At 71.5% G+C, this 90,843-nt stretch carries 71 protein-coding genes and 2 pseudogenes; 38 read left to right on the top strand and 35 right to left on the bottom strand.

Translation table 11 applies throughout. The features are described from left to right. Nucleotides 1-599: condensation domain-containing protein (locus E1264_RS00350; protein ID WP_243710665.1), on the bottom strand; the 599-nt coding region annotated here is incomplete at its 3' end. A 281-nt stretch (nt 600-880) separates the two neighbouring features. On the opposite strand from E1264_RS00350, the gene E1264_RS00345 reads away from it, so the two are divergent. Together E1264_RS00345 and E1264_RS00340 are read left to right on the top strand one after the other, a co-directional pair. Then, on the top strand, nt 881-1,471 hold the full coding sequence (locus tag E1264_RS00345) for a flavoprotein (protein WP_243710664.1): 591 nt from the start codon (nt 881-883) through the stop codon (nt 1,469-1,471). Continuing rightward, nucleotides 1,468-1,935 (top strand): group II truncated hemoglobin, encoded by a 468-nt coding sequence (locus tag E1264_RS00340; protein WP_132168305.1) that lies wholly within the window; start codon nt 1,468-1,470, stop codon nt 1,933-1,935. The genes E1264_RS00345 and E1264_RS00340 overlap by 4 nt, the downstream gene beginning before the upstream one ends. A 117-nt stretch (nt 1,936-2,052) precedes the next feature. Here E1264_RS00340 and E1264_RS00335 read toward each other — a convergent pair whose 3' ends face one another. From E1264_RS00335 to E1264_RS00310, 6 genes are all read right to left on the bottom strand, one after another. Continuing rightward, nucleotides 2,053-2,928, bottom strand: coding sequence for an alpha/beta hydrolase (locus tag E1264_RS00335; protein ID WP_165963894.1), 876 nt, complete (start codon nt 2,926-2,928; stop codon nt 2,053-2,055). A gap of 115 nt (nt 2,929-3,043) precedes the next feature. Beyond that, nucleotides 3,044-4,609 (bottom strand): MFS transporter, encoded by a 1,566-nt coding sequence (locus E1264_RS00330; RefSeq protein WP_132168301.1) that lies wholly within the window; start codon nt 4,607-4,609, stop codon nt 3,044-3,046. A gap of 41 nt (nt 4,610-4,650) precedes the next feature. Further along, nucleotides 4,651-6,105: an FAD-dependent oxidoreductase gene (locus tag E1264_RS00325; RefSeq protein WP_132168299.1), complete on the bottom strand. Its 1,455-nt coding sequence runs from the start codon at nt 6,103-6,105 to the stop codon at nt 4,651-4,653. Nucleotides 6,106-6,381: 276 nt separating this feature from the next. Next, on the bottom strand, nt 6,382-7,374 hold the full coding sequence (locus tag E1264_RS00320; RefSeq protein WP_243710663.1) for an NAD(P)/FAD-dependent oxidoreductase: 993 nt from the start codon (nt 7,372-7,374) through the stop codon (nt 6,382-6,384). An 85-nt stretch (nt 7,375-7,459) separates the two neighbouring features. Beyond that, on the bottom strand, nt 7,460-10,345 hold the full coding sequence (locus E1264_RS00315; protein WP_132168295.1) for a LuxR family transcriptional regulator: 2,886 nt from the start codon (nt 10,343-10,345) through the stop codon (nt 7,460-7,462). A 432-nt stretch (nt 10,346-10,777) separates the two neighbouring features. Next, entirely contained in the window at nt 10,778-11,731 is a 954-nt protein-coding gene (locus E1264_RS00310) for an NAD(P)/FAD-dependent oxidoreductase (protein ID WP_132168293.1), read from the bottom strand. A 108-nt stretch (nt 11,732-11,839) separates the two neighbouring features. On the opposite strand from E1264_RS00310, the gene E1264_RS00305 reads away from it, so the two are divergent. The 3 genes and pseudogenes from E1264_RS00305 (at nt 11,840) to E1264_RS00300 (ending at nt 13,692) form a co-directional block, all read left to right on the top strand. Further along, nucleotides 11,840-12,439 (top strand): XRE family transcriptional regulator, encoded by a 600-nt coding sequence (locus E1264_RS00305; protein ID WP_132168291.1) that lies wholly within the window; start codon nt 11,840-11,842, stop codon nt 12,437-12,439. Nucleotides 12,440-12,666: 227 nt separating this feature from the next. Continuing rightward, nucleotides 12,667-12,775: pseudogene (locus tag E1264_RS45005) on the top strand (IS5/IS1182 family transposase); the annotation flags it as partial. A gap of 317 nt (nt 12,776-13,092) precedes the next feature. Then, nucleotides 13,093-13,692, top strand: a complete 600-nt coding sequence (locus tag E1264_RS00300) for a helix-turn-helix transcriptional regulator (protein ID WP_132168289.1) — start codon at nt 13,093-13,095, stop codon at nt 13,690-13,692. A gap of 535 nt (nt 13,693-14,227) precedes the next feature. Here the strand turns inward: E1264_RS00300 and E1264_RS00295 are convergent. Next, on the bottom strand, nt 14,228-14,827 hold the full coding sequence (locus E1264_RS00295; RefSeq protein ID WP_132168287.1) for a hypothetical protein: 600 nt from the start codon (nt 14,825-14,827) through the stop codon (nt 14,228-14,230). Nucleotides 14,828-16,021: 1,194 nt separating this feature from the next. Between E1264_RS00295 and E1264_RS00290 the strand changes: the two genes are divergently transcribed. The 3 genes from E1264_RS00290 to E1264_RS00285 are packed head-to-tail and all read left to right on the top strand — an operon-like array spanning nt 16,022 to nt 20,989. Continuing rightward, complete coding sequence (locus E1264_RS00290) at nt 16,022-16,432, top strand: hypothetical protein (RefSeq protein ID WP_132168285.1); 411 nt, start codon at nt 16,022-16,024, stop codon at nt 16,430-16,432. Continuing rightward, nucleotides 16,429-17,409: a hypothetical protein gene (locus E1264_RS42895; protein WP_165963892.1), complete on the top strand. Its 981-nt coding sequence runs from the start codon at nt 16,429-16,431 to the stop codon at nt 17,407-17,409. Before E1264_RS00290 ends, E1264_RS42895 begins: the two co-directional genes overlap by 4 nt. 28 nt (nt 17,410-17,437) lie before the next feature. Beyond that, entirely contained in the window at nt 17,438-20,989 is a 3,552-nt protein-coding gene (locus E1264_RS00285; RefSeq protein ID WP_165963891.1) for a CHAT domain-containing protein, read from the top strand. A gap of 899 nt (nt 20,990-21,888) precedes the next feature. Here E1264_RS00285 and E1264_RS00280 read toward each other — a convergent pair. From E1264_RS00280 to E1264_RS00230, 10 genes are all read right to left on the bottom strand, one after another. Then, a complete protein-coding gene (locus tag E1264_RS00280) occupies nt 21,889-22,536 on the bottom strand; it encodes an amidohydrolase family protein (protein ID WP_243710667.1) in 648 nt (215 codons plus the stop codon). A gap of 805 nt (nt 22,537-23,341) precedes the next feature. Beyond that, nucleotides 23,342-24,433: an FAD-dependent oxidoreductase gene (locus tag E1264_RS00270; RefSeq protein ID WP_132168277.1), complete on the bottom strand. Its 1,092-nt coding sequence runs from the start codon at nt 24,431-24,433 to the stop codon at nt 23,342-23,344. After that, nucleotides 24,430-24,627: a ferredoxin gene (locus E1264_RS00265; protein ID WP_132168275.1), complete on the bottom strand. Its 198-nt coding sequence runs from the start codon at nt 24,625-24,627 to the stop codon at nt 24,430-24,432. Before E1264_RS00265 ends, E1264_RS00270 begins: the two co-directional genes overlap by 4 nt. 24 nt (nt 24,628-24,651) lie before the next feature. Beyond that, nucleotides 24,652-25,821 (bottom strand): cytochrome P450, encoded by a 1,170-nt coding sequence (locus E1264_RS00260; protein ID WP_132168273.1) that lies wholly within the window; start codon nt 25,819-25,821, stop codon nt 24,652-24,654. A gap of 262 nt (nt 25,822-26,083) precedes the next feature. After that, nucleotides 26,084-26,653: a sigma-70 family RNA polymerase sigma factor gene (locus E1264_RS00255; protein WP_132168271.1), complete on the bottom strand. Its 570-nt coding sequence runs from the start codon at nt 26,651-26,653 to the stop codon at nt 26,084-26,086. A gap of 393 nt (nt 26,654-27,046) precedes the next feature. Further along, nucleotides 27,047-27,715 (bottom strand): hypothetical protein, encoded by a 669-nt coding sequence (locus E1264_RS00250; RefSeq protein ID WP_132168269.1) that lies wholly within the window; start codon nt 27,713-27,715, stop codon nt 27,047-27,049. A gap of 109 nt (nt 27,716-27,824) precedes the next feature. Then, entirely contained in the window at nt 27,825-28,841 is a 1,017-nt protein-coding gene (locus E1264_RS00245) for a sugar ABC transporter permease (RefSeq protein WP_132168267.1), read from the bottom strand. Beyond that, nucleotides 28,838-30,010 carry an MFS transporter gene (locus E1264_RS00240; protein ID WP_207935629.1) on the bottom strand — a complete coding sequence of 391 codons (1,173 nt, stop codon included), beginning with the start codon at nt 30,008-30,010 and terminating at the stop codon, nt 28,838-28,840. The genes E1264_RS00245 and E1264_RS00240 overlap by 4 nt, the downstream gene beginning before the upstream one ends. A gap of 61 nt (nt 30,011-30,071) precedes the next feature. Further along, on the bottom strand, nt 30,072-31,700 hold the full coding sequence (locus tag E1264_RS00235; RefSeq protein ID WP_132168265.1) for a class I adenylate-forming enzyme family protein: 1,629 nt from the start codon (nt 31,698-31,700) through the stop codon (nt 30,072-30,074). After that, nucleotides 31,697-33,538, bottom strand: a complete 1,842-nt coding sequence (locus tag E1264_RS00230; protein WP_132168263.1) for a CoA transferase — start codon at nt 33,536-33,538, stop codon at nt 31,697-31,699. The genes E1264_RS00235 and E1264_RS00230 overlap by 4 nt, the downstream gene beginning before the upstream one ends. Nucleotides 33,539-33,642: 104 nt before the next feature. Here E1264_RS00230 and E1264_RS00225 point away from each other — a divergent pair, with 104 nt between their 5' ends. The 5 genes from E1264_RS00225 to E1264_RS00205 all read left to right on the top strand — a co-directional run bounded on the left by E1264_RS00225 (nt 33,643) and on the right by E1264_RS00205 (nt 37,989). Then, on the top strand, nt 33,643-34,818 hold the full coding sequence (locus E1264_RS00225; protein ID WP_243710661.1) for an acyl-CoA dehydrogenase family protein: 1,176 nt from the start codon (nt 33,643-33,645) through the stop codon (nt 34,816-34,818). Nucleotides 34,819-34,898: 80 nt separating this feature from the next. Continuing rightward, nucleotides 34,899-35,501 carry a hypothetical protein gene (locus E1264_RS00220; protein WP_132168259.1) on the top strand — a complete coding sequence of 201 codons (603 nt, stop codon included), beginning with the start codon at nt 34,899-34,901 and terminating at the stop codon, nt 35,499-35,501. A gap of 102 nt (nt 35,502-35,603) precedes the next feature. Then, complete coding sequence (locus E1264_RS00215) at nt 35,604-36,359, top strand: ATP-binding cassette domain-containing protein (RefSeq protein ID WP_243710660.1); 756 nt, start codon at nt 35,604-35,606, stop codon at nt 36,357-36,359. Then, nucleotides 36,356-37,198, top strand: a complete 843-nt coding sequence (locus tag E1264_RS00210; RefSeq protein ID WP_132168257.1) for a metal ABC transporter permease — start codon at nt 36,356-36,358, stop codon at nt 37,196-37,198. Before E1264_RS00215 ends, E1264_RS00210 begins: the two co-directional genes overlap by 4 nt. After that, nucleotides 37,195-37,989 (top strand): zinc ABC transporter substrate-binding protein, encoded by a 795-nt coding sequence (locus E1264_RS00205; RefSeq protein WP_165963890.1) that lies wholly within the window; start codon nt 37,195-37,197, stop codon nt 37,987-37,989. The genes E1264_RS00210 and E1264_RS00205 overlap by 4 nt, the downstream gene beginning before the upstream one ends. Before the next feature lie 32 nt (nt 37,990-38,021). Here the strand turns inward: E1264_RS00205 and E1264_RS42890 are convergent, their stop codons facing one another. The 3 genes from E1264_RS42890 to E1264_RS00195 are packed head-to-tail and all read right to left on the bottom strand — an operon-like array spanning nt 38,022 to nt 39,357. Further along, nucleotides 38,022-38,198 carry a hypothetical protein gene (locus tag E1264_RS42890; protein ID WP_165963889.1) on the bottom strand — a complete coding sequence of 59 codons (177 nt, stop codon included), beginning with the start codon at nt 38,196-38,198 and terminating at the stop codon, nt 38,022-38,024. Between the two features lie 53 nt (nt 38,199-38,251). Continuing rightward, nucleotides 38,252-38,815 (bottom strand): hypothetical protein, encoded by a 564-nt coding sequence (locus E1264_RS00200; RefSeq protein WP_132168255.1) that lies wholly within the window; start codon nt 38,813-38,815, stop codon nt 38,252-38,254. 8 nt (nt 38,816-38,823) lie between these two features. Then, the gene (locus tag E1264_RS00195) at nt 38,824-39,357 is read right to left on the bottom strand and encodes a hypothetical protein (protein WP_132168252.1); all 534 of its coding nucleotides are present in this window, start codon (nt 39,355-39,357) and stop codon (nt 38,824-38,826) included. A gap of 807 nt (nt 39,358-40,164) precedes the next feature. Here E1264_RS00195 and E1264_RS00190 point away from each other — a divergent pair. Further along, a complete protein-coding gene (locus E1264_RS00190; protein WP_132168250.1) occupies nt 40,165-40,497 on the top strand; it encodes a hypothetical protein in 333 nt (110 codons plus the stop codon). A 23-nt stretch (nt 40,498-40,520) separates the two neighbouring features. Then, nucleotides 40,521-41,036, top strand: a complete 516-nt coding sequence (locus tag E1264_RS00185; RefSeq protein ID WP_132168248.1) for a hypothetical protein — start codon at nt 40,521-40,523, stop codon at nt 41,034-41,036. A gap of 77 nt (nt 41,037-41,113) precedes the next feature. Here the strand turns inward: E1264_RS00185 and E1264_RS00180 are convergent, their stop codons facing one another. After that, complete coding sequence (locus tag E1264_RS00180) at nt 41,114-41,893, bottom strand: glucose 1-dehydrogenase (RefSeq protein ID WP_132168246.1); 780 nt, start codon at nt 41,891-41,893, stop codon at nt 41,114-41,116. Nucleotides 41,894-42,496: 603 nt separating this feature from the next. Between E1264_RS00180 and E1264_RS00175 the strand changes: the two genes are divergently transcribed. From E1264_RS00175 to E1264_RS00150, 6 genes are all read left to right on the top strand, one after another. Further along, complete coding sequence (locus tag E1264_RS00175) at nt 42,497-43,351, top strand: YbaB/EbfC family nucleoid-associated protein (protein WP_132168244.1); 855 nt, start codon at nt 42,497-42,499, stop codon at nt 43,349-43,351. 26 nt (nt 43,352-43,377) lie between these two features. Continuing rightward, nucleotides 43,378-43,704: a hypothetical protein gene (locus tag E1264_RS00170; protein WP_132168242.1), complete on the top strand. Its 327-nt coding sequence runs from the start codon at nt 43,378-43,380 to the stop codon at nt 43,702-43,704. A 3-nt stretch (nt 43,705-43,707) separates the two neighbouring features. Continuing rightward, nucleotides 43,708-44,202, top strand: a complete 495-nt coding sequence (locus tag E1264_RS00165) for a hypothetical protein (RefSeq protein ID WP_132168240.1) — start codon at nt 43,708-43,710, stop codon at nt 44,200-44,202. After that, entirely contained in the window at nt 44,195-44,701 is a 507-nt protein-coding gene (locus E1264_RS00160; protein ID WP_165963888.1) for an EndoU domain-containing protein, read from the top strand. Before E1264_RS00165 ends, E1264_RS00160 begins: the two co-directional genes overlap by 8 nt. A 10-nt stretch (nt 44,702-44,711) precedes the next feature. Further along, the gene (locus tag E1264_RS00155; RefSeq protein WP_132168236.1) at nt 44,712-45,155 is read left to right on the top strand and encodes a hypothetical protein; all 444 of its coding nucleotides are present in this window, start codon (nt 44,712-44,714) and stop codon (nt 45,153-45,155) included. 673 nt (nt 45,156-45,828) lie between these two features. After that, nucleotides 45,829-46,656: a DUF4394 domain-containing protein gene (locus E1264_RS00150; protein WP_132168234.1), complete on the top strand. Its 828-nt coding sequence runs from the start codon at nt 45,829-45,831 to the stop codon at nt 46,654-46,656. A gap of 115 nt (nt 46,657-46,771) precedes the next feature. On the opposite strand, the gene E1264_RS00145 is transcribed toward E1264_RS00150, so the two are convergent. Further along, on the bottom strand, nt 46,772-48,070 hold the full coding sequence (locus E1264_RS00145; protein WP_207935628.1) for an amidohydrolase family protein: 1,299 nt from the start codon (nt 48,068-48,070) through the stop codon (nt 46,772-46,774). Between the two features lie 307 nt (nt 48,071-48,377). Between E1264_RS00145 and E1264_RS00140 the strand changes: the two genes are divergently transcribed. From E1264_RS00140 to E1264_RS00120, 6 genes are all read left to right on the top strand, one after another. Beyond that, a complete protein-coding gene (locus E1264_RS00140; protein WP_207935627.1) occupies nt 48,378-49,001 on the top strand; it encodes a hypothetical protein in 624 nt (207 codons plus the stop codon). A gap of 550 nt (nt 49,002-49,551) precedes the next feature. Further along, on the top strand, nt 49,552-50,460 hold the full coding sequence (locus E1264_RS00135) for a hypothetical protein (protein WP_132168232.1): 909 nt from the start codon (nt 49,552-49,554) through the stop codon (nt 50,458-50,460). Between the two features lie 55 nt (nt 50,461-50,515). Next, entirely contained in the window at nt 50,516-50,653 is a 138-nt protein-coding gene (locus tag E1264_RS42885; protein ID WP_165963887.1) for a hypothetical protein, read from the top strand. Between the two features lie 98 nt (nt 50,654-50,751). Then, nucleotides 50,752-52,017, top strand: a complete 1,266-nt coding sequence (locus tag E1264_RS00130) for an amidohydrolase family protein (protein ID WP_207935626.1) — start codon at nt 50,752-50,754, stop codon at nt 52,015-52,017. An 8-nt stretch (nt 52,018-52,025) separates the two neighbouring features. After that, complete coding sequence (locus E1264_RS00125; protein WP_132168313.1) at nt 52,026-53,090, top strand: ATP-binding cassette domain-containing protein; 1,065 nt, start codon at nt 52,026-52,028, stop codon at nt 53,088-53,090. After that, nucleotides 53,087-53,905 carry an ABC transporter permease gene (locus E1264_RS00120; RefSeq protein ID WP_132168228.1) on the top strand — a complete coding sequence of 273 codons (819 nt, stop codon included), beginning with the start codon at nt 53,087-53,089 and terminating at the stop codon, nt 53,903-53,905. Before E1264_RS00125 ends, E1264_RS00120 begins: the two co-directional genes overlap by 4 nt. Before the next feature lie 20 nt (nt 53,906-53,925). On the opposite strand, the gene E1264_RS00115 is transcribed toward E1264_RS00120, so the two are convergent. Further along, nucleotides 53,926-54,579 (bottom strand): response regulator transcription factor, encoded by a 654-nt coding sequence (locus E1264_RS00115; protein WP_132168226.1) that lies wholly within the window; start codon nt 54,577-54,579, stop codon nt 53,926-53,928. Next, nucleotides 54,576-55,502 carry a histidine kinase gene (locus E1264_RS00110; RefSeq protein ID WP_165963886.1) on the bottom strand — a complete coding sequence of 309 codons (927 nt, stop codon included), beginning with the start codon at nt 55,500-55,502 and terminating at the stop codon, nt 54,576-54,578. Before E1264_RS00110 ends, E1264_RS00115 begins: the two co-directional genes overlap by 4 nt. Before the next feature lie 690 nt (nt 55,503-56,192). On the opposite strand from E1264_RS00110, the pseudogene E1264_RS00105 reads away from it, so the two are divergent. Next, nucleotides 56,193-57,632, top strand: a pseudogene (locus E1264_RS00105) (BTAD domain-containing putative transcriptional regulator); the annotation flags it as partial. 291 nt (nt 57,633-57,923) lie between these two features. Here E1264_RS00105 and E1264_RS45000 read toward each other — a convergent pair. The 3 genes from E1264_RS45000 to ccrA all read right to left on the bottom strand — a co-directional run bounded on the left by E1264_RS45000 (nt 57,924) and on the right by ccrA (nt 62,655). Then, nucleotides 57,924-59,906, bottom strand: a complete 1,983-nt coding sequence (locus E1264_RS45000) for an AMP-binding protein (RefSeq protein ID WP_279489315.1) — start codon at nt 59,904-59,906, stop codon at nt 57,924-57,926. A gap of 475 nt (nt 59,907-60,381) precedes the next feature. Further along, entirely contained in the window at nt 60,382-61,155 is a 774-nt protein-coding gene (locus tag E1264_RS00095; protein WP_132168218.1) for a response regulator transcription factor, read from the bottom strand. Between the two features lie 153 nt (nt 61,156-61,308). Beyond that, entirely contained in the window at nt 61,309-62,655 is a 1,347-nt protein-coding gene (ccrA, locus tag E1264_RS00090; RefSeq protein WP_132168216.1) for a crotonyl-CoA carboxylase/reductase, read from the bottom strand. A 337-nt stretch (nt 62,656-62,992) separates the two neighbouring features. Between ccrA and E1264_RS00085 the strand changes: the two genes are divergently transcribed. The 3 genes from E1264_RS00085 to E1264_RS00075 are packed head-to-tail and all read left to right on the top strand — an operon-like array spanning nt 62,993 to nt 66,449. Continuing rightward, complete coding sequence (locus tag E1264_RS00085; RefSeq protein WP_132168214.1) at nt 62,993-64,744, top strand: fatty acyl-AMP ligase; 1,752 nt, start codon at nt 62,993-62,995, stop codon at nt 64,742-64,744. Continuing rightward, on the top strand, nt 64,741-65,466 hold the full coding sequence (gene fabG / locus E1264_RS00080) for a 3-oxoacyl-ACP reductase FabG (RefSeq protein ID WP_132168212.1): 726 nt from the start codon (nt 64,741-64,743) through the stop codon (nt 65,464-65,466). Before E1264_RS00085 ends, fabG begins: the two co-directional genes overlap by 4 nt. 23 nt (nt 65,467-65,489) lie before the next feature. Further along, nucleotides 65,490-66,449: a phytanoyl-CoA dioxygenase family protein gene (locus E1264_RS00075; RefSeq protein WP_132168210.1), complete on the top strand. Its 960-nt coding sequence runs from the start codon at nt 65,490-65,492 to the stop codon at nt 66,447-66,449. Between the two features lie 68 nt (nt 66,450-66,517). Here the strand turns inward: E1264_RS00075 and fabI are convergent, their stop codons facing one another. Then, a complete protein-coding gene (fabI, locus tag E1264_RS00070; RefSeq protein WP_132168208.1) occupies nt 66,518-67,282 on the bottom strand; it encodes an enoyl-ACP reductase FabI in 765 nt (254 codons plus the stop codon). 154 nt (nt 67,283-67,436) lie between these two features. Between fabI and E1264_RS00065 the strand changes: the two genes are divergently transcribed. From E1264_RS00065 to E1264_RS00050, 4 genes are read left to right on the top strand one after another with little or no spacing between them, the layout of a single operon-like run. Continuing rightward, entirely contained in the window at nt 67,437-73,019 is a 5,583-nt protein-coding gene (locus tag E1264_RS00065; protein WP_132168206.1) for a type I polyketide synthase, read from the top strand. 3 nt (nt 73,020-73,022) lie between these two features. After that, complete coding sequence (locus tag E1264_RS00060; protein ID WP_132168204.1) at nt 73,023-78,200, top strand: type I polyketide synthase; 5,178 nt, start codon at nt 73,023-73,025, stop codon at nt 78,198-78,200. Next, nucleotides 78,200-79,462: an aldehyde dehydrogenase family protein gene (locus tag E1264_RS00055; RefSeq protein ID WP_132168202.1), complete on the top strand. Its 1,263-nt coding sequence runs from the start codon at nt 78,200-78,202 to the stop codon at nt 79,460-79,462. The genes E1264_RS00060 and E1264_RS00055 overlap by 1 nt, the downstream gene beginning before the upstream one ends. Beyond that, nucleotides 79,459-81,138, top strand: coding sequence for a thiamine pyrophosphate-binding protein (locus E1264_RS00050; protein ID WP_132168200.1), 1,680 nt, complete (start codon nt 79,459-79,461; stop codon nt 81,136-81,138). Before E1264_RS00055 ends, E1264_RS00050 begins: the two co-directional genes overlap by 4 nt. 97 nt (nt 81,139-81,235) lie before the next feature. On the opposite strand, the gene E1264_RS00045 is transcribed toward E1264_RS00050, so the two are convergent. The 3 genes from E1264_RS00045 to E1264_RS00035 are packed head-to-tail and all read right to left on the bottom strand — an operon-like array spanning nt 81,236 to nt 84,620. Next, nucleotides 81,236-81,871 carry a GNAT family protein gene (locus E1264_RS00045; RefSeq protein ID WP_165963885.1) on the bottom strand — a complete coding sequence of 212 codons (636 nt, stop codon included), beginning with the start codon at nt 81,869-81,871 and terminating at the stop codon, nt 81,236-81,238. Between the two features lie 4 nt (nt 81,872-81,875). Continuing rightward, nucleotides 81,876-83,189 carry a beta-ketoacyl-ACP synthase II gene (gene fabF, locus E1264_RS00040; protein WP_207935625.1) on the bottom strand — a complete coding sequence of 438 codons (1,314 nt, stop codon included), beginning with the start codon at nt 83,187-83,189 and terminating at the stop codon, nt 81,876-81,878. 54 nt (nt 83,190-83,243) lie between these two features. Continuing rightward, the gene (locus E1264_RS00035; protein ID WP_132168309.1) at nt 83,244-84,620 is read right to left on the bottom strand and encodes a class I adenylate-forming enzyme family protein; all 1,377 of its coding nucleotides are present in this window, start codon (nt 84,618-84,620) and stop codon (nt 83,244-83,246) included. Nucleotides 84,621-84,975: 355 nt separating this feature from the next. Here E1264_RS00035 and E1264_RS00030 point away from each other — a divergent pair, with 355 nt between their 5' ends. Next, on the top strand, nt 84,976-85,230 hold the full coding sequence (locus tag E1264_RS00030; RefSeq protein ID WP_165963884.1) for an acyl carrier protein: 255 nt from the start codon (nt 84,976-84,978) through the stop codon (nt 85,228-85,230). A 10-nt stretch (nt 85,231-85,240) separates the two neighbouring features. On the opposite strand, the gene E1264_RS00025 is transcribed toward E1264_RS00030, so the two are convergent. The 3 genes from E1264_RS00025 to E1264_RS00015 all read right to left on the bottom strand — a co-directional run bounded on the left by E1264_RS00025 (nt 85,241) and on the right by E1264_RS00015 (nt 87,612). Next, entirely contained in the window at nt 85,241-86,212 is a 972-nt protein-coding gene (locus tag E1264_RS00025) for a sigma-70 family RNA polymerase sigma factor (protein WP_132168194.1), read from the bottom strand. A 27-nt stretch (nt 86,213-86,239) separates the two neighbouring features. Next, the gene (locus tag E1264_RS00020) at nt 86,240-87,133 is read right to left on the bottom strand and encodes an alpha/beta hydrolase (RefSeq protein WP_132168192.1); all 894 of its coding nucleotides are present in this window, start codon (nt 87,131-87,133) and stop codon (nt 86,240-86,242) included. A gap of 113 nt (nt 87,134-87,246) precedes the next feature. Then, entirely contained in the window at nt 87,247-87,612 is a 366-nt protein-coding gene (locus E1264_RS00015; RefSeq protein ID WP_132168190.1) for a metalloregulator ArsR/SmtB family transcription factor, read from the bottom strand. 108 nt (nt 87,613-87,720) lie between these two features. Here E1264_RS00015 and E1264_RS00010 point away from each other — a divergent pair, with 108 nt between their 5' ends. After that, nucleotides 87,721-88,794: an ArsO family NAD(P)H-dependent flavin-containing monooxygenase gene (locus tag E1264_RS00010; protein ID WP_132168188.1), complete on the top strand. Its 1,074-nt coding sequence runs from the start codon at nt 87,721-87,723 to the stop codon at nt 88,792-88,794. 426 nt (nt 88,795-89,220) lie between these two features. Beyond that, entirely contained in the window at nt 89,221-90,660 is a 1,440-nt protein-coding gene (locus E1264_RS00005) for a serine/threonine-protein kinase (RefSeq protein ID WP_132168186.1), read from the top strand. Nucleotides 90,661-90,843: the final 183 nt, after the last annotated feature.

Here is a 90,843-nt window from a genome sequence, read left to right as displayed (position 1 = left end):
TTCCAGTACTCGGCGGCCTGGGCCTCGGCGCGCTGGTCCTTTTCCTCGAGGACCAGGTAGTCGCCGAACGACAGCTCCAGTGGCTCGGGCGACCAGTCCGGGGTGTCGTAGAAGCGTCGCCATTCCGCCAGCACGATCAGCAGGCTGCGGATGTCGACCAGCAGGAGGTCCATGCTCACGTGCAGCCGGACCCGCCCGCCGTCGACCAGGGCCGCGCGGATGTCGAACGGTGGCCACCGGTCCGGCGGCAGCATCTGCTCGCACAGTTCGTCACGGATCCGCTGGATTCCGGCGTCCCGGTCCGCGGTGGGCAGGCCGCTCAGGTCGACGGTGGCGATCCGGTACGGCGGGACCGCCGCGCTGACCCGATGGGAACCCTCGGAGGTGACGCACGCCCGCAGCATGTCGTGGCGGGCGATCACCTTGTTCAGGGCCGTCTCCAGCCTGGGCACGTCCAGCCCGGCCTGCTCGAACTCGAGGTAGTGATGGCTGGAGACCCCGCCCAGGGCTAATCCTTTGCTGCGCCCGATCAGGTAGACGCGCTGGAGGTCGGTCAGCCGGAACGTCCGCTCCTGTGGTTCGACGGCAAGGTTGTCCATAACGCCCCCGTCTTCCTTTCACGCAGTGGCCGGCGGAATAATTGTGTCGTTTCTGCGGGCGAAGATAGGACGGGACGCGGGGCATTCTCAAGGCGGTTGGACCGAAGTATTGACCGAAGACTTGACTGCACGGGACCGAAGAGTTGAGCGTCCGGCCGGCTTTGGCATGGACACTCCGTGATCAACTATTTATGCTGGCGTGCGAAAACAAGGCCCCTCTCTAGGAGTTTTGTCTTATGAGCCGAGAGCGTGTACCACGGCCAGGGGAAAAGCGCATACTCGTGGCCGCCACCGGGTCGATCGCCACGCCCGGGCTGCCGGCCTACCTGTCCGCGATGCGGGAGCGGATCGGTGGCACCTACACCGTCCTGATGACCCACAGTGCGACCGCGTTCCTGCCGCCCGAGACCGTCGCGCTCTTCGCCGACCGCGTCGTCAGCGGAGAGTCACCGGCGGACTGGCCGACCGACAAGCCGTCCCGCCTGGTCGCCGACCACGACATCCTGGCCGTGCTGCCCGCCACCGCGAACACGCTGGCCATCGCCGCCACCGGTGCGGCACCCTCCAGGCTGGGGACGGTGATCCTCGCGGCGGACTTCCCCGTGGTCCTGTTCCCGGTGATGGGGGCGAGCATGTGGCGCAAGCCCGCCGTCCAGCGGAACGTCGCCCAGATCAGAGAGGACGGCCACCTTGTCCCGGAACCGGTCTGGCACGCCGGTTTCGACCCCGTGATGGGGCGCGGCGCCCCCCATCCGGCGCTGCCCGAACCGGAGCGGGTGGCCGAGATCGTGGAGGGAGCGCTGGCCTCTCCCAACGGTGTACCGACCGGCGCCCCGGCACGTGCCGGGGCCGACCACGAGGGGATGGCATGACGACCGACGGGACCCCGACTCTCTATGATTGGGCGGGCGGCATCGAGGCGCTGGACCGGCTCACCGAGGAGTTCTACCGGCACGTGCGCAAGGACGAGCTTCTCGCGCCGCTGTTCCAGTACATGTCCGACGACCATCCGCACCATGTCGCGATGTGGCTGGCCGAGGTCTTCGGCGGGCCCACCGACTACACCGACGAGCTCGGCGGGTTCAAGCGGATGATCGGCAGCCACAAGGGCAAGAAAATCCAGCCGGAACAGCGCAAACGCTGGGTGAAACTGATGCTGGAGGCGGCCGACACCGTCGGGCTGCCGGCCGACCCGGAGTTCCGGTCGGCGTTCGTGGCGTACATCGAGTGGGGTTCGCGGCGGGCGATGGCCAACTCGCAGCCGGACGCCCCGCCGTCCAAGCGGGAGACCGTCCCGATCTGGGGGTGGGGTGAAGCCAAGCCCGGCAAGCCGTGAGCGCTGTGCGGCGGGGTATTTCTGAACCGGCACAGAGCGTCCCTTCATCCTCGCCGAGCTCGGGCTGCATGCTTTGAGATCCTGCTTCGGGAGATTGTTGGTGAAGGGAACCCGAGGTCAGGGGGACCCCGGGTCACGTTTCATCTGCTCGAGGAGGGCATGGGTGAGGTCGCCGTCGGCGGTGTTGAAGCCGAGGATGGCCTGGAAGTGGTCGACGCCCGGCTGGGGAAGGGCGTGCACGTCGCAGCCTGCGGCACGGCAGGCGGCGATGTAGTCCTCGGATTGGCGGCGGAACTCCGCGGTCTCGGCCTCGCCCCATGTGACCACGAGCGGTGCGCCCAACCGTGGTTCGCGGAGGAGGGGGCTCTGTCGTTCGATCGTGCCGCGGCTGAGCTGCAACGCCGGCGCCAGTGCCGTGTAGGGGAGCGGGCGCAGGTCGAACACCCCGCTGACGGCGATGCCGCCCTTGATGACGTCGGCGGGCAGGTCGTACTCCCCGACCCAGTCGGTCTCCAGCAGCATGGCCACCTGCTGGCCTCCGGCGGAGTGGCCCGAGACGTAGATGCGGTTCGGGTCGCCGCCCCATGAGGCCGCGTGCTCGTAGACCCATCTGACGGTCGCCCTGCTCTGCCTGGTGATCTCGTCGATGGCCACCTTGGGCGCCAACGAGTAGTTCGTTACCACCACATCGATGCCGTGGGCGGCCGGCCCGGGTGCCACCAGCCCGAACTCCTTGCTGGACAGTGTGCGCCAGTACCCGCCGTGCACGAACACGAGCACCGGTCGTGGAACGGACCCGCCGCCTGCCAGGTAAAGGTCGAGATGCTCGTCGCGGGTCGGTCCGAACCGGAGGTCCAGGCGCGTGTCGAGCGTCGAGCGCGCTGCCTTGCTCAGCGCCACGTACTGTGCGAGGACGGCGTCTATGTCCACCTTCTCCTCAACCACGTACTCGGCATCCAGCGCTTCCTGACTGTCGAAGTCCCGGTACAGCACGAACGATCCCTCCAGGCATACTCCCGCTGGAATTCATGCATGGTGAATTCCAGGATCACTATTGTTCATACTGCTGCGGCCATCTGATAAGGAACGCGGCGATATCGCAATTCCGTTAGGAACGGACCGTATCCTCGGCGGGCGGGCCATCCGCGGGTACGGCATCGCCATCGGCGGATCGGCCGCGCAGCAGCAAACCGACGGTGACCGCCATTCCGGCCAACAGCAGCGCGAGCAGACCGGAGGCGAGCTGCATGCCGGAGGTGAAGGCGTCACGGGTGACCTCCAGCACCTGGGCGGCCACCTCCGGGGGCTGCCGCTCGGCCACCGAGACGGCTCCGGCGAGCGTGTCCGTGGCGGCGTCGGCGTCCCGCGGTGGCAGCCCGGCCGGCAGCGAGTCGGTGACCCTGGCCTGGTAGACGGCGGTGCCGAGGCTGCCGGCCAGCGCCACCGCCAGCGCGGCGCCCAGCTCGTTGCCGGTCTCGGCTGCTCCGGAGGCGGTGCCGGCCCGTTCCGGCGGCGCGACGGTCAGGACCTGGTCGTAGCTGAGCGCCCAGACGGTGTTGATCGCCAGGTTCATCGCGATGAAGGCGATGACGGTGGGGACGAGTGCCGGCACCGTCCAGATGGTGAAGGCGAGGGCGACCGCCATCACGGCGAGACCGCCGCTGATGACCTGGGGCGGGGTGAGAACACGGGTGAACGCGGGGCCCAGCAGCGCTCCGGCCACCCCGGCGACCATGCCCGGTACCGTCCACAGCCCGGCCGCCAGCGGGGACAGGCCCAGCACCAACTGCAGGTACTGCATCAGGAAGAACTGGAAGGCCGCCAGAGTGAACAGCGAGATCACCAGCGAGCCGATGGAGGCGTTGAACCGGCGGTCGGCGAACAACGCCAGATCCAGCAGCGGGTCCACGAGCCTGCGCTGGCGGCGCAGGAAGAGGACGCCGACGGCGGCGCCTACCGCGATCACGACCAACGGCGGCAGACCCGGGCCGTCCTTGGCGATCTCCTTGATGCCGTACACGATGGAGAGCAGCGAAGCCATGAGCAGCCCGACACTGGTCGCGTCGATCCGGCCGCTGGCCTCGGGATCGCGATACTCGGGCACCACGAACGGGCTCAGCACCAACAGCGCCACCATGACCGGAAGCGCCAGCAGGAAGGCCGAGCCCCACCAGAACGCCTCCAGCATCGCCCCACCGATCGCCGGGCCGGCCGCGTTGCCGATGCTGAAGGCGCTGCTCCACACCGCGATCGCCAGGCGGCGCTGGTTGTCGTCGCGGAACATGTTCGTGATGAGGGAGAGGGTGGAGGGCAGGAGGGTGGCGCCGGTCAGTCCCAGCAACGCCCGCGCCGCGATCGCCATCGCCGGGTCGGTGGCGAAGGCCATCAGCAGGGAGGCCAGGGCGAACAGGAAGCTGCCCACCAACAACAGTTTCCGCCGGCCGATCCGGTCACCGAGTGCGCCCATCGGCACCAGCAACCCGGCGATGACGAAACCGTAGATGTCCACGATCCACAACATCTCGACGCTGCTGGGCTTCAGCGCCGTGGCCAGATGCGGTAGGACCAGGTGGAGCACCGTGAAGTCCACGCCGATCAGCAGGGCCGGGCAGGTGAGCACGGCGAGCCCGATCCACTCGCGCAGGTGTGCTCGGGGGACGGTATCGCTCGACACCAAAAGCTCCTTGTATCAGTAGGTGACCGGGTAACCGGAGTTCAGCCGTCTTCGCGGCTCACCGCGTAGTACTCGCGAAGGATCTTGACCAGGTCCGGGACGAACCGGGAGGTGAACAGCAGTTCCGGCGGCGGCGTGATCTCCGGGTCGATCTCCTCCGCCCAGGCGGCCGTGGCCGGACGCAGGTCCATCTTGATCCACTCATCCCACTCCACCGGGAGCTTCCAGTCCTGCTCGTACCCGATCCCGATCTGGTGCTCCACCACGTCGTCGATGATGCGCTCGCGGCTCCACGCCTGCACGGGCGGCCGCACCGGGCGGAACAGGCTCAGGTCGGCCTCCCCCTCCTCACCCAGCATCCGGGCCGCGATCTCCTGGGACAGCAACGGCGACAGGTGCAGGCCGTCCCGGTAGGTCCCGGTCATGATCCACAGGCCGTCCATCCCGCCCTCGCCGATGATCGGGAAGGCGTCCAGGGAGACCGGGCGGTTCCCGACCTGGATCTTGGTCACGCCGCCGACCGAGAGGCTGCGGCGGACCTGGCGCTGGGCGCACTGCAGCAGGAAGATCAGGTCCCGCATCTCGGGGATTTCGCGCGGCTCGACGGAGATGATGTTGGTGGCGCCGATGTAGACCTCCCCCTCACCGCGGGGTACCAGGTGCAGACCGCAGGCGAAGGAGCGGTTGGGGGTCCGGATGACGCTCCGCGGCAAGGTTCCGTCCACCGTCTTGACCAGGGCGGAGACGCCGTAGCCACTGACCAGCCGTGGGATCCGGGGCCCGACGGGAAGAGTGTCCAGTAGCGGCTGGGTGCGCGCGCCGGCGGCCAGCACCACTTGGCCGGCGCCGAGCCTCTCCCCGTTCGCGAACACTCCGGTGACCCGGTCGCCCTGATACTCCACCCCGGTCGCCATGTCGGTGACGAGAGTGCCCCCCGCCTGCACGAACGCCGACTCCAACCGTGCCAGGAGCGCGGCGGCGTTCACCGCGTGTTCGCCGGGAACGTGGAACGCCCGCAGCGGGCGGGAGATCGGCTCGCCGTCCACCCAGTCGAGGTCGAGCGGATCAACGTCCTCGAACGGTTCGCCGTAGCGGATGAGTTCGGCGCGGATGGCGTTGAAGTTGGCATCGTCGATCTCGGCGGTTCCGATCGAGTTGAGGATGACGGTGGTTCCGTCGGCGGTCCTGATGCCATTCCCGTCGGCCTCGTCCTCCAGCTCCGCGAGCCAACTGGGCCACATCCGGCCGGCCCGGATCCCGAGCTCCAGTTTGGTCCTCCCGTACTCGCTGCTGACCAGTGACGTGGTGACCTCACCGAAACAGCCGAGCATGGCGCCCGCCGCGGCGGTTCCCGCCCACGGCCGGTGCGGCTCCCCCAGCACCGCGACCCGCTGTCCACGCCGCGCGAGAACCAGCCCGAGCGACATTCCCAGGACGCCATTTCCGGCTATGACGACATCGAAGTTTCGGCTCTCTAGACCTTTTTGCGCATTCATCTTTACCCCGGTTCTCCGGTGCTCCCGATTGGGCAATACGATCGGCAGACTATGCGGCCTCGCGTTCGTCGGCCAGGGATGGTCCCGGAAACAGCAACAAACTCGTTCGAGTCCCTGCGCGGTTCCGCTTCTCTGCCCAGACGATGCGCCCGGGCCCCTCTCAATTCCGGGTGCCCGGACGGCTTTTCTTTCTACGGGTGCCTGGACCGATCCCTGCCGGAGTCGTCGGGGCACGCCGGGTGTCGGCGGTCCCCCACCGTGCTCCGGCGGAACGTCTCAGCGGTCCGCGTTCGCGGACGTGTGGGTCGCGTGGCGGTGCAGGTCGATGGCGGTGTCCTCGTCGACGAGCTCGTGATTGAGGTGGAACGCGGCGGTGGCGCCGTGCCCCGCGGCGACGATGGCCTGGGCCCGGGGGTCGACCAGATTGCCGACCGCGTAGACGCCGTCCCGGGTGGTCTTCTGGCTGGGCTCGGTCACGACCCAGCCCTGGGCGTTGCGCTCGCAGCCCAGCCGCTCAGGCAGCCCGTCGTTGGGGACCATGTGGGGGAACACGAAGACGGCGTCGCACGGCACCGAGGTGCCGTCGTCCAGTTCGATGCCCTGGACGCGATCGCCCTCGGCGACCAGGCGCTTGACGAGCCCGTCGGCGACGTGGATTCCGCGCGCCCGGAGCGTGCGGTGTTGCTCGTCGGTGATCGGATCGGCGTGCGGGAGGTAGATGATGTCCTTGCTCCATTGGCGCACCAGGAGGGCTTGGTCGACGGAGCTGGTGTGCGTGCCGAGTACGGCGAGTTGCCGGTCGCGGACCTCGTAGCCATGGCAGTAGGGGCAGAACAGCACGTCCTTGCCCCACCGCTGCCGGAGGCCGGGGATGTCGGGGAGTTCGTCGCGCAGCCCGGTCGCGAGGATGACGCGGCGGGTGGTGACCGTGACGCCACCGTCCAGGTGGAGGGCGAAGCCGGGGTGGACGCCGGGGACGTCGTCGGACCGCGCCGTCAGGGGTTCGATGTCCTGGACGTGCGCGTCGAGGAACCTGGCGCCGTGCTGGGCGGCCTCGGCGCGTCCGGTTTCGATCAGCGCGTCCGGGGTCATTCCGTCCCGGGTGAGGTAGGCGTGCATGTGAGGGGACGGGCTGTTGCGCGGGACGCCGCTGTTGATGACGGTGACCGCGCGACAGGACCGGGCTAGGACGAGGGCGGCGCTGAGGCCGCCGGGACCGCCGCCGATGACGGTGACGTCATACTCGTGGCGGGTACGGGACTCGATCACGGGGACCACCTCCGGTCGTCAGCATGGGCCCGGGGGTCCGGAACCCGCAAAATTCGTTGCCGAAATCGAAACGCGCGCGGGATGTTCAGCTCGCCCATACCTGCCCGGCCATGGGCCGGCCGGGGCCGTCGGTGGAAGCGGGGTCGGGAGGGAAGAACCTGGCCAGGTCGCTGCGGCCGTCGATGCGCAGCTTGCGGTAGACGTTGGTCAGGTGGGACTCGACGTTGCGCCGGGTCACGAACAGCACCTCGGCGATGCGCTGGTTGCTCAGGCCCCGGCCCGCGAGCTCGGCCACCTGGCGTTCCCGGGTCGTCAGCAGTGACGTGACCGAGCTCTGGTTGGTGTCGGGGCGCCCGCCGGCCGCACGCAACGCGCTCCGCGTCAGGCGCACCAGCCCGACGGCCCCGAGGGAGACCCCCACCTCGTTGGCGCGGCGCAGCAGCTCGCGCGCCCGGGGCAGGTCGCCGGTCTCTTGCCGGGCACGACCGGCCTTGTGGAGCGCGTACGCGAGCAACAGGGAGGTGTTGTCCTCCTGGAGGACGTGCGCCGCCCGGCAGGCGAACCGCAGGGCCTCCTCCCCGGAACTGACCTCCGCCATGGTCAGTAGCGCTCGCCCCAGCGCGAACGGCGCGGCCCAGCGTTCCGCGTGCTCCACCTCATCCCGCGCCAGCCGCCACGCCTGGCAGTCCTCGCCCAACCCGACGTGCAGCAGCGCCTTGGTGGACCGCCAGGGGATGATTGCTGGATTACGGATGTTCCGGGCGCCCAGGTCGGCGATGCAATGGGCGAGCACGTGCAGCGCCTGCCGGGGCCTACCCAGCTTCCCCAGCGCCCGCGCGGCGCTGTGCAGCAGGTGCAGCTGCCAGAAGGTCAGCCGGGGCCCCCCCAGCGGCAGGTCGGACTCGAGTAACTGGCTGAGCTGGCTGAGCTGGTCGTGCTCTAGCATCACCTCGATGCGCACGCTCCGGGCGAGCGCGCCCGCGTGGTAGCGGTCCGCGCCGATCCCCGCCAGGATCTTCGACGCCCGGGTGGCGTCGTTCCAGGCGCTGTCCAAACGACCGCGCTGCAACTGCAGCAGGCTCCGCACGGACAGTGCCTCCGCCAGCCGGGGCAGCGGACCCTCCGTCCGCGAGAGCTGGACCTCCGCGTCGAGGTGCTGGCGCGCCAGGTCGAAGCCGCCGGCCCACAGGCACGCGAGCACGATCCGGTACCAGGCGGGGGAACCGTACGGAGCGCGCGGCGGGGCCAGGAAGTTGCGCGCGATCCGCTGCACGGCGGGTGCGTCCTCACCACGTGCGGTGCGCAGCAGGGCCACCCCCTCGAGCCGGCCGACCTCCAATGGTTCCTCGTCGAGAGGGGAGTCGTGCAGCCGGGCGTGCGCGAGCAGGCTCCGCACCCGTCCCAAGGGCCATTGGTCGCCGGGGTGGAGGTCGGCTGCGGTCCGTTCCAGAATGTCCCTCGCCTGTCGTGGACGGTCCAACCGCAACAGCGTGTCGGCGAATCGAAGCATGTCGTCCAGGCCAGGCTCTCGCCCGTCGGTGACGGCCGTGAGCTCCGCCTGCACCTGCGCGGACTTCGGCAGGTCCAGCTCCAGCAACGCCCGTGCCCGCAGCCGTTCGGTGCGGAAGCACACCTGCTCGGAAACGTCGCCGGAGGATGCCTTGTCGATGAGCTCGAGCGCTTTTCTGGGAGATCGGGGGATCAGGCTCGCCGCCGAGTCGATCAGATGCGTCGACATCCAGGGCTCATCCACCCGCCCTATCTCCCGCAGGTGCGCCGAGACGCTCTCGGAGGCGCGGCCCCGCCGGTGCAGCCAGCCGGCCGCCGTCCGGTGGTAACGGACACGGTCGACGTAGGGGAGGCTCCGGTAGAACAGGTGGGACAGCAGCGGGTGCCGCAGGGACAGGCCGTCCCTGTTCAGCAGCCCGGCCCCGCCAAGCTGGTCGTACGCCTCGTACGTCTCCTCCACCGGCAGCGCGCTCAGCTCGGCGATGAGCTCGGTGTCGGCGCAGGACCCGCCCATTGCGCTGGCCGCGTACGCGACGCGCAGCGCGGGCTCGCCCATCCGCCTGATGAGGCAGAGCGCCCGCTCTCGGACGTTGATCATCCGGGCCGAGTCGAGCGCGTGTTCGTAGACGGTCGACAGGTACCCGTCCTCGCACGGTACGGCCCGGTTGACCAAGGCCATCCCCTGCTCGGTGAGCAGGTAGGGGTTCCCGCCGCTGTCGGCGACGAGCCGCGTGCGGAGCTCGGGTTCCAGGATGCCGAGCGAGTCGGTCAGCGCCAGCGCCGTCGCGGGTTTGAGGTCGTTGAGTTGCAGCAGCCGGTCGGGACGGACGTTCTCCACGAACTCCTCCCAGGTGTGCGGGCAGCCCGGCTCGCCGTTGCGCCGACTGACCAGGAGCACCGCGGCCATGTCGTCGATGCGGCGGCCCAGGAAGCCCAGCCACAGCAGCGTCTCGGGGTCGGTGCAGTGCAGGTGGTCGACGGTCAGGAGCAGCGCGTTGCGGCGGCTCGCCCGCCGCAGTGAGGCGACCGAGTCGGCGAGTTCGCGGTAGTCGCTGAGCGAGAGCCGATCGCCGGGCGACTGCCGGATCACCGGCGGTCGCAGCGACAGTTCCGTGGAGCCCATGCCGGCCATCAGCTGGTGCGCGACGCCCATCGGGAAACGCTGCTCGGTGCGCGCCGCGGTGGCCGACAGCACGAGAATGCCGCGCTGCCGAGCCAGTTGGTGAGCGCGGCAGAGGAGCGCCGTCTTTCCCACTCCCATGAAACCCTCGACCAGTGCGACCGCCCCCTGTCCGGAGAGGGCCGCATCCAACATGCCGGTTATCGTCCGTAACTCTTGGTCAAGACCGACCAATTGCTTGCCAAATGGAGTGGAGGAGTGATTATGCGGCTGTGATCCGCGCGCCGGAGGAGACGGAACCGAGAACGGTGGGCGAGGCGGTTCGTTGACGGTGCGGTCCATGGTGGGCTTCGCTCCTGGAGTATCGCTCTGATTCGGAGGGGCGCATCGTCCACCGATGTCAGGGCCCAGAATAGGGTCCTGGCACACTCTCGTCCTGGCGCGTCAGGTCGTCCAGAACGCCGGTGAACTCCTGTCGAATCTGTTTCGGTCATCGCGCGATGCTGCTCCGGCGGGGGTGGAGTCCAGCCGTTTCGAGGCCCCTTCCGTCAAGTCGGCCCGACTGGGCGCGGAACGGTGCGTCGCGGTAAGGGTGGTGCGACGGGAAAGATTGCGGGCGACCGAATTATGGGCCTTACTTCCTTGCGTGCCATATCTTCGGGACAGGATTGCACATGCCGATCCTCGTCACCAGTGATCGTCCCGGAAACGGCAACAGGCATCGGCGTTCAGAAATCGCGTGGGCAGTCGGAATGTGTGTTCCGCACGGGTGCGTCACAGGCTGAACGGCGAGGAAGCGATGCGGTGCGACACCAGCGCGCGGACGACGTCCTCCTGTACCAGGTCCAAGTTGATCGCGGTGGCCGTAGCGGCGCCCTGCCCGGCAGCCGTCACCATCAGGGCCAGCGGGTCCACCACGCTGCCCGCCGCCCACACGCCGGGCACGCTGGTCTGTCCGGTGCCGTCGGTCACCACCCGGCCGTTGTCGCCGGTCAGGCAGCCCAGCTGGACCAGCAGCTCGTCGCGCGGCACCGGCCAGGGGCAGACGAACAGGGTCGCGCGCCGGAACACCGCGCCGGCGGCCAGCTCGACGCCCTGCAGCCGGCCCCGCTCGACCACCAGTCGGCGGACCTCGCCGTCCAGTACCCGGATCCCGCGCGCGGTCAGGCTCTCCAGCTCGTACTCGCTCAGCGTGCCGGTGTGCCGGAAAAAGGTCACGTCGGCCGACCACTGGCGGACCAGCTGGGCCAGCTCCACCGCGTCCGGGTGCCCGCCCAGCACCCCGACCGGCCGGTCGGCGACCTCCCAGCCGTGGCTGTAAGGGCAGTGCACCAGATCCTTGCCCCAGCACTCGCGCACGCCGGGAATGTCGGGCAGCATGTCGCGCAGCCCGGCGGCCACCAGCACCCGGCGGGCGGTGAGCACCGGCCCGCCCGTCAGATGCACCAGGAACTCAGGCTCGACGCGTTCCACCGCGGCCTCGATCAGCTTGACCCCGTACCCGGCCACCTCGGTGCTGCCGAGCCGGCGCAGCGCGTCAGGGCAGATCCCGTCGCGGGACAGGTACCCGTAGGTGTGCTCTACCGGCGCGTGGCGCGACATCCCGGCGTCGATGACCGCCACCCGGCGGCGAGCCCGGCCGAGTACCAGAGCCGCGTTGAGCCCGGCCGCACCGGCACCGATGATGATCACGTCGTGGTCGAACTCGTGACTGCTCGTGTCGGTCATGGGGATCACCTCGGGCGCGGGATACGACTTGCTGGGAAGGGTGGCGGAGAAGTAGGCCCAAGACAACGTTTGTTGCCGGTTCGGCGACAGCGGAGCAGAATGTGGGCCATGGAGGGGTCGACGCCGATCACCGAGACGCTGGACGGGGTCGGACCGCGGCTCAAGCGGCTGCGCGCGGAGCGGAACGTGACGCTGGCAACGCTGTCCGCGGTCACCGGAATCTCCAAGAGCGCGCTGTCCCGGCTGGAGACCGGGCAGCGTCGGCCCAGCCTGGAGCTGCTGCTGCCGATCGCGCAGGCGTACCAGGTGCCGCTGGACGAGTTGATCGGGTCGACCGAGGTCGGCGCCCCGCGGGTGCGGGCCCGGCCGCTGCGGGTGCACGACAAGATCGTGCTGCCGCTGACCCGGCAGGCCGGGCCGCTGCAGGCGTTCAAAATCGTCGTACCGGCGGTACGGGCGAAGCCCGAGCTGTGCACGCACGAGGGCTACGAGTGGATGTACGTGCTGTCCGGGCGGCTGCGGCTGGTGCTGGGCGAGCAGGACATGATGCTGGGGCCGGGGGAGGTCGCCGAGTTCGACACCCTGGTGCCGCACTGGTTCGGCACCCTCGGCGAGGGTGCCGCTGAGATTCTCAGCCTTTTCGGTCGGCAGGGAGAACGCGTCCACGTTCGGGTCAAACCCCGGCGCCGGGCCGCGAACGCCCGCTGACTTTCTGTTCTGTTCGGGACAACGGTGGTGAGGACCGAGACCCGCGGATGGCTCAGGAACGCGGCCGAGGCCGCGGCGTACAGCACGAAGGCTCCCCCGGTCCACGGCTTCAGCAGGCCGCCTGCGCAAGGGCGAGACGTTCGCCGGGCTCGGGGGCGAACTGCTGGCGACCCCGCTTCCCGAAACCGCACATCGTCCGCGCGAGGCCGCCTGGGACGGGCTGGGGGTTCCTGGTGCTGGACGGCACCCTGATCGCGCTCGACCGCTTGGCCGCCGACCGGCCTTTCGCTTCCGGAGAGCATCGGCACCACGAGGATGAATCCGCAGGTCATCGCTACCCCAGGCGCCGACATCGGACGGGTCTCGGGCGCGTTTCCCGGCCCGCATCCGGGGTCTACGGCGCGCCGCCGGCCCGCCAGTGCCGGCTGGCCGACAAGGGGTATCACGCGCGGGCGAACCGCTGATCACCCCGTACAGGGCAAGACAGGACGCCGACCAGCACGCTCACCTGCGCCGCCGGGCGAACGCGCCAGCACTCTGGCGGATCCTCCGCGAGCTCCGCTGCCCTCCCTGCCGCTTCGCCGTTTACAGACCCGGGAAACTTTCGCACGCTGTCGTTGTCAAAGCCCAAGAAGAGTGGATGTAATGAGCCAGTGGACCAGATACCCGCGATCAATCGGGCCCTGTCGGAGGTCGGCCCCCGGCTGCGCCGGTTGCGGCTGCAGCACGGCCTGACGCTGTCGGCGCTGTCTGAGGCCACCGGCATCTCCAAGAGCACGCTGTCCCGGCTGGAGTCGGGCGGGCGCCGTCCCAAGCTGGAGCTGCTGCTGCCGATCGCGCAGGCGTACCAGGTGCCACTGGACAAGCTGGTCGGCGTCCCCGAGATGGGCGACCCGCGCATCCATCTGCGCCCCCGGTCGGTGGACGGCAACGTCGTGCTGCCGCTGACCCGGCAGCCCGGCCCGCTGCAGACGTACAAGATGGTGGTCCCGGCCCACCGCGACACCCCCGAGCTGTGCACGCACGAGGGCTACGAGTGGATGTGCGTGCTGTCCGGGCGGCTGCGGCTGGTGCTGTCCACCCATGACCTGGTGCTGGACCCCGGCGAGGCGGCCGAGTTCAACACCCGGCTGCCGCACTGGTTCGGTAGCACCGGCGAGGCGCCGGTGGAGCTCCTCAGCCTGTTCGGCCGCCGGGGCGAGCGCATGCACCACCGCGCCCGCGATGCAGGACGGCGGCAACCGTCCGAATAGCCGCGCGGCTCGGTCCACCGACCCGACGGCACCCCGCGCTGCCTCGGCGAACGCGGATTCGCCCCGCTCCAAGGCCGCCGGCACATCACCTCCGGCCGGCCCGGCGGGGCCGTGGGGACCGAAACATTTCGAGCAGGCCAACCTTCGGTCAGTGCATACCTACTTACATTCAGCCCGGTTGTGGTGAATTGACGGAAGGTGGTCAGGGCATGGTGGACCCCACTTCTTGGCGCGCTCCAACTGCTGCGGGGTGGTGAACTCACTGTCGTCCGCGTGGTGGCCGCCGTAGACGCACCACAACTGCAGACCGCAACTCGGGCCCGGCCGAGGACGCGTTGCAGACCCGCCTACGGTGGAGGAATTCTCATCGAGGTGACCATCAGCGCCCCGGGCCCCGCAACGAGTCGACGACGATCTCAACGCCAAGTACTGGGCGGAACCCGACGGCTGATCATCCGTCCGCCCGGTGCCCCTCGGACGCTTGGGGGCCCTCCGATGCACTGGAACCGGCCCCTCCGCCCTTAACTGTCGGCGGTTACTTATGGCTAGTTTCCACCTCGGGAGGTGATTTGGCTGTGTATAGGCTCGCGCCTGAACCTGGGCCACTGACGAACCCGTTGGTCACCTCGGGGTCGATGAGGCGCAGGACCCCGGTACAAGGGCCGAGAGCGTCGAGCCGCGCGGTCAAGGTGATCGTGTCGGCGGGCACGTTGAGTTTGTAGAAGCCGACCTCGTGGGTGAGGGGGAATCGCCCGCTTTTGTCGTGCAGTCGCCAGGTGAGACGGGCCTCGGAGGCGCAGGTCCTGTCGGGCTGGAAGTCAATGCCGCCGTCGAAAACGTACTTGGGACCGGTGTGAAAGAAGCGTTCGGCCCAGGTCTTTTTCAGATGAGGCAAGGTAAAGATGGAAACCACGGACTTTCCTGCGGACAGCCGGTAGGCGAGCGCCTTGCTGGTGTAGGCACGGTGGGCCGACTCGGGCGCCGAGACCTGCGAGGGCATGGCTCCGGCGGAGAGCCAGGCCGAGGTGATCGTCTTCGTGTCGGAGTTGACTAGCGGATCGACCATGCCGAAGGTGATGACTCCTCCGACCGCCACCACGACGACAGACACGGGAAGTGCCACCGCCGTGCCCACGAAGATCCGCCTGGTGTGAGACGGAGCGGTGGGGGGCTGCCCGGCGACGCTCCCCCGCTCCAGCGGCCGTGGTGCTGATGCCGCGCTCAACGCCGCGGTGACACGGTTATGGCGACTCCTCTCGGACACGACCCGGCCCTCCGAACAATGCAGCTAGCTACGACACAGCTATCAACCACGATATGACGCCCGGCCAGCCGCCCGAGATTTCCGCAACGCGAGGTTCCCGCTACCTGCCGAGCAGCCAGCGCCTGCCCAGATTCGGGGTTCTCAGTGCGTGTTTGAGAAGTTGATTCCGGTCGGCTTGTCTCCGTGATGCCGTGTGCCAGTTCGTGCAGGGTGGCGCGATGGCTCGGACGTCGTGTTACCCCTCGGACCTGGCCGACGATGAATGGGCGCTGGTCGAGCCGCGGCTGCCACCGGCTGGCGATGGCGGCCGGCTGGAGAAGCATCCGCGGCTGTGAGGGTTGCCGCCTGGGGAGCGTCCCCGATTGACCATCCTCCGCTCGGGGATGGCGGGTTGCAGTTGAGGAGAAGGAGCCGTGGTCGAGGGCCGCCTTCTGGGCGCCGGCGCGGCACGCGGAAACGAGTCGACCGTCCAGCCGCCCGCGTTGATAATGAATCATGGTCGAAGACCGGGAGACCGGCGATGGCCGGGACCGCATCGATACATTCGTCGCGCGGGTGCTCGAAGAACGCGGCGGAGTGGTCGCGTTGGAGTTGCCTGGCTATGAGGTAGGGGAGTTCGTCCAGCGTCTCGATATCGCCTTGGAAGACGCGTTCGGGAGCCTTGACTTCGACGTCGGAGTGCGGATGGTGCTGGGTTCGGGTCGGGCTGGTGCGCAGGGTGGTCGAGGAGGAGTTGGCCCTGATGCGGGCACCCGGTCACGCTTCTGCCCATTGGGAGCGGCCCGCTGGGGCGGCGACGCGACTCATGCGTCGTCAACGGTGCGTGGGTACGCCAGCCTGTCCGGCTCTATCTGGCCCCCACTCGGGCACGATTCTGCTGGCCCGGTTCCCCGCCGTCCCCGATTTCTGGGCCGCCCATATTCATGCTGAGGCTTGACCCGAGCAGACCTTGATGTCTATTTCACCATCGGGTTGGTGTTTACGACGATATGGTTACTTATGGTCCCACCCGCTCGTCGGGAGCGGGTTTGTATTTACGTGGTTTGACCTCGGCCGGGGGTTTGGATGGAGTCATCACAGGTCGAAGCCGGGCTGGCGTATGTCTGCGCGAATTTTGGGGAGATCCGGGCCCTCCTCGAGGATGAAGGGGCCGGCGAGACGATGCCGTTGTCACAGTTGAAGGCAGCGCTCCAAGATCGGCAGAAACCCGATCGACAGGGGCCTTCGAGGGAGCACGTGCCCGAGTTGCTGAATGCGGTGCACCTCGCGGTCCAGGCCCGAGGAGACGTGCTGGGCGTATTCGGATATGGCGGTTTCAGGAGCGTCATGGGTGCGGACGGAGTGGAGAGCCTGGAGATTGTGTATCGGTGTCCGCTGAAGGCCTGCGCGGGGCGGGATGAGGCCGAGGTGTCGGAGTTCCCGCCGCGCTGTTCGATCAGTGGAGTGGCGCTAGTGCGCGAACCACTCGACCCATGAGCGGGCTGCTGGGCGAGCTCGGCAAGAAGCTCGCCGAGCGCTGGCTGTCGCTGCTGGTGCTTCCCGGGGCGCTGTACCTGGCGGTCGCCGCGGCGGCCGTCACTCTCGGGCACGGCCACGCGTTGGACGTGGGACGGCTCGCCCATGAGGTCACCCGCCACGCCAAGTCGCCCTCCGTGACGAATGCTGGCGGGCAAGTGATACTGCTGGCCGCGGTGCTGGCCGGGGCCGCCGGGGTGGGCGTGGTCGTCCAAGCTCTCGGTGTGCTGGTCGAGCGGTTGTCCCTCGCCGCCGGGTGGCGCCGATGGCCGCGTCCCGTGGAGGCCCTTGTCCGGCGATGGGTCGATGCCCGGCAGCGGCGCTGGGACGCCGCGCACGCCGCTTGGCATGCCGAGTACCAAGGGGCGAGGGCTCCGAATCCGGCCGATCGGCCGGATTCGGCCGCACGGCACAGGGCCGCTCGTGATCGGGATCGGATCGCGGTGGAACGCCCCGCCCGGCCCACCTGGAGCGGTGACCGCGTGCATGCCGTCGCCGTCCGCCTGGACCGGCACCATCATCTGGACCTGGCCACGGTGTGGCCACAGCTGTGGTTGATCCTGCCGGACGCGGTGCGCCGCGAGCTGAACGTTGCCCGCGCGGATGTCTCACGTGCCGCGACGCTGGGGGCATGGGCCGTGCTCTATGTGCCGCTGGCAGTCTGGTGGTGGCCTGCGGCGCCCATCGCCATCGTGATCGCGGTCACCGCCCGCCACCGTATCCGCAGCTCAACGGATGCCTATGCCCGGTTCCTGGAGGCTGCCACCCGCCTGCACGCCACGACTCTGGCAGTCCGGTTGGGCATCATTCCCGCAGTGCCCGCGGACCAGTCCCTCGAAGCGCCGCCAGTCCAGCCCCTCGACCGCGATCTTGGCCGCGCCCTCACCCGTCATCTGTGGACCCACCTGCCGCCTCCCAGGCCGCCAGCGAGCCGTTAAACGGCGCAAACATAATATTTCTGTAGCGATGGCGAAGGCGGGTTCGATGCGAGAGCGTGATCTTGCCGCGGTCGAGGCGCGGATCGAGCGGATTAGGACCACCGGAAAGGCGTCGCTGGCGCTGAAGCGGGGCGCTGTGAAAGACATGCGCCGACTTCTGCGGATTATTCAGGACGATCACGCCGACCTTCAAGCGTGCTACCTGCTCGGCTGGATGTTCTGGTATCGGCATAGGGCCATGCCCTACATCGACGACGAGCTTGACGCGGCCGTGGAGATGTTCACGCCATGCTTCGTCGAGGGCGTCGAACCGCTGCCCGAGGCCGTTCTTCCTGTGCTCGCCGAGTCGGTGGTGCCGATTGCCGAAGCACGGCTGGATGACCCTGTGAGGTTGGGTCAGCTGCATCGGTTGTCGGACGACATCGCGCTCTGGCGACGCATCGCCGGCGCGACGACTGCAGATGACCCGTTTCGAGCCGCCCGGCTGACACGACTCAGTTTCCTTCTGTGGTTCCGGTTTCTGCGCAACGGTAAGGCGACGGACGTTGAGGAATCGGTGGCCATTGCCCGCAAGGCGGCCGCGCAAGACGAGGTAGGCGACACCGACACGGCGTTTCGGCTGAGTGTTCTCTGCCTCGCGCTGACCGCGAGGTTCAGCATGAACGGAATGGTGACGGACCTCGATGAGGCGATCGAGACCGGGCGTGAAGCGATCACGCTGAACGCCGTGGACACAACCACGGTCATGGTTCGGATGGCCCTTGGCACAGCTCTGCTGACACGAGCCCGCATGACCGGGGACGACGAGGACCTGGAGGAGGCGATCGTCGTCGCCCGCGAAGCAGTACAGAGGGGCGAGGCCGGCGACCCCGATGACGCCTCCGCGCTTTCACTCCTCGGTGGCGCTTTGCTGACGCGCTTCGAACGAAGGGGGGATCTGGCCGATGTGAACGAGGCCATCACGGCGTGCCGCGCTGCCGCCCGAGTCCTCCCCGCCGATCACGCCGACCGCACAGATGCGGTCTTGATCCTCGGCGAAGCCTTGAAGAGGCGGGCTTTCCGCACACACAGCGAGGCGGACCTGAACGATGCGATCGCCAACCTTCGTGAGACGCTGAAGATCAGCGGACCAGACAATTCCCGTCGGCACGGCATGCTTTCGTCCTTGGCCGGCGCCCTCCACATGCGCAGTGAGCACACCGGGGACCTGGCCGACTTGGACGAGGCCATCACGCTCGGACGACAAGCCGTCACGCTCACCCACGATGACCACCCTGATCGGCCTCTCATGTTGGCGAACCTCGCCCGGGCCCTGCAAAGCCGGTTCGGGGCGACCGGAGGCACAGCGGATCTCGACCAGGCGATCGTAGTCGCGCGTGAGGCGGCCAACGTTGTTTCGCCTGACTCCTCCGCGCGCGCCAACGTCCTCCTCAACCTCGGCTCGGCTCTGCAACAGCGCTTTGTCCGCACCGAGTCGCGCGAGGACATCGACGAGGCCGTCACCGCTTGTCGCCTGGCGGTCCAGACTGCGCTCGGCGAGCGAGCCGCCGCTCTTCTGCACCTCAGTCGGGCTCTGGGACCTCGGTTCGTGGCTTTCGAGGAGTCCGCAGATGGTGAGGAGGCCGTTGCCGCTGCGCGTGAGGCGGTCGCGATCATTCCGGCCGACCACAGCCGCCGACCGATCGTGCTGTTCGAACTGAGTCGTGCACTGGACGCCCGTTTCAGGCTGACGGGTGACGAGACGGACCTTGAGGAGTCCGCCGCGCTCCTCCGTGAGGCGATCGAGAGCACCGCCGACGACGCGGATCGCGCGCTCTATCTGAGTCGACTGGGTGATCGCCTTCGTTCACGGTTTGGGCGTACCGGCGTCCCAGCGGAACGGGATGAGGCAGTGGCCGCCTGGTCAGAGGCGGCGAGCATCGTCACAGCACCGGCCTCATGGCGGATCGATGCCGGCTGGGCGGCGGCCAGATTGATCGCTGATTCCGACCCCGGCCGCGCCGCCAAGTTGCTCGATGCCGCGGTGCAACTGCTGCCCGAGACGGCTGCCCGGCACCTCCACCGCAGCGATCGGCAACGCGCGCTTGGGGAGTACGCCAGTTTGGCTGCCGATGCCGCGGCGCTCACGCTTACCGACACAAGCGTGCGCCGTACGGATGAAGAACGCGCGACCCGCGCTTTGCGGCAGCTTGAGCTGGGCCGCGGCGTGCTGCTCAGTCAAGCGCTCGACACCCGTAGTGACTTCACCGACCTCCAGGCACGCCATCCAACTCTGGCCGCGCGCTTCACCGAGCTGCGCGACCGGCTCGACGCGGATGACACCATGGCGGTCCCGCTGATGACGGGCGACGCCGGTTCGCCACAGGATTGGGGTGTCGACCGGAGGCGACGGATCGCGGCCGCCTTCACGGCCACCGTCACCGAGATCCGCGCGCTTGAGGGATTTGAGAGCTTCTTGCGTCCACCCGAGCCGTCTGAGCTCGTCCGGCACGCCGCACATGGGCCGATCGTTGTCATCAACGTCAGCCGGTACCGCAGCGACGCGCTCCTTTTGACGGTGGACGGCATCAGGTCGCTCAAGCTTCCTGGCATCGACGCGGCGGCCCTTGCCAATACCTGGCTACAAGCTCTCGACGCCGTGCGCGATCCCGAGCAGCCTGCTCGACGTAGGACCGCCCAGACCACCATCGTCGAGATCCTCGAGTGGCTGTGGGACCGCATCACCGGCCCAGTTCTCGACGAGCTCGGCTATCGGACCACTCCAGCGGACGGCACCGAGTGGCCACGGGTTTGGTGGGTGCCATGTGGTCCGCTCAGTCTGCTGCCGATCCATGCTGCCGGATATCACCGTGAACGCCCTGGAGCCTCCGGCCGACGCGCTGTCATGGATCGTGTGATCTCCTCCTACACCCCGACCGTACGAACGCTCGGCTACGCCAGAGACAAGGACAGCACTTCGGCTGTGGTCGACCGGGCATTGGTCGTGGCCATGCCCACCACACCTGGAGCCAAGCCGCTTCACCATGCGGCGCGGGAGGCGTCGCTGGTCCAATCTCGGTTCAGCCGGCCCACGGCGCTTATCGGTGGCGACCAAGACAGCCTCACAACACAGCGAGTCTTGGACCAGCTGTCCCGCTGTCCTGTTGCCCACTTCGCTTGCCACGGCACCATCGACGAGACCGACCCTGCGCAGAGCAAACTCCTCCTGCATGATCACGGGGTGGCCCCGTTCACGGTCGCCAGGCTCGCATCGATTCAGCTCGATCAAGTTCGCCTGGCATACCTGTCAGCCTGCACGACGGCGCTCAATCCCGCTGCAAGCCTGGTCGATGAGGCCGTTCATCTGGCGACCGCGTTCCAACTCGTCGGCTACCCACACGTGATCGGCACCCTTTGGGAGGTCGACGACAGACTCTCCGCGGACGTCGCCGGCGCCTTCTACGAAGGCGTGAGCATCGACGATGGACAGATCGATCCAACACATGCGGCACGGTCTCTCCACCAGGCGGTGCGCACCGTGCGCGATTGCTTTCCCGCCGCCCCGTCACTGTGGGGCGGCTACCTGCATGTCGGGGCTTGAGAAACACGAGCGACGGACAAAGCCTCGCCGGGTGTGAGCCACTAGAGGAAGGGGCGCGGTACGGGCACTGCGATTGCTGGAGGCGGGCCGTGGGGTGCTGCTCGGCCAGGCGCTGGACATCCGGAATGATCTCACCGATCCCCCGTCCGCCGGCCCATCGGCGTCCGCCCCGCCGGAGTATCGATGAAGCGGACTCCGCAACGCGTGACGAGTGACGGTGACGACGTCGGCGAACGAGCCGCGACCGCCCGTGACTGGACGTACATCGAGTGCACCCGGTTCGTCATCTCCCGAGACCAAGCAGCAGATCACTGACGGGGACAGGGGAACCGGAACGACGCAGCGGCACCGCACGTCGACCGCCGTCGGGATCGGGATCGGGCCCGACCCGAGTCCGAACTCGATGCCTCCCATCCGAGATCACCGGACAGTCGGTCATCGCCGTCTACGGCATCACGACGCTCAACACCACGTCTCCCGGGTGGACCGAGGACCTGAATCCCAAAGGGCCGCCTTTGACAATCTCGATGGGCAGCCTTCCAACTCTCCTAAGGTGCAGCCGCAGCACATCGTTAACGGTGTCCGGCGCGGGAGCCACGCCACAGTCACGAGATCGTGAAGCGGGATGGGATGGTCAGGCGGGCGTTGGGTGGGGGGAGCTTGCCGCCGTCCCGCACGGTCGCCCTATTTGCGGCCCGTCGTTGCGTATAGATCTGGTCCCGGCTTTCCTTATCGCGGGCGACCTGCTGCGCGGTGGTGGGGTCTTGACGTTCATCAGGGGGGCGGCTGGTCCTCCGGTCTCCTGGCCCCGGCCATGGTGCCAGCGGCCGCGATCCGCGGGCGATGACCAGGGCCGTATCCGTGTCGTCCGGTGCGGGTGGTGCGGCTCGGGGGGCGGGTCAGGTGGTGGTCTGGTAGGCCTGTGCGTAGTTCACCGAGGCGCCGCGTTCGGCCTGTCCGACGAAATCGGCCAGTTCCCGGGTGCTGAAGTGGTGCAGGGACGCCGCCGCGCGCTCGATGTTGTCCAGCGCGGCGTTCGCCTTGGCGCGCAGGGCGGCGAGGTCGTGCCCGACGAGTGCGCCGCCGCGCTTGCGGAACTCGCCGTTGACCAGCACCGTGTCGACGTCCGCGGCCTGCGTCTGCAGGACCACGCTCGCCTGCGGGTGGGACGAGCGGACCAGGTCCCAGCGCGGCCGGACGGCGATCACGTCGGCCTTCTTGCCCGGGGTCAGCGAGCCGATCTTCGAGTCGAGCCCCATGATGGCCGCGCCGTTGGTCGTGGCCCAGCCGAGGGCGTCGCGCACGCTCAGCTCGATCTCCAGGGGCGCGCGGCCTTCGGCGTGGACGGGCAGGCTGTCCATCGCCCGCTGGTGCTGGAGCGCCAGCCGCATCTGTGAGAACAGGTCACCGGATCCGCAGATCACGCTGTCGGTGCCGATGCCCGGACGGATGCCCTGGGCCATGGCCTGCCGGATCGGCAGCAGCCCCATGCCCATCTGCAGCTCGGTCTCGGGTGAGGTGGTGACGTTGGCGCCGCTGTCGCCCAGCAGCTTCCACTCCTGCGTCCAGGCCGTTGCAGTGGACGTGCAGGTGGCCCGGCAGCAGCAGCCCGTGGTCGTCGAGTTCGCGCAGCCCGCGCAGCAGGCTGGAACCCGTTTGCGCGCCGGTGTGCGAACAGCCGAGGACGTCCAGCTCGCGGGCGGTGCGGACCTCGGCCGCGGTGTCGTTGAACGGGATGGTGCCGAAGTCGCTGTACAGGATGCCCATGCGGTACATGTCGTCGTCGCCGGAGAAGTGCTCGGCGCGGACGCGTGCGGCGTCCTTGAGCCGCGCGGCGTGGTCGGCGAAGCCGGGCGGCCGGAACTCGTAGCGCTGCATGCCGTAGTTGTAGATCGAGCGCAGGCCGGCGGCGCGCAGCCCCGCGACGTTGGCGTCGGCGTGGGCGGGGGTGTTGACGCAGTCGCAGCAGTCGACGATGGCGGTGACGCCCGCGTCCAGGCATTCCAGCGCGCCGACCAGGGTGGCGACGCCGAGGTCCTCGGCCTGCATGATCGAGCCGATGCCGTAGAAGGTGTTGGCGATGAACTCCAGCAGCGCCTGGTCGCCGGAGATGCCGCGCAGCAGCGCCAGCCACGTGTGCCGGTGCGTGTCGATCATGCCGGGCAGGATGTGGCCGCCGGCGACGTCGACGCGTTCGGCGTCCACGCCGGCGAGGTCGGCGGCCCGGCCGACCGCGGCGATCCGGTCGCCTTCGACCAGCACCGCCCCGTCGCGCAGGTCGCCCAGGGCGGGGTCCATCGTGGTGACGTGCGCACCGGTGAGAAGTATGCGGTTCATGAGGGCTCCACGAGGTCAGGCCGCCAGGCGGCGCAGTTTGGCGATCGGCATCGGGTGGTTGACGGACGCGGCGCATCCGGGGGCGTCGCCGGGAGGCCAGCGCAGCACCAGCGAGCGCTCGGCGGGCGCGCCGGAGACGGTGAGGGGTTCGGCGTCGTCCGGGACGGGCCCGCACACCTTGATCGACAGCCCGAACTGCTCGGTCCAGAAGTAGGGGCGGGGCACGTGTGCCGGGACGTCCGGGGACAGCAGGGTCAGCGCCGCCGCCCGGCCCTGCTCCAGCGCCGCGGTCCACAGCGGGGTGCGCGCCGCGCCGCGCCGCACGACGGCGTCCCCCGCCCCGACGATCTCCGGCGCCGCCCGCAGCCGGGCGTCCACGACGAGCCCGTCAGCGGTGATCTCCAGGCCGGACCCCGCCAGCCATTCGACGTTGGGCCGGTCACCGGCCGCCGTGACGATCACGTCGGCGGTCAGGGCCCGCCCGTCGGCGTACACCGTGCGGCCGTCGGCGGCGAACGTCGCGGGGGCCCGTGGCCGGACGAACCGCACCCCCGCCTCGCGCGCCGCCCGCACCGCCAGGTCCGACAGATGGCGGCCGAGATGGCGGCGCAGCGGCGGCATGTGGTCGACCACGGTGGTCGGAAGGCGGCGTGCCAGGCACACCGACGCGATCTCCATGCCGAGCGGGCCCGCCCCGACGATCAGGACGTCGCCCGCGGCGTCCAGCGCGTCCCGGAGGGCGAGCGCGTCGTCCATGGTGCGGAGAGTGAAGCCGCCGCCGAGGCGGTGTGCCCGTGCCCCGGTCGCGACGACGAGTCCGTCATAGGGGAGTTCGTCGCCGTCGGATAGGCGGACGCGGCGTGCGGCGGTGTCCAGCCCGGCGGCCCGTACGCCCAGGCGCAGCTCGATCCCGTCGGCCAGCGGCAGGTCGGCCGAGCCGGGCCCGTGCGTGCCGCTCAGGATGTCCTTGGACAGCGGGGGCCGGGAGTAGGGTGCGCGGGACTCGGCCGACACCATCGTGATCCGGCCGTCGAACCCGGCGGCGCGCAGCGCGTTGGCCGCCGAGACCGCCGCCAGCGAACCGCCGGCGACCACGACGTTCCTCACCGCTGGGTCCGCAGCGCCGCGACCGGGCACACACCGGTGGCCGCAGTGGCCTTGGCGGCCAGGTCCGCGGGGATGTCGCGTCCCTCGTAGACGGGGTGCAACCGGCCCTCGTCGTCAAGCCGGAACAGGTCGGGCGCCTGTTCCTCGCACAGGCCGTGGCCTTCGCAGCGGTCGTAGTCGGCGATGACGCGCACGGGGCGACTCCTTCTCAGCGATGGTCAGACGGTGACGCGGGTGGGCAGGGTGTCGAACGCCCGCATGAGGTTGTTGACGGTCCGGCGCTCGCCGCTCACCTCGAAGCGCCGGACGCGTCCGGCGAGCTCGGTCAGCACGGCGTGGGCCTCCAGCCGGGCCAGGCCCTGGCCGGCGCAGCCGTGCGCGCCATAACCGAACCCGACGTGGTCGACCGGGTTGCGCCGCACGTCGAACTCGGTGGGCCGCTCCCACTTGCGCTCGTCGCGGTTGGCCGAGGCGAACATCACCAGCACCTGCGATCCGGCGGGGATCGGCACGCCCGCGATCTCGACGCCGGTGACGGCGCGGCGGCCGAACTGGCGCACCGGGGTCTCCAGCCGCACCGCCTCGTTGAAGGCGGCGCCGACCAGCGCCGGGTCGGCCCGCACCAGGTCCCACTGCTCGGGATGGCGGGCGAACAGCCAGATCGCGGCGGCCAGCCCGGTCACGGTGGTGTCCAGCGACGGCACAAGATAGTCGATCATCAGGGAGACCGCCTGGTCGCGGTCCACCCGGCCGTCGTCCATCGCGCGCAGCACGCTGTGCGCGAGCCCGCCGGGTCGCGCGGTGCGCGCGTCCACCATGCGCGCGGCGTAGGCGGCCATCCGCCCGGACACCGCCAGCGCCTCCTCGGCCCGCCCGTTCAGCGGCCCATGGCAGTTGAAGTTGGCCGCGGCCCAGTCGATGAGGTGCTCGCGGCCGTCGGCAGGGATGCCCAGGAAGTCGGGCACGATCTCCATGACCATGTCGCGGGCGAGCCCGTTGACGGCGTCGAACTCGCCGGCCGCCACGGCGCGTTCGACGACGCGCGCGGCGACCGCCTGGACGTCCGCGCTCAGCGGGCGCAGCGCCCGTGGCGTCAGGTCGTGCGCGACGAGGCCGCGCAGGAACCGGTGCCGTTCGCCGTCGCTGGCGAAGGTGGAGCCGCGGATCAGGTCGTTGTAGTGCTGGTTGAGCGAGACGCCGTCCTCGGTGCGGAATCTCTCGTCGTCGCCCAACACCGCCCTGACCTCGGCGTAGCGGGGCAGGGCGTACACCTGGTGCGCCTCCAGCCAGACCACCGGGCCGAGCGCGCGGAGCCTTTCATAATGCGGGTAGGGCTCGAGGATGGCGTCTTCCTCATAGAGGTCTTCGGTGTAGACCGGAACACTCATGTGGCCTCCCTCACAGGGCGTCCGCCACATCCTCGGTACGCGCGCACATAACGGTCAAATACCGAAACGGGGTGCTGGTATGACCGACCGTATATAGCGGCCGGGCAGCACGGCAGCGAGCGCATCGGCTGGAGGCATACCCCTCCCCTGTGTCAGGTCCGCAGCGGCTAACCCGCGACGAGCGGGCTGTCGACGCCGGTCGCTCGCGGCGTACCCCTCAGCCACGGCGACGCGGCCATCGCGCGCCGCCTACGGCATGGGGTCAGCCTGTGGCGTCGCGGGATTCGGGGAGGCGGGCCAGGCCCAGTGTGTCGATCAGCTCGGCGCGGGCTCGGGCGACGCGGCTGCGGATCGTGCCGACCGCGCAGCCGCAGGCCGCGGCTGCGTCGGCGTAGGACAGGCCGGCGATCGCGGTGAGCAGCAGCGCGGCGCGGCGGTCGGAGGGGAGCCGGTCCATGGCATCGGTCACCTCGCTGATCAGCATGAACTCCTCTTTCTGGGGGCGGGTCTCGGCCTGCAGCCGGCGGGTCGCCGTCCGGGCCCGGGTCCGGCGTCCGATCTCCTCGGCGCACACGCGGCGGGCGATGGTGAGGAGCCAGGGCAGCGGCGCCGACTCGCTGCGGTAGGTGTGGAGCGACCGTACCGCCCGCAGGTAGGTCTCCTGCGTCAGATCATCGGCCGACTCACGGTCCACCAGCGCCGCGCACGCGCGCCAGATCGCCCCGCTGGTCCGTTTGATCAGGTGGGTCAGCGCTTCGCCGTCTCCCGCTCCGGCGCGCAGCGCCACGGCGTTCAGGTCGAGTGTGTCCGGGTCCTCGCGCAAGACGGTCATGCCTGATCACCCGGCCCGGCTATCGCGGACGCGGCCGGTTCATCAGGGGTCGGCGATCGTCTGTCCCGGTCGCCGGGCCCGGTTTCCGGGCGGGATAACCGCCTGCGGCAGGGGCATCCGCAGGTGGGTGGTCGTTTCTCCGCGGAGGCGATCGGCGGGGGTGCTATTTCGTGCGGACGGCAACGTCGCATATCCGGTTTCCTTTTCACGTGGTGAACCGTTTTCGTAGGGGCCGTGGCCGGTCAGCGGGCAGCGCTGGCAGTACGTGCCTCTAAGGCCCGGGCGATGCCTGGGCGTGCGCGTTGGACGGCGCCGCGTGGCGGCGTCCAGAAGCGCAGGGGTGATCTTGCGGTGCGGGGCCGGGGTGGACGTGCCGCCCGCGCGATCGGTGGTTCAGGCGGCCATCGGGGGGCCGCGGCGGATCACCGCGTGGTGCAGGAGAACGGTCTCACCGGGGGCGGCCTCCGGCCCGGGTCTGGCCGCGACCGGTGAAAGGCGGAGCGGCAGGGCGGGGAGGCTCATGAGGATCGCGCTGAGCAGCGCTTCCAGCGGGCGGGTGAGCGTGCCCGTCGCGCGCCGTGACAGCCGGATCAGCTCCCACAGCGCGCGGTCGCCGTGATGCACGAGCCATCCGAGCAGGGCGGCGATGGCCAGGTGCACGGCGAACATCGCCGGTCCCGGCATCAGGGAATCGCCCATGAGCGGTCCGGTCTCGTGACCCGAAACGGCGTGTGCCGAGCGCGGCAGGCCGTCGTCGCCTGTGAGCGCGGCGTGGCGTTGCCCGCGGCCGAACACCACGTGCAGGACGGTCTGGCTGCACAGCAGCATCGCGACGATGCCGGGCCTCGTCGGCGCCCGGCCCGCCAGGGGCGTCAGCAGGCACATCATCACCAGCCACCCGGCGAGCAGCGGCCGCCATGGGAGCCCGGCCTGCGAGGCCAGGGCATGCGCGCTCGCGGACGCCGACACGCAGACGGTCGAGAACGCCGCCGCCCGGAGCAGCCGCATGCCCCGGTCGACGCGAACCGCGCCCGCCGCCTGTCCGGCCGGGTGATGTGTCATCGGACCGGGTCCGTCCGTCTCATCGGGCGTTCGCCATGAGGTGCTCTACGAAAGGTAATACACGTTCCTGCGGTGGCTCGGCTGAGGACGGCGGTTCCGGACACGGCGGTCAGCAGGCGGCGGGGTCGATGGCGCCGGTGAGCATGGCCAGGCCGGCCGCCATGAAGAAGTCGCCCCAGACCAGTTCGTGCCGGACGGCCACGTCGTGCTCCAGGTCGTAGCAGCCGTCCAGCAGCCGGCCGTCGCGGACGTGTTCGGCGGCCAGTACGGCGAGGACGTGGGCGGCCCGGTTCCGCAGCCGTCCGGCGCGTGGGCCGGGGAGACGGCAGGCCAGTTGGAGGGCGGCGACGGCCTCGATCGCCGCCGCCGAGGTGTCCGGTGTGCCGCGGGACGTGGCGATGGCGGCCGGGACGGGCGGGGCGTCGGGGGCCAGTCTGGCGCTGACGGCCGGGTGTTCCAGGCAGCGGCGGACGCGGTCGCCGGGTGCCTGGGCGGCGGCCAGGCAGAGCCAGCCGGTGGTGCGGCTCCAGCCGGGCGGTGGTGTCGGATGCGGTTTCCAGGTTCCGTCCGGTGTCGCCTGCCAGGCCGGGCGGAGGTCGGGTGTGTTCAGGGTCAGCCCCAGTTGCAGGTCCAGGTGTGCCTCGGCGGCGCGTGCCCCGTCCGGGCCTGCCAGGCGCAGCAGTGTCGGCAGGCCGGGAAGGCCGTCGACCCGTGCCAGGTAGCGTGGGCCGCCGAACGCCGCGCCCCAGGGCACCAGCCCTAGCCGGGGGTCGTGAGCGGCCAGGCACATCCTGGCGGCCTCGGCCCGCAGCGCCGCGGTCTCGTCGCCGCCCAGCGCGGTGCCGTACCAGAAGATGAGCCCACGCGTGGCCGTGTCGGCCTGGAGCCAGGGGGCCAGCATCCCGGTCCGGCGCCGGGCGGCGGCGCGGTCGGACGGGTCGCCGGTCACGATCGACCGCAGCCACAGCAGCCCGGCCCAGAAGCCGCCGGTCCACGATCCCCGGGCGGTGGTGGTCCAGCGGCCCGAGACCGGGTCGGCGTACAGCGGCCACCGCGTTCCCAGCTCGCGTTCCACCGCCCCCACCCGGTCCAGCACCTCGGTGAGCGCCCGTTCCGCCCAGCTCATCGCCGCCTCACCACGATCAGGGCGGCGAGGGCGAACTCCGCCGCGACGACGAGCCAGGCGGACGTGTATCCGGCGGCGTCCACCACGACGCTGAACGCGGGCGGGCCCAGCGCGAAGCCGCCGAAGAAGCCCGCCGACACCAGCGCGGAGGCCCGCCCTGCGGTCCGGGCGTCCGCGCCGCGGACGACCGTGACCATGGACACCGCGTTGCCGGCGGCGGCGAACGCGCCCACGCCCGCCGCCGCGACCCAGACCAGCGGGCCGACCCGTCCGGACACGCCCAGCAGCAGTGCCGCCGCGCAGGCCCCGGCCATGAGCGGGGCCAGCAGGACCGCGGGACGGTCCAGGCGCCCGGCCCGCCGCGACCATCCCACCCGGCCCGCGATGCCCGTCACTCCCAGCACCGCCACCAGCCAGGCGGCCACGACCGGGTCCAGCTCCAGCCGTTGCGAGCCGAACAGGGCCAGGTAGGTGTTGACCGAGGCGATTCCGGATCCGAGCAGGAGGGAGAACATTGATAGGCGGCCGACGCGTACCGCGGGTTGCCCGGACGGCGAGCGGGCGGGGAGCCGGACGGGATCGGGAGGCAGCAGCCACCACGCGCAGACCGCGACGAGCAGGGCGCATCCGGCGGCCGTCCAGACCGCGGCGCGCCATCCCGTCCACCCGGCGAGCGCCGCCAGCGGCAGCCCGGCGGCGAACGCGCCGAGCTGGACACCGGACTGCTTCCACCCGGTGACGGCCCCGCGCCGGGCCGGTTCGACGGCGGCAATGATGATCTTGTTGGTGGCGGGGTTGGCCAGCGCCTGCGGCAGCCCGCCGAGGGCCACCGCCGCCAGCAGCACGGCGGTCGCGGTGGCCGAGCCGATCAGCGCGAGCGCGGCGGCGGCCAGCACCAGCAGGGCCACCAGGCACCGCCGGGCGCCCAGCCGGTCCACCCAGCGGCCCGCGGTGAGCGAGAGCAGGGCGGCCACGCCGAAGCCCGCGGTGGTGGTCAGCCCGAGCGCCGTGCGGGAGAAGCCCGCCTCGGTGACCAGCCGGGGCCCGAGCGCGCCGATCAGGAACAGCTGCAGCATCGACACGCTCATCGCGGCCGTGAGCAGGACAGGCGCCCATCCCCCGTGCGCGGCGCGCGCGGGGGTCTCCGGTTCTCGGACGTCCGTCATCATCTCCCTCTCCGGTGGACGGCCGCCTTGCGTCCAGCGGGCCGAGGAGCTCCCTCGGGGCGGTTCAGGCCGGCGCCTCGGCGGGCAGGCGCTCGCGTAACGCGTCCCTGTCCGGTTTGCCCGCCGGGGTCAGCGGCAGCTCGTCCACCAGCAGCAGCCGCTCGGGATGCTTGGCCTTCTCCAGGCCCTGCTGCGCCAGGTGGGCGCACAGATCGTCCAGATCGACCACCTGTCCCGGCCTGGGCACCACGCAGACCGCCAGCCGCTCGCCGAGCACGGGGTCGGGCACGCCGAAGCACACGGTGTCCCGCACCCGGGGATGGGACGCCAGCGCGCGCTCGACCTCGGCGGGGCTGATGTTGAGGCCGCCGCGGATGACGATCTGCTTGAGCCTGCCGACCAGGTGGAGCAGCCCCGAGTCGTCGATCATCCCGAGGTCGCCGGTGCGCACCCAGCCCTCCGCCGTGCGGTACCGCTGGTTGAGTTCGGGGGCGCCGACGTAGCACATCGGGGTCATCGGTCCTCGGGCGAGGATCTCGCCGCCCCGCCGCTCGCCGGGGACGGGGGCGACGCGGATCTCGGCCACCCGCGGGTCGGGGCGCCCCACCACGACACCGGAACCGGAATCGTCCGCCGCCCGGACCGGCGCGAGCCCGCTGTGGCAGTTCACCCCGTCGGCGGACCCGTACACGTTGACGACGGGGCACCCGAACCTCGCCCGTGCCTCGTCGGCGGTGCGGGCGTCCAGCTCGGACCCGCCGACGAGCAGCGCGGTCATCGGCGGCACGGGACCGGTGTCCGGCCGGTCGAGCATCATGCGGATCATGGCCGGGACGGCCAGCACGTGCGTGGGCCGGTGCTCGGCGAGCGCGGTGAGCGCGGTCACCGGGGAGAAGCGCCCGGGCAGCACCAGGCAGCCGCCGTGGCGGGCCAGCGTGACCGGGGTTCCGTTGCTGCCGAACGCCGAGCCCAGCGGCACCAGCAGCAGGCAGCGCGGCGGCCCGCCGCCGTCGCCCAGCAGCGAGCCGAGGAAGTTGCCCCGCCCGCCCGCCAGGGCGTTGTGGGAGTAGGCGATCATCTTGGGCGCGGCCTCCGAACCGGAGGAGACCAGGATGCGGGCGGGCCCGTCGGGATCGGGCCGGGCCGGGACGAAACCCGTGGCGTCGGTGCCGATGATCCGCGACCAGGGCGTGCCGCCCGGCGGGCAGTCCCGCGGCCCGGCGGCCACCACCGCGCGCAGGGCCGGCAGCCGCTCGGCTCCGGCCAGCAGCTCGGCCGCGTGGCGGTGTCCCCGATGCTCGGTGGCGACGACGGCGACCCGGGCGCCCGTCCTGCCGAGCAGCGACACCGCCTCGGCCATCCCCCGGCCGACCGGGAACGGCAGCGCCACCGCCCCGAGCGCCGCCACGGCCAGCTCGGCGATCACCGCGTCGCGGCCGTTGGGCAGTTGGACGCCGACGACGTCGCCCTCGCACACGCCCAGGCGCCGCAGCCCCATCGCGGCGGCGCGGGCCAGCAGGTCCAGCTCGGCGTAGGTGAGCGTCCCCGCCGCGTCGATGACCGCCGGGCGGCCGGGATCGGCGAACCGGTGCGCCCTGAACAGGGCGTACAGGTCCAGATCGGGGCAGATGCCTTCGGACGCCCACCGCCTGCGGAGCGCGGCGGGCACCAGGTCCTGCACTTCCAGCGTCACGCGAACCTCCAGGGAGTCGGCACGGCTACGGCACCGTGGTCATCACGCGTCAGGACGGACGCGAACCGGGGATCGGCGGGAAGCTCGTCCAGCGCCACCGTCACCGCGGTGGCCCGCACTCCCGCGCGGCGGAAGGAGCGGAGCGCGTCCTCCGTGGTCTGATCCGCGGGCGGGACGTGTGCCCGCGCCGCGTCGTCATCGGCCACGGCCACCCAGCCGTCCGCCGTCGGCATGGGGCGCCGGAAACCCTCGGGCGCCCGGCCGCTCCGGCCCTCGGACACGCGCCGCAGGGCGGGGCCGGTCAGTTCCTCGGCGGCGCCCAGCAGCGAGGAGTCGACGCGGACGCCGCGGCCCTCGGCGGTGCGGAAGAGCAGGCCCGCGAGCACCGCCTCGGCGCCGAGCAAGCCGCCAAGGACGTCCAGCAAGGTCATGAGCGACGGCGCGGGAGCCTCATCCGCCGGACGCACGGCCTCGCCCACACCGGTCCGGGCCTGGACCATGAAGTCGGTGGCCAAAGGGGCGCCGTCGAGCCGGCCCGCCCAGCCGCCGGTGTAGGCGTAGACCAGGCCGGGATTGACCGCCCGCAGGTCGGCGTCGTCCAGGGCGAGGCGTTCGGCGGTGCCGGGCGCCCAGTTGTGGACGAACACCTCCGCCTCCGCCGCCAGCGCCAGCACCTCGTCCCGGCCCGCCCGCGACTTGATGTCGATCTCCACCGCCCGCTTGCCGCGGTTGAGCGCCAGCCACCGGGCCGACAGGCCGCCGCAGGTGGGCGGCATGCCGCGCAGCGGGTCGCCGCCCGGCGGCTCGATCCGCACGACGTCCGCGCCCAGCAGCGCCAGCAGGTGGGCGGTCAGCGGCGCCTGGATCCGCCGTCCGGCCTCCAGCACCGTCAGGCCCGCCAGCGGCCGGGCGTTCGCGGCCGATCCCGGCAACGGCCCCACCGCGGAGCGGGGCGGCACCGCGGAACAGGGCGCGATGGCGGGGCGGGGCACCGCCATGGAACGGGGCGCCCCTGCCAGCCGGGGCGCCCCTGCCGTACGGGGTGCCCCCGCCAGACGGGGTGCCACCGTCCACGGGGATCGCGTCCGCGGCTCGGCCAGGCGGTCCGCGAGTCGGTGCAGCGCGCACACCGAGGCCCCGGACTCCTCCGCCGCCCGCCGCACCGACGCCCACCCGGCGGCGCGCGCCGCCGCGTGCAACTCCTCGGGCAGCGGGCAGGACGCGGTCGCGTACCGGAACTGGAAGGCCCGCCACGCGGAGCCCGCGAGCCGTTCGGGTACGTCCAGCCGCCGCCAGAAGGCGGCCCACACCATCGGGTCAAGCGCCTCCACCTCGAACCGCACGTCGTCGGCCGTGACGAACGGCGGGCCGCCCGGCGCCGGCGGCACCGCCTCGCCCTCCTCGGCCGTGGACGCGGCGAGATACTGGCCGACCGCGAGGAGCCCGGCCAGGTCAACGCCCGTGCTGACGCCCTCCACGGCCCAGCCCCGGGCCCGGCCCAGCACGGCGGCCAGCACCCCCTGAGCCGCCAGCGCGGTGGCCGCCAGCGACAGGTAGTCGGCGGCAAGCCCGCGTGGCGCTCCGTCGCGGCGGCCGTGGACATGCATGACGCCTGTCGCGGCCTGGGCGGTGGCCTCGTCGGTCACCTCGTTCCCCGGAGCCGCCACGGCCCAGCGGATCTCGGCCGCCAGGGGACGCCGTCCCATCAGGGCGAGACGATCGCCGCTCACGCGCCCGAGGCGCCCGGCGACACCGGCCGCCAGGGTCGACGGCCCGGTGATGTGGAGCCCGGGCTCCTCCAGCGCGCGGGGCGCCGGGACAGTGGCGGGCGGCGCCATCGGCTCTCCTCTCGGCGGGAACCATGCCGCGCTTTCGCGCGACCTGTTCACCAAGAGGAGTGGGGGACTTCGGCCGACGAGTTCCCGGAAAGTTTGGAGTTGTCGTGAGCCGTGAGGAAGATGCCGATCTGTCCCTCTGGGGGGACCCGCGGTGCCCGCCGGACGTCCGGCCCCTCCGCGAACGGGTGGCCGGGTTCGTCCGCGAGCGGGTGATCCCTTGCGAACCGCGGCTCGACTCGGACGGCGCGCTGCGTGAACGGCTCCGCCGCGAGGCGCGAAAGGCCGGGCTGTGGGGGCTTCCGCTCCCCGCGGAGCTCGGCGGCGCGGGCCTGGCGCTGACCGGCTACGCTCACATCGCCGAAGCCGAAGGAGCCAGCGACCACGGCCCCGACGTGCTCGGCTCCACCGTCCTGCTCGACGTGACCACCCTGACCGAGCACGCCCCGCCCGCCGTCCGGGACCGCTACCTGTCCCGGATCGCGTCCGGCGAGCTGAGCCTGTGCAACGCGATGACCGAGCCCGGCTCCCCCGGCAGCGACCCCGCGCTGACCACGACCCGCGCCGAACAGCGCCCCGACGGATCCTGGACGGTCCACGGCCGCAAATGGTTCATCACCGGCGCGGGCCACGCCGACCTGGCCCTCGTGCTCGCCCGCACCTCCGGCGGCCCACCGGCGAGGACCGGGCTGTCCGTGCTGCTCGTCCCCACCTCCGCGCCCGGTTTCGAGGTGGTGCGGGAGCTGCCGGTCCTCGGCGCGGGCGGGCAATGGGAGCTCGCGCTGGACGGCGTCACCGTCCCCGCCGACCACCTGCTCGGCGACCCCGGCCACGGGCTGCGCGTGCTGGCCGGGCGGGTGCGGCTGGGCCGCCTGCTGCGCTGCCTGCGCTGGCTCGGGCAGGCCGAGCGGGCGTTCACGCTGATGCGCGACCGCGCCCGATCACGTCCCGCCGCGTCCGGGCGGCTGGGCGACCACCAGCTCGTCCAGCAGCTCGTCTTCGACGCCCTCCTGGCCATCCGCACCACCCGTCCCCTGGTCTTCGAGACCGCCGCGCGCATCGAGGCGGGGCACGACGCGCGCATCGAGACGGGCCTGGCCAAGGTCGCCGCCGCACGTACGCTGCAGCGGGTCACCGACGCCGCGATCCAGGTCCACGGCGCGGCGGGCCTGGGCCCCGACACACCCCTGCCGGCGCTGTTCCGCACCGGCCGGATGGCCCGCGTGCTCGACGGCCCGGACGAGCTCCACATCACCGCCGTCGCCCGCCGGGTCCTCCGCTGAACGCGCCCGGGAGACCCGCCCTCGTGGTCGGCGCCGCACGGCCTTTTCCGGCCGGGAGGGGTGTGGAAGTATCCCCCCACATGGACCCGTTATCGGTGGTGCGGTGGACGCGCGCGGCGGGTTTCGCCGCCACGTGCACCGGGCTCGCCGTGCTCGGGCACCTGGCCGGAGGCGGCGCCTTCGACCGGTCGGCGGCGCTGACCGGGTTCCTTCTCGTCCTCGGCCCGGCCCTGGCCCTGACCGGACGGGAACGCTCGCTCGCGTCGATCATCCCGGCCACCGGGGTGTCCCAGGTCGTCCTGCACCTCCTGCTCACGCGCACCTCCGGCGGGCAGAACGCCGCGGTGGCCCCCGGCATGGACGTGCTCGGCGACGGGACGCACCACGGCGGGTTACCCGGCCTGGGGATGCTGCTCATGCACGCGGTGAGCGTGCTGGTCACCTCGGCGTGGCTGGAATGGGGCGAGGCACGGCTGTGCGCGCTCGCGCGGGTGCTGGCCGGCTGGGTCGTGCGCCCGCTGCTCCTGCTGCTGGTCATCTCGGCCGGACGGGCGGACGTCCGCCCGCGGCCGATCCGGGACGGGCGCGCGAGCGAGCGCGCACCGGCCCAGGCGGTCCTGCGGTACGCCGTGGCGCGGCGCGGGCCTCCCGGGACGTGGACCGCCCCGGGCGCGACCGCGTGATCGGCAGATCCTTCGTGGCCGGTAGATCCACGTGATCGGCAGATCCTCGCAATGACGCTCCTGGGGCGATGCTCGTCGCCGGGCCGGCGGACCGCCGTCCGGATGTCCTTCGCATCCCTCCACCAAGGAGCCTTCGATGAACGCTTCAGCCGTGTGCGCCCGGACGGGCGCGCGTACCCGTCCGTCCGGATCCGCCTCCCGTCCGGCATGAGCACCGGCAAGGAGACCGGCCTGTCCCTCCGCCTGCGCGCGGTGTGCTGCCGCTACGGCCGGCTGCCCGTGGTCGACGGCGTCGACCTGCGTGTCGAGCCGGGCGAGCGCGTGGCGGTCACCGGGACCAACGGGTCGGGCAAGAGCACGCTGCTGCGCGCCGTCCTCGGGCTGCACCGCGAGGTGACCGGCGACATCGAGGTCGGCGGGCGGGCGGCGCGCCGGGCCGCCGACTGGGCCGTGCGGCGGCGGCAGGTGGCGTGGATGCCGCAGCAACGCGCCACCGGACGGTTCCCGCTGCTGGTCGGCGAGCTGCTCGCGAGTTCGGGGGGCGCCACCGCCGCCGCGTCCGCCGCGGCGCGGCTCGGGCTCGCCGGGCTGCTGGACCGGCCGCTGTCCAGCCTGTCGGGCGGGCAGCTGCAACGCGCCTACCTGGCCCGTGCGCTGGGGCAGGTGGCCGCGGGCGCCGGTGTGCTGCTGGCCGACGAGCCGACCGCCGCGCTGGACTTCGCCGGTCAGGAGCAGGTCGCGGGCCTGCTCGCGGACGCGGCGGCCACCGTCGTCGTCGCCACCCACGACCGGGCGGTCGTGGGCGCGTGCGACCGGGTGACCGAGATGGCCGCGGGCCGGCTGCGGGAACTGCGGTGAACTCGTTATCGGAGGTCCAGGCCCTCCTCGGCCTGCCCTCGGTGCGGCTGGCGTTCGCGGCGCTGCTGCTGGGCAGCATCGCGCTGCCGGTCGTCGGCGTGTTCATCATCGGCCTGGACATCCTGCCGGTGCGGTTCGCGATGATGCACGTCGCGCTGCTGGGCAGCGCCGTCGGCCTGCTGGCGGGCCTGGACCCGCTGGTGTGCGCGCTGCTGCTGTGCGCGGTGGCGGGCGGTTCGCTGGCGCCCCTGGCCCGTGCCCCGGCCGGGCTGTCGGGGGCGATGGGCCTGCTGATGACGCTGGCGGTCGCCGCCGCGCTGCTGATGCTGTCGGTGTCGGGCGTGAACGCCAACGGCGCGTTCGAGCTGCTGTGGGGCTCGATCCTGGCGACCCGTCCCGGGGACGTGGCGGTCCTCGCGGCGCTGGCCGTCGTCGTGCCCGCCCTGTTCTGGGTCCGCCGCCGGGACCTGGCCCTGCTGCTGCACGACCGGGAACTCGCCGTCTGCTCCGGCGTCCCCGCAGGGCCGCTCACCGCGATCCTGCTCATGCTGATCGCGGTCGCGATCGCCGGGGCGATCCGGCTGACCGGGGCGCTGCTGGTGGACGCCCTCACCCTCCTGCCCGCGCTCGCCGCCCGCCGGCTCGGCCGCTCGCTGACCTCGATGGCGGGGTGGGCGATCGGCTGCGGGCTGGCCTTCAACCTCGGCGGGTTCGCGCTCGCCCTGCTGTTCGACCTGCCGCCGGGCCCGGTCCTGGTGCTCTTCGGCGGCGCCCTGACCCTGCTGATCTACGTCATGCCGACGATCCACCTCGGCCAGAAAGCGAGAACACGACGATGATCCCCTCGATCCGCCGCCGCGGGGCGGCCTCCCTCGCCGCCGTCGCGGCCGTCGCGGCGGCGCTCACCGCCTGCGGCTCCACCGGCGACGCGACCGGCGACGACCGCACGCGCGGGCCGAAGGTCGTCGCGGCCTCCACCTGGGAGGCGGCGTTCGCCCGCGCCGCGGGCGCCCGCGACGTCAGCGTCATCGTGCCGCCCGGGATCGCGCACCCGCCGGACTACGACCCCAAGCCGTCCGACATCGCCAAGGTGGCCGGCGCCGACTACGTGCTGTACGCCCCCTTCGAGGGGTTCGCCCCAAAGCTGAAGTCCGCCGCGGGATCCAAGGCCAAGCTCATCGAGCTCCGGCTCGACAACGGCCAGGCGGCCGTGACGAGAGAGGTGACGCGGCTCGCCGGCGAGTTCGGCACCGGCCAGGCCGCCCGGACCTGGCTGGCCTCCTACAACACCGCGTACGCCGCCGAGAAGCGCAAGGTCTCCGCCGCCTACGCCACGGCGGGCAGGCCGGCGGTGGTCGCGCAGGCGTTCGTCACCTGGGCCTGCGACATGCTCGACGCCAAGCCGGTGGGCACCTACGGACCCCAGCCGCCCACGGCGTCACAGGTCGCCGGGCTGGCGGCCAAGAAGCCCGCGCTGGTGCTGGACAACTCCGCGATGCCCGGCGCGAACGCGCTGTCGTCCATCAGGGCCGAGCGCGTCACCGTCGTCAACTTCCCCGACGAAAGCCAGGACCTTCTCTCGGTCTACCGCACCGCCTCCGCTGTTCTCACCAGGGCACTCGCCGGATGAGGCGATCACCGGCGGCGGTGACGGCGGGGCCGTCAGCGGGACGCGTACGTCACCTGGCCGTCCCGGCCGGGCTCGGGCAGCTGTCCGGCGGGGGCCGGGGACCACGAGGAGAGGATGCCGGTCAGTCCCGGGACCGACTCGATCACCTGGCGGGCGGTGGGATCGGTGTGCCGCAGGAATGCCAGGTGACGGACGGCGTGGAAGGCCACCTGCTCGATGCGCGGCCTGGCCGGTGATGGGCTCGCCGGGCCGTCGCCGCGGGTCAGGGTCCGCCCGGCCAGCGTGGCGGCCGGGAGATCGGGTCGCGGGTCGGGGCAGCATGCGTAGGTGAGCAGCACGCGCCCGGCCGGTTCGTGCCGCCAGCTCGTCGAGTGCAGCAGTGGGCGGCGGTGTCACCGGACAGGCCCAGGAGTTCCCGCGCGACGGCGTCCGGATGGCGTCCGCCGCCCAGCTCGCCCGCCAGCACGCGGACGGCGAGGGCGCCGTCACCGGTCACCCGGACCGCTTCGGCATTCTCGTCACGGGGGCGGTCGGCCCGCCGCGCGGCCTCCCCGCGTACCAGCGCGCGCGGGCCGGTCAGGCTCAAGGTCTCGCCGGACGGGACGACCACCCTCTCCCCACGCCGCCGTACGGTCATGACCCCCCGGCCGCACACCCGCACCACGTTCCGTCCGACGTCGACGACCGCGGCCGTGTGCTCGTCCAGGCCCAGCACCGCCGCGTCGTCCGGCAACTCCTCTTCGAGCACCCGCAGCCGGCGCTCCCCCAGGTAGCAGTACCGGGTGTCGTGGGTGCCGCCCTCGGCGTTGTCGTAGTGCGGGATCATCGCGACCTTCAGCCCCAGGCGGCCCAGGACGTCCAGACCCTCCAGCCAATGCGGGCGCGCGCCGCCTTGTAAATCTCGTAGACCGGCAGCGCGTACGCGCCCAGCGTGCACGCCGCCGCCGAGGCGAACACCAGCGCCGCGCGTCCCGTCCGCGCATGATCGGCCAGAGCCTCCCCCACTGGCCGGCCGCGCCACTGCTCCAGCGCGTACGACGGGCTTCCCGGCCCGGCGAACACCCAGTCGGCGCCGCGCACCGCCGCCAGACCCACATCCCCTTCATCGCCTGCGGCCGCGCCGATCTCGGCGGAGCCGCGCAGTCCGGGCGGGACGTCCACCCGCAGCCCGACACTGCGCTCGAAGTACGCCTGCGCCCGCGCCGATATCTCCGCGACGTTCTCCTGGAAGCCGTACGGCGTGTCCAGCAGCACCGCCCGCGCGGGACGCAGCCGGGCGGCCACATCCCGGTGCACGCTCACCATCGTCGGGGCGGTCTCGCCGGATCCCATCAGCACCAGCAGCGGTGCCCGCGTCGCGTCGCTCAAACCGGCCTCCGAACTCGTCCGGCCGCATCCGCGGAGAACAGGCCTGTGCCTGTGAGCATCGCACCGCCCCATTCCCCCGTCCACGGGCCTTTCGCCCCACTTTTCTGCCGGATCCGGCCGAGGAAAGGAGAGCCGTACGAGGCGGCGTTCCGCGCACCGTCCTGAACGAGCACGGACATTCGCGGCAACAGCCGGGGCCGCATCGCCTTCGAGACCAAGCTCTCGAAGGACAGCAAGATCGTCTGGGGCAGCGAGGACCAAGGCTTCGTGGTGGAACGACTACGACACCGGGGCGAAGTGCTGATCGAGAGCGCCCAGCCCACCGGACTCTCTGCGATGACCCGCCGCCTCGGCTACTCCGACTCCAGTCGAGACCGAATTCGGGTTCGGCATTGAGGTGCGAAGGCGTTCTCCGTCAGTAGTGCTTCACCATGGCGTGGGCAAAGTTGAGCGTCGATCGGTGTGTCGCCGAGCGCGCGATTCGCGTCGCGGCGTCAACCTTTTGCGGCGGGGGTCATGACGGGCCTACGACGATCCTTCGGTCAACCGCATGGACAGGGAGTTTCGACCGATGACGCTCGACTACAGGACGATCTCACGGCGGTCCCGGAACGCTTGGGTACGGGGATCGGTCGGGTCTCGCCTCCTGCGCCGCCCGGCGCGCCCGCTGCTCGTCGCGGCGCTCGCGGTCTTCCTGGCCGGAGCATCGCCGGCCCCCGGAATTCCGCAGGCCGCAAATCCGGTGACGGCAGCACGACGGTCTGCTTCGTCGCTCGCAGCCACCCCGAGCGGGAACGCACGATCCGCGTGCCGTCGCACGCCGTACCGAAGATCCTGCGCACCTCACTGTCGTATGCCGGGCCGTGCGCGGAGTACGGCCACCCGAAATCGCTCGGCGACGGCGCGCTGCGCACATACACGCAGCGTGTACGCAGCCGCCCGCTCGCGATGGGCGTGACGTTCCCGGCGTCGACGTTGCGGAACCTGCCCGTCCCGGTGAGCGATGGCAAGCACTGCTTCGACAAGGACGGTGACGGCGAGCTCGACCTGCACAAAGAATGCGCCGTGGGCCATGAGCGTGTGCTCGATCTCCCGCGCGGTTTCCGCAGGCCGTCGACACGTCGTTCAAGTGGTCGCTGACGAACTGGAATCCCGAAGGGCACATGCCGGTCGGCGTCTACAACGTGCCGCACTTCGACTTCCACTTCTACATCCAGCCGCTCGCGGAACGGAACCAGATCCGCCCCGGTCCATGCCCGATGCTCACCAAATGCGACGACTACAAACGCGCGAAACTGCCGGTGCCCGAGCGTTACCGCGCACCGGACTTCAGCGATGTCGACGCCGTCGAGCCCGCGATGGCCAACCACCTGATCGACCTGACCAGCCCGGAGTTCCACGGCCGGCCGTTCACGCACACGTGGATCTACGGCCAGTACGACGGCGAGATCACGTTCTACGAAGCGATGATCACCAAGGCCTGGTTCGACGGCCAGCGCGCCGGCACGACCGGCGACATCTGCGTGCCGTTCAGGCAGCCACGCGAATGGCAACTGGCAGGCTGGTACCCGACGAGCTACTGCGTCGCCTACCGCGAGAACCGCGACGACTACACCGTCGCCTTGTCCGACTTCCGCTACCGCGAAGGGTCACCCCGGAAATCCGAACCGAGCCGATAATTCTCGCGGGCACTCGATCGTCCTGGTGGACATCAAGATGCAGTCGATCGAGGACCATCCGGCTTGGGGATCGACCGTTACTTGGCCAGGCATCCGCCGTCGACCACGAGGGTCTGCCCGGTCATGTAGTCGGACGCGGGGGCGGCAAGGAACAGAGCGGGTCCGCGGATCTCCGCGGCATCGGCGATACGTCCCATCGGCGTGAACGCGGTGGCGGCCGCCACGAACTCCGGGTCCTGGTATGCGGCCAGGTCCGTCCGGTGGAATCCCGGGCACAATGCGTTGACCTGGATTCCCGCGTGCGCATACTCCAGCGCGAGCTCCCTGGTCAGGTTCACCAAGGCCCCCTTCGTCGCAGAATAGGCAGGGGCTGTGATGACGCTGGCGGCACCGGCCATTCCCCAGATCGACGCGACGTTGATGATCTTTCCGCGGCCCTGGGCGACCATGACCTTCAGGGCCGCCTTGCAGCAGTAGAAAGCGCCGCTCAGGTTCACACCGAGGGTCCGATCCCAGTGAGCGGAGTCGGTCTCGTGCAAGGGCGCGGGCGCCGGATCCGCTATACCGGCGTTGTTGTACAGGATGTCGACCCGGCCGAATTCGGCGACGACCGCCTCGAACGCCGTTCGCACAGAGTTCTCGTCGGCCACATCGCAGACGACCGCGATCGCCTCGCGGCCGTACCGGCGCACGGCCTCGGCGGTCTTCTCCGCACGTGCGTGATCGAGGCTGAGGCACGCCACGTGCGCTCCCGCACCCGCGACCGCGACCGCGATCTCCGCACCCAGCCCCCGGCCCGCACCCGTGACGACGACGATCCTGTCCGGGAGGCCGAACAGCGCGTCATGGAAGGACATGGCTCCACCTCCAAACGATCACTTCTCGAACACCGTTGGGTCGTGGCCGCCACCGCGGCAGGGGAGCATCTCACTGCCGTTCCACGCAAAGCAGTCACCATTACCGGCAGGTTCGCATGTGTCGCGATCTCGCTGAATGCCCGGCAAGGCGCCTCCAGGCACTATTCCCGCCACTGCGGGGATCAAGCACGTTAGGTCGACCGGGCCGGGATCCATTCTTTACGGAAGCACCAATATTCGACGCCCGCTATCCGATAGGTCGATCTCTGATTTGACGGGCCGATGGCTCGGCCTGGCCGGCGGCCGGATGGCGCGGACGGCGCATCTGGGCGGCGGCTCGGTGATCACGATGGTCGCTTGCGGGGGCTCGCGGTGCACCGGCAATGACTCCGCGGGCATGTTCGCTTGCCATGCGTGATCGTCTTGGTGCGGTCCAAAACACTCCGGCGAGCACCGGAGGCGGGTTACCCGAGGTCATCGGCCCAGGCTGCGGGCCACCTTCAGCCGAGTCCGATCAGTGATCATTTGGGGGGTTCAGACGCATATATTGTGATCTGTACGCCCACGTTTCCAGCGAGCCTGGACGACGACCCGGGAGATCACGTGTTGGACGACGACTCGCAGCCGGAGATGAGCGAGGCCGAGATCCGGGACCGGGTGAGGGAGTTGCGGGAGCAGCTCGCGGCCGGGCCCGCCTCGCCCGGGGCTCGACCGCAGGAGACGTCGGAGGGGGTCGCCGAAACCGCCGATGGGCGCGTTCGCGTGCAGGTGGTCGGCGGACGTTTCAAGGCCGTCCAGCTCGATCCCCGCGTCCTGCGGATGCCCGCGGAGGAGCTGGGCGCGCTGCTGACCGAAACCTTCAACTCGGCACTCGAACGGGCCTCCGCCACGGCCACGGCCGCCTCGGACGAGGTGCCCGTCGACTTCGGTGTGCTGGCCGGGCAGCTCGAGCAGGTGCAGAGCGAGGGGCTGCGCCAGATGGACCGGATGATGCAGGGCCTGCAGGAAGGCATCCGGCTGATCAGGCAGCGCGCCGTCGTCAACGGTGATGTCGGCGGAACGGGCGGGGTCGAGCAGGTGCTGCAGGACGCCGTGCGAGGAGTAGCGGCGATGCGGGGGCCGGAGAGCGAGACCGGTACGGCGGAGGAGGCCGAGCCGCCGGCCGGCGAGGGACTGTCCGGGCTGATCCGGGTGACGGCGGCGTCGACGACCCGGCTCGGCGAGATCGCGGTCGAGGACGGGGCGTTGCGGCACCCGTCGCACACGATCGCGGACGAGACGGTGCGTGCCGCGAACCAGGCGCTCGACCTGGCGCGGGAATCGGCCGCGGCACGTCGGCCGCAGGCCGGAGACGACCTGACGGCCATGGCGGCGCGCATGCAGGACGCGAGCCTCGAGCAGCTGAGCACGCTGACCGAATCGCTCTCGCGGCTGATGCGTGGAATCGACCGCCCATAGCAGGGTTATCGCGGGGAGCAGGAGATATGGGAAAGCAGCTGAAGGTCGATCCCGGGCAGATCCGCAAGGGTGCCACGGGAATGCAGGGCTCGTCCAGCCAACTGCGCGGCCGTTTGCAGGACTTCCAGGCAAAGCTGGCCGGATACGGCGAGCCGTGGGGTGGGGACGATATCGGGTTCGTCATCGGCACGATCTACATGGCGGCCTCGGAACTGGCATTCGACTGCTACTCCAGCCAGATCGACGGTATCGACGAGATGTCCGAGGGGGCCACCTTGATGGCGAACAACTACCAGTCGGCCGAGGATCTCAGCGAAGTCGAGGTCAACCGGGTCCGCGACATCCTGGGGTGACCGATGGGCCTGCAACTACCAGGGGAACTCGTCTCCCTGCTCGGCATGCTCGGCTACACCTGGCCGGAGGCCGACGAAGAGAAACTGTTCAAGATGGGCGGGGACTGGCTCCAGTTCGCCGGCGAATTCGGCACGCAGCTCCAGGACGCCGACGGCCAGGCGGGCCAGGTGTGGACGATGAACGAGGGCGAGGGCATCAAGGCCTTCCAGCAGGCCTGGCGGGAACCCGAGGCGCCGGTGCCCGCCCTCCAGGACGGCCAGGTCGCGGCCAACATCCTGGGCGCGGGGCTGATGGTCTGCGGCGTGATCGTGCTGGTCCTGAAGATCACGGTGATCATCCAGCTGATCTGGCTCGCCATCCAGATCGCGATCGCCATCGCGCAGGCGGTGGTGACGTTCGGGGCGTCGCTGGCGCAGATCCCCATCGTCAAGATGATCACCGGGATGCTGATCGATCTGGCGATCGACATGGCGCTGCAGGCGATCCTCGGTGGGTAGGCGGCCGAGAGGGGCCGCGCGTGGCGCGGCCCGGCAGCTGGGGCTGCTCAAGCCGATTGAGAAATGGCTCCTCAAACGCATCGAACGGCCCCGGTACCAGCACATCTTTCTGGGCAACGTCAACCGGCGCGCCAATAAGGGAACCGGCTTTCATCACCGCTACCAGGGCAAGAATCCGCCCACCGCGCGCGTCCGGCGCGACGCCAACGGAAACGAGCTCAAGGATCCGCCCAACAGCCATGGCGCCTACAGGGCGAAGGTGGACGTCCGGGACGAGGACGGCACATGGTACCGGAAGAACGGTAAATCCAGCTTCTTCCCCGACAGCTGGACGCCCAAGCAGGTCGACGAGGCGATCAATACCGCGTTCAAGAACGCGACACCGGATCCCGCCAACCCGAATAAGTGGGTAGGCAACCTGCCCAACGGCATGCAGATCCAGGGCTTTTATTCCGGGAACCTCAAGAAGGGCTGGTATAGTGCATGGCCGGTCGTCTAGAGGAGGATAGGTGCCGGGTATAAAGGAGTTCTACTGGTGGGACGCCCCGGGTGGGGCCCTTCCCTCGGCCCGGCTGGACGACGACCGGTTCCGCAACCTGGCCGGCCTGCTGACCAGCGACATCCGGAACGACGGCGCCGGCCTGCTGGAGGCCCTGATGCTCGTCGAATGGGCACGCGACGGCAGGCAGGACATCGATGACTGGGAAGGCGACTCCACCGCCGCCGAGTTCCGTCCGGACGGCGTGCTCATCTCCGATCTCGGTCCCGATCCGAAAACCGAGCAGTATTCCCTGGACGAGGTTCACGAGGCGCTCATCAGGTATTGGCAGTTCATCTTCCCCGGCACCGGGGAACGCCGGAACGCCCTGGAGGCGTGGGCCCGCGCTTTCGAGCAGGAGAACCCGGACGTCGAGAACCCGCAACACCCTTGCCTCCCGCACCTACCGCTCTGAAACGGCGGTTGTGAGGGAACAACCGTTCGCCGCCCGGGAGTCGGCGTCAATTTCATAGATCGTTCGTGGCGCGCCCGCTCGGCGCTGGCGGGCCCGCTCATCCCTGTCGGCCCCTTCCCCCTGGCCACCCGGTCACCCCTGGCCGCCCGGTCACCCCTAGCCGCCCGGTCACCCCTGGCCGCGCGTTCGACCCTGGCGCCTGCTCGATCGCGGACGGTGCGGGAACTCGGGCGGGCGTGATTCCGGTACGGCGAACATCTTTCTGATGATCGCCGTAGACCTCTTGCAGGCAGTCCGCCGACCAGGGGAGTCTCACGGTGGGCGCAAGCGCGGTCCGCTGGCGGTGTCCTGGTGCGGACGTTCGGGGGAAAGCGGCAGGTCACGCCTGGAGTGACCATGTGCGGACACACACCGGCGATGACCCGGCCCCGTACCTGATGCACGATGAGCGTGCGGAAGACGGAAAAGGCCGTCCGCCGCACGCTCCCCCATTAAGTCGCGCTCTTCTCTTGAGCTCACCACCAAGAATCGCTAGGCCGATTCGGCCTGCCCATAACTGCGGACGGCGTCGATCGCCGATGACGTTTCTGACCTTTACCGCGAGGCAACCCCATCGGTTCCGGAAACACCGCCGCCGGATCGTCCGGCATGGCTTGCACGAAGGAGAGGGTTGATGAAGGCACGCATCAAGCTGGGGATGACCGCACTGGCCACCGCGGCGGCGCTGGTCGCCGTGGTTCCGGGCAGTGGTTCGGCCGATGCCGTCCAGCTGAAGGCGTACGGGATCTCCAGCGACGGCACGCTGATGGCCGCGTTCAAGACCGACACTCCGCAGGTGCTCGACTGGGTGAGGAACCCGGTCGGGCTGGTCACCGACACGGCGCTGATCGGGATCGACTTCCGCGTCCAGGACGGCAAGCTGTACGCCGTCGGCAACCACGGCGGCATCTACACCGTGTCGCTCGCCGCGGGATCCGAATGCACCCTCACGAAGGTCTCCCAGCTCACCGTTGCGCTGAAGGGCACGTATTTCGGAGTCGATTTCAACCCGGCCGCCGACCGGCTGCGCGTGATCAGCGACGCCGGGCAGAACCTCCGGCATGACCTCAACACCAACACCACGGCGATAGACAGCCCCCTGTCGGCCACGCACGTCACCGCCGCCGCCTACACCAACAATGACCTCAATGCCGACACCTCGACCACGCTGTTCGACATCAACACCGACACCGACCAGGTGGTCATCCAGTCCCCGCCCAACAACGGCACGCTGGTCGCGACCGGCTCCCTCGGCGTGAACGCGGGACCCAACGCCGGTCTCGACATCTACAGCGACCTCAGCCGCGGCAAGACGATCTCGAACTCGGCCTTCGGAACCTTCATCCCGGCGGGCGGCGGTGCCACCTTCTACACCGTCGACGTGCTCACCGGCGCCGCCACCGCCGTAGGCAAGTTCCCGCTCGCCATCACCGACGTCGCCATCGCGCTCGACCCGAACTGACCCCCACCGGCCCACCACCATGGGTGAGCCCGTCCCGACCGGCGGGGCGGGACGGGCTCACCCCCGCCCTCGCACTCCATGGGCAGGGCGAACGGCCGGGCAGGCTGTGGTTCGCTCAGGCGGATCTGCTGATCTCCGGGACGTCGGGGCCGGCCAGCCAGTGGCGGTCCAGCGGTTCGGGGAGCCTCGGGGTCGCGTTCGTCGCGTCGCGGCCGAGGTCCGAGGGGCGCGGGCCGATGCGCTGGGCGATCGGGATCAGCTCCGCGCGGTCGAAGTGGAACATCTCGACGGCCGCCTCGCCGAGCATCACCCGGGTCTCGTCCTCGGGGATGCCGGCGAAGGTGTAGGCGATCCATTCCCGGGTGTGCGGCCAGCTCCCCTCCGAGTGCGGGAAGTCGTTGCCCCACAGGATGTTGCGCACCCCGATCTGGTAGCGGTCGGCCAGCTCCCTGCGCTTGGCCGTGGAGGCGCCGACGAAGCAGTTGGTGTCGAAGTAGTCGCTCGGCCGCCGCTTCATGTGCGTGCCGAGATCCGCCAGCTTCCGCGTGCCGTGCTCGCGCTCGAACGCCACGTCCATCTGCCAGAGCAGGCTCGCCACCCACCACAGGCCGCACTCCTGGACGCCGAACTTCAGCCCCGGGAAGCGCTCGAAGGCGCCGCTCCAGATCAGGAACCACATGGGACGCGCCGACCACCAGGAGACCTCGGTGGCGTACAGGCCCAGGTGCAGGCCGAGGTCCTCACTGGGGGCGGCGGACGCGTGCGTCTGGACGGGCAGGCCCAGCTCCTCGCAGACCGCCCAGACCGTGTCGTACTCCCGATCGTGGTAAGGGCGGTTCCCGTGCCCCCAGAGGGACGGGATCATGACGCCGCCGCGCAGGCCGTCGGCGTGGGCGCGGCGGATCTCGGCCGCCGCAGCCTCGACGTTCCCGACGATGGGGGCGACGATCACGCCGCGCCGACGGGCCGGGCTCTGCGCGCACAGGCCCGCCAGCCACCTGTTGTGCGCGCGGGCGCCGGCGAGCGCGAGGTCCGGGTCGTAGCCGCTGCCGGACATGCCGAGGCCCGCGCTGAACGGCACCGCGGTGGCGCCGGACTCGCCGTCGGCGTCCGGGAAGATCACCTCGCCGGTGACGCCGTCGCGGTCCAGTTCCAGGTCCCTGCGCGCGGCGTCCCAGCCGCCCTGGAGGCCCTCGTCGTTCTCCGCGCGCCACTCGCTCACGAACTCCTGGTCGTAGAGCTTCTCGCGCATTCCGGTGGACGCCCGCATCCGCTCTAGGTAGCGGTCCAATTGCGGGTGGTACCTGGACTCGAGAAAGCCCCGGTACTGGTCGGTGCTCAACCCGGCATGGGTGTCGGACGAGATAATCAGGAAGGGGGCGTTCTCGGCTGCTTTGCCAGCGGATTCAGGCACGCTCTTTCTCCTCTGCAAGGTGATACGGGACGTGCCGGCCGGTCCAGCGCGCAGCCGACGGAGCGCGAGCGCCCGGCGGACGCGGCCGTCCGCCGCTCAAGGCGCCGCGTAGTGCGCGGGAAGATGCCGTCCCATCCCGGGAATTCTCTCGCCGGTCGATGACCGGTCAATAGTCATTGCTGGGGAGAGTCACACTTTCTATGTATGCCGAAGGTACTTCTCCGCGTGCCGTTGAAGAGCTTGACGTCCTATCTGCGACATACCAGCATGACGGAACGCCAGAAAAAGGGAAGGTAGGCGGAGAAGCATGATTATCGGCTTCATCGTGGCCTGCGAGATCGGCTTCTGGGTCGTTCTCGGTGCCGGGCTGGCCGCGCGCTACCTGCTCGGCCGGCGGCGGCTCGGCGCGGTGCTGCTCGCGGGCGTTCCGCTCCTCGACCTCTTCCTGCTCGTCGCCTCGTACCTCGATCTGCGCGCGGGGGCGTCGGCCGGGTCCGAGCACGGGCTCGCGGCCGTCTACATCGGGTTCTCCGTGGTGTTCGGCCCCGGCATGGTCCGGTGGGCCGACGCCCGGTTCGCTCATCGCTGGGCCGACGGCCCTCCCCCGCCCCGCGAGCGCCCCACGGGCGAGGCTCACATACGTTACGAGTGGCGCCAGTTCGGCAAGGCGTGCCTGACCTGGCTCATCACGTGCGGGCTGCTGCTCGCGATCATCGTGTCGATCGACGATTCCGACCGCACGAAGGCACTCTGGCCGTGGATCAGGTCCATGACGACCATGCTGTCGGTCTGGATCATCTGGCCCATCTGGGCGTGGTTCTCGCCCCGCGAGGCCAAGAAGGACCCGGCGGACGAGACGGATCCGGCCGATGAGAAGAACCCGGCCGATGAGACGGGCCCTGCCGATGAGAAGGGCCCGGCGCAGGACTGAGCCGTTGACCTGAGCCCCCGCCGTCCTCGGAGCTCCGGCCCGCGAGGGGTGTTCGCGCGGTTGCCCAGCCGTACCCGCCGGGCAGGGGCACGGCCGCGCCGGTGCGTGCAGGGCTGCCCCTTTGGCCTCTCCGCGTCCCGAAGGCGCCCCATTCCTTGATGGTTCTTCTGGCTTGATCAGCGCTGCGGGCAGGACTGACTACCGGTGACCTGACGCTACTTATTTCGCAGTAATCCACGTACTGATTCCGGATGAGCGCGCCGCCGGGAAACCCCCGGCCTACCAGGGGCGATGCACCCGGACTATGCATTTTGATGGACGACCCTCTTCTCGATCTAAATATCTATACGGCGCTGGAATCCGATGACTTGATTGGTCTTGACACCCTTCAGGGCGGTGCGCATTATTGCCCTTGCGTATCTGACCTTGAATCGGATTGCGAGACGGGCGAATGACGGATCATTCTGTGTCCAGCGGCCGGCAGGCCGGCTCTGTGGGGGTCTCGACCGAAAATCTCCGGGCCGTCTTTCCGGACGGAGAAATCCATGCGGTGAGCGACGATGAGACGCTCCTCGACGCGGCCTCCCGGTACGGGCTCGCGAGCACCCCGATGGCCGATGTCGATGAACTCCCGGCCGGGGCCAACGTGGTGCTCTTCCTCCGGCACGCGCTGCTGAGCCGGGAGCTCCGCAAGAGGTTCCGCGGGTTCAGGGTCCTGTTCGTCCCCATCTCCAGCTTCGACGGCGGGATGGAGGCGGCCCTCTACACGCTGCGCCTCACGCTGCTGACGGACTACGCGGCGGCCTGCGAGCGGTCCCGCGGCTGGATCGACGAGCTCGGCAAGCACACCGACCCGCTCACCTTCACCTCGAAGCGCCCCTGCTCGGACGGGGAGCCCGGAACGCATTTCGTCTGCACCCTCGCCGACGACATCTCGATCGACGCCTGGGCGTCGCTCACCATCGCGCCCGGGCAGTGGATCAGCGTGGGGAGCTACTGCGAGCTCGCCATCACCGCCCGGCCGTCGCCGGACCGCCCGCGTCCCTTCACGATCGACGGCACCGCCGTGGTCTCCAGCGTCCTGGTCGCCCGGGACCCGCGGTTCGACGAGGCCGGCGACGCCCGGATCCGGGCCGCCGACGACCTGCGGCGCGAGCTCAACGGGCGCGCGCCGATCGTGCTGCGGCTCAAGGGCGGGGTGCTCTCCGACGTGCGCGCCGGCGGCGAGGACTTCACCGAGGCGCTCCGCGAGGTGACCAACCCGGCGTACGGCCTGCACGCCCTGGAGCTCGGCCTCGGCACCAACCAGCATGTCCTGCCGCACGTGGACTGGTCGTTCAACTCGCAGCTCAACGAAGGCGCGGGGCCGGTGCACATCGGGTTCGGCGAGGGCATCACCGGCGCCCACATGGACTTCGTCGTCGCGGAGGCGACCCACCATTTCGGCCCGTCGCACTGACGGCCGTCATTGATGTCCCATCCGTTCCGATATGGCGAGAGGAGGTGAATGTCAAATGCGCAACCTGGTTATCCGCGACCAGTCTTGGACCATGGCCGAGACGCCGGACGAGCTGGTCGAGGCTCCTGAGGTGAAGGAGCAGGAGTCGGAGGAGAGCGAGTACACCCTCTCGTTCTCTTACGCTCGCGTCTGATGTGAGCACGTCCAGTGGGGCGGCGGCGGCCACGGCTCCGCCGCCCCACTGTCTTAGTCGGAAGGGATTCTTCAATGGTCGCATCGGACCGTCATATCGTGATCTCGGCGGACTGCCACGGCGGTGCACCGCTCACCGGATACCGGGATTATCTGGAGTCGTCCTATCTGGAGGAGTTCGATCGCTGGGCGGCGACCTACGAGATCCCGTACGAGGACATGAAGGGCGAGGACGGCCCCCGCAACTGGGATTCCGACCGCCGCCTGCGCGATCTCGAACGCGACGGGATCGTCGCGGAGGTCATCTACCCCAACACCGTGCCGCCGTTCTTCTCCCTCTCCTCCCTGGCCAGCGGCCAGATCGCCGTGCGGGACGCGGCGGAGCTGCGCCGCCGTCGCGCGGGGCTGCAGGCGCACAACCGCTGGGCTGCGGATTTCTGCGGCATGGCGAAGGGACGCCGCGCCGCGGTGATCCAGGTCGTGCTGCACGACATCGACGCGGCGATCGCCGACATCCGCGCGGCGGTCGACGCCGGGGCGCGCGGCGGGGTGCTGCTTCCGGGCGCGCCGCCGGGATCGGGCCTGCCGCCGCTCTACTACCACGACTACTACGGGCCCCTGTGGGAGACGTGCATCGAGCTGGGGATCCCCGTCAACTGCCACAGCGGCGGCTCGGGCCCGAGGACGGGCGACCGTCCCGAGGACGACATGTTCTTCCTGATGGACATGAAGTGGTGGGACCAGCGGACGCTGCGCCAGCTCGTCCTCGGCGGCGTCCTCGAAAAGTATCCGCGGCTGAGGGTCGTGTTCACCGAGGTGGGGGTCCACTGGATCCCGGCCCTGCTCAAGTCCATGGACAGGTTCTTCGAGTCGGCGCGCACCTCCTCCGGGCTGGCCGGTGACGGGGTGACCTATCACGGGTCGCACGCGATCGATCAGCTGACCATGCGGCCGAGCGACTACTGGAAGCGCCAGTGCTACGTGGGCGCGAGCTTCCTGCACCCGGCCGAGACCGCGAAGAGGGAACTCGTCGGCGTCGGCAACATCATGTGGGGCAGCGACTACCCGCACGTCGAGGCGAGCTTCCCCTACTCCCGGGAGGCCATCCGGTTCGCCTTCGCGGGCGTGCCCGCCGACGAGACGGCGGCCATGCTCGCCGGGAACGCCGCCGACCTCTACGGGTTCTCGCTGGACGAGCTCCGCCCGGTGGCCGACCGGATCGGGCCCGGCCGGGACGAGGTGGTGGCCGGGGTGGATCCGGCGACCCTGCCGCCCGCCGCCGCCCAGTGCCCCGCGTTCGCCGGAGCGATGCCCGGGGCGGCGACGACGCAGATGGGCGACAACCGCAAGCTCGTCGAGAAGTGACCACGGACGTGGGCTACGCGATCGAGGCCGAGGGCCTGGTGAAGCGCTTCGGGGACACCGCGGCGCTGGCGGGCGTGTCGTTCACCGCCGAGGCGGGGACGGTCCTCGGCGTGCTCGGCCCCAACGGGGCCGGGAAGACCACCGCCACCCGCGTCCTCGCCACCCTCGTCCAGCCGACCGAGGGCACGGCCAGGGTCGGCGGCCACGACGTGGTCCGCGCGGCGCACCAGGTGCGGCGGCTCATCGGCCTGACCGGGCAGTACGCGGGGGTCGACGAGCTGCTCACCGGCACCGAGAACCTGATCATGATCGGGCGGCTGCTGGGCTTCTCGCGCCGCGACTCCAGAGCGCGCGCGGCGGAGCTGCTGTCCAGGTTCGGTCTCACCGAGGCCGCCGAGCGTCCCGCCAGGACCTACTCGGGCGGTATGCGCCGCCGCCTGGACCTGGCCGCCAGCCTGGTCGGCCGCCCGCAGGTCCTTTTCCTGGACGAGCCCACCACCGGTCTCGACCCGCGCAGCCGCACCGACCTGTGGGACATCGTCCGCGGCCTGACCGCAGGCGGCGTCACGGTGCTGCTGACCACCCAGTATCTGGAGGAGGCCGACCGGCTGGCCGACGACATCATCGTGCTGGACCGCGGGCGGCTCATCGCGCACGGCACGCCCGACGAGCTCAAGGCCGAGGTCGGCGGGCACGTGCTGGAGATGCGCGTCCACCATGACGCCGACACCGCCACCGCGGTCCGGCTCGCGGCGGACCTGGCCGGTACCGCGCCCGAGGTGCGGGGGGACGGGCTGGTCGCCGTGGCGATCACCGATCCGGCGATCATGCCCACGATGGTCCGCCGCCTCGACGACGCGCACATCGTCCTGACCGAGCTGTCCATGCGCAAGCCGGGCCTGGACGAGGTCTTCTTCTCCCTCACCGGCCACCGTCCCGACAACGCCGAAACCGGCGGCGCCGAAACCGAAGCCGGAGCCGACGACCTCGACACCATGGCCGACGCCGGCGACCTCGACGCCGCGGTCGGCGAACCGGACGGGTCCACCGACAGGGAAGGGGCGGCGGCGTGAGCGCCACGGGAATCGCGTCCCCGGCGGCCCGCGGCCCGGCACGGCGGGTGTCGCCGGGGACGGCCGCGCGCAACACCGCGACGCTGGCCTGGCGGAGCCTCCTGCAGATCAAGCACAACCCGGGGGAGCTGATCACTCTCAGCCTCCAGCCGATCATGCTCGTGCTGCTGTTCACCTACGTGTTCGGCCCGGCGATGGCGGGCAGCGTCGAGGCGTACCTGCCGGTGGTGATCCCCGGGATCATCGCCCAGAACGCGCTGTACGCGGGCATGACCACCGGTTTCGGGCTGAACACCGACATCGAGCAGGGCGTGTTCGACCGGTTCCGCAGCCTGCCCATCAGCCGCTTCGCGCCCCTGACCGGACGGATCATCGCCGACGTCGCCAGGCACGCCTGGTCGATGCTGGTCCTGCTTGCGGTGGGCTTCGCGATCGGCTTCCAGCTCGGGACCTCGGTCCCGGCGCTGCTGCTGGCGTTCGTGCTGCTGCTCACCTTCGTCGTGCTGTTCTCGTGGACGCCGGTCTACATCGCCATGAAGGTCAAGCAGGCGGAGAAGGTGCAGATCTTCGGCTTCGTGGTGATCTTTCCGTTGAGCCTGCTCAGCACGTCGCTCATCCCCACCACCCAGGGCGTCCCCGGGCCGGTCGCCTGGATCATGGAGAACAACCCGGTCAGCCATCTCGGCGAGGCCATGCGCGGGCTGCTGGTCGGCGGCCCGGTCCTGGACCACGCGTTCATCGCGCTCACCTGGGGCGCGGGGATCACCCTCGTGTTCGCCCCGCTCTCCCTGCGCGCCTTCAAAAAGCGCACCTGAGACGTGCCCCAGGGGCGGGGTCAGACGAGGTCGAGTTCCTGCGCCAGGATGGCCGCCTGGACCCTGCTGTTCATCCCGAGCTTGGCCAGCACGCGGCTGACATGGGTCTTGGCGGTGTTCTCGGCGAGCCCCAGCTTGGTGGCGATCTGGCGGTTGGACAGGCCGCGGCCCACGCAGACCAGCACCTCCTGCTCCCGCGCGGTGAGCGGTTCCAGCACCTTCGCCTGCTGCTCGCGTGCCTCGGGCGGCGACATCCGGGTGGCGTAGTCGGCGATCAGCCGCCGCGTCACGCTCGGCGAGAGCACCCCGCCCCCGTTGGCCACGGACCGCACCGCCGCGATGAGCGAGTCGGCGTCGGTGTCCTTGAGGATGAATCCGGCCGCGCCCGCGCGCAGCGCCCCGAACAGGTACTCGTCGCCGTCGAAGGCCGTGGTGAGCAGGACGTTGGTCACGCCCAGCACGGACATCCGCCGGGTGGTGGCGATGCCGTCCAGGCCGGGCATGCGGATGTCCATGAGGACGACGTCCGGGCGGAGCACCCGCGCAAGCCGCAGCGCCTGCTCGCCGCCGGCGGCCTCGCCGGCCACCTCCAGGTCGTCGGCCGAATTGATGATCATGCCGAGCCCCAGCCGGACGGACAGGTGGTCGTCGACGACGAGAACGCGGATGGTCATGGTCGGGAACCCCCAGACAAGGAAAGCTCGGGACGCGCCCGCCCGGCCGGGGTCAGCGGCAGCACGGCGTGCACCAGCCACCCGGGCCCGTCACGGCGCGCGGTGCACGTCCCGCCGACTCGCGCGGCGCGTTCGGCCATGCTGAACAGGCCGAACCCGGAGCTGGTGAGCGCCAGGTCCGGGTTCGCCCGGGTCAGGTCGTTCGCCACGGTGATCACCACCCGGTCCGGCAGGTAGGCGAGGACGGTCTCGACGGTGGCCCCGGCGGCGTGCTTGAACGCGTTGGTGAGCGATTCCTGGACGATCCGGCAGGCGGCCGCCTCGACGTCCCCGTCCAGCGGGACGGGCGTGCCCACCGTCCGCAGCCGCGCCGGTGACCCCAGGGTCGCCATGCGTTCGACGAGCGAGCGCGCTAGGTCCAGCACCTCGGGCGCGGGCGCGGGCCGGGGTCCGGGCGCACCGGCGCGTAGCGACGCGATCAGGCGCCGGGCCTCGGCGACGCCGTCCAGGCTGCTCTGCCGGATCCCGGCCAGGGCCGCCCGATGCTTCTCGTCGTCGCGCGGCGCGGTGATCATCGCGGCCGTGGACAGCAGGGCGATGGCGCTCAGGTGGCTGCAGACGATGTCGTGGATGTCGCCCGCCACCCGCGCCTTCTCCCGCAGAACCGACTCGCGGCATTCCGCCGCGCTCCCTCGTCGCGCCCGCTCGGCGCGTTCGGCTTGCTCAGCCCGTTCGGCTCGCGCGGATCCGTGCAGGGTCGCAATGTAAAGCAGGCCGGTCAGGACGAGTACGGGGAGAAGGGACGGGCCGACCAGCATGTCGGCGGCGACGGCGATCGTCACCAGCCCCAGCCCGAGGAGGGGCCTGATCCGGCGTAGCGCCAGGGCCCCGCAGGCCAGAACCAGCGGCGGGACGAGCCACACCGTGCCCGCCGTCCCAGGATGTTGGTAAAAGGCGCCGACCCTTAGCAGAACACATCCCGTTACCAGTGCGGCGATTGCGATCAGCGCGTCCTGCGCTCCGGGTGCCCGGTGCCGCCGCGCACGTTTCATGAGCGCCGGCAGCCGATCAGTTCGCATAGGAATCATAAGAGCCGAAAGTCGATCGCTTTGCAACCCTGTCGGACCATGGATTCTCATCTGAATTGAGTACACCGCCGCCGACGTCCTGCCTATGCGGCAATACCGGGCCTTCGGCGGCCGTCAGGCGTTCGGCGCGGTGATTCTTAAGAAGCATCGCCCCAGCTCAACGGGCACGGAACACTCGCCGCCACCGGGCACGAACAGAACGCGACCAATTCGTATAGCAGGAGTATAGTCCGCCGTTGGACAATCCCTAGCGCCAGGCCAGAACACCGCACGACGACGATTATGGATGATGGAACCAGGCCGGCCTGCTGCGTTCGTCCGCCTCGAATAGGAAATGGACATGATCCGGGGCCGCTCATGTTCATGACCATTCAGGTGAGCGTTGAAGGGCAGCGGGTGAAGCCTTGGTGAACGATCGGGAGCCGAACCCACGCTCGGTGTGAGCCGCGACCGGGCGGCTCACACCGCCCCCCGTGATCAGACCCGGATATGGTGGGACGGCCTGAACAGTGACTGGTGGAGCCTATGGACATCCGGCTTCTCGGGCCGGTGGAGGTATGGACCCCGACCGGCCGGATCGGGCTGAGCGCCACCAAGGTGCGGACCGTCCTGGCGATGCTCGTGCTGGCCCGCGGGCATGTCGTCTCCGACGCCAAGCTGACGGAGACGCTGTGGGGCGACGAGCCGCCGGCGACGTCCAACGCGCAGATCCAGACCTACGTGTCCAGGCTGCGCGGGACGCTCGGTTCCGCGGTCGAGATCCGCAGGCAGTCCCCCGGATACGTGATGGCGACGGGCTCCGCGCGGGTGGACCTCGTCGAGTTCGAGCGGCTGGCGTCCCGTGGGCAGACCGCGTTGTCGGCCGGCAGGGCGGCGGAGGCCGCGGGGGTCCTCCGGGAGGCGCTGGCCCTCTGGCGCGGCCCCGCGCTGTCCGGTGTCACCGAGTTCCTCGGCGACGCCTGGCGCCCCCAACTGGAGGAGGCCAAGCTCGCCACGCTGGAGGACCGCATCGGCGCCGACATGGACCTCGGCCGGCACGACGAGCTGATACCCGAGCTCATCGGGCTGGTCGCCACGCACCCGCTGCGGGAGCGGACCCGCGGGCACCTCATGCTCGCGCTGTACCGGTGCGGCCGCCTCGCGGAGGCGCTGGCCACCTACCAGGAGCATCGCGGCATCCTCGCCGCGGAGCTGGGCATCGACCCGGGCCCGGAGCTGGAGAAGCTCCACCGGAGGATCCTGGCCACCGACGTCTCGCTGGCCCTTCCGGCGCGCCGGGCGGCGCCCCGTCCCGCCGTGGCGGAGGTCCGGGCCGCCGACGCCCTGCCCACCCACCTGCCACCGGACACCGCCGACTTCACCGGGCGGCGGCAGGAGGTCACGTCCATCGGAACGCTGCTGGCGTCCGGGACCGGATCGGAGCCCAAGCCCCGCGTCGTCATCTCCGGCGCCGCCGGTGTGGGCAAGACGGCGACGGCCGTGCACGCCGCGCACCGCGCGCTCGGGGAGTATCCCGAAGGGCGGTTCTTCATCGATCTGCGGGGCTCGCGGCCGCGCCCGGCCGACCCCGCCGAAGTGCTCGGCACGATGGTGCAGTGGCTGGGGGTCCCGGCCCGCGAGATCCCCTACGGGCTCGACGCCCGCGTCCGGCTGTTCCGCAGCAGGACGCATGGGCGCAGGGTGCTCGTGGTGTTCGATGACGTCGCCGACGAGAAGCAGCTCAGGCCGTTGCTCCCGGCCGGGACCGGAAGCGCCGCCATCGTCACCACCCGGCGGCGGCTGACCGCGATCGAGGGCGCCCGGCTGATCGATCTGCCCATGTTCTCCGCCGCCGAGGCGCTCGGGCTGCTGGCGAAGATCGTCGGGATGGGACGGGTGACGGCCGAGCACACCGCCGCGGAGCGGATCGTGGCGTCCTGCGGCGGGTTGCCGCTGGCGGTGCGGATCGCCGGGGGCCGGCTCGCGGCCAAGCCGCACTGGTCCCTGAGCTCGTTCGCGGACGCGCTCGCCGACTGCCGGAACCGCCTGACCGAGCTGGCCCTCGCCGACCTGGAGGTCCGGGGCCGCATCGAGGACAGCTACTGCCTGCTCTCCGAACCGGCCCGCCGGGCGTTCCGGCTCCTGGCGCTGCTGGACGTCCCCCGCTTCGGGGTCTGGACCGTCGCGCTCGCGCTGGACGCGAGGATCGCGCGGGCGCGGGAGCTCGTGGAGCAGCTCGTCGACGCGCGGCTGCTGGAGGCCGTCAACGAGGGCCGGTCACCGAACCACGCCTGGTACGCCTTCCACGATCTGATCCGCGCCGTGGGCTTCGACCTCGCGGTTCGCGACGAGAGCTCGGAGGAGCGCTGGGCGTCGCTGAACCGACTCTTCCAGCCCGCCGACCGGACGCTGGAGACCGGCTGAGCACAGGCCCCCTACCCGCGCCGCCGGCGCGGGTACGGGTCCGGCGGCGACCCGGTGGAGTCCCGGGACCGGCCGGACGCGTGACCTGCGGCCGAGCTCGTCGAGCAGCGGCACCAGCGCGTCGGCCGCGAACAGGTGGCTGATCAGGTCATGGCTCAGCCCCGATCCCGTGCGGCCGCAGAGCGTGCCGCACGGCACGATGACCACGTCGGCGACCGGCAACCGGGAGTATCCCCCGAGCCGCGTCCGCACGACGCTCGTCAACCGGGGCACGACGTCCTGGCCGGTCGTGTCGCCGTCCAGCTCCAGGACCACCGCGATCTCCTTGCCCAGGGGGATCGTGAACACCCGGTGGACCTCCTGGGCGAGCAGGCCGCCCAGCCGCCGGACCTGCTGCTCGATCGCCTCGGGATGGATCGTGCGGCCGCCGATGACCAGGCGCTCGTCCCGCTTCCCGACGAGGTAGAGCTCACCGGCGTGGACGGCGCCGAGATCCCCGGTCCGCAGGAAGCCGTCATGAACCGGACCCTCACCCTGCGCCGCGGCCTCGCCCTCGTCCTGGGGTGCGGTCGCCGGGAAGGGCGGTCGTTCCACCGGGTCCGAGCGCCAGTGGCCCCTGGTCACTCCTGGGACGCGCGTCCAGACCTCTCCGATGGCCCCCGCCGGTTGCGCCCTTCCGGAGGCGGGGTCGACGATCCGGATGTCGTCCCCGTCCGCCGGCCCGTGGGCGACCAGCTCCAGGCCGCCCGCCTCCTCGTCCACCTCGACGAGACGTCCCCGCTGCAGGCTCTCCACGCAGACGGGCAGCACGCGCGGCGCCCCGCCAGCGCGACCACCCGTGACGATCATGGTGGCCTCGGCCCGGCTGTACGCGGCCGCGAACGCCTCCGGGCGGAACCCGGCCTTCGTGAAGCGCTCGGCGAAGTCGGCGATGGTCTTCGCCCGCACCGGCCGCCCGATGGCGACCGCCTGCCGCCACCGGGACAGGTCGAGCCGGGCCAGCTCGTCGTCGCTCACCTGACCGGCGCACCGCTCGTAGCCGGTGTCGGGCGCGATGGCGACGTCGACGCCGTAGCGGTCGATGATGTCCAGCCAGCCTGACGGATGCCGGGCCGGGTCGGCGGACGCCATCTGCACGGTGGTGGCACCGAGGACGAGCGCCTCAAGGAAGGCGATCAGGCCCGTGGCGTGATGCAGGGGGAACCAGGCGCTTAACCGCATCCCCGACCCCCAGCCCAGAAGGCGCGCCGCCCGCGCCGCGTTGCCGGTCAGGTTCCGGTGCGAGACCGCCACACCGCGGTGATCGGCGCCCGTCATGGACGTGTACTGCAGCAACGCGGTGTCGTCCGCCGCGAGCCGGGGCTGCTTCCACTGGGCGGGCGCCAGGTCCGCCGCCCCGTCGCTCGACAGGCAGCCGATCCGGCCGAGCCCGTCCTGGTCGGCCCACGCGTGGACGATCGGCAAGTGCGCCGGGTCGGTGAGCGCCACCCGGGGCGAGGCGTCCAGGGCGATGCCGGTCGCCCGCGCCAGGTGGTGCCCGGATTCTTCCGGCACGGGGCAGGCGATCGGCACGGCACCCGCGTACAGGCAGCCGGCGAAGCTCTTCACGAATTCGATCCCCGGCCGGTGCAGCACAAGGACGCGGTCACCCGGTTCGACCTGCCTTTGCAGGTATGCGGCCATCGCCCGGGCGCCGCGATCGAGTTCCGCGTACGAGAGGGCTTCGGCCGAAAGCGGGTCGTCCGGGCCGGAGGCGAACACCACCGCCAGGCTCTCGGGGTTCCGGAGCGCATGGCCGACGACTCGACCCATCACCGTTTCGTCAAACGAGGTCATTTGCCGTGTCCTCCCCGAACTTCGACGCGCTGACCAGCAACGTTCCAACTGCCAGCGGGCGATGACGCCGACCGGGCCAAAGCCCGAGAAAAACTCATGATTAGCGTTTCGCGCACTCCGAGTGGCGCACCGAACACAGATTTCATCCCCGCCCCGATAGCCCCGTCCTTGACCGCCCGGATCCATTGTCATCGACCTTGGCTTACCGTTCGCTAACCGCTTCTCAGCAGTTCTGTGAACCATCAACCAAACACGCCGGGACCGGCCGGATCCGAATCCGGATCGGAATAACGGAACGTATCCGGGAAAGAGAAATGCGTGACGCGTGCCACCGGGGCGCGCGGGAGGGGCGCCCGGCCCCGCAGGGGGTGGGCGAACGCGAAAGCAGTGCGGTCATGGACGAACCTGACCGCACTGCTCGGCGAGGCGACGCTCTATCGGAGCTGCGCTCCAAGAACCATCGGAGGTGCGACGGTCACGACGCGACCGCGCGGGAAAGGCCCGCGGATTCAGGGACGGCGACGGCGCGGCCGGAACGTCCGTCACCGCCGCGGTCGGCCGCGATGCCCCGCCCCCGGACGATGACGCCGTGCTCGATCGCGTAGATGGCCGCCTGGACCCGCGAGCGCAGGTTCAGCTTGGCGAGCACGTGATTGACGTGGATCTTCACGGTCCCCTCGCCGATCTTCAGGATGCTCGCGATCGCGCGGTTGCTGTGCCCCTGCGCGAGGAGGGACAGCACGTCGTCCTCCCGAGCGGTGAGGCTGCGGAGCTCGGGGGACAGCGGCAGCGGCGAGAGCACGGCGAGCCGTTCGATGACCCGCCGCGTCACCAGCGGGTCCAGCAGGCCGTGCCCGCGGTGGGTCCTCCTGATCGCCTCGGCCAGGACCGCGGGATCGCCGTCCTTCAGCAGGAAGCCGGACACGCCCGCCTGCAGCACGTCGAAGAGCTGGTCGTCATCGATGTCCGCGCTCATCGCGATCACCGCCTGCGGCATGGTGGGGGCGGTCAGGATCCGCCGGATGGCCGCCGTCCCGCCCATCTGCGGCATGCCGAGGTCCATGAGGACGACGTCGGGCACGGTCCGTCCCGCCAGGTCGACCGCCGCGACGCCGTCCGCCGCCTCGCCGACGACCTCGACATCGGCCACCGGCGCGAGGAGGCTCCGCAGCGTCCGCCGGCCCGCCGGATCGCCATCGGCGATGAGGACCCTGATGGCCGGTCCCGGTCCCGGCCTCCCCGCATCCATCAGCTGACGACCGTGTGACCGGGTCGGTTGTTTCCTGTCGCGAGCATGCATCCACCGGCTCCTTCCACGGATACCGATCTGTTCCACGCTCACTATTGGGGGCCCTCCTATATCCGCGCTATATGCGCGCCTTGATGCATTTGCCTAACGCGGTCAGCCGACCGGCACGGGCGTTTCGAGAAGGGGGTTGAGCCGGTCCGGGCCGATGCGGTCGCGCAACCGCTCGTCGGTGACGCCCAGGCCGGATTCGGGGGCCATGCACAGCACGCCCACCTTTCCGATATGGGCGTTCCGCTGGACGAGCCGGACGGCTTCGGCGGCCTCGTCCAGCGGGTAGATCCGCGACAGCGTCGGCATCAGCCGGCCGCGCTCGAACAGCCGCATACACTCCCACTGCTCGCGCAGGTTCGCCCCGTGGCTGCCGATGACCCGCTTGAGGTTCATCCACAGGTAGCGGTTGTCGTACCGGTGCTGATAGCCCGTGCTCGAACCGCAGGTGACCACGGTGCCGCCGCGCGCGGCGAGGAAGACCGACAGGCCGAATGTCGCCCGGCCGACGTAGTCGAAGACGATGTCCGGATCTCCCCCGGTCTCGGCCCGGATGGCCCTCCCGAGGCCCTTGCCGAGCCGGATGGTCTCCTCCGGGCCCGGGTCGTCGCCGCCGATGCCGAAGTCGTTGCGGTCGAGGATCACGTCGCAGCCCAGCGCCCGCAGCCGCTCGGCCTTGCGGGACGAGCCGACCACGCCGACGGCGATCCCTCCCCCGTTCCGCACCATCTGGACCGCGAACGCGCCGAGCCCGCCGGTGGCCCCCCAGATCAGCACCGTGTCGCCCTGCTTCATGCGGGCGCCGTTCTGGCTGACCAGCATGCGGTAGGCGGTTCCCCCGCACAGCGGGATGCACGCGGCCTCCTCCCACGTCAGATGCGCGGGCTTGGGGATGAGCTGGCTCGCGCGCACGACGCCGTAGCGCGCGAGGCCGCCGAAGTTCGTCTCGAAGCCCCAGGCGCGCATCTCGGCGCCGAGCATCCCGTCGTCGTGCGTGCCGGACTCCTGGTCGTCGACGTGGACGGGGCTGACCACCACCCGGTCGCCGACCCGCCAGCGCCTGACCCCGTCCCCGACGCGGACGATGACGCCCGCGGCGTCCGAGCCCACCACCTGGTAGGGCCGGTCGTGGCGGGCCGCGTGGCCGCCGGTGCGGCCGAGGCGCTTCAGGAACTCGAAGGTCGGCACCGGCTCGAACATCGCCGACCACACGGTGTTGTAGTTGACCGCGCTGGCCATCACCGCGACCAGCACCTCGTCCGGGGCGAGGTCGGGCATGGGCACCGGGCCGACGCGCAGCGACGCGCGCACGTCCTTGTCGCCCGTGACGCCGCTGAACATGCCGACGTCCTCGGCGCGCAGGTGCAGGGCGGTGTACTCGTCCGGCACGGGAGTCCGTTCCAGCACTTCCGCCGGGGCGTCGCCCAGCAGGGCCTCGGTCATCGGGTCCATGTCGTTCCCCTGTGCATCGTGGTCGTCCTCCTGTGCCGGACGCGCAGGCCCCTGTGCCGGGCGCGCGGGCGGGAGCCGCCTTTCCTGGATATCCGTCCATTGCAAATATGCCGGGGCTCGGCGATGGCGATTCGATCCCGCATTTGGAAGTGTCCTGAACGTAGCAAGATTCGCCAGGTTCACGGCGTCGTGTCAACCCCTTGCGAGCCAATGAAGGGCCGCCGCCAAGGCTCTATATCAATGGGTGTATAGACAAGGATAGATGGCATATATGTGATCGCACTGGAAGGATCGTGCGCATGTCTGACCTGGCTATGGATTCGAGGTGGAATTGGCGATGACGATTTCGCTGGAGGCGTCCGACGTCGACCTGAGCGAATCCATGGTCGACGTGCTGCGCCGGCTCGCCCGGCACGATCCGGCGGCGCCGGCCTTCACCTTCGTCGAGTTCGCCGGCGGCCGCCGGTCGGAGGCGGCCGCGCTGACCTTCGGCGAGCTGGACCTGCGGGCGCGGGCGGTCGCCGCCGAGCTGCAGGCGCTGACCGTCCCCGGTGACCGGGTCGCGCTCCTGCTTCCCCAGGACGCCTCGTACGTCGTCGCGTTCTTCGGTTGCCTCTACGCCGGTGTCCTGGCCGTGCCGCTGTTCCCGCCGGACGGGCGCCAGGGCGACCGCCTCCGCTCCGTGCTCGCCGACTGCGGCCCGCGGTACGTCCTCAGCACGGTCGCGGGCAGGGGGACGGTCGACGCGTTCCTGGACGAGTTCCCCGACCACACCGTGCAGCAGGTGATCCCCGTCGACGAGATCCCCGCGGGCGTGGCCGAGCAGTGGCGCGCGCCCGAGGTCGCTCTCGACCAGGTCGCCTATCTGCAGTACACCTCCGGCTCCACCAGCCGCCCGGCCGGTGTGCGCGTCACGCACCGGAACATCGTCACGGCGTGCTGGCAGACCCGCAGCCGCGGCGAGTTCTCCGGGCACGGCGTCGTGGTCTCCTGGCTGCCGTTCTTCCACGACCTGGGCCTCGTCGTCGGGCTGCTGATGCCGGCCAGCGTCGGCGCCCACGCCGTGCACCTCACCGCCTGGGCGTTCGTCCAGGATCCGCGCCGCTGGCTCGACGTCATCACCCGGTACCGGGGGACCTACACGGCCGCGCCGAACTTCGCCCTCGACCTGTGCGTGCGCCGGGTCACCGGGGACCGCAGGGAGGGGCTCGACCTGAGCTCGCTCAAGGACCTGCTCAGCGGCGGCGAGCAGGTGCGTCCCGCGAGCATGGCGGAGTTCGAGGCGGCCTTCGCCGGGTGCGGGCTCCCCGAGCACACCCAGGCCGCGGGCTACGGCCTCGCCGAGGCCACCCTGGGCGTCACGTCCTCGACGCCCGTCAAGGGCAGGATCATCGGCCACTTCGACCGGGCCGCGCTCGGCCGCGGGCACGCGCTGACCGCCGACCCGTCCGCCGCCGACTGCCTGCCGCTGACCAGCTGCGGGACGCCGCTGCCGGACGTCGAGCTGCGGATCGTCGACCCGGACGGCCACCAGGCGCTGCCTCCCGGCCGGGTCGGCGAGGTCTGGGTGCGGGGCCCCAACGTCGCCGACGGCTACTGGGCCCGGCCCGACCGCGACGCCGAGGTCTTCGGCGCGCGCCTGGCCGACGGGACCGGCCCCTGGCTCCGCACCGGAGACCTCGGTTTCCAGCGCGACGGGGAGCTGTTCATCACCGGCCGCCGCAAGGACCTGATCATCGTGGACGGCCGCAACCACTACCCCGACGACATCGAGGCCACGATCATGGAATCGCCGGCCGCGACCGCGCTCGGCCGGGCCGCGGCCTTCGCCGTCGACTCGGGCGACGACGAGTCCCTGGTGGTCGTCGCGGAGGTGCATCCGGCCAAGGCGAGAGCCGGGGCCCTCACCGTCGAGTCGATCGAGCGGGCCGTCCGGGAGCGCGTGGCCGCGCACCACGGCCTGGCGACCGGCACGGTCGTCCTCACCCGGCCCGGGGCGATACCGCGGACCAGCAGCGGCAAGGTGCGGCGCGGCTCCTGCCGGGACCTGTTCCTGTCCGGCGGGCTGCCGGCCCTGGACTGGTCATGAGCGCGTCCACCGCCCCGGCGGCGCGCTCGTGCCTGGTCACCGGCGGCAACCGCGGCATCGGGAGGGCCATCGCGGAGGACCTGGCCCGGCACGGCGACGCCGTCGCCGTCACCTACCGGACCGGGGAACCGCCGGCGGGCCTGCTGGGCGTCCAGTGCGACGTGACCGACGGGGCCCAGGTCGACGCGGCCTTCAAGACCGTCGAGGAGCGGCAGGGGCGCGTGGAGGTGCTCGTCGCCAACGCCGGCATCACCCGCGACAGCCTGCTCCCGCTGATGACCGACGAGGAGTTCATCTCGGTCATCGACACCAACCTGATCGGCGTCTACCGCGTGGTCCGCCGCGCGATGCGCGGGATCCTGCGCGCGCGGCGCGGGCGCATCATCCTGATCTCCTCCTCGGTGGGCATGCTCGGCGAGGCGGGCCAGACCAACTACGCGGCGGCCAAGGCGGGCCTGATCGGGTTCGCGAGGTCGCTGGTCCGCGAGGTCGGCGCGCGCGACATCACCGTCAACGTCGTCGCGCCCGGCTACGTCCAGACGGACATGACGGCCGGCCTGCCGGAGAGCGTGCTCGCCAAGTTCATCGAGCACACACCGCTCGGACGGCCCGCGGCGCCCGCCGAGATCGCCTCCGTGGTGCGGTTCCTGGCCGGCGATGAGGCGGCGTTCCTCACCGGAGCCGTGATCCCGGTGGACGGCGGCGCCTCCATGGGCCATTGACCGCCGCCCGAGAGGAGCACCCGATGCCTTCCCCTTCCACGCCCGACGAGCCACCCGCCCCCGGCGAACCGCCCGTTCTCGACGGGCGGCTCGCTCCTGACGAGCGGCTCGTTCCTGACGAGGTGCCGCGTTTCGGGCCGCCGTACGACTGGGCGGCCATCGACGCGGCGGTGCTGGAGTGGGGAGCGGCCGTCGTCGGCGGGCTGGTCGAGCGTGGCCTGCGCGACCGCCTCAACGAGGAGGTGGACGCCTGGCTGGCGCAGGACCTGGACTCCGGCCTCCCCCACAGCGGGACACCGGCGTACGACACCTTCCTCGGGTTCCGCACGGTGCGGCTGCTGGGGCTCGCCACCAAGTTCCCCAGCGCCCGCGACCTGATCGCCCACGAGCAGATCCTCGCCTGGGGGAACAGGATGCTCGCGCCGCTGTGCCGGCGGATCCTGCTCAACAGCGCCGACATCATCCAGATCGGCCCGCGGGAGACCCCGCAGGTCCTGCACCGCGACACCGACGGCTGGTGGCCCGAGCTGCTGCACCAGGAGCACCCGGTGGGCGTGACCGCGATGCTGGCGCTCACGCCCTTCACCACCGAGAACGGGGCGACGCGCGTCGTGCCGGGCAGCCATCGCTGGCCGCTCGGCCGCCGGGCCACCAGGGCCATGCTCCGCCCGGCGATCATGGACGAGGGCGACGTGCTGCTCTTCCGCGACGACGTCATCCACTGCGGCGGGGGCAACCGCACCAGGGACCGGTACCGGCGCGGGTGCGCGGTGAGCTACTGCGTCGGATGGCTGCGCCAGCGGGAGAACGGCACGCTGGTCGCCCCGCCCGACGTGGCCGCGGACCTGCCCGCCGAGATCGCGGAGCTGCTCGGCTACGCCGCGCACGACACCACGTCCACGGGCGGCGGGCTCATCGGGATGTACGACAACGGCGATCCGCGCGTCCTGCTCCGGCGCGAACCGGCCGGCCGGCCGTGGTAGGCGGCGCGCCCGCCGGGCGAGGCGGGCGAGGCGGCGCGCCGACCGTGCGGGACGGCGCGCCGGCCGGGCTAGGCGCCCATCGCGTGCGCGCCGCCGTCGACATGGACGATCTCACCGGTCGTCGCCGGGAACCAGCCGGACAGCAGCGCCACGCACGCCTGCGCCGCCGCGGTCTGGTCGCGGGTGTCCCAGCCGAGCGGCGCCCTGCGGTCCCACGACTCGTCGGACTCGTCGAACCCCGGGATGCTCCGCGCCGCGGTGGTGCGCAGCGGCCCCGCGGCGACCAGGTTGACCCGCACGCCGCGCGGCCCGAGGTCGCGGGCCAGGTAGCGGGCGCAGGACTCGAGGCCGGCCTTGGCCACGCCCATCCAGTCGTAGCCGTCCCAGGCCACCTGCGCGTCGAAATCCAGCCCGACGATGGACGAGCCCTTCCGCAGAACCGGCAGCATGGCGGCGGCGAGCGCCTTGAGCGAATATGTCGATACGTGCAGTGCCGTCGCGACATCGTCCCAGCCGGTGTTCATGAAATTGCCGCCAATGGCCGACTGCGGAGCGAAGGCGATGGCGTGCAGAACGCCGTCGAAAGCGTCCAGATGTTCGGTTGCGCGGGCGCTGAGCGACTCCAGTTGCCGGTCGTCGGTCACATCGAGCTCGATGACCGGACAGGGCTTGGGAAGCCGCTGCGCCATCCGGTTGACCAGGCTCATCCTTCCGTAGCCGGTCAGCACGATCTGGGCGCCCTCCTCCTGCGCGAGACGGGCCGCGTGAAAGGCGATCGAGGAGTCGGTGATAACTCCGGTGATCAGAATGTTCTTGCCGTCCAGAATACCCACGGAACCCTCCAGCCAAAGGAGTACCTGCAACGCTCGATAAACAATTAGTCGACGGTCGTCAGGGTGTCAACCTTTACATCGGATTTTCGATCCGTTTTTCATCAATCGTCCGGCGGTCATTTCGGGCTGTCTTTTCAGAGGTGAGGATCTCGCGATGGTGCGCAGAGGGCAGGTGCGCGACTGGCTGATCGGCTGGCTGGCCGGACGGGTGAACGAGCCGCCGGGCGCCGTCGACCCCGACCGGACGTTCGACGCCTACGGGCTGCGGTCCCGCGACCTGGTGGAGCTCTCGGGCGAGCTGGGCGAGCTCCTGGACCGGCCCGTCGATCCGCAGGCCGTCTACAGCCATCCGACCATCACCCTGCTCGCCGCCTACTGCGCGGAGCCGGTGCGGTCGGCGGAGCCGTCCGGCGGCGTCGCGTCCGGGTCACGGGAGGTCGCCGCCCAGGTCGCCGCGCGGCCGGACGAGGCGGTCGCCGTCGTGGGCCTGGGCTGCCGGTTCCCGGGAGGGGCCCACGACCCGGCCGGGTACGCCGCGCTGCTCCTGTCCGGGCGTTCCGGCACGCGGGACGTCCCCGCCGGGCGCTGGGGAGATCCGGGTCGGACCGCCGGCGGCACGGGCGGCTACCTCGACTGCGACATCGCGGAGTTCGACGCCGACTTCTTCGCGATCACGCCGAGGGAGGCGGCGGCGATGGACCCGCAGCAGCGGCTCGTCCTGGAGGTGACCCAGGAGGCGCTGGAGCACGCCGGCCTGGCCACCCGCTCGCTCGCGGGCTCCCGGACGGGCGTGTTCATCGGCGCCTCCACGTCCGACTACAGCCTGCTGCAGCTGCGGGACCCGGCCGCGGTCGACGCCTGGACCGCCACCGGCTCCTCGCCCAGCATCCTGGCGAACCGGGTCTCGCACCTGTTCGGGCTGCGCGGGCCCAGCATGGTGGTCGATACCGCCTGCTCGTCGTCGCTGGTCGCCGTGCACCTGGCCGTGCGGAGCCTGCGGTCCGGCGAGAGCGACGTCGCGCTGGCCGGCGGGGTCAACCTGATCATCTCCCCGGCCATCGCGATCGGCTTCGACCAGGCGGGCGTCATGGCGCGCGACGGCAGGTGCAAGACCTTCGACGCCGCCGCCGACGGCTACGGGCGCGGCGAGGGCTGCGGGATGGTCGTGCTGAAGCGGCTGAGCGACGCCGTGCGCAACAACGACCGGGTGCTGGCGGTCGTCCGGGGCAGCGCGGTCAACTCCGACGGCGCCACCAACGGCCTGATGGCGCCCAACCCGGCGGCGCAGGAGTCCGTGCTGAGGGACGCGTACGCCGCGGCGGGCGTCGACCCGCGCGAGGTGGACTACGTGGAGGCGCACGGCACCGGGACCCTGCTCGGCGACCCCATCGAGGCGAACGCGCTCGGCGCCGTCCTGGGCGCGGGACGGCGGGCCACCAGGCCGCTGCTGATCGGGTCGGTCAAGTCCAACCTCGGGCATCTGGAGGCCGCGGCCGGCATCGCCGGGCTGATCAAGGTGGTGCTCGCGCTGTCCCACCGGCGGCTGCCCGCCGGCCTGCATTTCCGCGCGCCCAACCCGCACATCCGCTTCGATGACCTGCGGCTGCGGGTCGTCACGGCGCCGATCTCGTGGCCGCGCTACCGGGGCGCGGAGCCGCCGGTCGCGGGGGTGTCGTCGTTCGGGTTCGGCGGCACGAACGCCCACGTCGTCCTGGAGGCGGCGGCCGGAGCGGTCGAGGCCGGGAACGCGGGCGCGGGCTCGTTGCCGGCGCCGGCCATTTTCCTGATCGGCGGGAGCCGGCCCGAGCGCCTGGCCGACGCGTCCTCGGCGCTGCTGCGGCGGCTGGACGAGTTCGACGCGCTGGGCGCAGTCAACGCCCGCCCCTCGCTGACCGACATCGGCTACTCCCTCGCCCGGCGGGATCGCACGGCGCGCGCGGCGGTGCTCGCGCGGACGGCCGACGAACTGCGCGAGGGGCTCGGCGTCCTGGCCAAGGGCGGGGAGAGCCCCCGCGTCGTGCGCGCTCCGGACGAAGGCCCGCTGAACGGACCGGTCTGGGTCTTCTCCGGGCAGGGATCGCAGTGGCCGGGCATGGGGCGGCGGCTCCTGAAGGAGGACCACGCGTTCGCGGATGCCGTGGCCGCCCTGGATCCGCTGTTCGTCGCGGAGGCCGGGTTCTCGCTGCGGGGGCTGCTGGAGTCCGGGGAGGCCCCGCCGTCGGTGGACCGGATCCAGCCGGTGCTGTTCGGGATGCAGGTCGCCCTCGCCCGGACGTGGGAGGCGATGGGCATCCGGCCCGCGGCGGTCTTCGGGCATTCGATGGGCGAGGTCGCGGCGGCGGTGGTGGCGGGAGCGCTGTCCTGCGAGCACGGGCTCGCGGTGATCGCGCGCAGGTCGCGCCTGCTGCTGGACGTGGCCGGGCACGGCACGATGGCCTCGCTCGACCTCGCCGAGGACGAGGTGCTGAAGCTCGTCGCCCCCTACGAAGGGGTCGAGGTGGCGGTGCGCTCCTCGCCCCACCAGACGGTGATCGCCGGCGGTACGGAGCAGGTGCGGGCGGTGGTCGAGCAGGTGACGCGCGAGGGCGGGCGGGCCAGGCTGGTCGCGGTCGACTACGCGAGCCACTCGTCGCACATCGACCCGATCCAGGAGCGGCTGGTGGCCGCGCTAGCCGACGTCCGGGGCGGCCCGCCGGCGGTGCCGTTCTATGGGACGGTCCTGGAGGATCCGCGGGAGGTCCCCGCCTTCGACGCCGCCTACTGGGCGGCGAACCTCCGCCGCACGGTCCGGTTCAGCGCGGCCGTCGCGCACGCGGCGGACGACGGTTTCACGTGCTTCGTCGAGGTGTCTCCCCATCCGCTGCTGCTGCAGGCGGTCAGCGAGACCCTGGAGGACCGTGCGCGCCGTCCGGCCGTCCTGCCCACGCTGATCCGGGACCGCGACGAGGCCGCGACCATGCGCGCGCAGGCGGCGACGATCCTGCTCGGCGGCCGCCCGTCCGACCCGGACCGGCTGTTCCCCGGGGGCCGTGTCATCGACCTGCCCACCACCGCGTGGCGTCGCGCCCGGCACTGGATCGACGAGGCCCGGATACGGACGGGCAGCGGCGGCGGCCGTGCCGCCCCTGAGGCGGGGACACTGCTCGGTGAGCGTGTGGACGTGCCCGGCGTCCACGGGCTGGCGGTGTGGCAGGCACGCCTCGGCCCCGGCACGCTCCCCTACCCCGGGCGGCACTCGGTGGGAGGGGTCTCCCTGGTACCGGCCTCCGTGCTGGTCCACACCGCGCTGCGCGCGGCTCCCCGCTCGGCGGTCGCGACGGTCCGGTTGCTCCGTCCCGTGCTGCCGGACCGGGAGCAGGACGTCCAGGTGACGGTCCGGGGCCACGCGCTGGACGTCCACGTGCGACCGGCCGGACAGGACGGCGCCGCCTGGCTGCACAGCATGACCGCCGACCTGCTCCCTGCCGACGCCACCGAAGAGGCGCACCCCACGCCGGACGGGGACGAGAGCGCCACCAACCCGGCCGCGGTCCAGTCGGCGTTGAGCGCCGCCGGGGTAGAAGGCAACGCGTACCCGTGGCAGGTCACGTCCTTGTCCACCGGGACAGCCAGCCTCACGGCAAGCATCGTCTTCGCAGATGGCGACCCGACATTGGCGGGCGTTCTCGACGCCGCGCTGAGCATCGCGCCCCTGGCGGTCCCGGACGCGGCCGTCCGCGTGCCCGCGCGCATCGACCGGGTATCGGCGTACTCCGAGGCGAAGTTCGACGCGGACTCCCCCGTCGTTCTGCGCGTCGTCCAGCGTCCGGGCGAGGCGGAGCCCGGCGAGCTGGTCGTCGACATCAGCGCCGAAGGACCGGCGGGGCACCGCATTCTGGGCCTGAGCGGAGTCCGCTATGCGTCCCTCCAAGAGGACGAGACGCTGGACATGCGGCGGCTAGTCCACACCGTGGGTTGGCGAACGCTCGGCGAGGGCTCCGGCGCACAAACAACCACCCCGGCGGACGTCACCCTTCTCGGCCCGCCCTCGGAGCTGGCCGACCTGCTCCGCAACCGCATGCAGGACGCCGGCGCCACCGTCCGGCAGCTCGCGGACATTGAGGATTCCGCGCTGCGGGACGCCCCCACCGGGACATTCGTGCTGCTGCCTCACACCCCACCAGCGATGCTCGACGGCTGCCGGCGCGCCCTGCACGTGATCAACACGCTCGCCGAACGCCACCGCTCCGGCGGCGCCGTCCTCTGGCTCGTCACGGACGGGGTGCAGGCGGCCATGGACGAGAACGCACCGGCCGCGGCGGCCCTGTGGGGCCTGGCCAAGGTCGCGGCGGCCGAGTACCCGCACCTGCGGTGCGCCGTGGCCGACCTGTCCCCGGGGAGCGTCCCCGAGCGAGCCGCCTGGTTGGCGCGGCTGCTCCTCGATCCGCCGGACGAGAGCGTCGTAGTGGCGGGCGACGAGCCCCTGGTCCCGGCCGTCCGTCCGGCGGAGCCGGGGCAGGATCCGGGCGCGGGGCAGCCGCTGGGCTGCGCACCGGACGCCGGATACCTCATCACCGGCGGCCTGGGCGCGCTCGGCCTCCGGACGGCGCAATGGCTGGCCGATCGCGGCGCCCGCAGGCTCGTGCTCGCGGGCCGCACCGGTCCGCCGCCCCGGCACGCGTGGGACGGCGCCGTCGACGAGCGGTGGCGGGAGCCGGTCGACGCCATCCGGCGGCTGGAACGGCAGGGCGTCGCGGTACGGATCGCCCCGGTGGACGTGGCCGACTCCGAGGCCGTCGCCCGGCTGCTGGCCGACCTCGACCGCGAAGGCCATCCGCCGATCCGCGGGGTCGTGCACGCGGCCGGTGTGCTCGCCGACCGGATGCTCGCCGACACCGGCGCCGCGGACCTGGAGGCGGTGCTGCAGGCGAAGGCGGTGGGCGCGTCCGTGCTCCATCGCGCCTTCCCGCCCGGGACCGTGGACTTCTTCGTGCTGTTCTCGTCCGCGGGCACCTTGGCCGGGGTCCCCGGGCAGGGCGCCTACGCGGCGGCCAACGCCTCCCTCGACGCCCTCGCTCACCTACGGCGAAACCAGGGATGCGCCGCGACGAGCATCAACTGGGGCGTGTGGGACGGCCTCGGTTTCGGCCGGCACCCGGCGGCCAGGCTCGCCATCGACGAGCTGCGGGCGGCGGGGCTGCGGCCGCTCCGTCCCGGGGAGGCGTTCGCGGGCTGGGACCATGCGCACCGCGTCGGCGCCGCGCAGGCGATCGTGGTCCCGGTCACCGGGGCCGCCCCGGCGGTCAGGCCGCCCGGCCTGCTGGGCGAGGCCGTCGCGCACGCGAACGCCCCGGACCGGAGCACGGAGACCCAGGCGACCGATGCCTGGGCCGGGCTCGCACCCGCCGAGCGGCGCTCGCGGGTCGAGGCGACGATCACGGCCATCGCGGCCGACGTCATGGGCATGCGGCCCGGTGACGTCGAGCCCCGGCGCCCGCTCGCCGAGCTGGGCCTGGACTCGATCATGGCGCTGATGATCCGCAACCGGGCCGAGCGGGCGTTCGGCCTGCGCGTCCCGGCGACCGCGCTGTGGAACCACCCGACGATCGACGCCCTGACCACGTTCCTGGACGGGCGCCTGGCGGACGCGGACGACCCCTCTCCGGAGCCGGTCCCGCCCCCCGAAGGATCATCCGGCCCCGCGGCCCGTGGCTGGAACGACCTGCTCACCCACATCGAGAGCGCCGAAAGGAGCTGAGCCATGACAGGCATCACCGAACGGCTCACCGATCTGTCCGAGGACCAGCTGGCCGCGCTGTCGGACCGGCTCGCGGACGCGGCCGGGACGATCGCGGCCGAACCGATCGCGGTCGTCGGCATGGCGTGCCGCTTCCCCGGCGGGGCGGACAGCCCGGAGGCGTTCTGGAACCTGCTCGTCGAGGGGCGCGACGCCGTGACCGAGGTCCCGGCCGACCGCTGGGACACCGCCCAGCGAGGCGGGTTCCTGCGCGATGTCAGCGGCTTCGACGCCGCGTTCTTCGGCATCTCGCCGCGCGAGGCCGAGGCGATGGACCCGCAGCAGCGGATGCTCCTGGAGACCGCGTGGGAGGCGCTGGAGCGGGCCGGTATCGGACCCGGGTCGCTGGCGGGCAGCCGGACGGGGGTGTTCGCCGGGATCTACCACACCGACTACCAGCAGCTCTCGACCGAGATCGACGCGTACAGCAGCACGGGCAACGCGCACAGCGTGGCCGTGGGGAGGATCGCCTACCTCCTCGACCTGCACGGCCCCTGCGCGGCGGTGGACACGGCCTGCTCCTCCTCCCTCGTGGCGGTGCACCTCGCGGCGCAGAGCCTGCGCCTCCGGGAGAGCGACCTGGCCTTGGCGGGCGGCGTCAACATGATCCTGAACCCGTCCACGCACACGGCCATCGAGCAGTGGGGGGCGTTCGCCGCCGACGGCCGCTGCAAGTCCTTCGACGCCGCCGCGGACGGCATGGTGCGCGGCGAGGGATGCGGTGTCGTGGTGCTGAAACGCCTCGGGGACGCGCTGCGCGACGGGGACCGCGTGCTGGCGGTCGTGCGCGGTTCGGCGGTGAACTCCGATGGACGCTCGCAGGGCGTGACGGCACCGAACGCGAACGCCCAGGCGGCGGTGCTCAGGGACGCGCTCAGATATTCGGACACGCCCCCGGCCTCGGTGGGCCTGATCGAGGCGCACGGCACGGGCACGCACCTGGGCGACCCGATCGAGTTCGAGGCGCTCGACCGGGTCTACGGAGCGGGCGAGCTGCCGTGCGCGCTCGGCGCGGTCAAGACCAACATCGGGCACACGGAGGCGGCGGCCGGGATCGCCGGGCTCATCAAGTCCGTGCTGGCGCTCCAGCACGGCGTCATCCCGCCGAACCTGCACTTCACCAAGTGGAACCCCGCCATCGACGCGGACGGCGGCCGCTTCTTCGTCCCGACCGGGCCGGTCCCGTGGCCAGGCGCGGGCGAGCCGCGAAGGGCCGCGGTCTCCTCGTTCGGGCTCGGCGGCACCAACGCGCACGTCGTCCTGGAAGCCGGGCCGACCGCTCCGACGGGTGCCGGCGACGCGTCCGGTGCGGGTGCGGGCGTGTACGTGGTCTCCGGATGGGACGGCGAACGGTGCGCCGAGTCGGCCGGTCTCCTCGCGGACTGGCTGGAGGGACCCGGCGCCGAGGTCCCGCTGCCGGACGTCGGCACGACGCTGGCGCGGCGGGCGGGCGTCCGGCATCGTGCCGCGGTCGTGGCGGCCGGTCGTGACGAGCTCGTCGCGGGGCTGCGCGGTCTGGCCGCGGGCCGGGCCACACCGGGTGTCGCGGCTCCGCAACGGTGGGGGGAGCGCCGCCGGGGGCCTGTCTGGGTGTTCTCCGGACACGGATCGCAGTGGCCGGAGATGGGCCGCGAGCTCCTGGAGTCGGAGCCGGCGTTCGCGGCGGCGATCGCGGAGCTGGCACCGGTGATCAAGGAGGAGGTGGGCCTGTCGCTGGGCGAGGCCCTGGCGGAGGGCCGCCCTCCCGCCGGGCTCGCGGAGATCCAGGCGCTCATCTTCTCCATGCAGATCGCCCTCGCCGCGACGTGGCGTTCCTACGGGGTGGAGCCGGCCGCGGTGATCGGCCATTCGATGGGTGAGGCGGCCGCGGCGGTCGTGGCCGATGCCCTCAGCCCCGAGGAGGGCGCCAGGATCCTGTGCCGGCGCGTCCACGTGATCGCGGACGTGGACGGCGAGGGCGCCATGGGGTCGATCGAAGCGCCGCCCGGCGAGGTCGCGGCCCGGCTGACCGAGCTGGGCGTGGACGGCGCGGTCGGGGTGGCGGTGCTGGCCGGGCCCTCGCTGACGGGCATCGCGGGACGTCCGGACGAGGTCGCGCGGGTCATCGCCGACTTCGAGGCGCGGGACGTCCCCGCCAGGTCCCTGCCGATGGGCGTCGCGTCGCACACGGCGCTGATGGATCCGCTCGCCGAGAAGGTGCTCACCGCGCTGGACGGTCTCGGCCCGGGATCCGCCGAGGAACGGCCCCGGCGCCGCCCCTTCTTCTACTCGACGGTGACGGACGATCCGCGCGAGACGCCGTCCTTCGACGCACCGTACTGGGCGGACAACCTTCGCAAGCCGGTCCGGCTGTCCGCCGCGATCACGGCGGCGGCCGAGGACGGGTACGAGGTCTTCGTCGAGGTGAGCCCGCATCCGATGCTGAAATGGGCGCTGGAGTCGACGCTGGAGGCCGCCAAGGTCCGCGACCCGCTCGTCCTGCCGACGCTCCGGCGGGACCAGCCGGCGCAGGCCGCGATGCTCGCCCAGCTCGCCGCGCTGTGCTGCGATCATCTGCCGGTCCCCGGAGAGCGGCTGTTCCCCGGTGGCGGCGTCGCGCCGCTGCCCACCACCGCCTGGCATCGCCGCAGCTACTGGAGATCATCGTCACCCGGCGCCAGCGCACCGGCGCTCGCACCGGCCCTCACGCTGGGAGCCGCGAAACCGGTGCCGAGCGAGGCGGGCCACCCCCTCCTGGGCACGCGCACACGACCGGCGATCAGTCCCGGCACCCACCTCTGGCACGGACGGCTGGATCCGGCGTGGACGGACGGAAGCTCCGGCCTGCCGGAGGAGACGGTCTCGCTCGCCATGTTCGGCGAGATGGCGCTGGCCGCCGCGCGTGCCGCCGGACTGCGCCCCGCCGTGGCGCGCGACCTGTGCGTCCACGCGCCGCTGCAGCCGGGCGAGCGAGCGGAGGTCCAGACGGCGCTGACCCCCGAGGATCACGGCGGCGAGTCCGCCGCCCTGTTCGGCGTGAGGATTTACACCGCGGACGGCGACACGGACGGCTGGCGGCTGCGCGCGTCCGCCAGGATCCACCGGGCGACGGGGGAGCCCGCCACCGGCAACGGCTCGGAAGGCGCCGGACGGGCGGCGGCACTCGCCAGATGCCTGCACGCCGTGACGGCGCAGGCGGCCGAGAAGGCGCAGGTCTCCGGGACGCTGGTGCCCGCGGGCGTGGACAGCCTGGCCTGGGATCCGGCCGCGGACACCGTGAGCGCGCGCCTGCTGTCGGTCGAGCCCGCCGCCGCGGGTCCGGGCGGCGGCGCCCTGGCGGTGTCGGCGACGCTGGACGGGGTCAACGGCCTCCGTGGATCGCTGCGTGGGCTCCGGCTTGAGCCCGCCCCCGGTCCGGTGCCGGGCTCATGGGTGCACACCGTGGGCTGGCAGGAGCGTCCCCTCCCGGACGACGGGCCGCCCGATGAGGGCGGCTGGCTCGTCGTGAGCGACGGGTCCGGCGTGGCCGACGCCCTGGTCCGCGACCTGGCCGAGGCCGGGGCCGAACACCGCGTCGTCCCGATCCAGGACCTGGCGGTACCGGAAGCCGAGGACAGGATCGCGCGCCTAGGCCCGCTGAGCAGCGTCACCCGGGTCGTCCTGCCGGTCGGCCTCGACGCAGATGACGGGGGCACTGGGGACGACCCAGCGACCGCCCACCGCCTGACCCTCCAGGCGTGGCGGGTCGTCCACGACCTCGCGTCGGCGGGCGCGGACATCCCCCGCCTCTGGCTCGTGACCCGGTTCGCCCAGGCGGCGCGCCCCGGGGACCCGGTGCACGCCGCGCGGGCGGCGGTCTGGGGCGCGGCGCGGAGCCTCCTGCCCGCCCATCCCGGGCTGCACGGCGGCCTGATCGACCTGGACGACGGCCCGGCCGAACGCGCGGCCGGGCTGATCCGCCGGGAGATCACCGCCGCCGCGTCCGAGGACGAGGTCTGCCATCGCGGCGAGACCCGGCTGGTGCCGCGCCTCGTGCCGGGCGCGCTGCCGGACGGTCCGCCGCTGTCGATCGACCCCGGCGGCTGCGAGCTGGTGGTGGGCGCGACCGGCCGGGTCGGCCCGCTCGTGCTGCGGCAGCTGGCCGACCTCGGCGCCCGGCACCTGGTGGCCCTCTCGCGCCGCGGGCTGCCGGACACGGCGCCCGTCGTCCGGGAACTGCGCGACCGCGGCGTCACCGTGACCAGCGTGGCCGCCGACGTCGGGGACGAGGCCGCCATGCAGGCCCTGAGCGACCGCTTCGGAACCGACCTGCCGCCGCTGCGCGGCATCTACCAGGCGGCCGTCACCGGCGCGATGACACCCCTCGCCCAGATGGACGAGGACCACCTCGCCTCGATGTTCGGCTCCAAGGTCACCGGCACGCACCTGCTGCACCGGCTCGCCGAGTCCCACCAGGTGACGCGGTTCGTGTGCTTCTCCGCGCTGGCCGCGCTGCTGGGCGGCTGGGACGCCGCCTACTCGGCCGCCAACTGCTTCCAGGACGCGCTCGTCCTGCACCGGCGCTCCCGCGGCCTCCCCGGGCACACCGTGAACTGGGGGGCCTGGCGGGAGGGGCTCGCCGGGGCCCCGCAGCAGAAGCTGTTCGAGGGAGCCGGGCTCCGGCTGATGCCGGGCCGCAGGCTCACCGCCGTGCTGGGCCTGCTGGACGGCCGGGCCGCCCCCGGCCGGCTGGTCATCGCCGACGCCGACTGGTCCCAGGTCGGGACGGCCGACGGGAGCCGCCCGCCCAGCCTGCTCGCCGGCTACCTGGCCGAACCGGCACGGCACGGCGCGCCGCCGCCCGCAGAGGTCGGGACAGGCCTCCGCGACCAGGTCAGGGCCGTGATCGCCGACGTCCTCAAGCTTCCCTCCCCCGAGGCGCTCGACCCCGACCAGAACATCTACGACCTGGGGATGGACTCGCTGATGAGCATCCTGATCATGCGCGGGCTGCGGTCGCTGCTCGGGCACCCGCTACCGCTGGTGGAGCTGCGCCAGCACCCCACCGCCAACACCCTGGCCGGACGGATCGAGGAGATCCTCCGCGAGGGCGGCGGCGCCGAAGCGCCCGGGGCGCCCGGGGCGCCCGGGGCGTCCGGGCTCGGCCGGGAGGAAAGGCTCTGATGTACGCGTTCGCGACCGCGCCGCCCGGCGTCCCGGCGGGGGCCGCGCCCGGCCGGGGCCCCGGGGACCTGCAAGAAGTGCACGACCTGTCCATGGACCTGGTCGCGGCCGTCCTCGAATCGCAGCGGCGGCTGCTGGACGTGCTCACCGAGATCACGCCCTACGACGCCGCCCGCGACGAGCTGCACCGGGCCGTCCGCACGCTGACCGGCGCGACCTGGGAGATCGCCCGGAGCGACCCCGGGCGGCTCGGCCGGGTGGCGGTCTTCCTGCCGTCCAACAACGTCTTCTACTCGTACGTGCTGTTCGGGCTGGTCCCGGCCCTGTACGCGGACGAGGTCGCGATCCGGCCGTCGATGCGCACCCGCGACACCGCCCTGGCGCTGCACGAGACGATGCTCGCCCGGCGCCCGTGGCTGCGCGACCGGATCAGGCTCGCCGACGCGTCGCAGCGCGACTTCGTGAAGGTGTGCGCGGACGCGGACGCCGTCGTGTTCACCGGCCAGTACGACAACGGCCGCAACGTGCTGGAGCGCGTCGGGCCCGGCCCGCTCTTCATGATCATGGGCTCGGGTCCCAACCCGATGGTGGTGGGCCCGGCCGCCGATCCCGCCGAGGCGTGCCGGGCGCTGCTGATCTCCCGGCTCTACAACAGCGGCCAGGACTGCCTGTGCACCGATCTGGTCTTCGTCCACCGGTCCCGGCTGGACACGCTGGCCGGCCTGCTCCGTGACCACCTGGGCGGCCTGCCGGTCGGCGACCGCAGGCGTCCCGGCACGGTGGTCGCGCCGCTGGTCTACGAGGACGCCGTGCAGGGGGCGGCGGAGTTCCTGACCGCCCATCGCGAGCACCTCGTGTACGGCGGCGAGGTTCGTGTGGAGGAAGGCCACGTCGCCCCCAGCGTCGTGGTCCTGCCGGACGCCGCCGGGTTCGCGCCGCCCGAGCTGTTCGCACCGATCTTCTGCCTGTGCCCGTACGACGACGTGGCGGAGATCCAGGAATGGGCGGCGTCCCCTGGCGAGCTCGACCGTGGCATGTACGCCACGGTCTTCGGCGAACCGGCCCTCACCGGGGAGCTGCTCGGCAGCGCGGTGATCCGCCGGGACCAGACCACCTTCGACGCCGAGGACGGCAACCGGCCGTTCGGCGGCTACGGCCCGCAGGCGTCCAGCGTCCACCTCGGCGGGGAGCTCGTGGCCAGGCCGCTGCTGCTGTCGGCCGAGGCCGGGCGGGCGCGCCGCAGGGCGGAGGGCGGGCGATGACCGGCGTGTGGGACCTGGTGGCGGCCACGCTGGACGAGGCCGGCTGCGGCGTCGTGGTCGGGCTTCCGTCCGACGAGCCGGGCCTGCTGGACGCCGTGCGGCGCCGTCCCGCCCTCGCGGCGGTCGCGGTCCGCGACCAGCGGGCGGGCGCGTGTGCGGCGGTCGGCCACGCCGTGGTGTCGGGGCGGCCCGCCGTGCTGGCCCTCACCTCCGGCCCGCCGTTCCCCAACGCGCTCACCGGGCTACTCGAAGGGGCCTCGCTGTGCGCGCCCGTCGTCGTGGTCACCACCCGCGTCCCCGCCTCGGGCCTAGGGCGCGGCGGCTTCCAGGAGGTGGACCAGGCGGCGCTGGCCCGTCCGGTCGCCAAGGCCCACCTGCTCGTCGACGACCCCGACCGGCTGACCTGGGCGCTGCGCCGCGCGGTCCATCTGGCCGTCAACGGCAGGCCGGGCGTGGCCGTGGTGGAGATCGCCGACGAGGTGCTGCACCTACCGGCCCCGCCACCCGGCCCGGGCGGGCCCGTCCGGCGGTTGCGCGCGCTGCCGCCCGAGCCGGAGCTGGACCGCGCGGCGGAGCTGCTCGCCGGTGCCGAGCGGCCGCTGGTGCTGCTCGGCGGCGGTGCCCGGGCGGCGGATGCGGGACGGGCCGCGCTGGCTCTCGCCGAGCGGTGGCAGGCCCCGGTGCTCACGACGGCCGCCGGACGCGGAGTGATCGACGAGGGGCACCCGCTCGCGCTCGGCCTCGCCGGGCTGTACCTCACCCCACCGCTGGACATGGTGACCTGCGACGTCGACGTCCTGCTGGCCGTCGGCACCCGGCTGGAGGAGACCGCCCGGATGGGCTGGCCCGAGCTGGACGCCGTGCGCCTGCTGCACGTGGACTGCGATCCGGAGACGTTCGGTACGTCGCTGGAACCCGCCCAGGCGTTGCTGGGCGACGCCGCCCTGACCCTCGCCGCGCTGGACGAACGATTCGCGTCCCGCGCCCGCGCCGAGCGGACCGCCGGGAACCGCGCCAAGTGGCTGGACCAGGCGGCTCGGCTGCGGCAGGCGGCGCTGGACGACCACGCGACGCCGCCTCCGTTCGAGCAGAGCCCGGTAAGGGCGACGCTGGCCGCCGTCGCGGAGGTCTTCGGCGACGGAGCCGTGCTCGTGCAGGAGAACGGGCTGAACGACCTCTGGTCCTATCACTGGCCGGTGGTCAGCGTGGGCGCGCGCACGTCGGTCGTCGTGCCCGGCGAGCAGACGATGATGGGGTTCGGGGTGGCCGCCGCGCTGGGCGCCGCCGTGGCGGAACCGGGCAGGCCCACCGTGGTGCTGTGCGGTGACGGCGCTCTCACCATGAGCCTCCCGGCGCTCGCGACCGCCGCCGAGCTGCGCCGCGGGCTCGTCGTGGTCGTCTTCGACAACGCCGGTTTCGGCTGGCCCCGGTGGCTGCGCGGGCAGGAGTGCGCGCCGGACGAGCTGACCCGCTTCCAGGCCCGCCTCCCCCTGGACGCCATCGCCACCGGGCTCGGGGGCACCTACGCGGCTCCGGTCGGCGACACCGAGCTGCGAGACGCTCTACGAGAAGCGAGGAAGGCCGCGGCGGACGGGCGGCTCGCCGTCGTCACCGTCCAGCCACGGGAGGACGACGTACCGGTAGGCGTGCGCCGCCTCTTCGGAAGCGCACTATGACTCCTCGGCGGGCTAGGGCCCCTCGGCGGCCCTAGCCCGTCATGGCTCGGCCGGGTCCGGCGTTACGCCGACCCGGCCGACCATCACGCATCCGGTCTTACCTCTCGGGCCCGGTCGCCCGGTTCAGCAGCGTGGAGAGATGGTCCTCCGGCCTGCTCGCCAGGTACTCCTGGAAGACCTTGAACGCCTCCCGCTTCTCCGCCTGGGGGATGGTGTCCGGCTGGAGCTGCAGCGTCCGGACGAGCTCGTAGTAGTCGTCGCGGAGCAGGGAGAACACGACCGCGTCGTGGTACTCGCCGTCGAGGAAGTAGTAGTCGCGGAGGATGCCCTCCAGGACCATGACGCCCTGGGTGACCATCCTCATCGGCTGCCGGTTGAAGAGCCCGGCCTTCATCTCCACCCGGTGCGCGTTGCGCGCGTGGAAGATGTACTGCAGGAGCAGCAGGACGGCCTCGACGCCGTACCCGTCCGTCCAGGCGCTCTCGTCACCGATCGCCACGCCCAGCTCGTAGCTTCCGACGTATTGGAGCTGCCTCCAGGACACGACGCCGATCCGCTCGCCGTCGTTCCTGACGACCATCAGGAAGGTGTCGGCGCCGCGGCTCAGGTCCTCGGGGCGGATGAAGTGCGGGGAGCCGGCGCCGTAGGTCCCGACGCGCCCGCCGATCCAGTCGGCCAGCAGCTCGAAGTCGCCGTCCTTCATGCGCCGCAGCGAGACGTAGTCGCCCTTCATGCGCTCACTCCCCATCCTGGTCGTTTGTGGTGCCGTCCGGCCGTGCGGGCTCCGGCCCGTCCGGCCATCGCCTGGCGACCAGCACGGCGTTGTGCCCGCCGAAGCCGAACGAGTCGCTCATCACGACGTCCGGGTCGTGCCGCCGCGCGACGTGCGGGACGAAGTCGAGCTCCGGGTCCTCCGGGTCGTCGCAGTTGATGGTCGGCGGCAGCATCCCGGTCAGCAGCGTCTGGACCGCCGCGACGAACTCGACGGCCCCGGCCGCGCCGATCATGTGGCCGAGCATCGACTTGATCGAGCTGATCGGGGTGCGGGGGGCGTCCGCGCCGAAGACCGCGCGGATCGCCGCGATCTCGATGCGGTCGTTCAGCACGGTGCTGGTCCCGTGCGCGTTGATGTAGCCCACCTCGCCGGGACGGACGCCCGCCTCGGCGAGGGCCAGGCGCATCGCCCGCTGGGCGCCCAGGCCCTCGGGGTGCGGGGCCGTCAGGTGGTAGGCGTCGGTGGTGGCGCCGTATCCCGCCAGCTCGGCAAGGATGGTCGCGCCCCTCCGGGTCGCGTGCTCGGCGTCTTCGAGGATGACCACACCGGCGCCCGCCCCGTACACGAAGCCCGTCCGCTCCCGGTCGAAGGGACGGCTGGCACGCTCGGGCTCGTCGTTGCGGCGCGACAGCGCGCCCGCGATGGCCGTGCCGGCGATGTTGAGGGGGCTGATGGAATCGTCGCAGCCGCCCGCGATCACGACGTCGGCCTCGCCGTGCTGGATCAGCCGCATCCCTTCGCCGATGCTGGTCGCGCCCGTCGCGCAGGCCGTGTTGATCGAGGCGGACGGGCCGCCCGCACCGACCCACAGGGCGATCTGGCTGCCCGCGATGCCGTTGGACGCGGTCGCCGCGTAGTGCGGCGGTACCTTCCGGTATCCGCGGTCGCGCAGCCGCATCTGGCACTCGGTGACGAACCGGTCGGGGCCGTCGCTGCTGCCGACCAGCACCGCGGTGCGCTCGCCCAGCTCGGGGTCGATCTTCAGACCGGCCTGGGCGAGCGCCTCCTCGGCGGCGGCCAGCGCGAACAGCGCCGACCGGTCGAGCCGGCGGACGATCTCGCGCGGCCAGTCCTCGGGCGGGGTGAACCCGTGGACCTCGGCGGCGAACCGGACCGGCAGGTCGCTGGCGTCGAACCCGGTGATCGGGCCCGCCCCGCTGCGTCCCGCGAGCAGGGCGGCCCACCACTCCTCGACCGACGTTCCCACCGAGGTGATCACACCGGTGCCGGTGACCGCGACCCGGCGGCGCGGCGGATGGTTCATGTCGTTGGTCATTACGATCTCGGTTCCCTTCCCGCGCCAGGGCACGGCTGAGGTATCCAGACGGGGTCATGCACGGGAATCTCCACCGGCCGCCGGTGCGGACGGCCGGAACACCGCCTCCCAGCAGACGCGGCGGAGCTCGGTGCGGTCGGTCTTGCCATTGCGGTTGACCGGGAACCGGTCGAGGACGACCACCTGGTCGGGCTGCTCGTAGGGGGCCAGGTGGGAGGAGATCCGCCGACGCCAGGCCCGCGCGTCGGCGCCGCCGGGATCCTCGACGGCGAAGATCAGCGTGCAGCCGCGCCGCTCGTCGTCGAGCGGGACCACGGCGACCGCCCGGCCGATCGCCTCCGCCCTGCGCTCCAGCGCCTCGGGGTAGAGCGTGTGGCCGAGCCGGTGCACCGCCTGCCTGCGGCCCAGGACGAAGAGATGCCCCTGATCGTCCAGGTAGCCGAGATCCCGCGTGCGGTAGGGGGGAGGCGGCGCCGGGTCGACGGTGCCGTCCGCCGCGAGGTACCCCTCCATCACGTCGGGGGACCGGACGGCGACCTCGCCGACCTCGCCGGCGGGCGCGGCGCGCCCGTCGTCGCGCAGGATCCCGAGCTCGATGCCGTCGAGGGCGTGACCGCACCCCACCGGCGTCTCCGGGGTCGCCAGGGCGACGTTGCCGAGCTCCGTGCTCCCGTACCCGTCGAGCAGGGGGTGCCCGAACACCTCCCGGAAACGTTCCGAGAAGCGCGCGTCCAGCGGAGCGCCCCCGGTGCAGAACAACCGCACCGACTTCAGCCGCGACCCGAGTTCCGGTCTGCGTTCCAGGAGGGAGACCAGGCTCCGGTACGTCGCGGGCGTGGCGTCCAGGACGGTCGCGCGGTACGCGGAACGCAGCACGGCGCCCAGCCGGCGATACGGGCCGACCAGCACCCCGGCACCCGAGAGAAGCGCCAGGAACAGCAGGGAAAGGCCGTACTGATGGGAGAACGGGAGCAGCGGAAGGAACATATCCGTGGGCCGATAGCCCATCGCCTTCCCGGTGCGTTCGACATTCCCAAGAAATGCCTCTCCGGACCGCACGACACCCTTGGGCCGGCCGGTTGACCCGGACGACCATGTGATCAACGCATCACGCCTGCGCCGCCATCTATCGAGATCCAGGGTACCCGCCCCGCTCCCAGCACCCGCCACCCCATCCAGGAGACGCTCGAACCGAATCGCACGCACCCCCGAGGGCGCGGAAATATCGTCACCGAGCAGCACCCACTCCACCTTTGCCAGTTCCACAGCGCGCTGACTTTCCTCCGCCGTCTGCTGGTGATCGACCAGGACCAGCGAGACATCAAGATGGATCAGCGCGAACAGCACAACGGCGAAGGCCACCGAATTATCGGCCTTGAGCATCACCCGGTCACCTGCGGAGACACCGGTCTCTCGCAGCCGCCGGGACATCTCGACGGAAGCGGGAACGTCTGCGGCCGACCACTCCCCTACGCCGGCGGGTGACAGCACGGTATCCACTTACCGTCACCTCCCCACGGCGAATGATCATCGTCCGACAGTGGCATAGTAGCCACCGCGAACAATGCCGACAAGAGCCGTCAAACGCCAAAACTCGCCGCCGCTATACATTTCGATATAGCACATCTACCAATGGTTATAGATTTGGCCCGCCACACTGAACAAAAATGGGCGACGGCTTGTCCGGCGAAGGCGTCCGGTCCATAGTTGTCGGCATATCACCCGCCGCAACTCGCGGCGGCGGCGCCAGGCATGGCCTCGCTCAACCCGGAGGTGTTCGATGGAAGTGTCCGAGACACAGGTTCTGCAGGGGATCGGTGAAATCGTGGAGGACATCATCGGCGTACCCGCCGACGGCCTCACGCTGGACACGCACCTCGTGGACGACCGCGGCCTCGACTCGCTGGCCATGGTCGAGCTCGGGTTCGCCCTGGAGGACAGGTTCGGCGTGGAGATCGCCGAAGAGAACATCAAGGACCTCGTCGTGGTCCGCGACATGGTCGGCTACGTCCTCGACCGCGCGGCCCGCGTGGCAAGCTGATCTCACATCGTCAGAGGCCGACCCCGTCGAGACCGAACCTGTCGAGCAGGGCGGGTCCGCCGCCGAAGACGGTGATGCGGGCGATGCCTTCGGGGGTCGCGGTGAGGACGCCGAGGCCGAACGCGCGGTGGGTCCCGCCGGCGTCGCGGAGGTAGGCGGCAGCGGCGGGCTGGCCGTTGGCGATGGTGGGGGTCATGCGCCAGTCCCCCGGTGATCCGGTCACCTGCGCGAGGTAGCGCAGGCAGGCCGCGATGCCGGAGAACCAGGTGCGGGTGCCGACCATCTCTATCGCGGCGTCGGCGCGCAGGGCCCGCTCCAGGGCCCCGACGTCGGCGTTCTCGAAGCCCGCGATGTACTGCGCCAGCAGCGCGCGGGCGTGCGGATCGGTCGGCTCGACGAGCCGCTCGCGTTCCGGGGCGGCCTCGTCGAGACGGGCGCGGGCCCGCTGCAGCGCGCTCTTGACCGCCGGGACCGTGGTACCGAGCATGTCCGCGACCTCGGCGGCCGGGAAGCCCAGCACCTCGCGCAGGACGAGCACGGCCCGCTGCCTCGGCGGCAGGTACTGCAACCCGGCGATGAGCGCGAGCCGCAGCCGCTCGCGCGCGGCGACGACCGCGGCGGGATCGTCCGCCGGCGCGGTCACCAGCGCGTCCGGGACCGGCTGGAGCCACGCCACCTCCGGACCGGCCCCGTGGTCCGGCGGAGCGTCCGGGTCGGTGGCGGGTGCGCCCAGGCCGGACGGCAGCGCCCGCCTGCCGCGATCGCGCAGCGCGGTCAGGCAGGCGTTGGTGGCGATGCGGTACAGCCAGACCCGCAGCGACGACCGTCCCTCGAAGGTGCCGTAGGAGCGCCAGGCCCGCAGATAGGTCTCCTGGACGAGGTCTTCCGCTTCGTCCAGCGATCCGAGCATCCGGTAGCAGTGCGCCAGCAGTTCGCGCCGGAACGGCTCGGTGCTACGGGTGAACTCGTGCTCGTCGGGCACCGTCGCCTCCGCTCTCGTCCCGGCCGGTCACAGGCCGAGCCTGGGGGCCGCCCATGCCGCCATCCTCCGGACGGCGTCGTCGGCCTCGGGTGCCCTGCCCGCCGCCATCTGGAAGGTGTGCTGCATACCGGGGAAGACGTCCAGGCGGACGTCCACGCCGGCCTTGCGGGCATGTTCGTCGAGCATGCGGGCGTCGTCCAGCAGCGCCTCGTCCCCGCCCACCTGGATGTAGATCGGCCCGAGGCCGGACAGGTCGGCGTGCAGCGGGCTCGCCAGCGGATCGCGGGGATCGCCGTCCTCGCCCAGGAACGTGGCCGCGAGCATCCGGACGGTCTCCCGGTAGAAGAAGGGGTCCTTGTCCTCGTTGGTCTCGTAGGACTTCCCGGCGGCCTCCATGTCCGTCCACGGCGAGAACGGCAGCGCGGCGGCGGGCAGCGGCAGGCCCCGGTCCCGCGCCCGGAGCTGGGCGGTGATCGACAGCCCGCCGCCGGAGGAATCGCCGGTGAAGGCGATGTGCGCGGGGTCGATTCCCTGGCCGATCAGCCATCGGTAGGCGTCGACCACGTCGTCCACCTGCGCCGGATGGGTGTGCGCGGGGGCCAGGCGATATTCGATGATCAGCGCCCGCGCCCCGGTCGCCTTGGCGAGGTGGCCGAACATCTTGCGGTGCGTGTAGATCGAGCCGCCGACGAACCCGCCCCCGTGCAGGCACAGGAGCACCCTGTCCTGGACGCCGCGTTTCGGCACCGCCCACATCGCGGGCAGGCCGCCCGCCTCAACCTCGATGTAGTCCACCGCGCGCGGCTCGGCGGTCAGATCGCCCCAGGACTCGTCGTCCGGCCGCTCGTCCTCCGGCCGGGTCATCGCCTGCCGGACCGCCGCCCAATGCCGCCTGACCGCTTCGGCCTGCTTGCTGATCATCGTCCCTCCCCGCTTCGATCTGCGCTCACCCATGCAGACCGCCGCCCGCAGGAAAGGAATCGCTCCCGCGACCAGGAGCCCAAGGGCTGCGGGGCTGTGGCGGGTGCCGCTGGTCAGGTGGTGGCGAGTGAGGGGAGGGCGAACAGGCCTGAGAGGCGGGTGAGGCGTTCGGGGATGATCCGGTAGTAGACCCAGGTGCCGCGGCGTTGGCCGTCGATCAGTCCGGCTTGGCGTAGCACTTTGAGGTGGTGGGAGATGGTGGGTGCGGTGAGGTCGAAGGGGACGGTCAGGTCGCACACGCATGCTTCGCCGTCGTCGGCCGAGGCGATCATGTTGAGCAGCCGGAGGCGGATCGGGTCGGCGAGGGCTTTGAATACTGCGGCGAGTTCGATGGCGTCGGTTTCGTCGAGGCCGGAGGTGCTGAGCGGGGCGCAGCAGGCCGGGGTGGTGATGTCTTCGAGGCCGATCGGCGTGGACATGCTTCTAATTTGACATTCATCTATGCAGGGATGCAAACTGGCGCCTGTTTAGAAGAATGTCGAAGTAGGTCTGTGCGGGAGGGGAGAGTCGCGATGAGCGGGAGCGGTATGAGCGCCACCAGTGCCGCCGTTCTGGACGTCGCGGTCATCGGCGGCGGCCAAACGGGACTGGCCGCCGGGTTCTACCTGCGACGCAGCGGCGTGAATTTCGCCATCTTCGATGCCCAAGAACAACCAGGCGGGGCGTGGCAGCACATGTGGGCGTCGCTGCGGCTGTTCTCGCCTGCCCGCAACAGCTCGCTGCCCGGCTGGGCGATGCCGTCCTGGGACGACGGCTACCCGCCTGCCACACACGTCGTCGACTATCTGACCGCTTACGAGAAGCGCTACGACCTGCCCGTGCATCGGCCAGTCCGCATCGAGGCGGTGCATCGCGACGGCGACCTGCTCCGGTTGGACGCCTCGACCGGGTCCTGGCAGGCCCGGCACGTGGTCAGCGCGACCGGCACCTGGGGGCGGCCCTACCTGCCGTACTATCCCGGACGCCACGAATTCCAAGGCCGCCAGCTGCACACCGTCCACTACCGTACGCCCGAGCAATTCCACGGTCAGCGCGTCGTCATCGTCGGAGGCGGCAATTCGGCTGCGCAGATCCTCGCGGATCTGGCCCCGGTCGCGACCACGATCTGGGCCGTTCGGCGCCCGCCCCGATTCCTGCCCGACGACCTGGATGGACGAGCCCTGTTCGACCTGGCCAACCGCCGCTACCGCGACCTACGCGACGGGCGGGCCGACCCCGGCGGGTTGGGCGCGCTGGGCGACATTGTCGCCGTCCCCCCGGTCCGGCGCGCCCGCGAGCAAGGCGTCCTACACGCCTGGCCGATGTTCAGCCGTCTCACGCCCACAGGCGTGGCCTGGCCCGACGGGCGTACCGAGGACTGCGACGCGATCATCTGGTGCACCGGATTTCGTCCCGCGCTGAACCACCTCGCTGCCCTTGGCCCGCGCGACGACGCCGGGCACATCCCGACCGACCGCGGAACCCGCGCGCTGCACGAACCCCGGCTGCACCTGCTGGGCTACGGCGACTGGACCGGACCGGCGTCGGCGACGCTGATCGGCGCCGCCCGCACCGCACGCGACGTGGTCCGAGAGATCACCGCCGAGCTCGGCGTCCGCTGAGCCGGGCCCCGTTTTCAAACCACCTCGTGGCGCCGCGTCCGGGCTACGGCTCCCGCCGGGCAGACGGTGTGACAAATCCGGTGCTCGTGGCGCTTGCCCAGGTGAAGGTCACGGAAACCCCACTGTGACCGTATGCCGGGACACCTACCGGACTGAGGTCGTCCTGGCGCTGGGTCCGCCCCCTCGCCCCCGTAGGGGGCGGGCCCCTTCCGGGTGGATGAACGCCTTGCTGGCCGGGCTGGAAGGACGGCCCTCGAAGGCAGAGAACGTACGGGTCCTGATGCCGAAAGCTCGGCCCGCGATGGTCTTCGGGTGACGTCGCTGTCGCGGCGAGCGCTCTAAGGGGAGGAGTCACGACCGATCGGGCAATCCGGTCGGTGCCACGCGGCGACGGGCGTTGCGGTGGCGGTAGTGGGATCTGGGGTCATGGGACGACATGGACGCACGGCCGAAGGCGCGGTGCTGCTGGCGGGCCGTTACCGGCTGATCGAGCCGATCGGCCGGGGCGGGATGGCCGAGGTGTGGTGCGCCGACGACATGTCGCTGGGACGGCGGATCGCGATCAAGCTGCTGGATCCCGCGTCCCCGGCCGAGGGGACCCGCGACGATGCGGACCGCACGCTCGGTGATCGGGTGTGGCGGGAGGCCCGGGGCGCCGCCCGCCTGGTGCATCCCAACGTGGTGCAGGTCTATGACGTGGCCGCCGACGGCGATCGGGTCTTCCTGGTGATGGAACTGGTCACCGGCCGGGACCTGGCCGCGATCATCGACGAGCGGGGACCGCTCGCCCCCGCCCAGACGGCCAGGCTCGGAGCGCAGGCGGCCCGCGCGCTGGCCGCCGCCCACACGGCCGGCGTGGTGCACGGTGACGTCAAGCCGGCGAACCTGCTGCTGTCCGACGACGGCGTCCTCAAGCTCACCGACTTCGGCATCGCCCGTCCCCTGCACGTCCCCGTCACCGAAGAGGCGGCTGGGAAGGTGGTGGGCACCGCCGGTTACCTGGCCCCCGAAGTGGCTCTCGGGCACCCGCCCGGCAAGGCCAGCGACCTGTACGCGCTGGGCTGCGTGCTGTACGAGCTGTCCACCGGACAACCGCCGTTCACCGCCGACACCTCCGTGGCGGTGCTCCACCGGCACCTGCACGACGCCCCGGTCCCGCCCGGACGGCTGCGTCCGGAGATCCCACCGGACCTGGAGCAGGTGATACTGCGGCTCCTGGCGAAGCACCCCGACGGGCGGACCGGTGACGCCGCCCGCGTGGCCGAGGTCCTGGAGCTCATCGGCCAGACCGGCACCCCGAGCACTGTGCCGGACGGACCGGCCGGCGCCACCGAAGTGCTCCCCACCCTTGCTCCGAACGTCGCGCGGCACGCCCGTCCGCACACCGAGGTGCTGCCACCGCCCCGGCCCTCCCCGATGGAGTGGCTCGCACGGCGCCCGCTGCTCGTCGCCACCCTCGGCGCGGTGGCCGTCATCATGGTCGCCGTCATCATCGCCGCCACCGGGCCGGAAGACCGACCCGCCGCGGGCCCCTCCCAGGCCGGTACTCCCTCGGCCCAAGAACCGGACGGCGCGCGATCCCCCGACCCGGCGACACGTCCGCAGTCCACGTCATCGGCACTGATCGCCCTCCAGCAACGCATCGCCCAGCAGGCTGACAGCGGACGGCTCGACAAGGACACGGCCGACAAGGTCACCGAACACCTGGAAAAGCTCGCCGAACACCTCCGCGAAGGCAAGGACGACGAGCTCGCCGAAAAGGTCACCGAGATACGCGACAAGCTCGACGAGGCCTCCCGCCGGGGCGACTGGACGCCCGACCCCACCACCCTGCGCCTCCTCGACACGTTGGCGACCGCAGAGTGACGGCCTTCCGGTTCATCGGTCGGGGTGGCATCTCAGCATCGCTTTGGTCTATGTCGACTCTCGCCACTGAACAGAAAGATTGATCCACGCAATTTGTGACGATAAGTACGCACGCCCCTACAATGCGGGGGCATGGCGCATCCTCCCCCGTACGGTCAAGATCCCCGCAACGCTCCCCCATAC

The sequence above is a fragment of the Actinomadura sp. KC216 genome (assembly GCF_004348535.1).
GTDB lineage: Bacteria > Actinomycetota > Actinomycetes > Streptosporangiales > Streptosporangiaceae > Spirillospora.
The sequence above is the reverse complement of the archived record's forward strand: the minus strand, read 5'-3'. Positions and strand labels throughout refer to the sequence as shown.

Bases quoted from the DNA above. Each gene is read 5' to 3' on its own strand.
- E1264_RS00340 (WP_132168305.1), top strand. From the start codon at position 1,468: ATGACGACCGACGGGACCCCGACTCTCTATGATTGGGCGGGCGGCATC.
- E1264_RS00325 (WP_132168299.1), bottom strand. From the start codon at position 6,105: ATGAATGCGCAAAAAGGTCTAGAGAGCCGAAACTTCGATGTCGTCATA.
- E1264_RS00315 (WP_132168295.1), bottom strand. From the start codon at position 10,345: ATGGACCGCACCGTCAACGAACCGCCTCGCCCACCGTTCTCGGTTCCG.
- E1264_RS00310 (WP_132168293.1), bottom strand. From the start codon at position 11,731: ATGACCGACACGAGCAGTCACGAGTTCGACCACGACGTGATCATCATC.
- E1264_RS00305 (WP_132168291.1), top strand. From the start codon at position 11,840: ATGGAGGGGTCGACGCCGATCACCGAGACGCTGGACGGGGTCGGACCG.
- E1264_RS00290 (WP_132168285.1), top strand. From the start codon at position 16,022: ATGGAGTCATCACAGGTCGAAGCCGGGCTGGCGTATGTCTGCGCGAAT.
- E1264_RS42895 (WP_165963892.1), top strand. From the start codon at position 16,429: ATGAGCGGGCTGCTGGGCGAGCTCGGCAAGAAGCTCGCCGAGCGCTGG.
- E1264_RS00285 (WP_165963891.1), top strand. From the start codon at position 17,438: ATGGCGAAGGCGGGTTCGATGCGAGAGCGTGATCTTGCCGCGGTCGAG.
- E1264_RS00260 (WP_132168273.1), bottom strand. From the start codon at position 25,821: ATGAGTGTTCCGGTCTACACCGAAGACCTCTATGAGGAAGACGCCATC.
- E1264_RS00255 (WP_132168271.1), bottom strand. From the start codon at position 26,653: ATGACCGTCTTGCGCGAGGACCCGGACACACTCGACCTGAACGCCGTG.
- E1264_RS00250 (WP_132168269.1), bottom strand. From the start codon at position 27,715: ATGACACATCACCCGGCCGGACAGGCGGCGGGCGCGGTTCGCGTCGAC.
- E1264_RS00245 (WP_132168267.1), bottom strand. From the start codon at position 28,841: ATGAGCTGGGCGGAACGGGCGCTCACCGAGGTGCTGGACCGGGTGGGG.
- E1264_RS00240 (WP_207935629.1), bottom strand. From the start codon at position 30,010: ATGATGACGGACGTCCGAGAACCGGAGACCCCCGCGCGCGCCGCGCAC.
- E1264_RS00230 (WP_132168263.1), bottom strand. From the start codon at position 33,538: ATGGCGCCGCCCGCCACTGTCCCGGCGCCCCGCGCGCTGGAGGAGCCC.
- E1264_RS00220 (WP_132168259.1), top strand. From the start codon at position 34,899: ATGGACCCGTTATCGGTGGTGCGGTGGACGCGCGCGGCGGGTTTCGCC.
- E1264_RS00215 (WP_243710660.1), top strand. From the start codon at position 35,604: ATGTCCTTCGCATCCCTCCACCAAGGAGCCTTCGATGAACGCTTCAGC.
- E1264_RS00205 (WP_165963890.1), top strand. From the start codon at position 37,195: ATGATCCCCTCGATCCGCCGCCGCGGGGCGGCCTCCCTCGCCGCCGTC.
- E1264_RS00200 (WP_132168255.1), bottom strand. From the start codon at position 38,815: ATGATCCCGCACTACGACAACGCCGAGGGCGGCACCCACGACACCCGG.
- E1264_RS00185 (WP_132168248.1), top strand. From the start codon at position 40,521: ATGCCGGTCGGCGTCTACAACGTGCCGCACTTCGACTTCCACTTCTAC.
- E1264_RS00180 (WP_132168246.1), bottom strand. From the start codon at position 41,893: ATGTCCTTCCATGACGCGCTGTTCGGCCTCCCGGACAGGATCGTCGTC.
- E1264_RS00170 (WP_132168242.1), top strand. From the start codon at position 43,378: ATGGGAAAGCAGCTGAAGGTCGATCCCGGGCAGATCCGCAAGGGTGCC.
- E1264_RS00165 (WP_132168240.1), top strand. From the start codon at position 43,708: ATGGGCCTGCAACTACCAGGGGAACTCGTCTCCCTGCTCGGCATGCTC.
- E1264_RS00150 (WP_132168234.1), top strand. From the start codon at position 45,829: ATGAAGGCACGCATCAAGCTGGGGATGACCGCACTGGCCACCGCGGCG.
- E1264_RS00140 (WP_207935627.1), top strand. From the start codon at position 48,378: ATGATTATCGGCTTCATCGTGGCCTGCGAGATCGGCTTCTGGGTCGTT.
- E1264_RS42885 (WP_165963887.1), top strand. From the start codon at position 50,516: ATGCGCAACCTGGTTATCCGCGACCAGTCTTGGACCATGGCCGAGACG.
- E1264_RS00115 (WP_132168226.1), bottom strand. From the start codon at position 54,579: ATGACCATCCGCGTTCTCGTCGTCGACGACCACCTGTCCGTCCGGCTG.
- E1264_RS45000 (WP_279489315.1), bottom strand. From the start codon at position 59,906: ATGACCTCGTTTGACGAAACGGTGATGGGTCGAGTCGTCGGCCATGCG.
- E1264_RS00095 (WP_132168218.1), bottom strand. From the start codon at position 61,155: ATGGATGCGGGGAGGCCGGGACCGGGACCGGCCATCAGGGTCCTCATC.
- ccrA (WP_132168216.1), bottom strand. From the start codon at position 62,655: ATGGACCCGATGACCGAGGCCCTGCTGGGCGACGCCCCGGCGGAAGTG.
- E1264_RS00085 (WP_132168214.1), top strand. From the start codon at position 62,993: ATGACGATTTCGCTGGAGGCGTCCGACGTCGACCTGAGCGAATCCATG.
- fabG (WP_132168212.1), top strand. From the start codon at position 64,741: ATGAGCGCGTCCACCGCCCCGGCGGCGCGCTCGTGCCTGGTCACCGGC.
- E1264_RS00075 (WP_132168210.1), top strand. From the start codon at position 65,490: ATGCCTTCCCCTTCCACGCCCGACGAGCCACCCGCCCCCGGCGAACCG.
- E1264_RS00065 (WP_132168206.1), top strand. From the start codon at position 67,437: ATGGTGCGCAGAGGGCAGGTGCGCGACTGGCTGATCGGCTGGCTGGCC.
- E1264_RS00060 (WP_132168204.1), top strand. From the start codon at position 73,023: ATGACAGGCATCACCGAACGGCTCACCGATCTGTCCGAGGACCAGCTG.
- E1264_RS00055 (WP_132168202.1), top strand. From the start codon at position 78,200: ATGTACGCGTTCGCGACCGCGCCGCCCGGCGTCCCGGCGGGGGCCGCG.
- E1264_RS00050 (WP_132168200.1), top strand. From the start codon at position 79,459: ATGACCGGCGTGTGGGACCTGGTGGCGGCCACGCTGGACGAGGCCGGC.
- E1264_RS00045 (WP_165963885.1), bottom strand. From the start codon at position 81,871: ATGAAGGGCGACTACGTCTCGCTGCGGCGCATGAAGGACGGCGACTTC.
- fabF (WP_207935625.1), bottom strand. From the start codon at position 83,189: ATGACCAACGACATGAACCATCCGCCGCGCCGCCGGGTCGCGGTCACC.
- E1264_RS00035 (WP_132168309.1), bottom strand. From the start codon at position 84,620: ATGTCCCGGCGGCTGCGAGAGACCGGTGTCTCCGCAGGTGACCGGGTG.
- E1264_RS00020 (WP_132168192.1), bottom strand. From the start codon at position 87,133: ATGATCAGCAAGCAGGCCGAAGCGGTCAGGCGGCATTGGGCGGCGGTC.
- E1264_RS00015 (WP_132168190.1), bottom strand. From the start codon at position 87,612: ATGTCCACGCCGATCGGCCTCGAAGACATCACCACCCCGGCCTGCTGC.
- E1264_RS00010 (WP_132168188.1), top strand. From the start codon at position 87,721: ATGAGCGCCACCAGTGCCGCCGTTCTGGACGTCGCGGTCATCGGCGGC.
- E1264_RS00005 (WP_132168186.1), top strand. From the start codon at position 89,221: ATGGGACGACATGGACGCACGGCCGAAGGCGCGGTGCTGCTGGCGGGC.